Source organism: Amycolatopsis sp. NBRC 101858 (assembly GCF_030269325.1).
GTDB classification, from domain to species: domain Bacteria; phylum Actinomycetota; class Actinomycetes; order Mycobacteriales; family Pseudonocardiaceae; genus Amycolatopsis; species Amycolatopsis ponsaeliensis.
The window spans coordinates 664650-775707 of the sequence record NZ_BSTD01000005.1 but is presented as its reverse complement, the minus strand read 5'-3'; the positions used below and the strand labels follow the sequence as shown (position 1 = coordinate 775707).

Sequence of the window (111058 nt, the reverse complement as noted above, 5' to 3'; positions counted from 1 at the left end):
CTCGAAGGACACGCGCGGAGCGTACCCCAGCTCCGCACCGATCTTCGTGATGTCCACCGAGTACCGGCGGTCGTGGCCCTTGCGGTCCTCGACCGGCTCGACGCTGTCCCAGCCCGCGCCCACGGCGGACAGGAGCTGCTCCGTCAGCGACCGGTTCGTCAGCTCGGTGCCGCCGCCGATGTTGTAGATCTCGCCCGGCCGCCCGCCGTCGGCGACGAGCTGGATGCCGTGGCAGTGGTCGTCCACGTGCAGCCAGTCACGGACGTTGAGGCCGTCGCCGTAGAGCGGCACCTTCCGCCCGTCGAGGAGGTTGGTGACGAACAGCGGGATGACCTTCTCCGGGAACTGGTACGGACCGTAGTTGTTGGAGCACCGCGTGACGCACACCGGCAGCCCGTGGGTCCGGAAGAAGGACCGCGCCACCAGATCGGAGGACGCCTTGGACGCCGAATAGGGCGAGTTCGGCTCCAGCACGTGGTCTTCGGTCCAGGAGCCGGTCTCGATCGAGCCGTACACCTCGTCGGTGGACACGTGGACGAACTTCGAGACCCCCGCTTCCAGGGCCGCCTGCAGCAGGTTCTGCGTGCCGAGCACGTTCGTCAGGACGAAGTCGGCCGAGCCGAGGATCGAGCGGTCCACATGCGACTCGGCGGCGAAGTGCACGACCAGGTCGATCCCGCGCATGACGTCGGCGACCTTCCGCGCGTCGCAGATGTCGCCGCGGACGAACCGAAGCCGCGGGTCGGCGGCGACCGGGGCCAGGTTGGCCTCGTTGCCGGCGTAGGTGAGCTTGTCCAGCACCACCACTTCGGCGTCACGCAGCGCCGGGTAGGCGCCACTCAGCGTCTGCCGGACGTAGTGCGACCCGATGAAGCCGGCACCACCGGTGACCAGGACCCGCATCTTCCCGCCTTTCCCTCGGCCCCCGTCCGGGGCAATCGGCCCCCAGCCTACGGAGGTCCAACAACACCCTCAGTAGAGTCATGGTCGGAGGCACAGGGGTGCCCTGGGGGAAGCACGGGGTTTCACAGGGGAGGAAGCGCGTGACCGAATGGCCTGCGCCGCCCATCCCGGCGCGCCGGAGCTACGGCATCGCGGTCTTCGCACGCCGTGGCGCCAAGGTCGTCGTGTCGTTGCTGTCCGTCGCGATCCTGGCCCTGACCTGGTACGGCTGGCACTTCATCGGTGACCCGAACACCGGCCTGACCACCACGAACGTCTTCGCCGACACCGAAGCGCACGCGAAGCCGCTCGACGGCGCCATCGACATCCTCCTGGTCGGCCAGGACAGCCGCACCGACGCGCAGGGCAACCCGCTGCCCCGCGAAGTGCTGGACATGCTGCACGCCGGCGTCTCCGACGGCGAGCTGAACACCGACACGATGATCCTCGTGCACATCCCCCAGAACGGGAAGCACGCGATCGCGATCTCGTTCCCCCGCGACTCCTGGGTGGAGCTGGCCGGCGGCTACGGCAAGCACAAGCTCAACAGCGCCTTTGTCTACGCGTACACGGACACTTACAAAACGTTGCAGCGCCAGGGCATGACCGACCTCAAGCAGGCCGACGCGCAGGCGAAGGTCGCCGGGCGGAAGAACCTGATCGCCACGATCGAGAAGTTCATCGGCAAGCCCGGCATGATCGACCGCTACGCCGAGGTCAACCTGGCGAGCTTCTACGAGATCACCAAGTCGATCGGCGGCGTCGAGGTCTGCCTCAACGGGCCGGTCAAGGAAACCAAGTCCGGCGTGGACCTGCCGGGCGGGCGCCAGACGATCGAGGGCGTGCAGGCGCTCGCGTTCGTCCGGCAGCGGTACGGGCTGCCCAACTACGACCTCGACCGGATCGCGCGCCAGCAGGCGTTCCTGTCCGGGCTGGCCCGCAAGGTGATCTCGACCGACGTGCTGACCAGCCCGGGCAAGATCGCCGACCTCGTGTCCGCGGTGAAGAAGTCCGTGGTCGTGTCGCAGGGCTGGGACCTGACCGAGTTCGCCGAGCAGATGCGCGGCCTGACCGGCGGCAACATCGAGTTCCACACCATCCCCACCCTGGGCAACGCGGTGATCGGCGGTGCCGACGTGCTGCGCGTCGACCAGGCCGCCGTCCAGGCCGAGGTCACACGGCTGACGTCGGACGGCGACGCCCCGGCGACCCCTGCGCCGGCCCAGCTGCCGGGCGCGAAGGCCGTCACGGTCGAGCTGTTCGACGGCTCCGGCGCGGCGGCGCTGGCCGGCCAGACGCACACGATGCTGGCGAGCAAGGGCTTCACGGTCGCCGCCGACCAGAAGCTGAGCACCCGCAACACCACCGTCGTCCGGTACAACCCGGCCGACAGCGCCGCGCTCGACCTGGTCAAGCAGGCGCTGGGCACCAGCGTCCAGGCCGAGCCGGACCGGGACGTCACCGCCGGGCACGTGCGCGTGCTGCTGGGCAAGGACTTCCGCAGCTCGGCCGCCGGCTCCGGGGGCGCGCCGAGCTCGACCCCGAAGGCGCCGTCGACCCCGGTGTCGTCCACCCCCGCCGCGCCGCCGATCACCGCGGGCGACGTTCCCTGCGTCAACTAGACTGAGTACGCAGGGTGGTCGGGGGAGGTAGAGCAGGGGATGGAAGACGAGCAGGAACAGCCGGAACCGGCCACCGAGCCGGTGACGGAGCGCGACGATCCCGAGTGGAAGCCGTCGCCGTTCCCGCGGGAGATCGCACCCGCTCCGGTGGCCGCGAGGCCGTCGCGGGCGCGGCGGGCCGGGCGGGTCACCCGCCGGGTCGCGGTCGGGCTCGTCTCGGTGCTCGCGCTCGGCGCCAGCGGCTACGCGTACGTCACGAAGGACCAGCTGCAGAGCACCGTCCCGACGACCGACGCGCTCACCCCGCGGGCCGGTGAGCCCGCGCCGCCGCCCGCGGACGACGGCGCGGACGACATCCTGCTCGTCGGCAGCGACGCGCGCACGGACGCGCAGGGCAACCAGCTTCCGCTGCGGGTGCTGAAGGAGCTGCGGACCGAAGCCAACAGCGGCGCGGTCAACACCGACACGGTGATCCTGCTGCGGGTGCCGAAGGACGGTTCGAAGCCGTCGGCGGTGTCGGTGCCGCGGGACACGTGGACCGACATCCCGGGCCGCGGCAAGGCGAAGATCAACTCGGCGTACGGCATCGCGAAGGCGCACTTCGCGCAGGAGCTGCGCGGCCAAGGCGAGCGCGACCAGGCGAAGATCGAGCGCGACTCCGACACCGAGGGCCGCCGGGTGCTGGTGCAGGCGGTGCAGGACCTCACGCAGGTCCGGATCGACCACTACGCCGAGATCAACCTGCTGGGCTTCTACCTGCTCACCGAGGCGCTCGGCGGCGTGAAGGTGTGCTTGAACCACGCGACCGAGGACAAGGACTCGGGCGCGAACTTCCGCCGCGGCGAGCAGACGGTGTCCGGCGGCGAAGCGCTGTCGTTCGTCCGGCAGCGCAAGAACCTGCCGCGCGGCGACCTCGACCGGATCGTGCGGCAGCAGGCGTTCCTCTCGTCGGCACTGCGCCAGGTGCTGTCGGCGGGCACGCTGACCAGCCCGGGCACGCTGAACAACCTGATGGACGCGGTGCACCGGTCGCTGACCCTGGACCCGGGGCTCGACCTGCTGCAGTTCGCGCAGCAGGCGAAGGGCATCGCTTCCGGCGACCTGACCTTCGCGACGATCCCGGTGATCACGGCGAACGGCCGGAGCCCGGACGGTCAGAGCATCGTGGAGATCGACCCGAAGGCGGTCCGCGAGTTCGTGGCGGGCCTGGCCGGGCGCTCCGCCGCTCAGGTCCCGGCCGGGTCACCGGGCGGAGCGCCCGCGGGTGGCGGCTCGGGCAGCGGTGCCGCCCCCGTCACGGCACCGCTGCGCCAAGCCTCCGGCGGAGTCCCCTGCGTCAACTGAAGTCGGCGCGGTGGTCCTCCGCCCACTGTCGGAACGTGCGTGGCGCGTTCCCGGTCACCTCACGCACCACGTCCGTGACCACCGACGGCTCCCGCGTCGTCCGCTCCATCGCGCGCAAGACCTCCGGCGGGACCTCGGGCGGCCAGCCCAGCGCGGTCATCCGCTCGGCGGCCTGCTCCGGCGTCAGCTCCTCGACGCGCAGCGGCCGGCCGAGGACGTCGGCGAGCACCTCGGCCTGCTCGCGGAAGCTGATCGGCGACGGCCCGCTCAGCTGCAGCGCCCGCCCCGCGTGCGAACCGGACGCCAGGATCTTCGCCGCGACGTCACCGATGTCCCGCTCGTGGATCGCGCCGACGCGCGAGTCCGGGTACGGCGTGCGGACGACACCCTCCGCGACGTCCGCGCGCCAGCCGAGGGCGTTCGTCGAGAACGAGCCCGGGTTGAGCAGGGTCTCCGCGAACGGCGCCGCGATCAGGGCCTCCTCCACAGCTCGGTGCAGCTTCGCGATGCGGCTCTGCGCGGACCGCGGCTCGAGCGTCGCCCCGGACGACAGCAGCACGACGTGCCGCACGCCGGCCGCTTCGGCCGCCTTCACGAAACCCTCGATCCCCGACGGCCGCGTGTACAGGAACACCGCCTCGACGCTGTTGAGCGCGGCGTCCAGTGTGGACGGATCTTCCAGGTCGGCGGCGACCTTCGCGGTCGGGACGTCGAGCGTGGCGACGTCGCGGCTCGCCGCGCGGACGTCCTGACCTGCGGCGACGAGCGCGTCGAGGACCGCGCGGCCGACGTGCCCACGAGCCCCGGTGACGAGAACGGACATGGCTGTCCCCCAGCTTCCGAGATGCATTTGCTTGCAAAGCAAACGTACTGAGCCGGAAGTGGCGGTGTCAACCGGCGAGCCGCGTGGTCCGCGCTTTAGGCTTTTCCGCATGAGCCTGACCGACGAGCTGCTGCGCCCGCTGCTGGCCTCGCCCGCGAAACCGTTGATCACCCATTACGACGACCAGCTGGGCAGCCGCGTCGAGCTGTCCGTGGCGACGACCGCCAACTGGGCGGCCAAAACGGCCAACTGGCTGACCGAGGAGTTCGACGTCGAACCGGGCGACGCGGTGGCCGTGCAGCTCCCGGCGCACTGGCAGACCGTCGGCGTGCTGCTCGGCGCGTGGTGGTGCGGGGCGCGCGTCGTGACCGAGGGCGCCGGCGCGCGGGTGGCGTTCGTCGGGCCGGACGACCCGGAGCCGACCGGCGCGACCGCGACCGCCGTCGTGACGCTGGACCCGATGGGACGCGGGCTGTCCGAGCCGCCGGGCGGCGGCGCGTTCGACTACCTGAGCGAGTCCCGGCTGGCGGGCGACCAGTACAGCCCGCTCTTCGCGATCCCCGGCGACACGGCCGCCCTGTTCGAGTCCACTGTGGACGAGGTGCTGGCGGAAGCCCGCGCCCGCGCGGCGAAGCTCGGCCTCTCCGCGGACGACCGCGTGCTGTCCACCCGGGACTGGAGCGGTTCGGAGGGCATCCTCGACGGCCTGCTCGTCCCCTTGGCTGCGGGCGCCCACCTGGTCCACGTGAGCAACGCGGACGAGGCGAAGCTGGGAGCCCGCCGTGATGCCGAACGCACCACGGCGGACCTGCCCGCTTAAGCGTTCTGCAGCTCGCCGGCCTCGGCGTCGCGCCGGGCCCGCTTGCGGCCCCACAGCAGGTGGTCGAGCGAAAGCCGGCCGCCGTTGAAGCCGAGCGCGAGCCCGGCCAGTGCGAGCACCAGGACCAGCTCGTAGCCGCCCTGGCCGGTCAGCCCGTTGTCGATGTGCACCGAGAGCAGCGCACCCACGGAGATCACGACGTACCCGATGCCGACCAGCGGCATCAGGAACCCGACGATGAACGCGATCGAGCCGAGGATTTCGACGGTCATCGCGAAGACCGCGGCGACCGTGGGCATCGGGATGCCCGTCATCGAGAAGAACTTCGCGGTGCCGTCGATGCCGTTGTTCCACTTCTGGAGGCCGTGCGCGAGGAAGACGACCGCGACGCCGATCCTCCCCAGCAGCAGGGCCACGTCCTTGAATCGTCCGAACATCCGGTTTCAGCTCCCCGGTGGGTGAATTTTCAACTGACCCGGCCCAAGCTAGGGCCCCGGGACCCTTGATCGAAGCTCCGGAGGGTGATCGACAGGGAACCGACAGGGACGGAAATTCGGTTTCGCGCGCCCCGGCCGCGGGGCTATCTTCGCCCTGACCTGCGTCCACGACCGTGAGGAGACCCCGATGCGCCGACAGTCCGTCCTGCCCGGCCTGTCACCCGCATCACAAAGGACTTCTCGCGACCGTGAAAACCCTGAACATCGGGATCCTGGCGCACGTCGACGCCGGTAAGACCAGCCTGACCGAGCGCCTGCTCTTCGAGGCGGGCGCCATCACGCACCTCGGCAGCGTCGACCGCGGCGACACCCAGACCGACTCCCTCGAGCTCGAACGCCGTCGCGGCATCACCATCCGCTCCGCGGTCGTCTCGTTCACGACCGGCGACACCCGGATCACCCTGATCGACACCCCGGGCCACTCCGACTTCATCGCGGAGGTCGAGCGCGCGCTGCGGGTGCTCGACGGGGCCGTCCTGGTGGTGTCGGCCGTCGAAGGCGTCCAGGCCCAGACCCGCGTGCTGATGCGCACCCTGCGCCGGCTCGGCATCCCGGCGCTGATCTTCGTCAACAAGATCGACCGGATGGGCGCGCGCGACCTCCTCGACGACATCCGCGCGAAGCTGTCGCCGCGCGCGATCGCGCTGAACGCCGCGGCCGACGAGCTGGCCGAGTTCCTGGCCGACGGCGACGACGCGTTCCTGGAGTCCTATGTGGACGACCGGGTCGACGCCGCGGCCTGCCGTGCCGAGCTGGCCCGGCAGGTCGCGCGCGGCACCGTCCACCCGGTGCTGTCCGGGTCCGCGATCACCGGCGCCGGCGTCGCGGACCTCGTCACGGCGATGACCGGGCTGCTCCCGGCCGCCGAGCGCACCGGCGACGGACCCCTGCACGCGACGGTGTTCAAGATCGACCGCGGCCGCGCCGGGGAGAAGATCGCCTACGCCCGGCTGCACTCCGGGTCGCTGGCCGTGCGCCAGCGGATTTCCTTCTACCGCGGCGAAACCGAGCTCACCGGCCGGGTCTCCGCGCTCGAAGTCGCCGGCGACGAGGTGGCGCTCGCCGGCGACGTCGCCCGGGTGCGCGGGCTGCGGGAGATCCGGATCGGCGACCGGCTCGGCTCACCGGGCACCGCCCGCGACGGCGTGTTCGCGCCGCCGAGCCTGGAGACCGTGGTGCGGCCGGCCCACCCCGAGCAGGCCGCGACGTTGTTCACCGCGCTGACCCGGCTGTCCGAAGAGGACCCGTTGATCGACGTCCGCCGCCACGGGCCCGACATTTCGGTGCGGCTCTACGGCGAAGTGCAGAAGGAGGTGCTGCGCTCGATGCTGGCCGAGGGCGCCGGCATCGACGTCACGTTCGAGCGGACGCGCACCCTGTACGTCGAGAAGCCGATCGGCCGCGGGGAAGCCGTCGAGGGGCTGGATCCGGAGCAGCGGCTGTACTTCTTCGCGACGGTCGGGCTGCGGGTGGAGCCCGGTCCCGGCGTCACGTTCGGGCTTTCGGTCGAGCTGGGCTCGCTGCCGCTCGCGTTCCACAAGGCCATCGACGAGACCGTCCACACCACGCTCGAGCAGGGGCTGTACGGCTGGGAGGTGCTGGACGTCGCCGTCATGCTGACGCACACGGCGTTCTTCAGCCCGCTCAGCGCCGCGGGCGACTTCCGCAAGATGACGCCACTGGTGCTGATGGCGGCGCTGAAGCAGGCCGGCACGCGGGTGCACGAGCCGGTGCACCGCTTCGAGCTGGAGATCCCGGCGAACGCCGTCAGCGCGGTGCTGCTCAAGCTCGCGGACCTGCGCGCGGTGCCCGGCGAGCCGGTCATCGGGCCGTCGTCGTGCACGCTGCACGGCACGATCCCCGCCGAGCACGTCCACGCGTTCGAGCAGGCTCTCCCCGCGCTCAGCCAGGGCGAAGGCGTCTTCCTCAGCGAGTTCGACGACTACCGGCCCTACCCCGGCCCGCCGCCGGTGCGGCCGCGGACCGGCGAGAACCCGTTGGACCGCAAGGAATACCTCGCGCAGGTGGCCCGGCGTTAGCGCTTGTGCGCCCAGGCCGCGCCGAAGCAGTACGCGCCGAACGCGGCGAGGCCGAGGGCCACGACGGTCAGCAGCACGGTGCCGAAGGGCTGGGCGGCGAGCGTCTTGAGCGCGGCGTCCAGTCCGCCGGCCTGCTTCGGGTCGGCGTTGAACCCCGCGATGGCGAGGAGGATGGCGACGATCGTGAAGACGACGCCCTTGGCGAGGTACCCGGCCATGCCGAGCCAGGTGACCCAGCGCTTGGTCTTGCCCGGCAGGTCGGTCATGTCGAGGTCTTCGAGGAACTTCTTCTTCACGCCCTTGACCCCGGCCGCGATCGCGACCCCGAGGACGGCCGCGGCGGCGATGACCACCAGCGCCGGCCCGAACGGCAGCTCGAGCAGCTTGGCGGTGAACTCCTGCTGGGTCTGGTTGCTCGACCCGCCGCTGCCGCTGCCGATGGCGATCTTGAAGGCGGAGAAGCCGAGCGCGATCACGACGACCCCGCGCGCCCCGGCGCCGATCCGCTTGCGCGTCCGCTTGCCGCCGCTGACCCAGGTGTAGCCCGTGGCGGCCATCAGGAACTGCCAGAGCCCGTAGGCGACCAGGCCGAGGGCGAGCACCCAGAGCAGGACCTGCCCGAACGCCGTCGAGCCGATCTCCTGCAGGGCGCCCTTCTGGTCGGCCTGCTCACCGCTGCCGAAGGCGACCTGCAGGGCGAGGTAGGCCAGGACGAGGTGGACCAGGCCGTAACAGGCCATGCCGGCCCGGCCCAGGAGCTGGGCGGTGTCGCTCTTTTCGCCGCGTTGAGCCGTGGCCGCTGTCCGATTCATGCTGTGTGGGTACCCAGCGCGGCCGCCGCCCGGTTGGGCCATGCGGCGCAATCGCCCACCGTGATGGGACGATTCCGGCATGGATGCGCGGCTGGTCGGCTACTGGTCGGAGACTGAGGTGCACCCCGGCTCGACCGAGTACACCGAACTGGGCTTCCGGGCCGACGGTTCGGGCTGGCAGTACTGGTCGAGCTGGAGCTCGGCGTTCTGCGTCCACCGCTTCGCCTGGCACAGCCCGGAGCCGGGCCGGCTCACCCTGCGGCTGCGGATGGCGATCGACGGCAGGTGGTCCCTCGACGGCCCGGACGTCGCGCACCGGATCGAACGCCGGCAGCACGTCGACGAGGTCGTCGAACTGGCGTGGGAGCTCGGGCCGGACCGGCAGCTGACGCTGGACCAGCCGCTGGTCGACGTCCTGGGCGGCACGCGGTTCCTGCCCGTCGACGACGGCGGCACCGACCCGACGCTGGCTTAGGCGGGCCGGCGCCGGATAGCGTCGAGGCCGGTCCAGCCGCCGTTGGCCGCGAGCAGCTTCAGCACCTGCTCCGCCTGCTCGGCGAACCGTGCGAGGTCCTCGTGGAGCAGCGCCGCGCGTTCGCCGTCGAGCGGGTCGAAGTCGTCCCACCAGAGCCCGATCGCCGTGCCCGCCGTGACGACGAGGCCCTGCACCAGCCGCCGGAACCCGGGCGAGGGCGTCCCCGCCGTCTCGCGGTAGGCCGTCTCGATGTCGTCACACGCGGCCAAGAGCTCCCGCAGCTGGGCAACGGCCCCGGCGGGGGTGCCGTCCCAGGCGGCCGTCGGCCAGGCGCGGTCGGACAGTTCGAGCCACAGCCGCCAGCCGGCGACCAGCTCGGCTTCGTCGTGGGGCGTCCAGGACGCCGGAACCGGCCAGTACATGCTTCGAGCGTGACACCGCCGGAGCGGAAATCCGCCCCGGCGGTGGGTTATGTCTCATGTGGCGAAGTTCAGCTGATCACCGGCGGCACCGGCACGCAGGGCGGCGTCTTGGCGTGGGCCGGGTCGAGCGCGTTGAGCACGAGCCCTTGGGCGACGGGGTCGTAGGTGATGCCGAGGTGGTCGGTGAAGTCGAGCCCGCAGACGTTCTGCAGCAGGATGTTCTTGACGTTCGGCCCCGCGGCGAGGAAGGCGCTGGTGTAGGGCGTCACGACGTCGTCGTAGCGGGTCTGGATGACGGTGTACTGGATGCCGGGCACGGTTTCGCCCCCGGCGTTGAGGTCGGTGAGGAAGGCCGACCCGACGGCCTGTTCGTTGCACGACTGGCAGACGGTCCCGAGCGCGGCGGGCACACCGGGGATCATTTCGAGGGTGCTGAGCAGGCCGAAGAGATCGGTCCCGTGGTTGGACGGCGAAAGCCCGACGAGCCGCGAGATCTTGTCCGCGCCACCGAGGTACTTGATCCAGTACCGGATGTTCATCCCACCCTGCGAGTGCCCGACGACGTCGAGTTTCGCGGCCCCGGTGGCCTGAAGGATCTTGTCCCCGAAGGCGGCAAGCGCTTTCGCGGTATCGGCAACGGGCCCGACGGTCTGCAGGAAGCTCCCGGGCGCCCCGCCGAAGTTCCCGGCGAAGACGCAGTAGCCGGCGTTGGCGAGCTTCTGGGAGAGGTTGGCCCAGTTTTCGTAGGCGTTGGCGGTGGTCCCGTTGGAGAGCAGCACGGGGTTCGGGTGCTTGTCGGAGGGCTTGCAGTTCCAGTCATTGGCCCCGGGCGGCGCGATGGTGGGGGCGCCGAGCGAGTAGAGGGCGGCTGTGAGGATGTTGGGCTGCACGGGCCCGGTGGGTTCCTTTTCGGCAGCTTGGCCGGTCCCGGCCCCCAGTGTCAGAGCCGCCACCGTAGCGACGGCCGCCGTGAGCCACCTGCGCGTCGTTGCGCCCATCCGTTTCACCTCTCTGTGAACCGATGGTGATCCGCGTCACCGCCTTTATTAACGCGCGGGTAACATGTCCAGACACTCCCCCTAGTGAGTGATTTTCTTCCGGCGCTTGACCTGCTAAGAGTGACAGGACGCGCCCCAAGTGCCACTCCCACCGACCCGCACCCCGACGGCGTCTTGTCACGCGGCTTCGCGGTCCGGGAAAATGAGCGACGGGTAGCTAGGTTTTGTGCGGCCGTTTCCGGCCCGCGGCTTGGTGGCCGCTCCCTCGACGGGAACGGGGCACTTTACGTGGCGATCCAGGCAGTTGCCGGCACACCACGGCCCCCGGTGCGGATCCCACCGGGGGCCGTGGCTCGCCTCGAACAGACGAGCCGGATCACGGGCGGCCGCCGAGCTTGAACGCGATGTACGCCAGCAGAACCACCGCAATGGCAAGCAGAACGATGATCGCAATCATGCCGAGAACGAAGCCGTCCGAAGAAGTCGTCACGATCAAGGGTTGCTCCCGCCAGCCCGTAACAGGTCGCCTGGGAGTCGCTTCGCCGGCCGATCTTGTTTCACCCCGACACGAGCACGCCAGGGCCAGACACACGCAAGAGGTCAGCGCGAAGCAGGCGGACGAGAACCCAGACCTCCCCGCACCCCGATCCGAAGCCAAAACACGGCCGGCGGCACCGGGTCAAGGCATCTTTCCCGCCTTGACGCGGTACCGCCGGCCGTAGTCACAATGAAGGCGTCGGGGTGCCCGGAGAAGCCACTACCCCCGGAGCAGCGCCCGAGCCATCACAACCTTCTGAATCTGGTTGGTACCTTCATAAATCTGCGTGATCTTGGCATCCCGCATCATCCGCTCAACGGGGAAGTCCCGGGTGTACCCAGCCCCACCAAAGAGCTGAACCGCGTCGGTAGTCACCTCCATGGCGATGTCCGACGCGTAAGTCTTAGCCGCCGAAGCCATGAACCCGGCCCGCTTGTCCCCCCGCTCCGAAGCCGCCGCGGACGCGTACACCAGGTGCCGAGCAGCCTCGATCTTCGTCCCCATGTCGGCCAGCATGAACTGGACACCCTGGAACTCGGAGATCGACTTGCCGAACTGCCGGCGGTCCTTCACATAAGCCACCGCCGCATCGAGCGCACCCTGGGCGATGCCCAGCGCCTGCGCCCCGATCGTCGGACGCGTGTGGTCGAGCGTCCGCAGCGCCGTCTTCAGGCCGGTACCGGGCTCACCGATGATGCGGTCCTCCGGGATCGTGCAGTTCTCGAAGTAGATCTCGCGCGTCGGGGAACCCTTGATGCCGAGCTTCTTCTCCTTCGGGCCCACCGAGAAGCCCGGATCGTCCTTGTGCACGACGAACGCCGAGATGCCGTTGGCCTTCTTCTCCGCGTCCGGGTCGGTCACGACCATCACGGTGTACCAGGTCGACTCACCCGCGTTGGTGATCCAGCACTTGGTGCCGTTGAGGACCCAGTGGTCACCGTCGAGCCGGGCGCGTGCCCGCATCGAGGCCGTGTCCGAGCCCGCTTCGCGCTCCGAAAGCGCGTACGAAGCCGAAGCCTCGCCCGATGCGATCGAGGGCAGCACGAGCTTCTTCACGCTCTCCGAGCCGGACAGAATGATCGGCTGCGTGCCGAGCTTGTTCACCGCCGGGATCAGCGACGCCGACGCGTCGACCCGCGCGACCTCCTCGATCACGATGCAGGCGCCCACGGCGTCCGCGCCCTGGCCGTCGTACTCCTCGCCGATGTGGACGGCGTTGAACCCGGACTTGACCAGCGCGTTGTACGCCTCGATCGGGTAGCGCTCGTTCTCGTCGACCTCGGCCGCGTACGGCGCGATCTCCTTCTCGGCCAGAGCCCGGACCGCGGCCCGCAGCTCCTCGTGCTCCTCGGCAAGCTGGTACAGGCCGTCGGTCACTTCCGGTCACCTTCTCTACGACGTCGGGAGGGTTCCGTCGATGTTAGCGCTCGTTCACTGCACGCGTCCGCCCTCGTCCTTGTGTCGTTGACCGCAGAACTCGTACCGTCGAGTGATGCCGCTCACCGCGCCGACGACGCCGCCCGGTTTGCCCGCCTCCCTCGACTACCCCGAAGCCCCGGTCGGTTCCCTCATCGCCGCGGGCGCCACCCGCTGGGGTGACCGGACCGCCTTCGCCCACGACGGCCGCAGCCTCACCTTCACCGAGACCTACCGCGCGGCCTGCCGCTTCGCCCACGCGCTGCGGGCGCAGGGCATCGGCCGGGGTGACGTCGTGGCGCTGCACCTGCCGAACTGCCTGGCCTTCCCGGTCGCCTACTACGGCACGCTGCTGGCCGGGGCGACGTTCAGCCCGGCCAACCCGCTGCTCCCGCCGGACGACCTCGCCTTCCAGCTCGCCGACTGCGAGGCCGCGGCGGTCGTGACGTTCGGGCCGGTCGCCGGGGTGCTGGCGAGCGTCGCCGACCGGGTCCCGGCGCGGCTCACCGTCGTCGTCAGCCCCGCCGGCGACCTGCCCGAGGGCGCCGTCGAGTTCGAGGCGTTCCAGGCCGGCCAGCCGGCGGAGCGGCCCGACGTCGACATCGCGATCCACGACGACCTCGCGCACCTCGCCTACACCGGCGGCACCACCGGCCGGTCGAAGGGCGTGCGGCTGACGCACCGCAACGTCGTGGTCAACACGCTGCAGCACTCGTGCTGGGGCAGCGGCTCGGTGCCGGCGCTCGACGCCCACGGCGACGTCACGATCGACCAGGTCGGCAGCGAGGACGAGTGGCCGACGCGCCTGGGCACCGGCGTCGCGATCAACCTGACGCCGTGGTTCCACGCGATGGGCATCATCGGCGGGATGAACGCGGCGGTGATCGCCGGCACGACGATCGTGCTGCACTCGCGTTTCGACCCGCCGGCCTACGTCGCCGACGCCGAGCGGCTGCGCATCACCGGCATCGGCGGCGCGCCCGCGCTGTTCGCCGCCCTGCTCGCGACGCCGTCGTTCCACACCGCGGACCTCTCGTCGGTGCGCGCGATCGGCTCCGGGGCCGCGCCGATGAACCACGCGATGATCAACGCGCTGCGCGAGCGGTTCCCCGGCGTGGTGGTCAGCGAGGGCTACGGCCTCACCGAGGCGACGATGGGTGCGGTGATCTCGCCGACGTACGCCTCGGGCACGCGCAAGGTCGGCTCGGTCGGCGTGCCGATCTTCGACACCGAGGTCAAGGTCGTCCCGGCCGAGGGCGGCGAAGACCCGCTCCCGGCGGGCGAGAAGGGCGAGGTCTGCCTGCGCGGGCCGCAGATCATGCTGGGCTACCGCAACCGCCCGGAGGAGACGGCGGCCGCCCTGGTCGACGGCTGGCTCCACACCGGCGACGTCGGCATCCTCGACGCCGACGGCTACCTGTCCATCGTGGACCGCAAGAAGGACATGCTGCTGTACAAGGGGTACAACGTCTTCCCGCGCGAGCTGGAGGAGCTGCTGATCACGATGCCCGGCGTCGCGGCGGCGGCCGTGGTGGGCCGGCCCGACACCGAGGTCGGCGAGCTGCCGGTGGCGTTCGTGGTCCCCCGCGGCGAGCTGGACGCCGACGAGCTGATGGCCGCGGTCAACGAGAAGGTGCTGCCCTACAAGCGGTTGCGGGAGATCCACGTGGTCGAACAGATCCCGGTGTCCGCCGCCGGGAAGGTGCTCAAGCGGGAGCTACGGCAGCAGCTGATCGGCGAGCTGCCCGGCTAGCCGGTCGCCGGACAGGCGCGTGCCGGCCTGCTTGACGTGCTTGAGCAGCGGCGAGACCTCCATGCTCTGCAGCCCGGGCAGCGAGCCGATCCGGTCCGAGGTGAACTCGAACAGCTCGTCGAGGTCCCGGCAGTGCGCGACGGCGTGGAGGTTGTACGGCCCGGAAACCGCCGCGGCGAAGGCGATTTCCGGCTTCTGCGCGAGCGTGCGCCCGACGTCCTTGACCGCCGACGGGTGCACGCGCAGCCAGAGGTTCGCCCGGGCGTGGTAGCCGAGCGCCACGGCCGCGATCTCGACGTCGATGTGGACGACGCGCAGCCGGATCAGCGTCTCCAGGCGGCGTGCGGCGCGGCCGGGCGTCAGGTCCGCCGCCGCGGCGAGGTCCACCAGGGCGGCCCGGCCGTCCGCGGCCAGGACGTCGAGCAGCTTTTCGTCCTCGGCGGCGAGCTGTACGGGCTCGCGGGCCACGACCGGGGCTTCGGTGAACGGCGACTCGCCGGTCCCGAGCAGCGCTTCCTGCTCGGGGGTCAGCGTGCCCCGCAGCGCGGCCCAGTAGTGCCCGCGGCCGCCGACGAACTGGCGGAGCATCGCGGCCACGTGGATGTCGAGGACGGCCGCGGTCCGCGGCAGCTGCTGGCCGAGCAGGTCGTCCCGCTGTTCCCGGGTCCGCGACCGCACCGCGAACCCGATCTCCGAGCCCCCGGCGCACAGCCCCACCCAGCTGACGTCGTCGCGCTTCGCAAGGGCGTCGGCGATCGCTGCAACACTCCCGGGACGGCACCGCAGCCGCACCAGCCACTTGCTCTGGCCCAGCGCCCCCGGGTCGACGATGCCCGCAACGCGGAGGACGCCCTCGGCGCGAAGCCGCCGGTAGCGCCGGCCGACCGCGTTCTCGGTGACGCCGAGCGCGGCCGCGATCGAGGCGAACGAGGCCCGCGGCGCGATCTGCAGCGCGCGGATGAGACGCACATCGTCGGGCCCCACATTGACGGATTCGGCCATCGATGCTCCTCTCATCGAGGCAATCCTACGGATCCGCCGTCCGGACGGGCGCGACCGACGACCGAGCGAACAGACTCGGAGACGCAACCGACCGAAGGGAACAGCCATGGAGACCGCCCTCATCATCGGAGCGTCGCGCGGCCTCGGGCACGCGATCGCCGCCGAGCTCTCCGCCCGCGGGTGGCACGTGATCGGCACGGTCCGCGACCCGGCCGCCCGGACACCCCTGCACGACCTCGCCGACGCGTCGGACGGGCGCGTCGAGGTCGAGCACCTCGACATCACCGAGCCCGATCAGCTGCCGCCCCTGCGCGAGCGGCTCGCCGGCCGCCGGCTCGACGTGCTCTTCGTCAACGCGGGCACCACGAACAACCCGGCGACCCCGATCGGCGAAGTGTCGACCGCCGACTTCGTCGACGTCATGGTCACCAACGCGCTCAGCCCGATGCGCGTCATCGAAGCGCTCCAGGACCTCGTGCCCGCCGACGGGCTCATCGGCGCGATGTCCTCCGGCCAGGGCAGCATCACGAACAACACGGCCGGCTCGCGCGAGGTCTACCGCGGCAGCAAGGCGGCGCTGAACATGTTGATGCGCAGCTTCGCCGCCCGGCAGGCCGAAACCGGCCGCGCGCTGGCCCTCGTGGCCCCCGGCTGGATCCGCACGGCCCTGGGCGGGCCGGACGCGCCGTTCACCATGGAGGAAACCGTCCCGAAGATCGTCGACGTCCTGCTCGCGAAGCGGGACCGGCCCGGCCTCGAGTTCCTGGACCGCGAGGGCAAGACCGTGCCGTGGTGACGCTAGTGGCCGGTCTTCGCCCGCAGGGCCGCGTCCTTGTCCAGGACCAGCTTCTCCAGGTCCTGCTGGAACTTCGCCATCTTCGAGCGCAGGCCCTCGTCCGACGCCGCCAGGATGCGGACCGCCAGCAGGCCGGCGTTGCGCGCGCCGCCCACCGACACCGTCGCCACCGGGACACCCGCCGGCATCTGCACGATCGACAGCAGCGAGTCCAGGCCGTCCAGGTACTTCAGCGGGACCGGGACGCCGATCACCGGCAGCACCGTCGCCGAGGCGACCATGCCCGGCAGGTGGGCCGCACCGCCCGCACCCGCGATGATCACGCGGACGCCGCGGGCCACCGCCGACGTCGCGTAGTCCAGCATGCGCTGCGGGGTGCGGTGCGCCGAGTAGACGCCGACCTCGTACTCGACGCCGAACTCGTCCAGCGCCGCACCGGCCGCCTCCAGGGTCGGCCAGTCCGAGTCGCTGCCCATGATCACGCCCACCTGCGGCGCCATACCTGATCTCCTAGTGGATTTCGTAGCCGTCGAGCCAGACGGCGTGGGACAGCCAGTGCGCCGACAGCAGCGCGCGGTTGCGCAGGTCGTCCATGCGCTCGCCGGTGAAGTTGACGTGCCCGAGCTTGCGCCCCGGCCGCTCCTGCTTGCCGTAGAGGTGCACCCGCGCCTCGGGGTACCGCGCGAACAGGTGGTGCAGCCGTTCGTCCGGCCCCATCTCGGGCAGCTCCGGCGCGCCTAGCACGTTCGCCATCACGCACGCCGGCGCGACCAGGTCCGTCCGGCCCAGCGGGTAGTCGAGCACCGCCCGCAGGTGCTGCTCGAACTGCGACGTGCGCGCACCGTCCATGGTCCAGTGCCCGGAGTTGTGCGGGCGCATGGCCAGCTCGTTCACCAGCAGCCCGGTGTCGGTCTCGAACAGCTCGACCGCGAGCAGCCCGGTGACGTCCAGCGTCGACGCGACCCGCAGCGCCAGGTCCTGCGCCTCGTGCACGCGCTCCGGCGCGAGCCCCGGCGCGGGGGCCAGCACCTCGGTGTTGATCCCGCCGGTCTGCACCGTCTCGACCACCGGGTACGCCGCGCCCTGGCCGAAGGGCGAGCGGGCGACGAGCGCGGCCAGCTCCCGCCGCATCGCCACCTTCTCCTCGACCAGCAGCGGAGTGCCCGCTTCCAGCAGCTCCGGCACGGTCTCGCGGGCGTGCCGCGCGGTGTCCAGCATCCAGACGCCGCGGCCGTCGTACCCGCCGCTCGACGCCTTGAGCACGACCGGCCAGCCGTGCTCGCCGCCGAACTGCACCACGTCGTCCACAGTGGACACCTCGGCGAAGGCCGGGCCCGGCACGCCGAGGCCCGCCATCATCTCGCGCATCACCAGCTTGTTCTGCGCGAAACCGAGCGCCGACGGCGCCGGCCGGATGAGGTAGCCCTCCATCGCCAGCGTCAGCAGGTGCTCACCCGGCACGTGCTCGTGGTCGAACGTGACCACGTCGACCGACGCCGCGAACTTCCGCAGCGCGTCGAGGTCGGTGTGGTGCCCCAGCACGACGTCACCCGCGACGAGCCCCGCGGCTTCGTTCTCCCCCGCGGCGAGCACGCGCAGGGACTGGCCGAGGGAGATCGCCGCCTGGTGGGTCATCCGGGCCAGCTGACCGCCGCCCACCATGCCCACGACGGGCAGACCGGTGTGTTTGTCCATAGCCCGCTCAGACTAAACGGTGACGACCTGCGGTGACCGCCGGACCAGGCGTAGCTCACGCGCCGCCAGGCCGAGGATCCCACCCGCCGCCGCGAGCACGTAGACGTTGCCGAGGACCGACCAGCCCAGGCCCCAGCCGAACTCCGTGTCGCCGCCGTTGGGCACGAGCATCACGATCTGCGAGACGAACAGCAGCGCGACCGCCGCCGCGGCCCACCACCGCGCCTTCACCACCAGCAGCGTGAGCAAGGGCACGCACCACACCCAGTGGTGCGACCACGACACCGGCGACAGCAGCAACCCGTAGAACGCCGTCACGAGCAGGGCCGCCGCGTCCTCACCGCGCCGGTGCAGCCGCACGACCAGCCACACCGCCGGCACGGCGAGCACCGCCGCCACCCCGGCCGCCACCACCAGCGACCAGGGCGCGAGGTGGGTAGCCCGGTTGACCAGCCCGTTGAGCGACTGGTTGAAGATCCAGTGCACCGACCCGACCCGGCTCGGGTCGGTCGCCGAATCCCGCCAGAACCGCGCCGCGTCGACCGGGATGACCGCGAACATCACCGCTTCGAGCGCCACGAACGTGCCCAGGGCCCGCAGCCCGTCCTTCCACTTCCCCGTGAAGAACAGGTGCGGCACGAAGATCAGCGGGGTCAGCTTGATCGCCGCCGCCACGCCGATCAGCACGCCCGCCCAGCGCGACCCGCGCGACGAGAGCACCAGGACGTCCAGCACCACGAACGCCATCAGTATCAAGTTGATCTGGCCCAGGAACAGCGTCTTCCACACCGGTTCCAGCGCCAGCGCGATGGCCGTTCCCGCCGGCAGCGCCCACCAGCTTCTTCCCAGAAGCGACGAGCCCCCCGGCGACGACGAAACCACCGTGATCACGACCATAAGGGCGACCACCGACAAAAACGCGATCACGCCCCACACCAGGCCCGACGGCACCAGCGCGAGCGGCAGGAACAGCGGCGCGGCGGCCGGCGTGTAGGTGAACGGCAGCCGCACCCAGTCGGGCAGCGCGACCAGCACGTCCCGCGTGTAGAGCGGGTCGCCGTGCAGCAGCGTCAGCGCCCCGGCGCGGTACACGGCGCTGTCCGCGCCGAGGTGCCACCCGGCCAGCCAGACGACGACACCGAAACCGAGGACGAGAAGCGCGATCCCCCCGGCGAAGAACCAGCCGGCGCGCGCCTCAGACGCCGGTCGCGACGTCGACATGCTCGTCCGGCGCGGCCTTCTTCCTGGCCCGCCGCTGCAGGCCCCAGCGCAGGATCAGCGCCGCGGCCAGCACGACCGGCATCAGGATGTAGGCGTCCCCCAGGATGTTCTGCCACACCTTCCAGTGCAGCTCGACGTTGCGGCCGTTCGGCAGGATCAGCAGCACGCAGCTGACGAACACGAACGCGACCAGACCGGTCCCGACCCAGCGCTTCCACGCCGTCTTCGGGGTGGTCTTCGGCAGCCGCGACACCAGCAGCACGATCAGCGGGATCACCCACACCCAGTGGTGCGTCCACGAGATCGGCGAGATCAGCAGCGTCCAGAACGCGGTGACCAGCACCGCGGCCAGCGCCTGGCCCTTGCGGTGGAACCGCATGAGCAGCCACAGCGCCGGGATCGCGAGCAGGAGCCCGATGCCCATCGCCGCCTTCGACGCCCACGGCGCGAGGTCGGTGGCCCGGTTCATCAGCGCGTTCAGCGACTGGTTGCCCGCCCAGTGCACCGGCCCGATCCGGCCGGTGTCCGGCAGCGTGACGGTCCAGTACTTGGCCGCGTCGTGGGCGTTGATCAGGAACATCAGGCCCTGGAGGACGACGAACGTCGCGAGCCCGCGAAGCGCGTCCTTGCGGCGGCCGGTGATGAACAGGTGCCCGAGGAAGACCAGCGGCGTCAGCTTGATCGCCGCCGCGACGCCGACCAGCACGCCGCCCCAGCGGCTCCCCTGCGCGCCGATGACCAGCATGTCCAGCAGGATCATGGCCATCAGGACCAGGTTGATCTGGCCGAGGAAGATCGTCCGCCACACCGGCTCGAGACCGAGGAAGACCAGGAAGAACACGATGGTCGAGCGGGCGGGCGAGGCCCACCAGCGCGGGCCGTCGGCGGACGGGCGGGGCAGGGCGCCGATCGCGATCCGGATCGACAGCGCCATCGCAGCCAGCGAGATCGCGGTGATCAGGCCCCAGGAAATCTGCGTCGGGAACGCCGCGAGCGGCACGAAGATCAGCGCGGCCGTCGGCGGGTAGGTGAACGGCAGCAGCGCCCACCACGGCTCGGGGGCCAGCGTGTTCGCGTCGTAGAGGGAGTCGCCGTGCAGCAGCGTGAGCGCGCCGGCCCGGTAGACCGCGCTGTCGACGCCGAGCACCCAGTCGTGCTGCCAGCCCCAGATGCCGTACCCGATCGCGACCAGCGGAATGACCGCGAGAATCAGCAGCGACCGCGGGCGGACGGACAGGCGGGCGAGTGACTTCCGCAGGGCCAGGCGGTGCTGCGATCTGGCCGCGACTGCGCCGTCGACGTCGGTGGTTACGGTCCGGGTCACCTCACCAGGAAATCATGGCCCGTCCGATCCGGGTCAGAAGGGTCCGTGCGGAACCGGACTTTTCACGCGTTTCACACCCGGGCGAGGTGGGCCAGCAGGTCGCAGGCCATTTCGTGGGTGGCAGGCAGGCGCACGGCCGACACCCTCGGCCGGCCGGCGTCCGCGAGCTGCGAATCGACGGAAAGCCGCTCGTGCAACGCCCTTCGCAGCGCGACGCCGTGCGAAGCGACGCGCTCGTCCTTCGGGACCAGCGCGGCGACGACGGACGTTCCGAGCGTCGCGACGCTCTGCCCGCTGTCGAACACCGCCCGCAGCGCGTCCGCGACCAGGATCATCCCGGTCAGCCGCGGGAACCCGGTGACCGCGCTGAGGTCGAGCGAGACGACCAGCAGCACGTGGTCCTCGGCGGCGGGCCGCTCGCGCGCGGCGGCGGCCCGGTAGACCTCGTAGAGCCGGGTGCGCAGGTAGGCGGCCGACGGCAGGCCGGTCAGCGGGTCGGTGACCTCGGTGTGCACGAGCTGGTCGGTGGCGACGTCGGCCCAGGCCAGCGCGGTGGTCCGGAGCAGCCGCGACGGCGTGGCGTCGACGTCCGGCGAGACGAACCCGTCGCCGCCGTGGTCGAGCACCGCGTGCAGCGCGGCCAGGTCGGCGAGGGTTTCCGCGAGTCCCGCGCCGGCCGCCGCCCGCGCCCGGGCCAGCCCGGCCAGCGCGGTTTCGGCGGCCTCGGCGCCGCCCTTGGCCATCACGGCCGCGCAGACGGCGTCGACCTCGGGCAGCGCCCAGTCGCTCGGGAACCGCCAGCCGGCGGCCAGGCTGGCCGTGCGCCAGCGGGCACGCAGCGTGCGCAGGGCCCGGTCGGCGAACGGGGCGTCACCGGGACCGGAGCGCGTAGCCGGAACGTCCACTGGCGGCCTGCCCCTTTCGTCCGGTCCGTGTCGATCTTGCTCGGTGCTTCACGGTGAGGACGTGCCCCACCGGACCTCGTGACGCGTACTCGCGAGTTTTGTCAGGAAGGTTTTCCACGACGCGACCCGAGGGTGGGTGATTTCGCTCCGCCGACGGAGTCAACACCCCCACCACGACGTGACGGCCTCGGGTGGGTCAGTCACACTTGTCTCGCGTCGCGGACCCGCCTGTAATGGCAGGTCCTGGCCTTAACCGACCGAGGAGTGCCGTGTCCACCGTTCCCGCCGATCTCAGCGGAAAGAGTGACGCCGAGCTGATCGCCGAGGTCCGCGCGGGGAAGATCGAGTCGTACGGGCCGCTTTACGAACGCCACACCGGCGCGGCGCACAACCTCGCTCGTCAGCTGGCCCGTTCGAGCTCGGAAGCCGACGACCTGGTGTCCGAGGCGTTCGCCAAGGTGCTGGACACGCTGCGTGGCGGCAAGGGGCCGGACACAGCCTTCCGGGCGTACCTGCTGACCGCGCTGCGTCACACCGCGTACGACCGCACGCGCAAGGAACGCCGGGTCGACCTCAACGAAGACATGACCGACGTCTCGGCCGAGGCGCTGACGGTGCCGTTCTCCGACACCGCCGTCGCCGGGCTCGAGCGCACGATGGCCGCCAAGGCGTTCGCGCGGCTGCCCGAACGCTGGCAGGCGGTGCTCTGGCACACCGAGATCGAGCAGCAGAGCCCGGCCGAGGTCGCGCCGCTGCTGGGGCTGACCGCGAACGGCGTCTCCGCGCTCGCCTACCGCGCCCGTGAGGGTCTCCGGCAGGCCTATCTGCAGGTCCACCTGCAGGAGAACGAAGAGGAACGCTGCCGCGCCTGCGCCGAGCGGCTCGGCGCGTGGACCCGCGACGGGCTGTCCAAGCGCGAGCGCGCCCAGGTCGAGAACCACCTCGACGAGTGCGAGAACTGCCGGGCGCTGGCCGCGGAGCTCGCCGACGTCAACGGCGGGCTGCGCGCGATCATCGCCCCGATCGTCCTGGGCGGCGCGGCACTCGGCTACCTCGCCACGATCGGCGCGGCCAAGGCGAGCGCGGCCACCGCGGCAGCGGCCGGTGCGGCCGCCGCCGGGGCCGCCGCGGCCGGGGGCAAGGCGGGTGCGGCCGCGGGCGCCGCCGCCGCGGGACCCCGTCAGTTCGCCGGGGTCGCCGCCTCGGGCACGGCGGTCGTCGCGGCCGTCGTCATCGCGCTCACCGCCGGCGGCGGGGCGCAGGAGATCCCGGTCGCGGCCCAGGTGCCGCCGCCGGTGGTCCAGCCGGTCAACCCGCCGGCGCCGAAGCCCGCGCCACCGGCCCCGCCCGCCCCGGCGCAGCCGCCGGCACCTCCCGCACCTCCCGCCGCGCCGCCCGTCGAGCCGCCGCCCCCGGCTGTCGAGCCGCCTGCTCCGGCACCGCCGGCGCCGCCCGCTCCGGCACCGCCGTCGGTGTCCGCGACCACGCCGCCGGGCGGGCTCGAGCTGAGCCCCGGCACCGCGATGAACCTGCCGCTCACCGTCCGCAACGACGGCGGCAGCCCGTCCGAACCGGTGGCCGCCGCGCTGAAGCTGCCGCCCGGCGTGCGCGCGGTCGACGCCGGCGGTGGCGGCGCGCCGATGGCGTTCGCGCAGGACGGCGCCCCGATCTCGGTGAACTGCCCGGGCGGCGAGGGCACGGTCGTCTGCAAGACCGGCGCGGGACTGCAGCCCGGCCAGAGCGCGACGCTCAACTTCCGCCTCCAGGCCGACGAGGACGCCCAGGGCGGCACGGTCACCGGATCCGTCACCGCCGGCCTGCAGATCAACGTCGCGGTGAGCGTCAAGGTCACCGTGAAGCAGCCGCCGGAAGCGGTGGTGCTGGAAGCGCAGGGCGACGGGCTCTCGGCGTTCCCGTGGACCCGCAACCCGCTGGTCTACGTGCGGGTCCGCAACACCGGCGAGACGACCAAGCCGGTCACGGTCACCTTCGACCACCCGCTGTGGCAGTGGTGGAGCCTGCGCGGCTTCCCGTGCACACCGTCCGGCGACGGCGCGACTTGCACGACGAAGAGCGCGCTGGCGCCCGGCCAGCACGTCAACCTGTGGGTGCGGCTGAAAGGCCGTCCCGACGACGGGCGCGTCACGATCAACGCCAAGCTCGGCAAGGCTTCGGCGAAGCCGGTGACCGTGGACTTCGGCTGCTACCACCACTGGTGTGGCAAGGACCCGCTGCCTTCCCCGACCCCGTCGACCACGCCGTCCAAGCCGACTCCGACATCGCCCACGAAACCGACGTCCACCCCGCCGGCGACGACCACGAAGACCGAGCCGACGACCGAGCCCCCGACGTCGACGACCACGACGAGCGCGCCACCGCAGCCGGGCACGAAGCCGGGCGACCAACGGCCGACCGTCACCCCCGAGAGGGGATTCGGCTGGCTGACCGGGTAGCGTCCGCGCGGTGCGCGAGCTGCTGAAAAAGCATCGCGAGCTCCTCCGCTTCGCCGTCGTCGGCGGGATCAGCTTCGTGATCACGATGTCCGTCAACTACGGCTTGAAGTTCACCGTGCTGCGGACCCACCCGGTGACGGCGCTGATCGTCGGCGTCCTGGTCGCGACGATCTTTTCCTACGTCGCCAACCGCGAGTGGTCGTTCCGCACCCGCGGCGGCCGGGAGCGGGCGCACGAAGCCGCGTTGTTCTTCTTGATCAGCGGTGTCGCGCTGGGCCTGAACGCGCTGCCGCAGTGGTTCTCGCGGTACGTGCTGGACCTGCAGGCGCCGCACCTGACGGCGTTCGGCGTCGAGGTGGCCGACTTCGTCAGCGGGATCGTCATCGGGACCCTGCTCGGCACGGTGTTCCGCTGGTGGGCGTTCAAGAAGTGGGTGTTCCCCGAGGAGGACGCCCGCGTCGTCCGGGTCGCGGATGATCCGGACATTCAGGACCGCAAGGCCGCCTGAACCACAGGTCAACGCGGTGTGCTCCTAGACTGCATCGTGTGACCGTTGTGGAAACCGTGCTCAAGCGCACGCCGGAACCACTGCGTTCGGTGCTGATCAAGCACCGGGAGCTGCTGAAGTTCGCGATCGTGGGCGGCACGACGTTCCTGGTCGACAACGGCGTCTGGTACTTCCTGAAGCTGTCGGTGCTGGAGTCGAAGCCGACCACGGCGAAGGCGATCGCGATCATCGTCGCGACGATCGTGTCGTACATCCTGAACCGCGAGTGGTCGTTCCGCACCCGCGGCGGCCGGGAACGTCACCACGAGGCCGCGTTGTTCTTCGTGATCAGCGGCGTCGCGGTGGTGGTGAACCTGATCCCGCTGTACGTGTCGCGGTACGTGCTGGACCTGGAGGTCCCCCACGTGACGCGGCTGGTGCAGGAGGTCGCGGACTTCGCGAGCGGGTCGATCATCGGCATGCTGCTGGCGATGTTCTTCCGCTTCTGGGGCTTCAAGAAGTGGGTCTTCCCGGACGAGCTCGGCGAGCGACGCCGCGACAACGGCGACGTGACCCGCCTGCACTGAGCCCGGACCCACGCCTACTCCTGCACGAAGTACTCCGGCTCGTCGTCGCGATCGGCGTTGACGGGAACGGTGCAGTAGGTCTTCCCGCTTTCGCAGACCGTGATCTTCAGCCGGTCGAACCCGCCGACCCGATCGGGATCGCCGATCGAAAAGTGGTAGGGCACGTCGTCGTGGGCCGAAGCGGTCCTGGTCTCGCTGTCGATCTTGGTCGCCCCGGCGTAGGCCTCGAAGTAGACGGTCGTGCCGCGCGCGAGGAAGTCCGCCACGGTCCCCTGCACCGTCGAGGTGCGGTTGCCCCAGACGACGCCACCGATGGCCTGCCCTCCGCAGCCTTGCGCGGTGCACAGGCGGAACGTGTCGTTCGGCCAAGCGCTGTCCGCGCTCGCCGCCGCCGGCACGACCAGCGTCGCCGCCAAGGCAAGAGCGATCCCGGAGAGCACCGCGGCGCCCCGGGCCGCTCGGTTCGTGCAAGTCATCGGCGTTTCCTCCCGTCGAGCCCCCGTGGTCCCGGAGGCCGTCGTGGCGAAAACACCCCGCCTCGTTCCGCAGTTGAGCGCAGCGAGCGAGGTTCACCCGGATGGCCCGCCTGATCACCACTCGAAACTACTTGTCTTCTGACATGTAGTTGTCTACAGTCATCCTCGTCAGTGTTCCTTCGTGAGGACGCCGTCCGGGTTCGGCCGGGCGAGCGGGACGATTCGAGGTGGTTTCCGAGCGCGAAGAGGTCGCACCCGTTCGCGGGTGACGATGGAGCCTTTTCCCGACTCGACGGGACGCGTGCCCCAGGCCGCGTCCGCATCTCTCGTCCCTTCTGACGAAACAAGGACCTTTCTTGAGCACCACCGCGCTGAACCGCGCCCAAAACCCTGCCCTCACGGGCCTGTTCCTGTCCGTCTTCCTCGCGATGCTCGACGCCCAGGTCGTCGCCACCGCGCTCCCCCGGATCGCCGCCGAGTTCGGCGGGACCGGGTCCTACGCCTGGGTCACCACCGCCTACCTGCTCGCCGGGAGCGTCACCGCTCCCCTCCACGGCAAGCTCGGCGACGTCTTCGGCCGCAAACGCGTGCTCCTCGGCGCGCTCGCCCTGTTCCTGCTCGGTTCGCTCGCCTGCGGACTCGCGCCGTCGGCCACCGCACTCATCGTCGGGCGCGTTCTGCAGGGCGCCGGCTCCGGTGGCCTCTTCGTCTCCGTCGGCGCTTCGCTCGGCGAGATGTTCACGCCTCGCGAAGGCGCGAAGTACTTCGGGTGGTTCTCGATCTGCTTCGCCGTCGCGTCGCTCGCCGGCCCGGTCGTCGGCGGGGTGCTCACCGGGGTGGCCGGGTGGCGGTCGATCTTCCTAATCAACCTGCCGCTCGGACTCATCGCCGTCGCCCTCCTCACGACCCTCGACCTGCCGAGACGACGCCGGGAAGCGCCGTTCGACTTCGCCGGCGTCGTCCTGCTCGGTGGGGCGATCACCGGGTTCACCCTGCTCACGCCGTGGTCGATCGGCCTCGGTGCGGTGGCGGCCGTCGCGTTCGTCTTCACCGAACGGAAAGCCGAAGCGCCCGTGCTGCCACTCCGTCTCTTCAGAGACCGCACGTTCACCGTGTCCGTCGTGCTCAGCGTGCTCGCCGGGTTCGCGTTCCTCGGCTCGATCAACTACATCGCCGTCCTCCTGCAGGCCGACGCCGGCCCGGCGGAAGGCGGGCTGCGGCTGGTACCGATGACGCTCGCCGTCTCGCTGTCCTCGGTCGTCGCGAGCAAGATCATCGCCCGCACCGGCGCCTACCGCTGGGCACCGCGGCTCAGCATGGCGCTCGGCCTGCTCGCCGTGCTCGGCCTGACCGTGGTCGACGCGCTGCCGCTGGTCCTGGCCTGCCTGGTCGGCTTCGGCCTCGCGGCCGGCCTGAATCTGCAGGTGCTCGCCATGGCGACGCAGAACACCGCACCACCGGCGGACCGCGGCGCCGTCGCCGCCGGCATCAACCTCGCCCGCGCGCTCGGCTCGAGCCTCGGCCCGGTCGCGCTCGGCTTCGCCTACAACGCCGGCACCCACGGTGTCTTCCTCGCCCTGCTGCCGGTCCTCGCGCTCGCCCTCGTCGCGGCGTTCGCGCTCCCGCACGTCCCGCTCAAAACAGGAGGATCCCGATGATCTTCGTCCTCGGCGCCACCGGCAAGGTCGGCCGCGCCCTCGTCCCCGCCCTCCTCGACGCCGGCGCCGCCGTCCGCGCGCTCACCCGTGACGCGGGCAAGGCCCGGATCGACCCGCGGGCCGACGTCGTCCAGGCCGACCTCGACACCGCCGATCTGCCCGCGCTGTTCGACGGCGCGGACCGCGTTTTCGTGCTGACGCAAGGCGCCCACCGCGAAGGTGCCGTCGCCGAAGCGGCCGCGCGGGCCGGTGTCACCCACCTCGTCAAGCTGTCCACCACCGGTGTCCACTTCGGACAGACGGACCCGATCACCCGCGCCCACGCCGAAGCCGAGCAGGCGGTCCGCGAAGCCGGGCCGGCGTGGACGACCCTGCGGCCCGGCGCGTTCATGGACAACCGGTTCGCCTGGCGTGAAACCATTCGCGACAAAAACACGGTGTACGTCCCCGAAGGCGATCCGGCGTCCGCGCTGATCCACGTCCGGGACATCGCCGCGGTCGCGACGCTCGCCCTCACGACGTCCGGCCACGAAGGCGCGACCTACGAGCTCACCGGCGGCGAGGCTCTCGCGACCGAACAGCAGGTCGCGATCCTCTCCGACGCCCTCGGCCGTCCGGTGAAGTACGTCGAAGAGCCGCAGAGCGCCGCACGCGAACGCATGATGCGGAAGTACGGCTGGCCCGCCGAAGCCGTCGACGGCTTCTTCGCGCTGAAGCGGGAGTCCGCCGAGCACGAACACGTCGTCTTCGACACCGTCGAGCGCGTGCTCGGCCGGCCGCCGCTCACGTTCGCCGATTGGGCACGTGAGAATGCGGCCGCGTTCCCCTACCATTACCGGGGGTGACGGGGGAGGTGACCGGATGGGCCTGCGTGTCCTCGTCGTGGACGACCACCCCTTGTTCCGGTTCGGCGTGTGCACGCTGCTGGACGCCGAACCCGGGATCGAAATCGTCGGCGAAGCCGCCAGTGGTGGCGCCGCGATCGACGCCGCGGGCGCGTTGCTCCCCGACGTCGTCGTCATGGACCTGCACCTGCCCGACCTGTCCGGGATCCAGGCGACCCGGCACATCGCGGCCGTGAGCCCGGACACCGGCGTGCTGATGCTGACGATGGCCGACGAAAGCGAGTCGGTCTTCGCGGCGATGCGCGCCGGTGCCCGCGGCTACCTGCTCAAGGACGCCCAGCCGGACGAGATCATCCGCGCGGTGCAGGCGGTCGCGCGACGGGAAGCCATCTTCGGCCCCGACATCGCGAACCGCGTGCTCGGCTTCTTCAACCAGCCGCCACCCGCGAGCGAACCGGTGTTCCCGGAGCTGACCGCGCGCGAGCGCGAGGTCCTGTCGCTGATCGCGGCCGGGCACAGCAACGGCGTCATCGCGAACACCCTGTGCCTGAGCCCCAAAACCGTGCGTAACCACATTTCGAACGTCTTCGCCAAGCTGCACGTCGCCGATCGGGCCGAAGCGATCGTCCGGGCCCGGGACGCGGGCCTCGGCCGGTCCTGACGGGCAGCCCGCCCGGGCAACATCGGGACGCCGGTCCCATGCGCCCGGGACACCACAACGGGCATTCTGGTCAGGGTGAGGGGTGGAACTCTCGCACCGTTCGAGGGGAATGGGTGACGATGTTCGAATCCGACAGGACGCCGGTGGTGGTCCGCGCCACCGATCCGATCCTGCACAACGGCGTCTGCATGGCGCTGCGTTCGCGGGACGAGGTCCGCGTGGTGGACGGCGAAGCGGGTGACCCGGCCACGGTCGCGTTGCTGGTCGCCGACCGGCTCGACGAAACCATGACGCAGCTGCTGTCCGCGCTGCACCACCAGGGCTTCACCCGCATCGTGCTGATCGCGGGGGAAGTCGACGACAACGAGATCCTCAATGCCGTCGAGCACGGCGTCTGCGCGGTCGCCCGCCGCGCCGACGCCGGGCCGGAGGTGCTCGTCCGGCTGATCAAGGCGGCCGCGGCCGGGGAGGGCGCGCTGCCGCCCGACCTGCTCGGCCGGCTGCTGCACCGGGTTTCCCGGCTGCAGCGCCAGGTGCTCGAACCGCGTGGCCTGCAGCTGGGCGGGATGAGCAACCGGGAAACGGAAGTGCTCCGGCTCGTCGCGGCGGGGTATTCGACGCAGGAAATCGCCGACCAGCTGTGTTATTCGCAGCGGACGGTGAAGAGCATCCTGCACGACGTGACCAACCGGTTCCAGCTCCGCAACCGTTCGCACGCGGTGGCTTACGCGCTGCGTGAAGGGCTGATCTGACCGGCCGGGTGGGAGGGCGTGCCCTCCCACCCGGTCTCAGCCGAAAGCGCTTCCCTGCCACGGATTGCCGCAGCCGCAAGGGATCCGGCTAACGCGGGACGCGCTCCGCGGGCCAGCGCACCTCAGGGACATCGCTCGGCCGCGGCACCTTCAGGAATAGGCTGAACACCGCCGGCCGCCGGTTGGACAGCTCCAGACGGCCGCCGTCCGCCTCAACCAACGCCCGGGCCAGGGCCAGACCGACGCCCGTCGAGCCGCCGCCGGAGAAGCCGCGCTCGAAGATGTGCGGGGCCAGCTCGTCCGGCACGCCCGAGCCCGTGTCGCTGACCTCGATCACCACCGTGCCCTCGGCGTCGCCGCGGCGCGCGACCACCGTGACCGTGCCCGAACCGTGGCGCAGGGCGTTGTCCAGCAGCACCCCGACCACTTCGCGCAGCCGCCCCGGGGTCGCGCGGGCCATCAAGCCGTCGGCCACGCGCATCCGCAGGTTGCGCCCCTCCGACCGAAGCAGTTCGCGCCACTCCTGCGCCATCTGCGGCAGCTGCGTCGGCAAGTCGACCGGTTCCGCGCCGACCTCGCGGGCCGCGCGCGCCGCCGCCAGCAGCTCGTCGAGCGCCTCCGCCAGCCGGTCGGCCTGCTCCTGGGCCGCCTTCGACTCGTCGGCCACCTCTTCGTCCGGATGCACGGTGAGCGGTTCCAGCCGCAGCTGCAACGCCGTCAGCCGGCTGCGCAGCTGGTGCGAGACGTCGCCGACGAGCTGGCGTTCCCGCTGCACGAGCTGGGCGAGCGCGGTGCCGGACGCGTCGAGCGCCTCGGCGACCATGTCGAGCTCGCCGACGCCGTAGCGGCTGGGGTCGGGCCGGAAGTCGCCACCGCCGAGGCGGGACGCGCGTTCGGCGACGTGCCGCAGGGGTTTCGCGAGCCGCCTCGCCGTCACCAGCGCCACCACCGCACCCGTGCCGATCGAGAGCAGCACCAGCAGCACGACGACCAGCGTGACGGTCGTCTGCCGTTCGTGCATCGGGCCGGCCGGGACGGCGATCGCGACCTTGCCGTCGCGGGCCAGGTCGGCCGTCTCGGTGACGGTGTCGGGTCCCGGGTCGTTGCCGTAGCGCTTTTCCTGCTGGTCGGGGACCTGCACGGTGAGCAGCCCGTTCGCCGGGACGGCCGCGCGCACCTGGTCGAGGTCGATCTCCTGCCCGTTGGCGATCTCGGTGTCGAGGATCGCCGCCGCCGCGCGGGCGTTCTCGGCGAGCGTCTCGCGGTAGCTCGACTCGATCTGCCAGCTCGCCACGATGCCCAGCGGGATGCCGAGGACCGCCGCGGTGACGGCGACGGCCAGCAGGATGGCCAGCAGGATGCGGCGGCGCACGGCTTATTCGGCGTTGAACCGGAAGCCGACGCCGCGGACGGTCGCGATCCGCCGCTCGCCGTCGTGGGTCTTGCTGGTGCGGCCGGCGGCCTCGTCGGCGGCGATGGCGAGCTTCCGCCGCAGCCACGACATGTGCATGTCGAGGGTCTTGGACGTCTTCGACTCGAGGTCGTTCCAGACCTCGGCGAGGATCTCGTCGCGGCTGACGACCTGCCCGGCGCGGCTCATCAGCACGCGCAGCAGCTCGAACTCCTTGTTCGCCAGCTGCACCTCGTGCAGGTCGACGGTGACCAGCCGCGCGCCCAGGTCCATCCGCACGCCGCCGGCCTCGAGCACCTCGGGCACCCGGCGCCGCAGCAGCGCGCGGATCCGGGCGAGGAGCTCGGCGAGCCGGAACGGTTTGGCGACGTAGTCGTCGGCGCCCGCATCCAGGCCGACGACGAAGTCGACCTCGTCGGTGCGCGCGGTGAGCATCAGGACGGGCAGCTCGGTGCCGTTGGCGCGCAGGCGCCGGCAGACCTCGAGCCCGTCCATGCCGGGCAGCCCGAGGTCGAGCACGAGCAGGTCGACTCTCTGGGCGGCGGTGGCGTCGAGCACCGAAGGGCCGTCGGTGACGACGTGGATCTCGTATCCCTCGCGTTCGAGGGCGCGGGAGAGCGGTTCGGCGATGGCCGGATCGTCTTCGGCAAGTAGGACCATGCTCACCTGGCCAACTCTACGGCGAAGAGGCGTGAAACCATCGTGACCGTGCCTGGCTACGGAGATGATCTGGCCCTCGCCACCCGGCTGGCTGACGCCGCCGACGCGATCACGACGGCGCGGTTCCGCGCCCTGGACCTGAGGGTCGAGCGCAAGCCCGACCGCACCCCGGTGACGGACGCGGACACCGCGGTCGAAGACGCGATCCGTGCGCTTCTCACGACCGAACGCCCGGACGACGCCGTGCTCGGCGAGGAGCGCGGCGGATCCGCGGCGACCGGCCGGGCGTGGGTGCTCGACCCGATCGACGGCACCAAGAACTTCCTCCGGGGTGTACCCGTCTGGGCGACCCTGATCGCGCTCGTCGAAGACGGCGACCCGGTGGTCGGCATGATCAGCGCGCCGCTGCTGGGGCGCCGCTGGTGGGCGGCCACGGGCTCGGGCGCGTTTTCGTCCGATTCCGCCGGGACCCGCCGACTGTCGGTTTCCGGGGTTTCGTCCCTTTCGGACGCTTATCTGTCCACAACGGACGTGAACTCGTGGCGCGAGCACCACTCGCGCGAGAAGTACCTGGACCTGGTCGACGCGTGCTGGGAGTCCCGCGCGTTCGGCGACTTCTGGCACCACGTGCTGGTGGCGGAGGGCGCGCTGGACGTCGCGGCGGAGTGCATCGTGAACCCGTGGGACGTCGCGGCGGCACAGGTGATCGTCACCGAGGCGGGCGGGCGGTTCAGCGACTTGGACGGCGCCGGGCGCTACGACAACGGCAGTGCGTTGTCGACGAACGGCCTCCTGCACGAAGAGGCGCTGGGGATTCTCAAGCGTTAACCGGATAGGCCGCCTGGCGGGCACTTCTTGACCGGTCTGAACCCCCGGTGGTTCACTCCCAGTGCTCGCCGGGTCACCGCGTCTTCTGACAACGTTGTCAGCCCGAGGTGGTCCGCTCACCCCGGGAGGAAGAGCATGCGCAGAGTCGTCACCGCGGCTTTGGTCATTCCCCTGTTCACGGCCATCGCGGCCACTCCGGCGGCCGCCCACGAGACCGATTTGGCCGCCTTCGTCAACCCGTTCGTCGGCGCCAAGGCCGGCGACACCCCCGAGACCAACACCTACGCCGGCGACACCTTCCCCGGCGCCGACGTCCCCTTCGGCATGGTGCAGTGGAGCCCCGACACTCCCCTGCAGCCCAAACCACCCGCCGGGCAGGGCCGCTACTACGCCCGCGACCGCGACGGCGGTTACGCCTGGGAGGAGAACAAGCTCCGCGGCTTCAGCCTCACCCACTTCAACGGCGCCGGCTGCGGCGGCGCGGCGGGCGACGTCCCGTTCCTCCCCTTCGCCGGGCAGATCTCCACGTCCCCCGCGGTCGACGCGACGAAGTACTTCCCCACCTTCAGCCACGCGAACGAAACCGCGTCCCCCGGCTACTACAAGGTGACGACGGACTCCGGCATCACCACCGAGCTGACCGCGACCCAGCGCTCCGGCATGGGCCGCTTCACCTTCCCGAAGAACTCGCCCGCCACGCTGCTCGTCGACGTCGCGCAGTCCGCGATGGGCAGTGACGACGCCGCCGTGACGGTCGACCCGGCCAAGCGGACCGTCGAAGGCTGGGTCTCCAGCGGCCACTTCTGCCGCGGGCCCAACACGTACAAGGTCTACTTCTCGGCGTCGTTCGACCAGCCCTTCACGACGTCCGGGACCTGGCAGAACGCCACCGTGACGCCCGGCGGCACCACCGCCCGCGGCGGCGACCTCAGCAAGACGACGTGGGACAAGCAGGTCGTCACGGCCGACGGCGGCTCCGGCGCCTACCTGACCTTCGACCCCGCCAAGCCGGTCGGCGTGCGCGTCGGGTTGTCCTATGTGGATGCCGCCGGGGCGCGTCTGAACGCGGCCGCCGAACAGCGGCACGACTCGTTCGAAACCATCAAGGACAACGCGCGCCGGACCTGGAACGACCGGCTGCGGCAGATCACCGTCGAAGGCGGTACGGACGCGGCCACGCGCACCTTCTACACCGCGCTCTACCACACGCTCCTGCAGCCGAACGTCTTCTCCGATGTGGACGGTCGCTACGCGGGCTTCGACAAGGCGATCCACCGCACGAAACCCGGCCACGCGCAGTACGCCAACTTCTCCGGCTGGGACACCTACCGCGACGAGGTCCAGCTGCTGTCGATGCTCGCCCCGCACGAGGCCGCCGACATGGCGCAGTCGATGCTCAACCAGGCGAACCAGGCCGGCGGGATCTGGGACCGCTGGTCGCAGAACAACGACTTCATGGGCGTGATGGGCGGCGACCCGTACCACTCGATCATCGCCAGCACGTACGCCTTCGGCGCCACGGACTTCGACGCGTCGCAGGCACTGAAGTCGATGGTCAACGGCGCCACCCGCGTCCAGCAGGCCGGCGAACGCGCGCTCGAACGCCCTGGCCTGTCCGACTACCAGACGCTGGGCTACCACCCCAACAACGTCTCGGACATGCTCGAAGACACCACCGCCGACTTCGGCATCGCCCAGCTGGCTCAGCGGCTGGGTCAGAAAGACACCTACCAGCAATTCATGACCCGCGCGCAGTACTGGGAGAACGTCTACAACCCGGCCACCGGCTACCTGCAGACCCGGATGCGCGACGGCCAGTTCCTCTCGCCGTTCGACCCCGCGAAGTACGAGGAAATGCGCTACCAGGAAGGGAACGCGGCGCAGTACACGTGGATGGTGCCGTACAACGTCCGCGGCCTCTTCGACGCGATGGGCGGCGACGACGCCGTGAAGAAGCGGCTCGACTTCTTCTTCACGAAGCTGAACAGCGACGCCAGTTCGCCGTACGCGTTCATGTCGAACGAGCCGTCGTTCGAGGTGCCGTGGGAGTACGCGTACGCGGGCGCGCCGTCGAAGACGCAGGACATCGTGCGCCGCTCGGCGGAGCTGCTGTTCAAGCCGACGGAGGACGGCCTGCCCGGCAACGACGACCTCGGCGCGACGTCGGCGTGGTACGTCTTCGCCGCGCTCGGCATGTACCCGGAGGCACCCGGCCGCGCCGAAATGGTGCTGGCCAGCCCGATGTTCCCGAAGATCACGCTCACCCGGGCGACCGGCCAGCGGATCACGATCACCGCGCCCGGCGCGTCCAGCTCGGTGAAGTACGTGAACAGCCTGAAGGTGAACGGGAAGCCGAGCACGAAGCCGTGGCTGCCGGAGTCGTTCGCGGTGAACGGCGGCCGGCTCGACTTCACGCTCGGGACGGCACCGACGTCGTGGGGCTCGGCGAAGAGCGACGCGCCGCCGTCCTTCCGCGACGGCGAAGTTCCGGTGCGCGGCAAGGTCGGCCCGGGCCGAGTCGTCGTCGCCCCCGGCGGCTCGACGTCGGCAACCGTGACGGCCGAAGGCATCACCGGCCAGGGCAAGGTGACCTGGCAGGCGAAGCCGCCGGCCGGGATCACCGTGACGCCGTCGAGCGGCACGCTCACGGTGGGCGCGCACGGGACGTCGTCCCAGCAGGTTCGCGTCACGGCCGCCGCCGGGTCGCCCGACGCGTTCACGAGCGTGCCGGTGGAGTTCGGCGGGCAGCTGCCCGCGTACCTGCCGGTCACGGTCGGGAAGCCGGGGACGCTGCACGCGGCGGACACCAACGTCGGCGTCACGGACGACCGGCTCGTCCAATACGGCGACTTCGGCGAGACCGACCTCTACCCCGGCCAGTTCGCCTACTCGGCGCAGGGCCTCGCCGCGAGCGGGATCACGCCGGGCGCGAAGGTGCGCGAGTTCACCTGGCCGTCGAGCCCGGCGGGGTCGCCGGACAACGTGATCGCCTCAGGGCAAACGCTTGCGGTCGACGCTCCGGCGGGCGCGACGAAGCTGTCGTTCCTCGGCTCGGCGACCGGCGGTGACGCGCAGGGCAGCGTCACGGTCACCTACACCGACGGCTCGACGCAGCAGGGTTCGCTGGGCCTGTCGGAGTGGCTGCTGAAGGGCGGTGAGGAGACGCCGCAGTTCGGGAACACGGTCGTCGCGTCGGTGCCGTACGTGAACTCGGCGTTCCCGAGGTACATGTTCCGGCTGCAGCGGCCGTACACGTCGTACCTGTTCGCGACGGCCCCGATCGCCCTGGACCCGGCCAAGCAGGTTCGCAGCGTCACCCTGCCGACGTCGACCGGAGCCGGCGCGGCCCACGTGTTCACCTACGCGGTGAGCTGACCGGCCTGCCCGGGTCGTGCTCCGTCACGACCCGGGCAGCAGGCCGACGGCGCCGCGGGCGACCTGCGCCCAGGCCAGCCGGCCGAAGAGGTAGTGGCACGCCACCTGCTCGCTGGTGAACCGCGCCCAGTCGTAGCGGTTGCCCTGCTCCCGCCAGAAGACCTCCCACGCCTCGTCCTCGCCCTGCATCAGGCACCAGGCGTTGTCGACCTCGGCGCCGAGCGAGACGACCTCCGGCGGCACGCCGAGCACGCCGAGCCAGCGCTGGATCGACTGGGTGTTCATCAGTCCTCTTCCCCCTTGGCCTCGGCGAGGTAGCCGAGGGTCACGAGCTCGTCCGCCGCCAGCAGCGCACGGTACCGGGTGCCGCCGCCGACCTGGCCGAACCAGTTCGCGGTCTCGGCCCGCCACATCGGCACGGCACGCACCACGACGTACCGGCGGTACTCGGCGTCCAGCATCCCGGGCGGCAGCGAGCGTTCCGCGAAGGGTGTGCCGTCGGCGAAGAACACCCGCCCGTAGGCCGGGCCGAAGCGGTCGAGCACGGTGTTCATCGGGACCATCACCGGATCGCCGTGGTCGACGCAGCCCTCCGGGTAGTGGTCGCCCGGCGGCCACGCGTACTCGGGCCCCAGCTCGCTGTGCCCGACGACGAACCGGCGGATCCACACGGCCTGCGTCGCCCGCGCGTACGGGACGTAGCCGTCGGTCAGGTGCCGGGGCACCGGCCGCGGCGGCGCGGTCGGCGACCGGCGGAACCCGGCGGTGACGTTGGTGAGCGCCTGGTCGTCGAAGATCAGCCGGGCGTCCGGGTGGTCGTTCGGCGCGAAGCCGTCCGGGTCCTCGGGCAGCGGCAGCTGCAGCGCCGGCCGGTCCATCGCCACCGGCAGGTGCCCGATCGGGAACATGTGCACCAGGAACAGCGCGACGACGCTTTCCCGCTCGGTGCGCGGCGACCCGAGCGCCGGCAAGGGCGCGGGCGAGCCGGGGTTCGGTGGCGGGCCCGCCACCGGGGGCGGCGGGCCGGCCGGCGCGGGCGGAGCCGGGGGCAGCGGGAACGGCGGCAGCAGCGGCGACACCGCGTGCGGCCACGCCGCGGGGGTGCCCGAGGGCGGAGTCGGCGCCTCTTCGAAGGCGCCGGAATCCGTCAGGCCGTATCCAGGCAGCTGGATCGGCCCGGTGTCGAGGTCGGCCTCGACCGGTTCGGAGCCCGCCTCGGAAGGCTCGGTCACACCCATCCTCCGGCTCGGTCGGTGCCCGCGGGCACACTGGTCGACGCGGCCGCGGCCGGTCCCCCTTGATACCGCACGCTCCACGTGCGGGTGCGGGCGAGGTCAGCTCAGCGCGGCCACCACGCGGGACGGGCTCGGGCGGCCGAGCTGTCCCGCCATCCACGCGCTGGCCGCCACCAGCGTGTCCAGGTCGACGCCGGTGGCCACCCCGAGGCCGTCCAGCATCCACACCAGGTCCTCGGTGGCCAGGTTCCCCGTGGCCGACTCGGCGTACGGGCAGCCGCCGAGCCCGCCCGCCGAGGAGTCCACTGTCGACACTCCACATCGGAGCGCCGCCAGGGTGTTGGCCAGAGCCTGACCATAGGTGTCGTGGAAGTGCACGGCCAAAGTACCGACATCGCCGAACAGCCCGACCAGGTTCTCGACCTGGCCCGCGGTCGCGACGCCGATGGTGTCGCCCAGCGAAAGCTGCGAGCACCCCATGTCCAGCAGGCGGCGCCCGGCGGCGGCGACCTGCTTCGCCGGCACGGCACCTTCCCACGGGTCGCCGAAGCACATCGAGAGGTAGCCGCGCACGTCCAGGCCGGCTTCCCGCGCCCGCGTCACGACCGGCTCGAACATCGCGAACTGCTCGTCCAGCGACGAGTTGAGGTTCTTCCGCGCGAACGTCTCGGTCGCGCTGGCGAAGATCGCGATGTGCTCGACGCCCGCGTCGAGGGCCCGGTTCAGGCCCTTCTCGTTCGGCACCAGCACCGGGTAGCGGACGCCCTCACGGCGTTCGAGCCCGGCCAGCAGCTGCTCGGCGTCGGCCAGCTGCGGCACCCACTTGGGGTGCACGAAGCTCGTCGCCTCGAGCGTCGTCAGGCCGGCGCCCGCGAGCCGGTCGAGGAACTCCAGCTTGACCTCGACCGGGACGACCGTCTTCTCGTTCTGCAGCCCGTCCCGCGGGCCGACCTCCCAGATCGTGACCCGCTCCGGCAGCTCACCCGCCGAGGGGACCCGCTCCGGCAGGCCCAGTTCGCGCGTGCCCATCAGCGGCGACGGTCGCCGCGCGGCGGGTGCCCGCCCTGGGGCGGCAGCGGCTCGGTCTGCTGCGGGCCGCCCGCGCGGTAGTCGTCGTACGGGTTGTCGTTGACCTCGCGGTAGATGACCGTGTGCACCTTCTCGACGTGCGGGATGTCCTCGAACCGCAGCGGCTCGGCCGACGCCGACTCGATGATCAGCGTGCCGCAGCCGAAGACCCGGTCCAGCAGGTCGTGCTCGAACTGGACGCTGTTGATCCGGCCCATCGGGATGTCGATGCCGGTGCGCTTCAGGACGCCTTCGCGGGCGATGAGGCGGTCGGTGGTCACGATGAAGTGGGTGGTGCGCCAGCGCACGAGCGGGGCCAGGAACAACCACACGATCAGCACGAGGGCGACGACGGCGATGGCGATCAGCCCGACCGTGTTCCACGGCGAGCCGGCGTCCTTCGCGAGGATCGCCAGCCAGATGCCGGCGCCCAGGGTGACCAGGAACGCCAGCGTCGGGAAGATCAGCATCTTGAAGTGCGGGTGACTGTGCACCACGACGTGCTCTTGCTCGCTGAGCAAATCGTCCGGATAAGCCACGGCGGACGCTCCCAAGGTCGGTGCGGCGATGTCGCTTCACCGTACCGGCGAGACGCCCGGCCGGTGAGTGCAACGCCCCGAAGAATCAGGCCGGGCGGACGTGGACCACGTCACCCGCGAACACGGTGTGCCGCTGGCCGCCGGTCATGTCGACCTGGAGCTGCCCGGCGGCGTCGATGTCGGCGGCGCGCCCGACGAGCGACGTGCCGTCCGGCAGCTGCACCTCGACGTCCTGGCCGAGGGTCGCGCAGTGGGCGCGGTAGTCGCCCAGCAGGCCGGCTTCGGTGAGGTCGCCGCCGGCGAGCCGCCAGCGTTTCTCCAGGTCGCCGAGCTCGGTGAGCAGGGCGATCGCGACGTCGGTGCGGTCGGTGTTCGTGGCGCCCGCCTCGGCGAGCGACGTCGCGGGCAGGCCGCCCGGGCCCGGCTGGACGTCGCCGAGCGGCAGGACGTTGAGGCCGATGCCGAGCACGAGCGACGGCGGGTCCCCGGCGACGGCCTCGGCGAGGATCCCGGCGCACTTCGCGCCGCCCACGAGGACGTCGTTGGGCCACTTGAGCGTGGCGTCGACCCCGACGCCGGCCGCGGCCGCCCGGACGGCGAGCCCGGCGACGACGGAGAGTGAGCCCAGCGCCGTGAACGGGACGCCCGGCCGCAGCGCCACGCTGAGGTACAGCCCGGCGCCCTTCGGCGAACTCCACTGGCGCGCACGCCTGCCGACCCCCGCGGTCTGCTCCTCGGCCAGCAGGACGGTCCGGTCCGCGGCTCCCTCGTCGACGGCTTTCCGCAGGTCGGCGTTGGTGGAGCCGGTGCGCTCGACGACGTCGATCTTCGCGTACCGGTCCTTGAGCGCCGCGGTCAGCCGGGCAGCGTCGATCTCAGACATGTGTCCACCATATGAGAGTCCCCCTAACGTGCAAGCTACTCAGTCGTTCACTAAGAGGTGCGCTCTTCTAAGTTGGACCCCGTGACGCCGAAGCCGACCTCCTGGGCTCGTGGCGCGGCCCTGCGCGGCCTCGTCGCGCTGCCGCTCGTCGCGGGTCTGGTCGCCGCGGGCTGGCTGCTGGCCGACCGGTCGCCCGAGCCCGCGCCGGCTCCCCTGCCGGTGGCGCGGGACGCCGCGTCGGGTCCCTCGGTCCTCGAGGTCAGCGCACCCGTGAAGGCGCAGGAACCGGGCCAGGGCGCGTCCGGCCAGGGCGGCAAGAGCCCGCTGCAGCAGTGGGCCGACCAGCTGGCGGGGCCCCTCGACATCCCGGCGGACGCGCTGATCGGCTACGCGAACGGCGAGCTGGCCCTGCGGAGCGAAGACCCGTCGTGCCACCTCTCGTGGGTCACGCTGGCGGGCGTCGGCTCGGCGGCGTCGAACCACGGCCGCGGCGGCGAGAACCTGCTGGGCCTGACGGCGGCGCAGAGCAAGAAGTACGGCACCGAGGCCCCGGTCGCGGCCGGGCGGGCACTGTGCGCGGGCGGCACGGACCTCGGCGCCGGCCCGGGCTGGTGGAAGGCCATCGCGGCGTACCACCCGGGCAGCGACGCGGAGCTGTTCCGGCAGCGCGTCCTCGGCATGGCCCAGCTGTACGCGACGCTTTCCCTGGACCCGGCGTCGGCTTCGTCGCCGCGGGTTCAGGCGACCCGGTTCGCCCTGGGCCAGCTCGGCCTCCCGTACGTCTGGGGCGGCAACGGTCCCGACGCGGGCGCGGCCGGCTTCGACTGCTCGGGCCTGACGAAGGCGTCCTACGACAGCGCGGGCGTGTCCCTGCCGCGCACGGCGGACAGCCAGTTCCGGGCGCTCCCGCCGGTGCCGGCCGCGCAGGAGCCCCGCCTGGGCGACCTGGTGTTCTACGGCAGCCCGGCGACGCGCATCCACCACGTGGGGCTGTACCTGGGCAACGGCCTGATGATCAACGCGCCGACCGAGGGCCAGGCGATCCAGATCCACACGTACCACTCGAAGGGCGACGACTACGCGGGCGCGGGCCGCCCGGCCTGAGTCCGCTGCCGGTGGGCGTTGATCCGCTCGTGGTTGGCCATCGCCCACTCGGCGAGCGCCAGCACCAGCGGCACCAGGCTCCGGCCCAGCTCGGTCAGCTCGTACTCGACCCGGGGCGGCACCTCGGCGTACGCGGTGCGCGTCACCAGGCCGTCTTCGACCAGGCGGGTGAGCGTCAGCGTCAACATCCGCTGCGAGATGCCGGCGGCCCGCACCAGCTCGCCGAACCGCAAGGGCCCGGAACGCAGGGTGCCGATCACCAGCAGGCTCCACTTGTCGCCGACCCGGTCCAGCACCTCGCGGACCGCCCCGCCGTCCCGGATCCGCGGCGGCCCCTCCCCGTCGTCTGTGACCTTCGTCATGGCCGGGCGCTCCTTCCTGGACACACACATCGTTGTGCCTTTTGCGGCGGCCCTCGTGCGCGCCGACCATCAGGCGTGGACATCGGACTGTGGGTCGCTCAGGGATTGCTCGCCATCGTCTACCTCGCCGCGGGCGGGCTCAAGGTCGTGCGGCGGCGCGAGCGGCTGATCGCGTCGGGCGCCCTCGACTGGATGAAGGACTCGTCGGACGCCGGCGTGAAGGCGGTCGGGCTGGTGGAAGTCCTCGGCGCGCTCGGCGTGGTCCTGCCCCGGCTGACCGGGATCGCCCCGGTCCTCACCCCGATCGCCGCGATCGGCCTGGTGGTGGTGCAGGTCGCCGCGTTCCGGGTGCACCTGGTCCGCGGCGAGCGCCGGCCGTTGCCCGCCAACGTGCTCCTGGCGCTTCTCGCCGCCTTCGTCGCGGCCGGCCGCTTCCCCGGCTGATCGGTCAGGCGCCCGTCAGCTCACCCATCGCCCGGCTCAGCAGCGCGGCCTCGTCCTCCGGAAGCGACTGTCCCAGCCGCACCATCTGCACGGCGGTCAGCAACGCCGTCCGGTCGTCCGAGGTCCCGAGATCGCCGAGGTACGGCGGCAGCAGCACCCCGAGGGCCCGGAAGTCCTTGCGTTCGCACAACTTGCCGAGCAGTTCGGTCAGTGCGGTGCTCCCGCCGTCGGCCGTCCGCAACGCGGCGGCGACCGTGAACCGCATCCCGTCGCGGTACGGCCCGGCCGGAACGTCCTGGAGGCGTGCGGCGGCCTGGCGGTAGTGCTCCTGCGCGTGGTCGGCGTCACCGAGCTCCTCGTGCGCGCGGGCCAGGTTCAGGTGCAGCGACGGGTAGAACCCGCGGACCCGCTCGTCGCCGACGCGATCGGCGCGCTCCAAGCACTCCTGGTTCCAGCGCAGCACGTCTTCGGGGGTCGTCTGGTGCCGGGCGAGGTAGTGCGCCGCGACGCAGGCGCCGTAGTCGTCGGTCGCCGCGTCCCACGCCTGCCGGAACAGCGCGTGCGCGTCCTCGGTGCGGCCCGCCGCTTCGGCTTGCATGCCCTCCGCGCACAGGCGCACGACCACGTCGTCGAGATCCATGGCGCTCAGGCTAGCGTTTTTGTCGGTGGTCGCCGCTAGCTTCTCCAGCCATGTACGAAGTCGACTTCGCCGAGTTCCCGTCCATGTCGGCCACCGCGTCCGGCGAGTTCTTCGCGCGCGCCTTCGGCTGGGACGTGACGCCGTACGGGCCCACCTACACCGACGTCCGCGCACCCGGTCTCACCTTCGGCTTCCAGGCCGACGCGGCCGAGCAACCCCACGCGCCCCTGGTCACGATCCGCACGGACGACCTGGCCGCGGCCCGGGCCGCCGTGGTCGCGGCCGGCGGGGAGGTGACCAGGGAACCGTTCGCCTTCCCCGGCGGCCGGCGCTTCCACTTCCGCGAACCCGGCGGCAGCGAGCTGGCGGTGTGGTGCCCGGAATAGCCGTCAGGACACCGCGGCGACGCCGTAGTACGTCGCGGGGTCGGCGGTTTCCAGCGGCAGGCCGAGCGCGAACCGCGTCACGAGGTCCGGGTTGGCGAGGAAGTGCCGGGAGTACGACACCGCGTCGGCGATCCCGGCCCGGATCACGGCGTCCCCGGAGTCGCGGCCGAAGCCGTTGTTCACGATGAGCGAGCCGCCGAACAGCCGTCGATACCGCGCGAAACCGGCGAAATCCGGTCCCGTGTCCGGACCACGGAGGTGCAGGTAGGCCACGTCGAGCCCGGCGACCAGCTCGTCGTATTCGGCGCGCAGGGGTTCGTCCACAGTGAACAGTCCGCCCGTCCACCACGGCGAAAGCCGTACCCCGACTGCGATCCCGGAGGCACTCACGGCATCGACGACTTCCGAGAGCAGCTTGCGCCGGCAGCGTCCGTACGCGTCGGTGCGGCGGTTCGACCGCGGGTGCAGGAACTGCGCGAGCAGGTACACGCCGTTGGCCGCCACCTCGACGCCGTCGAAGCCCGCTCGCCGCGCGTTCTCCGCCGCCGCGCCGTAGTCCGCGACGACGGCCCGGATCTCGGCCACGCTCATCGCACGCGGAGTCACCGTCGGCCGCCGTCCCGAAGCGGTGTGCACGGACTCTTCGGGGTTCACCGCCGACGGCCCGGCCGGCCGCGCGCCGAGGAAGTCCGGGTGCGACACCGCCCCGGTGTGCCACAGTTGCACCACGATCCGCCCGCCGAGCGCGTGCACGACGTCGGTGACCCGACGCCATCCGGCGACCTGGTCGTCGGCGTACACGCCGGGAACGTCCGGGAACCCGACGGCCCGGTCACTCACCCAAGTGCCTTCGGTGATGATCAATCCGGCGCCGGCGCGTTCCGCGTAGTAGGCGGCCTGCCGTTCGCCGGGAACGCCGCCGGGCACGTGCGCGCGGGTCGTCGGCGCGAGCACCACACGGTTGGGCAGGCGCCATCCGCCCAGGTCGGCAGGGGTCAGCAAGCTCATCGGTCACCTCTGGTCGCCGTGGTTCGTCGGGAGTGCGACGGTGGGTGCGGGCGAAAGGTGACCGATGGACGAGCTGGCCCGGGAGTTCGAGGCCGAACGCGGCAGGCTGCGCGGGCTGGCCTTCCGGCTGCTCGGCTCGGCGGCCGAGGCGGACGACGCCGTCCAGGAAGCTTGGCTGCGGCTGAACCGCGTGGACTCCGTCGACAACCTGGCGGCCTGGCTGACGACCGTCGTCTCCCGCGTCTGCCTCGACGTCCTGCGCTCGCGGAAAGCCCGGCGCGAGGACCCGTTCGACGTCGTGCCGGAGCCTGCGGCCGATGCCGATCCGGCCGGCGAGGTCGAGCTGGCCGATTCGGTGGGCCGCGCGCTGCTCGTGGTGCTGGACGCGCTGGGACCGGCCGAGCGGATCGCGTTCGTGCTGCACGACCTGTTCGCCGTGCCGTTCGACCGGATCGCCCCGGTGCTCGACCGCACGCCGGTGGCGGCGAAGAAGCTCGCGAGCCGCGCCCGGCACCGGGTCCGCGGCACGTCTCCGCTGCCCCCGGCCGACCTGGCGCGGCACCGCCGGGTGGTCGACGCGTTCCTGGCGGCGGCCCGCGGCGGCGACCTGGATGAGCTTCTGGACGTCCTCGCCCCGGAAGTCGTCCGCCACGCCGACGCGGCCGCGCTGCCGGTGGGAGCGGCCCTCGAGGCACGCGGGGCCCGTGCCGTGGCCGAGGAGACGCAGGTGTTCGGGAAACGGGCTCACTTCGCCGAAGCGGCCCTGGTCGACGGCGCGGTCGGCGTCGTCGTGGCCCCGCGTGGCCGGCTGCTGCTCGCCCTCGCGGTGACGGTCGAGGGCGAGCGGGTGGTGGCGTACGAGGTGATCGCCGACCCTGCCCGGCTCGCCGCGCTGCACGTCACGCTCCTCAGCGCTTGATCCGGTAGGTGAGGTGCGTGACGCCCGCCCCTTCGACGACCTCGGGGCCGGTCAGCGTGGTCGTCGCGTCGAGGCCCTCGAAGAACCGGACGCCGGAGCCGAGCAGCACCGGGACGAGGTCGACCTGGATGCCGTCGAGCAGGCCGAGGTTGAGGCACTGCTGCGCGATCTTGGTGCTGGCGACGGCGACGTTCTTGTCGCCGGCGACCTTCTTGGCCTGCTCCACGGCGCTTTCGACGCCGTCGGTGACGAAGGTGAACGGCGCGTCCGGGTGCGGCCAGTCCGCCGGGGCCTCGTGGGTGACGACGAAGACCGGCGCCCCCATCGGGTGCGTGCCGCCCCAGCCCTGGGTGATGTCGAACAGGTGGCGGCCGGCGATCAGCGCGCCGACGTTGTCCATGGCGTCGCGCAGCATCTTCGCGCTGGCCTCGGAGGTCTTGAAGGTCGCCCAGTCGACGGCGGTGGGCACCTCGACGTCGCCGTTGCCGAACCACCCGAACAGGTGGTCGATGCGGTCCTGCGGGTCGGCGACGAAGCCGTCGAGGGACATGGACATGTTGGCGATGACGTCGGCCATTTCGAGCTCCTCTGTGCTGGTCGGAGGCGGTTTGCCTCGCTGATGAGAAGTCTTCCGCGATCACCCGGCCGGAAGATCTGCCACCTGGCCGACATCCGGGGGCGGGTGGCCGATGCCTTGACAGCCGGGGCGGTCTTCGCGACGATGAACAGGCGTTCATGAACGCATGTTCACCACGGAGGAGATGGGGATGACCGGGATCGTCAACACCGCACAGGCCGAGGCGTGGAACGGCTACGAAGGGGAGCATTGGGCGTCGCACGCCGACCGCTACGACGCCGTGAACAACGGGTTCAACGACTCCGTGCTCGACCAGGTCGGCCGGGACGACCGGGTGCTCGACATCGGCTGCGGCAACGGCAGGCTGACGCGGCTCGCGGCGGCGCGGGCCCGGTCCGCGACCGGGGTCGACCTGTCCGGGCCGATGCTCGCGACCGCGCGGGCGGCGGAGGTGCCGAACGTGACGTTCGACCAGGGTGACGTCCAGGTGTACCCGTTCGCCGAAGGCGGGTTCGACCTGGCGATCAGCCGGTTCGGGGTGATGTTCTTCGCCGATCCGGTGGCGGCGTTCGCCAACGTCCGGCGGGCCCTGAGCCCCGGCGGGCGGCTGGCTTTCCTCTGCATGGCGGCACTCTCCGGCACGGACCTGGGCCGGGTGTTCGGGGCGATGGCCGAGTACCTGCCCCAGCCCACGGGCCCGGACGGCAGCGGCCCGACGTCGTTCGCGGACCCGGACCGCACGACGGCGGTCCTGACCGGAGCCGGCTTCGAGGACGTGGTGTGCACCCGCGTCGAGGCCGACCAGGTCTGGGGCCGTGACGTCCCCGACGCGACGCGGTTCATCTCCGACTGGGGCCCGGTGCGCCACCACCTGGGCATGGTCGACACCGAGACCGCGGCCAAGGCGACCGACGCACTGACCGCGGCGCTCGAGCCGTTCGCGGCCCCGGACGCGGTCCGACTGCGCGGGGCGGCGTGGCTGGTCACGGGAAGGAGGTCCTAGGACACGGGTTCTACGATGGCGGTGATGTCACCGAGGAAAGCCGCGGCTCAGCGGGACGGCCAGTCCCTGCACGACCTGCTGGTCGAAACCGCCCAGAAGATGATCGCCACGCACGGGACGACCGGGATGACCGTGCGCGAGATCGCGCGCATGGCCGGCGTCGCCGACGGCGTGCTCTACAACCACTTCTCCGACAAGGAAGAGCTGGTGGCCAGGGCCCTCCTGGAGCACGTGCGCACGACGGAAGCGGAGCTGGGCGACCTGCCGGTGGCCGGCGAAGGCACCTTGGAAGGGAACCTCCGCCGCCACTTGGAGTTCGGCCTCGCCCTGCACCAGGTGATCGTCCCGGCGTTCAGCGGCCTGCTCGGGCAGCCGAGGGTCCTGGAGCGGTTCGCGGAGATCAGCGAGCGATCCGGCTACTGGCGCGACCGTCTGCTGACGTACCTGCGGGAGGAGCGCACCCTCGGCAGGCTGCGCCCGGAGTCCGAAGTGGACGCAACGGCGGCCATGCTGGTCGGCTACTGCCACGCCTCGGTACTGGCGGCGGTCTTCCCGCACACGAGCCAGCTCGACCCGCCCACGCTGGACTCGGTGGTACGAGCAGCCCTCGACGGCATCGCGCCGTAGGTCCGCACCGCCTTCGCTCAACGCCCACCGGGTCTCACGCCAGAGCCACTCCCGGCGCCGGACCGCACCACCGCCACCCAGTCGCGCCCACCCCCAGCCGCCCTCCCACCGCAAGCGCTCGCACCGCCCGCACGCCACGCACTCTCGGTCCCGGCCCGCAGCGTCACTTACCCCGAGCCACTTACCCCGACTCGCAACCCACACCCCTCCGCCTACCTCGCCCTAAACCATCGGGTTCCCGCTGACCGTCGACTCCGGAATCTCCTGCACCACGTCCCAGTGCTCGACGATCCGCCCGTCGCGCACCCGCATGACGTCCGCGATCGCGCTCCCCCGCGATCCGGATGTCAGGCGCAGGAGGCTGTGCGTGCACACCAGATCGTCCTCGGCCACGACCCGGTGCACCTCCAGGCTCAGATCCGGGAACCGGTCCACGAAACCCGCCAGGTACTCCGCCGAGGCATCGGTACGAGCCGGGGCGTGGGGGTTGTGCTGGACATAGTCGTCGCCGACGCACTTGGCGAAGGCGTCCGCCGGGCGCTTCTCGGTGAAGGCCGACCGAAGGAAACCGACGACCACTTCCTTGTCCCGCTGGATGTCCGTCACCACCGTCACCGTCCTTTGTGGAACTCTCGACACCAAGCCCGCTATTCGCACAACAGAAAGGGAAAGACCGATGGACGCGGCCGCGATACCCTCGCGGTATGGACGACGTCGAGGTCCGTGAGCTGCGGTACTTCCGCGCGGTCGCCGAAGAGCTGAACTTCTCCCGCGCCGCCGAGCGGCTCGGGATGGCGCAGCCACCGCTGTCGCGCGCGATCCGGTTGCTGGAGCGACGGCTGGGCGTCCGGCTCTTCGAACGCACCAGCCGGCACGTCGAGCTGACACCGGCCGGGAACGTCCTGTTCACGGAGTCGGCGAAGGCACTGGACGCGGTCACGGCCGCGGTCCGGCGGACCCGCCGGGCGGCGCACGAGCCGCCGGCGCTCGTCGTCACCGTGAAACCCGGCGTCGCCACCGAACTGCTGAGGCGGATCGCCGACGGGCACCCGGAGCCGGTCGAGATCCGGGTCGGCGGGTTCGGTGAGCAGGCGGCCCTGTTGCGTGACGGTCAGGTCGATGTGGCCTTGCTCGGCTGCCCGGGCGACCACGGCGACCTGGACGTCGAGGTGCTGGTGACCGAGCCTCGGGTCGCCGCGCTCCCGGTGCGGCACGAGCTGGCGCACCGGACCTCGCTGACCTGCGCGGACTTCACCGGGCGGGCGACGCCGTCCTGGCCGGACGCGTCGGTCGCCGACCGGGCCTACTGGTCGGGCCGGGACGTGACCGGCGGCCCGGTCACACCGGGGCCGGTGGTGCACGACAGCGCGCAGCTGCTGGAGACGGTCGCGCTCGGGCAGGCGATCGCGCTGCTGCCGGCGTCGTTCGCGGAGGGGCACCCGCGGGCCGACGTCGTGTACCGGCCCGTCGCCGACGCGACGCCGTACTCGCTCGCGCTCGCCTGGCCGGAGGGCGCGCGGGACCCGCGGATCGCGCGGTTCGTGCGGACCGCCGTCGAGGTCAGCGAAGCACTACCTCGACCGGGAGCCGTCCCGGCGGGGTGACCGAGCGGATCACCGGCGGCACCCGCACGTCCTCGGCCTCGAACAGCGTCCGCAGCTGCTCGAGGTCGGCGCCGGACATCGCTTCGGCCAGCTCGTCGGCGCGGGCGATGCTCTCCGGAGCGAGCACGGCCGCGTCGTCGAGGTCGCCCCAGAGGTCCCACAGGATCATCTCGTGCTTGTTGAGCGCGGCGAGGTCGAGCACGAGGTTGTGCCGCGCGTACGGCAGGCCGCGCAGGAACGGCACGTCCAGGTCCGGCGAGACCACCAGCCGGCTCGGGTCGAGGTCGCCCGAGCGGGCCGCGGTCCAAGCGTCCGCGCCGACCAGGAACCGGTCGCGGGGCACGTCGAGGACGTCGATCCCGGGGAAGTCGTCCGGCAGCTGGGGTTCGACCAGGCGCCAGCCGTCGGGCGACCACACCTCCGCGACCACGTGGTCGAGGTACCAGCCGGGCACCAGGTAGCTCGCGAAGCCGACCCGGGCGCGCGCCGGGAGGCCGTGGTGGCGGGCCATCGCGACGAACAGCACCGTGAAGTCGCGGCAGCAGCCGACGATCCGGTGCACCGGCGAACGCGGCGAGCCGGGCGGCGCCGGGTCGAGCTCGCGCAGGCGCGCGAACATGTCCGACGCGTACCGCAGGTCGATCTCTTCACCACGCGAAGCCGGGAAGCCGTGCCGGGTGATGTCACCTTGGGCCCAGTAGTGAAACACCAGCTCGGACGCCGCCCGGCGCAACGCCGGGAGGTCGCGCGGAACGTCGTCGAGCCAGGACGACTGTGTGCCCGGGTCGGTGAAGCGGCTCTGGCCGAGGTACCAGTCCATCGGCCCAGACTACGAAAATTCAGCCCGCCTGCGCGGTCAGTTCGCCGCGGAACGTCGTGCGGTACGCGCTCGGTGACACTCCGAGTGCGGCCTGGAAGTGCTGGCGCAGCGAGGCCGCCGTGCCGAAGCCGGCCTCCGTCGCGACGCGGTCGACCGGCAGGTCCGACTCCTCCAGCAGCTGGCGGGCGCGCTCGATCCGTTGCTGCGTCAGCCATTGCAGGGCCGAGATGCCGACTTCGTCGCGGAAGCGGCGGGTGAACGTCCGGGTGCTCATCGCCTCGCGGGCGGCGAGTTCGCGCAGCGTCAGCGGGCGGTGCAGGTTCTCCAGCGCCCACGCGCGCGCCGCCTTCGTCGACGACGTGCGCGGCTCGGGCACCGGCCGCCGGACGAACTGCGCCTGGCCGCCTTCACGGTGCGGGGAGACCACCGTGCCGCGGGCGACTTCGTTGGCGACGGCCGCGCCGTGGTCGCGGCGGATCATGTGCAGCACCAGGTCGATCCCGGACGCGACGCCCGCGGACGTCAGGACGTTGCCGTCGTCGGTGTAGAGCACGCACGGGTCGACCTCGACCTCGGGGAACCGGTGCTGCAGCTCGTCGGCGGAGCGCCAGTGGGTCGTCGCGCGGCGGCCGTCGAGCAGGCCCGCCGCGGCGAGCACGAACGCGCCCGTGCAGATCGACGCGATGCGCGCGTCCCCCGGGATCCGATCCAGCGCCGCCGCGAGGGGCGGGGTCAGCACGCGCGCCAGGGGCTCGTACTCGGCCAGCGACGCCGGGACGATCACGGTGTCGGCCTCCGCCAGCACCTCGGGACCGCGGTCGATCGGGATGGTGAAGTCGGCGTCGGTGCGGACCGGGCCGGGTTCGAGGGTGCAGGTCACGACCTCGTACAGCGGCTCGCCCGACGCCGAGCGCGCCTGCCCGAAGAGCCGGTGGACGATGCCCAGCTCCATCACGAGCAGGCCGTGCCTGACCAGCACGGCGACGTGATGACGGTCCGGGTGCACGAATTCGGCCATGGCTCGATTCTTGCACATGTTGGCTATCAGGCCACTCGATCGCGGCGCCGGCCCGCGTGACCATCGAGGTCATGAACGTTTTGTGGGTTTTCGCGCATCCCGAGCCGCGCTCGCTGAGCGGGGCCCTCCGTGACGACGGGCTCCGGACGCTGCGCGAGCTCGGTCACGACGTCCGGGAGTCGGACCTGTACGCGATGAAGTGGAACCCGGTGGTCGACGCGGCCGACTTCGGCGCGGAGGCCGGCGACGAGCGCCTGGTCGTCGGGGCGACGTCGGCCCGGGCGCACACCCGGGGCGAGCTGAGCCCGGACATCGTGGCCGAGCAGGAGAAGCTCGACTGGGCGGACGCGCTCGTCGTGCAGTTCCCGTTGTGGTGGTACGGAATGCCGGCGATCCTCAAGGGCTGGTTCGACCGCGTGTTCGTGAAGGGCTTCGGCTACGGCATCCGAGCGGAGGACGGCCGCACGCTGCGCTACGGCGAGGGCAGGCTCACGGGCAAGCGCGCGATGCTGGTGCTCACCGCGGGCGCCCGCGAGCCGGCGATGGGCCCGCGCGGGGTGAACGGCGAGCTGAACGAGGTCCTGTGGCCGGTACACCACGGAACGCTGTTCTACGCGGGAATGTCAGTCCTGCAGCCACTCCCGGTCTACGGCGCCGACCGCCTCCCGGACGAGCAGTTCACCGAGGCCCGCAACCGCCTCCGAGAGCGCCTGCGGACACTGGGGACAGCGGAGCCGATCCCGTTCCGCACGCAGAACGGCGGCGACTACGACGAAGACCTGGTCCTCCGCCCCGACCGCGCCCCCAACGCGACAGGCCTGGCCATCCACCTCACCTGAAGGTCCGGGAGGGGGCGGCGCGGGCGGGCAAGCACCGGCCAAGCCCGCCCGCGCCGCCGAGGCACCGCCGGCGCGAGCAGGCGGGTCACCCACTCGCACCGCCAAGCCAAGGCGCAAGCCGCGCCCCTCACCTCACGCCGGCAACGTGAGCCGCTGGCCCAAGCCGCCATCCACCGGCAAGTCCGCACCCGTTGTGAACGTTGCCTCGAATGCCAAGAACAGCACCGCCGCCGCGACCTCTTCGACCCTTGCGTGCCTCTTCAGCGGTGTCACCTCGTCGCCCGTTGCCTTGAAGGCCGCCATTACCGCGGCCGGTACCCCCGTCACCCCCATCGTCGGGGTGTCCGTGTAGCCCGGGCTGACCACGTTCACCCGGATTCCGCGCGGGGCCAGCTCGGCCGCGTACGTCAGCGCGAACGACCGGACCGCCGCCTTCGCCGCCGAATACGGGCCCATCCCCGCTATCCCCGCCCCGGCCGCCACCGAGGTCGTGAACACGAACGACCCGCCCGGCCGCACCAGCCCGGCCAAGCGCTGGGCCGTGAAATACGCGCCCTTCGCGTTGACGTCGAACGTCCGGTCGTAGATCTCCGGGGTCGCCTCCGGATACGGCGTCAAAGTCGCGAAACCGACGTTGATGAACACCAGGTCCACCGAACCCAGCTTCTCGGCGGCGAACGCCCCCAAAGCCTCGATGTCGGCCAGCGACGAAGCGTCCGACGACAGCCAGTGCGCCGGCCCGTCCAGCCCCGACACGTCACGGCCGGTCGCCAGCACCTCCGCGCCGCCGTCCAGGAGCGCGCGCACCACCGCCAGTCCCATGCCGTGCGTGCCGCCCGTGACGATGGCCTTCTTCCCCGAATACTTCACCGGATCTCCTCGATGACACTCGCGATCGCGTGCGCGCCGTGGCCCGCCGCCACCGCGCGGTCGAACAGCTCCCGGACCGCCGCCGGCACCGAAAACCCGATCCCCTGCGCGCGGCTCGTCTCCACCAGCAGGCCGAGCCCGGCCGCGTTGATGTCCAAAGCGGACACGTCCGTCGCATAGTCGCCGCTCGCGACCTGCGCGCCGATCCCCGGCAGGAACCCGCCGACCGCCGAGAGCCACGACAACGCCATCGGCGTGAACGTCGACGGCTCGACGCCCTCAGTCCCGACCAGCGCCAGCGCGTGCAGGTACCCCGCCATCGTCGACCACATGATGCCGAGCAGCGCCAGGTCGTACAGCGCCGCCAGACCGGCGTCCTCGCCGAGGAACACCGGCTCCCCCAGCACCGACAGCACCTCGCGCTGCGCCGAAAACACCGACGCCGAACCGCTGTACAGGATCCGCGACTGCGCGGTCCCGATGCCCTGCGGCACCGCCATGATCACGCCGTCCACGTAGTCGACACCCGCGGACGACGCCCACGCGGCCGCGTCACGAGCCTGCGCGGGCGTCCCCGAAGTGAGGTTGACCAGCACCTTCGGCGAAGCGGCTTCCAGCACCGCCTGCTGACTGTCGTAAGTGGACAGACAACTGATCACGACGTCCGCCGAGGCCGCTTCCGCCGGCGTGGCCGCGAGGCGCGCGCCGCGGTCGAGCAGCGGGCCCGCCTTGAGCGGCGACCGGTTCCACACCACGACGTCGTGGCCCGCCCCGAGAAGCGCGCCGGCGAGGGCCGCACCCATCCGCCCCAGGCCGAGCACGCCCACCTGTTTCTTGCTTTCTCCCATGCCGATCATGCTGCGGGCGCGCTTTACTATGGACAAGTACCGACTAATAAGTCAGGTACCCACCAAAAGGTAAGGATCCTGCATGCTGGCGAGAACCTACCGCTGCGGGCTCGACGCCGCGATCGACGTCGTCGGCGGCCGCTGGAAGGCCCTGATCCTCTGGGCGCTGCACGCCGAACCGCTGCGGTTCGGGGAGCTGAAGCGGAAAGTGAACGGGATCAGCGAAAAGATGCTGATCCAGGCGCTGCGGGAACTGGAGGCGGACGAGGTCGTGCACCGCGAGGTGTTCCACGAGATCCCGCCGAAGGTCGAGTACTCGCTGACCGACCTGGGTCAGCGGCTGAACACCGCGTTGCTGCCGCTGGGAGACTGGGGCGAGGAGAACATGGCCGGCATCGCGAAGCGCCGCGGCGTCACGCCCGCGCCGCCGCATACTCCTTGAGCGTGATCGCGTTGCCCGCTTTGAGCGGCATCTCCTCGATCACTTTGCGCCACGGCAGGTACGGCAGCAGCTTGTAGTTCAGGTTGCGCAGCCGGATCCACCCGCGGGTCGGTGGTACGAACCACTTCCCGTTGCCCTGGGCCAGTTTCTGACACGCATCGACGAAGCCACGCATCTCGGCCTCGTACGCCCCGAACGCCTTGACGTGGCCGTCGGCCGCCGCGAGTTCGCCCGCCAGCACGTACGCGCCGACGATCGCGAGGCTCGTCCCCATGCCCGAGAGCGGCGCGGCGCAGTACGCGGCGTCGCCGACCAGCGCGACGCGGCCGCGTGAATACGAGTCGAGCACGATCTGGCTCGCCGAGTCGAAGTAGAAGTCCGGCGCTTCGCGCATCGCCTCGAGCAGCGTCGGCGTCTCCCAGCCGGCACCGCTGAACGTTTCCTCGACGATCCGCCGCTGCTGCTCGACGTCGCGGTGGTCGTAGTCGATCGGCGGAGAGCCGAACCAGAACAGCGCCTTCGCCTCCGCGTTGTCCCGCGCGCTGTAGACGCCGATGGTGCGGTTCGGCTCGTTGTAGAACCGGCCGACGTGGTCGAGGCCGAGGTGGTTCGGCACGGTGCAGATCGAGACGTAGTAGCCGAGGTCGCGGCGGTACCAGGACTCGTCGCCGAAGACCAGCGAGCGCACGTTCGAGTGCAGCCCGTCGGCGCCGACGACCAGGTCGAACTCGCGTGGCTCGCCGTGTTCGAAGGTGACCGTGACGCCGTCGCCGCGTTCGAGGACACCGGTGATCGAGTCGCCGAAGACGTACTCGACGTCGTCTTTCGTGGCGTCGTAGAGGATCCGCGACAGGTCACCGCGAAGGATTTCCAGTTCACCGCTCTGGACGGACGCGGGCGTGCCGACCAGCGGCCGGTCGTCACCGTCCACATAGGTCACTTCGCCCATCCGGGTCGCGGCTGCTTCGACCTGCGGCAGCAGGCCCATCCGGTCGAGGACGCGCAGGGACGCGCCGCGGAAGTCGACCGCGTAGCCGCCGTCGCGCAGCTCGGGAGCGCGCTCGACGACCGTCGGCGTGAAGCCGTGGCGGTGGAGCCAGAAGGCGAGGGCGGGGCCGGCGACGCCGGCGCCGGAGATGAGGACTCGTCGGTTCGTCATGCCGAGAACCATAACCGCGATTTGGGCGATCGCGCAAGGCGTTCGCCTAAGGCGTCCGTGCTAGGCTGCGGGCATGGGCAACAAGGACGCACTGCTGGCCGGCGCGAAGCGCTGCTTGAACGAGAAGGGCTACGCCCGCACGACCGTGCGTGACCTGGCCTCGGCGGCGAACGTGAGCATGGCCGCCATCGGCTACCACTTCGGCTCGCGGGAAGCCCTGCTCAACACCGCACTGATCGAGGCGAACGAGGAGTGGGGCGAGACGCTGGCCGAGGTGCTGCAGGTCGAGACGCCGGCGGGCGCGGCACCGGCCGAGCGGTTCGAGCTGATCTGGCACCGGGTCATCGAGTCGTTCGAAGAGCACCGCCGGATGTGGGCGGTGAGCATGGAGGCCTACTCGCAGCCGGACCTCGACCCCGAAGTGCGCGCACAGCTGGCGAACGCCCTGGAACTGGCCCGGTTCGGGCTGGCGAACCTCTTCCAGGGCCTCGATGACAGCAGCGACGAGGCCCGGGCCGTCGGCACCGTGCACCAGGCCCTGCTCTCGGGCGTGATGCTGCAGTGGCTGATCGACCCGGACCGCGCGCCGTCGGGCGCCGACCTCGTGCGCGGCCTGCACCTGATCGCGACCGACGTCCTCGCCTAGGCGGTCACCAGGTCCGCGCCGGTGAAGAACGTCGAGGCCGCGGACATCGCGTCGGCGTCCAGGAGCACGTCGCCGGGGCGGCTGCCGTTCCCCAGGAGCACGCCGCCCCAGTTCATGCTCAGGTACTCCGCGCACAGCTCGAGCGTGCCGATCAGCGGCTGGGCCTCGCGCGCCGTCTCGCTCAGGACGCTCACGCCCCACAGCGACTTGCCGCGCATCTTCGGCTTGAACTCGACCGGCAGCCGCATCCAGCCCGACCAGTAGTCCAAGTAGAGCTTCACGCTCGCCGCGACCGAGTACCAATACACCGGTGACACCACGACGATGTCGGTCGCTTCGAACGTCGCGTCCATCAGCAGCTGCTCGTTCTCACCCGGTGCCGGGTGCTCGCCGGCCCCGTGGCGGCGGTCTTCGAACGGCGGCAGCGGCAGCTCGGGCAACCGGAGCCACCGCTGTTCGGCGTCGCGAGGCAGCTCCCTCGCCGCCCGCCGGGCCAGCATTTCCGTGTTCCCGCCGGCCCGCGCCGCGCCGACCAGGAAGAGGAAGTTCCGCGTCATCTCAGGTCCCCTCAGTTACTTGCATGTACATATAAAGACTGCCCATGGACTATGCTGGCTGTCAAGAGGAGGGCGGGAGAGATGACCGTCGACGAACAGTCCTGGGGCCGCATGCTCGTGCTGCACGCCCGCATCGAGCAGGACCTCGGCAAGGCACTGCAACGGAGGCACGGGCTGGGCCTGTCCGAGTACCGCGCGCTCGGCAAGCTGGTCGCGGGCCCGCGTGGCGGCCTGCGGATGCAGGAGCTCGCCGAGGCGATCGGGCTCAACCAGAGCTCGGTCAGCCGGATGTGCGCGCGCCTCGAAGACGCCGGCCTCACGATCCGCGACCTGTGCGAGGACGACCGCCGCGGCGTCTACTCGGTGATCACCGACGCCGGCCGCAAGCGCTACGCCGAGACCGAGCCGACGTACTGCTCGGTGCTGCGGACCTCTCTCGACAAGGCCGCGGGCGACCCGGAACTGGCGGCCGCGGTCGTCGCCGTCCGCGGCGCTTGACCCGTATATGCCTCGGTGGTTATATGCAAGCATGCCCGCGAAGCTGCTGACCGCCGATGACCGTCCCGCCCTGCGGTTCGAACGCCGCCTGAAGCACGCGCCCGAGCAGGTCTGGCACGCCATCACGGACCCGGGCGAGCTGGCGCACTGGTTCCCGGCGAAGGTGGACGTCGAGCTGCGTGCCGGCGGCGCGATCCGGTTCACCTTCCCCGGCGACGACAAGACGACGACCGGGAAGGTCGTCACCGTCGACCCGCCGCGCGAGTTCACCTTCGTCTGGAACGACGACACCCTGCGCTGGCTGATCACCCCGGACGGCGACGGCAGCCTCCTCGAGTTCACGCACACGTTCGGCCGCGGCGACCCGGCGATCGCGAAGCTCGCCGCGGGCCGCACCGCGAGCGGCTGGGACGTCTGCCTCGACGCCCTCGGCGCGCGCCTGTCCGGCCGGGACGTCGAGCAGCCGGAGGACTGGCACGCCCGCATGGCGTCCTATGTGGAGGAGTTCGGCCTCGGCTTCGGCGAGGTCCTCTCCGACGGCACGATCCGCTTCCGCCGCGACCTCGTCTGGAAGCCGGTGGACGAGGTCCGCGCGCTGCTCCCGGACGAGCCGGGCTGGCACGTGCTCCAGGATCCCCTCGAAGGCACCCGCGTCGAGTTCACCGAGGCCGCGCCCGGCGACGTCGTCGCGGAGCTGGCCCGGCGCCACGAGCAGCTCGACAAGCTGTTCGCCGCCACGCACGGCGTCGACCTGCCGGACTGGACGCACGAGCGCGTCGAGGCCGTGAAGAAGCATTACACGGAGCGTCCGACTCAGGGTTGACGCGCGGCGCGGGCGTCCGCATTACGTTCGGTGCATGCGAATTCGCGTGGTACTGGACGTGCTCGCGGTCCTGGTGCTGGCGATCGGGGCCGGCGGTAACCTCGCCGCCGGCGCGTGGGCGCTGCCGCTGTGGCTCCCCCCGTGGCTCGGTTGGACGATCATGCTGACGAGCGTCACCCCGATCGTGCTGCGGCGGTGGTGGCCGCGGCCCGCCTACGTCCTGGCGCTCGTGCTGACGGCGGCGGCCGTGCCGATCGGCGGCCCGGTGCTGGCGGTCGCCGTCGTGGCGGCCGGGTGCGCGCTCTACACGTTCGTCGTGCACCGGGGCAGCCGGGCGTCGCGGGTCGGGTTCGTCGCCGGGCTGCTCGGGATCGGCCTCCTCGGGGTGGTGCTGCCGAACCCGAGTACCGCCACCACCGTGAACTTCGGGGCGTCGGCGCTGATCGTCGGGTTCGCGCTCGGCATCGCCGTCCACGGGCGCCGCGAGTACGCCGTGGCCGAGCGGGAAAACCACGCACGGGAAGCGGTTTCGGCGGAACGGCTGCGGATCGCGCGCGAGATGCACGACGTCGTCGCGCACAGCATGAGCCTGATCGCGGTGAAGGCGGCGGTCGGCAACCACGTGGCGTTGGAGCAGCCCGCGGAGGCGAGGGAAGCGTTGCGCGTCATCGAAGACACCAGCCGCGAGACGCTGGCCGAGCTGCGGCGAATGCTGGGCGTGCTGCGCGACGGCACGGGTGTCCCGGCGCTGGCCCCCGCCCCGACGCTCGCCGACCTGCGCGCGCTCGCCGAACGTGCGGAGCAGGCGGGCCCGTCCGTGGATCTGGCCGTCGAGGGTCTCGACGAGCTGCCCGGCGGCGTCGGCCAGTCGGTGTACCGGATCGTGCAGGAGGCGCTGACCAACGTGGTCAAGCACGCGAGCGCGACGACGTGCCGCATCCGCGTCACGGGCGGCGAAGGGGAAGTGAGCATCGAGGTCCGCGACGACGGCCGCGGCGGCTCGGCAACCCCGGGCCACGGCCTGATCGGCATGCGCGAGCGGGTGGCGGTCTACGGCGGCGACTTCTCGGCAGGCTCCTGCGATCCCGGCTTCCGCGTGTTCGCGCGCCTGCCTTACGAGACGGCGGCGGCCCGGTGACCCGCGTCCTGATCGCCGACGACCAGGCGTTGCTGCGCGGCAGTTTCCGGGTGCTGGTCGACAGCGCCCCGGGCCTGGAGGTGGTCGGCGAGGCCTCGGACGGCGTCGAAGCGGTGGCGGTGGCGCGGCGCGAGAAGCCGGACGTCGTGCTGATGGACGTCCGGATGCCCTCGATGGACGGCATCGAGGCAACGCGCCTGATCTGCGCGTCGTCGGAGGTCCGGGTGCTGATGCTGACGACGTTCGACCTGGACGAGTACGTGTACGCGGCTTTGCGCGCGGGCGCGAGCGGGTTCCTGCTGAAGGACACGCGACCGGCGGACCTGCTGGCGGCGATCGAGATCGTGGCTTCGGGCGACGCACTGCTGGCGCCTTCGGTGACGCGTCGGCTGGTGTCGGAGTTCGCGCGGCTGCCGACGGGCCCGGTGACGCAGCTGGAGGGCGTGACGGCGCGCGAGCAGGAGGTGCTGGCACTGATCGCGCGGGGGTTGTCGAACGACGAGATCGCCGCGCGGCTGCACTTGGGGATCGCGACGGTGAAGACGCACATCGGAAGGCTGCTGCACAAGCTGGCGGCCCGCGACCGGGCACAACTGGTGATCGCGGCTTACGAGTCCGGCCTGGTGCGGCCTACAGCGCCCGGGTGAACGGCGCGAACCGCATCGAAGGATCGCCTGGCAACGCCCGGCCGTCCAGGACCAATCGCGGCGCGAGGGCACCCGGTGCCAGCCCGCGTTCGCGAACCCACGCCGTCAACGACGGGAACCGCAGGTCCGGATCCACCCGGACCTCGCCGGACACCGACCGCGCCACTCCGCGGATCACCGCCTTCGCCGCTTCCTCGGAAACAGCGACCACCGGCCCGATCACCGTCACGTGCCCGATGTCCACCCCGAACGCGAAGCCGCCGTCGACCACGAACGGCGTCCCCAGCTGGGCGAGCAGCGGGCGCCGGTCCACGCCCTGAGCGAGCCGGTCCAGCGCGTGGACGTCGGACACAGAGACCCCGGCGAAGCACCCGGGCCGCCGTCGTCGATGAAGGTCCCGACATGCCCCTGGCAGCCGCCGTCGGGCACGAACCCCATCGACTCGTACAGCGGCCGGCCGTACGTCGACGCGTGGAGCCAGGTCACCCGGTCGCCCGCCGCCGCAAGCGCTTGCGCCGTGATCGCACGGCCCAGTCCGCGTCGCTCGAACCGGGACGCGACCAGCACCATCGAGATCGACGCCACCGCCTCGAACGACACCAGCGCCGCGCAGGCCGCCAAGCCGGGCCCGTCCGGCGCGTCCACCCCGAAAACCTGCCCGACGTCGTGCAGCAACGCCCACTTCGGCGGCTCGCGCGGCCACGACCGGGATTCCGCCAGGTCGGCGCACGCGGGCAGGTCAGCACTACCGAGCGTCCGGATCTCCACGGACGTTGCCTACGCCACACGCGAAGTGACTTGCAAGTAGCTAAGCTCCCGGGAATGAGCAGTGCGACGGAGCCGCTCGGGACGCCGCCCGAGGACGAACCGGACATCCACACCACGGCCGGCAAGCTCGCCGACCTCTATCGCCGTTATGACGAGGCGGTGCACGCGGGCTCGGCCCGCGCCGTGGAGAAGCAGCACGCCAAGGACAAGAAAACCGCGCGGGAGCGCATCGAGCTGCTGCTCGACGAGAACTCGTTCGTCGAGCTCGACGAGCTCGCCCGGCACCGCTCGACCAACTTCGGCCAGGAGAAGAACCGGCCCTACGGCGACGGCGTCGTCACCGGCTACGGCACCGTCGACGGCCGCCCGATCTGCGTCTTCAGCCAGGACGTCACCATCTTCGGCGGCAGCCTCGGCGAGGTCTACGGCGAGAAGATCGTCAAGGTCATGGACCTGGCGATCAAGACCGGCCGCCCGATCGTCGGCATCAACGAAGGCGGCGGCGCGCGCATCCAGGAAGGCGTCGTCTCGCTCGGCCTCTACGGCGAGATCTTCCGCCGCAACGTGCAGGCGTCCGGGGTCATCCCGCAGATCTCGCTGATCATGGGCGCGAACGCGGGCGGCCACGTCTACTCCCCCGCGCTCACCGACTTCGTCGTGATGGTCGACGAGACCTCGCAGATGTTCATCACCGGCCCGGACGTCGTCAAGACGGTCACCGGCGAGGACGTCACCTTCGAGGAGCTCGGCGGCGGCCGCACTCACAACACGAAGTCCGGCGTCGCGCACTACCTCGGCAACGACGACGAAGACGCCATCGCCTACGTCAAGGAACTGCTGTCCTACCTGCCGCAGAACAACCTCTCCGACGCGCCGGTGTTCGAGCCGTCCGACGCGCCGGCCGGGTTCTTCGACGACGTCACCGATTCCGACCGTGAGCTCGACACGCTCATCCCGGACTCCCCGAACACGCCGTACGACATGCACGAGGTCATCAACCGCGTGGTCGACGACGGCGAGTTCCTCGAGGTCCACGAGCTGTTCGCGCCGAACATCATCGTCGGCTTCGGCCGCGTCGACGGGCAGAGCGTCGGCGTCGTCGCCAACCAGCCGACGCAGTTCGCCGGCTGCCTCGACATCGACGCGTCCGAGAAGGCCGCGCGGTTCGTCCGCACCTGCGACGCGTTCAACATCCCGGTGCTCACCTTCGTCGACGTCCCGGGCTTCCTCCCGGGCACCGACCAGGAGTGGAACGGCATCATCCGCCGCGGCGCGAAGCTGATCTTCGCCTACGCGGAGGCGACGGTCCCGCTGGTCACGATCATCACGCGCAAGGCGTTCGGCGGCGCGTACGACGTCATGGGCTCCAAGCACCTCGGCGCCGACATCAACCTCGCCTGGCCGACCGCGCAGGTCGCGGTGATGGGCGCCCAGGGCGCGGCGAACATCGTGCACCGCAAGACGCTCGCGAACGCGGCGAACGAGGGGCGCGACGTGGACGCGTTGCGCGCCGAGCTGATCGAGCAGTACGAGGACACGCTGCTCAACCCGTACGCGGCGGCCGAGCGTGGTTACGTCGACTCGGTGATCGTGCCGGCCCACACCCGCGGGCACGTCGCGCGGGCGTTGTCGCTGCTGCGCAACAAACGCGAGTCGCTGCCGCCCAAGAAGCACGGGAACATCCCGCTGTGAGCGAGGACGAGAAGCGGCCCCTGCTGCGGGTGGTGCGAGGAAACCCGAGCGACGCCGAACTGGCGGCGCTGACGGCGATCGTCGCCGCGGCGTCGGCGGCTCCGGCCGCGAAGAAGCCGAAGCCGCGTACGTCGTGGTGGGGCGATCACGCCGCTTCGCTGCGTAAGCCGCTTCACCCCGGCGAAGGCGCTTGGCGCGCTTCGGGTTTCCCCAGCTGAGTCCTTCTGCACAGTCCCGCTTGCCCGCAGCACAGCGCTGCCGGGCAGGCGGGTCGGTGCGCTCGCGCGCATCCGGCTACTTCAAAAGTCTGGCAAGCAACCGAAACGAAGTAGAGGTCCACGCGACCTACGAAGGTCAGTTCATCAAGGGCACCTTCGATCTACGGACACCGGCTACCCGCTGCAGTCGGTGAGGGCGGACGTGCCGCGGAGAGCGACCTGACCGATGTCGCGGTGACGATGATGATCGTCGGCGGCGCGACCGCGACTCTCAAACTCGCGAGTTTCGTCTACCTCGTTCGGCAGGGCCAACGGGAAGCTCCGCCGGAAAGCCAGGTCGAAATCATCAAGGCCGGGTGCCGAACTCGGCCCCCGGCTTCCTGGCTCCGGCGTGCTCAAGCTGCTGCACCACTTGCGTCCCCGCTGACACCTCAGCGCTGTACGGCGTCGAGGAACACGGTCGGGACTTCGTTCTCGCGCACGACCTGGCCCAGCAACGCGGCCAGCTTCTCCCGGTCCGCCGCCGGCAGGCCGGCGGCCAGGTCGTCGACGCGCCGGCAGGTCGCCGCGTAGAAGTCCTCCGCGAGGTTGCGGCCTTCCGCCGTCAGCACGACCTGCACCGCGCGGCGGTCGTCCGGGTCCGGCTCGCGGCGCACGAGGCCGCGCCGGACCGCGCGGTCGACCAGGCCGGTCAGGCTGGACTTCTCGAGGCCGAGCGTCGCGCCGAGGTCGCCCATTCCATACGGCCGGCCCATCAGCACGCACAGCAGCTGTCCTTGCTGCACGGTCAGCCCGTACGCGCGGGCCGACTCGGCGTAGACGGCGTTCACCAGGAACGACGCCCGCACGAGCCCGGCGACGACGCCGAGGTCCTCCCCGTGTTTCCCCATCGCCCCAGCCTACTTCGCGACGGCTTCCCGCACGGCGGGCACGATCTCCCCGGCCCAGCGCGCGGCGGCCGTCTCGTCGGGCGTGCTGCCACCCGGCCCGAACAGCACGAACCCGGCGGCGTCGTGCTCCAGGACCGCGCCGGTCAGCTCCTCGATCCACTGGTCCGGCGAGCCGCCGATCCAGCGTCCGTCGTCGGTGCGGGTGGCCGGCAGCGGCTTCTCGGTGATGCGGCCGGGGAAGTTGTAGACGGTCGCGATGTCCGAGGGGTCGCGCCCGGCGTCGACCGCGGCTTTGTCGATGATCGGCCGCGAGGTGCGGTAGCGCTCGCTGAGCCAGTCGGCGGCGCGGCCGGGCATCCAGCCATCGGCGACGCGCCCGGTGACGGCGAGCGACTTGGGCCCGACCGAGCCCGTCCACACCGGCGGCATCTTCTCCGCGGCGGGGTCGAGGTTCGTGACCTGGTAGAACTCGCCGTCGAAGCTGACGGGGTCACCGCCTCCGCCGAGCAGTTTGACGAGCCGGATGCCCTCTTCGAACGCGCGGACGGCCTGACCGGGGGTCAGCTTGGTGAACCCGAGCCGCGCGATGTCGTCCCAGAGCCCGCCGACGCCCATCCCGAGCACGATCCGGCCGCCGGTCAGGGCGCTCAACGACGTGACGGTGCGGGCGAGCATCGAGGCCGGACGCGTCGGCAGGTTGGTGACGCTGACCAGGCCGGAAATCCGTTCGGTCCGCCCGAGCAGGACCCCGAGCTCGGCGTAGGCGTCCAGCCGGTCGGCGTGGTACGGGTGATCGGACACGGTGAGCAGATCGAGCCCGGCGCGATCAGCCTGGACGGCGAGTTCCAGAGTGCCGGCTACCGCGGCGACGGCGGTGGACACTCCGATGCCGAAGTGCGTCATGATTCCTCCCAGTTTTAGTTCGTGCTACGAACTGACTATACATAGTTCTTAGCACGAACTACAAAGGAGCGCTAACTCATCACACGCCGGCGGGCTCGCATGATGAGCGCTTCGGCACTTCGGCCCGCGCGCTTGAACTCGTCCGCCGTAGCCGAGGTGTGGCTGTAGCCGGCCTTCGTCTTCAACCCCAGCAAGGCGCGAAGGGCGCGGCTCGCCTCCGCGTCCACCTTCGCCAAGAGCTGCACCGCGTCGTTGTGGTTCTCACCCTGCGCATGCTCGCCGAGACCGGCACAGCACAGCGCGTCGGCGGCGGCGATACCCGCGTGCACACAAAGGGTCACGTACGCGTCCCCGATCTCGCTGGGATCCTGTTCATTGGCGAGGTCACGCACGAGGCCCGCCACCTCCCAGAACTGCTCCGCCTTCGCGAGGCGGCCCCGCAACACCTCGGGGCTACATCTCTTGGTGCGCACTTCAGCTCTTTCTCTTCCGGATCTGCCCGGCCAGCCAGGCGTGACGACCGGCCACGGTCAGGCCATCACGCAGGACGTCGGCCAGCACCGGCTCGTCGCGGCCACGGGCCGCGACCTCGGCCACGGTGAACTCGAGGATCCGGGCGTCATTGCCCGTCCACCGGGAAACATCGGCAGCCAGGCCGTCGACCTGAAGGGCCCAGCGATCTTCGTCCACACCGTCCGGCCGGACCAAGAGAAGGTCGATGTCGCTCTCGGCGACCATGGAGCCGCGAGCGGCCGAACCGAACACGGCGCCGTACTGTGGCCGAACCTGCCAGGCCGTTAGGGCGGATTCGATCCTCCCCAGCAGCTTTCCCCGCAGATCCGACAATCCGACGATGTGCTCCGCGGCGAGATGGTCGCGGTTGAGCCGGTAGGCGAAAGCGTTGCCGACTCGGTCGGCGTGCACTACGCCCTGCCGGACGAGCCGCTGCAAGACCTTCCGAATCCCCTCTTCCGAGCGCTCACCCAGGACCCGGTGCAGCTGACCGGTCGTGAACGTCCCGTCGAAGCCGGCCAGGACACCCAGCACGTCGCCGTCCAAAGTCGGAGTCACTGTGGCCAGCGGCCTGTTCAGCTCCATCGCCCTCACCTGTATTTTAGTACGCTTATACCAACTATAGTACGGGTCGCTCGTCAGGGAAAATCGGTTTCCGCCGGGGCGAGCGGGCGGCTAACGTAGGTCTCGCCCGGTGCGGCGGTGAGGGTTACTTCTCTGGTATCCCTTGGGTTCGACTCCCGAAAGCCTTCACCACTTCGATCTCGGGCACACGAACGCACTCCCGGTGCGGGAAAGATCTCGGGAGCCGCGGCCACACCGATGTCCGGTGCGCAGGCGAGGGTTACTTCCTTGTAATGGGCAGGTCGGGGGTTCGAATCCCTCCCGGGCCACGGTCCGGTAGCTCAGCCTGGCAGAGCAGCAAACGTACCTTCACCGACTTCGATCTCGGGCATCGCCGTGGCCGCGGCTCCCCCATCACGAGGGGGAGAAATGAGCAAGTTCAACACCGCCCGCGCGCCTGCCGCGACTTCGCCGGTGCTCGGTGAGGCCACGCCGTCCGCTGTCACCCACGAAGGTGGCGCCGGCTACGCGCGGGACGCCCGGTCCGAGCTCTTCCTGCTCGCCGTCGCCAACATGGTCGGGGAGCACACCTTCTACGAGTCCGCCGGCGAGCGCGACACCCGCTACACGGCGCTCGTCCACGCCGCGACCCTCGAGGATCCACAGTGGACGGCGCGGTTCCTGCGCTGGCTGCGGACCGAGGCGAACCTGCGCACCGCGTCGCTCGTCGGCGCGGCCGAGTTCGCCAAGGCGCGCCTCGAGGCCGGGCTCGACGGGCTCGGCCGCCAGGTCGTCGCCGACGTCCTGCAGCGGGCCGACGAGCCCGGGGAACTCCTCGCCTACTGGACTTCCGTGCACGGCAAGAACATCCCGAAGCCGGTCAAGCGCGGCGTGGCCGACGCGGCCCGGAAGCTCTACAACGAGCGCTCGTACGTCAAGTGGGACTCGGCCGCGCGGGCGTTCCGCTTCGCCGACGTCCTCGAGCTGACGCACCCGGCAAACGGCGACGCCGCGCTGTACAAGCACATCCTCGACGAGCGCCACGACCGCGGGAACCCGCTGCCGGACGCGCTCGGGGTCTTGCGCGCCCGCGCCGAGCTGACCGCGTGGGACGTTCCGCGCCGTCGCGAGCTGTTCACGCAGCCGGACGCCGCAGACGTCCTCCGCGCGGCCGGCATGACGTGGGAGTCGGTCGCCGGCTGGCTGCAGGGTCCGCTCGACGCGCGCGTCTGGGAAGCGCTGATCCCGTCGATGGGCTACATGGCGCTTCTTCGGAACCTGAGGAACTTCGACGAGGCCGGCGTCTCGGACGAGGTCGCGCAGCGGGTCGCCGCGCGGCTGGCCGATCCCGCTCAGGTCGCGAAGTCGCGGCAGCTGCCGATGCGGTTCCTCTCGGCCTACCGGGCCGCGCCGTCGCTGCGGTGGGGCTGGGCGCTGGAGCAGGCGATCGCGCATTCGCTGGCGAACGTGCCGGAACTGCCGGGGCGGACGCTCGTGCTCGTCGACACCTCGGCGTCGATGAACATGGGCTTCAGCCGCGACGGCACCCTGATGCGCTGGGACGCGGCCGCGGTCTTCGGCCTCGCCCTGGGCCGCCGGTGCGCGGACGCGGACGTCGTGTCGTTCTCGGACCGGCTGCTGGGCGGCCCGCGCACCAAGGTGTTCAAGCTGCGCCGCGGCGGCTCGCTGCTGAGCGACGTCGAGCGCTGGAAGTCCGGCGGGTTCTTCCTCGGCGGCGGCACGAACACGGCCGGCGCGCTGCGGAAGCACTTCGCGAAGCACGACCGCGTCGTCATCCTCACCGACGAGCAGGCCGGCTTCGGGGACGTCGGGCAGTCACTGCCCGCGCACGTGCCGCTGTACACGTGGAACCTGGCCGGCTACCGGTACGGCCACGCGCCGTCCGGCACCGCGCACCGGCACACGTTCGGCGGCCTCACCGACCAGGGGTTCCGGATGATTCCGCTGCTCGAGGCGGGCAAGAACGCCGACTGGCCGTTCTGAGAGAAGCCGCGGAGGCCCCCATGACGGGATCATGGGGGCCTTCACGCTGTGTACGGACCGTCACAGGAATGACCGTGGACCGGGCAGTAGTCTGCGCCGTATAGTCCACGTGGAATAAACGACCTGGAGTCATCCGAAGGGACTAACGATCATGGCCTCGGCCAAGCTGACCCCACTCGGCCTCGCCGTGCTGGAGCTGCTCCACGAGAAACCCATGCACCCGTACGAGATGGCCTCCCTGATGCGCGAGCGGTACGTCAGCACCCGCGTCAACGTGAAGGCCGGGTCGCTCTACCACACCGTGGAACGCCTGCAGCGCAGCGGTTTCCTCGAGGTCGTCGACACGCAGCGCGACGGCAGGCGGCCCGAACGGACCGTCTACGGCATGACCCAGTCCGGCCTGGACGAGTTCAACCAGCGCGGCCGCGAACTGCTGGGCGACCTCGCCGACGAGTTCCCCGCGTACCTGTCCGGGCTCGCCGTGATCGACGAGCTCGGCAAGGAGACGTCGCTGCTCGAACTCGAACACCGGATCACGCGGCTGCGCGCCGCCGTCGCGGCCGACCAGGCCGTGCTGGAGCGCCTCGCCGAGGACCGGACGCCACCCATCTACTGGCTCGACTGGCAGTTCAAGTGCGACCAGCGCAAGTTCGAGCTCGAGTGGACCGTGCGCCTGCACGAAGACCTGAAGTCCGGGCGGATCCCGTTCCAGGACTGCGAACAACCGAAGCTCACGCTCATCACCGAGGAAGACGACGATGAACGCAAGACAAGCTAACCCGTGGGCGGCGCTCGGCGCGCTGTGCCTCGGCTTCTTCATGATCCTGCTCGACACGACGATCGTGTCGATCGCGATCCCGACCATGCTGCGCGAGCTGAACGCCGGACTGAACTCCGTCGTCTGGGTGATCAGCGTCTACCTGCTGACCTACGCCGTGCCGATGCTGTTCACCAGCCGCCTCGGCGACCGCTTCGGCCCGAAGCGCGTGTTCCTCGCCGGGCTGGTCGTGTTCACCGGCGCGTCGTTGTGGTGCGGCCTGTCCGGCAACGTCGAGATGCTGATCGCCGCGCGTGCCGTGCAGGGCATCGGCGCCGCGCTGATGACGCCGCAGACGCTGGCGTTCATCACGCACCTGTTCCCGCCGGCCAAGCGCGGCCCGGCGATGGGCATGTGGGGCGGCGTCGCCGGCCTGGCGACGATCACCGGCCCGCTGCTCGGCGGCGTGCTCGTCGACCACCTCGGCTGGGAGTGGATCTTCTACGTCAACGTGCCGATCGGCGTGATCGCCATCGTCATGACGCTGCTGCTGGTGCCGGACTGGCAGCCGAAGCACTCGCACTCGTTCGACCTGATCGGCATCGTGCTCTCCAGCCTGGCGCTGCTGCTCATCGTGTTCGGCGTGCAGAACGGCCAGCAGTACGACTGGGGCACCGTCTGGGGCGGGATCACGGTCTTCGAGATCATCGGCGCCGGCGTGCTGCTGCTGGTCGCGTTCGTGGTGTGGCAACGGGTCAACAAACGCGAGCCGCTGCTGCCGCTGCAGGTCTTCTCGAACCGGAACTTCTCCGCGGGCACGCTCACGGCGACGACGGTCGGTTTCGCGATGACCGGCATGTTCCTGCCGCTGGTGATCTACATCCAGTCGGTGCTCGGGCTGAGCCCGACGATGGCGGGCCTGCTGACCGCGCCGATGTCGCTGCTGTCGGGGATCGTGGCGCCGTTCGTCGGCAACCTGTCGGACAAGGTCAACGGCAAGTACCTGGTGATGTTCGGCCTGACGTCGCTGGCCGCCGGGCTCGGGGTCATCGCGCTGCAGGCGTCGCCGACGAGCAGCCCGTGGAGCTTCATCCCGGCGCTGCTGCTGTGCGGGCTCGGCATCGGCTGCATCTTCTCGCCGATGAGCAACATGACGATGGGTTCGGTGGAGCCCCGGCTGGCCGGGACGGCTTCGGGGATCTTCAACACGTCCCGCCAGGTCGGCGGCGTGCTCGGTTCCGCGGCGATCGGCGTGCTGCTGCAGGCCCAGGTGAGCTCGTCCATCGCGGACGAAGCGGCGAAGGCGGCCTCGCAGCTGCCGGAGCAGTACCGGGCGCCGTTCGCGGAGGGCATCGCGAAGGCCGCGGCGAGCACCGGTGAGTTCGGGTCGGCCGGCGGGCCGTCGCCGATGCCGGGGCTGCCCGCGGAGATCGCCGCCCAGGCCGGCCGCCTCGCGTCGGATGCGGTCCACAGTGGACTGACGGACGCGGCCCGCGTGACGATGCTGCTGCCGATGGCGGTGCTGCTGCTGGGCGTGCTCTCGGCGGCCGTGCTGCGGCAGGTGAAGCCGCGCTGGGAGACCCCGGCGCCGGCTCCCGAGACCGCCGCGGCCTGACGTGCGGGCCTCCGCTCCGGGTGTCGGGACCGGAGCGGAGGCCGGCACGGCCCCGCGGGAGCGGTGGTCTAGCGAGCGGCCTTCGGCGTCGAAGCCGAATCCGCCCGGATGGTCGCCCGGCCCTTCGTCGCGCGGATCCTGGTCCACAGCGACTGCGTTCTGGTGACGGGCGTCGATTCCGTGACCCGTACGGTCATCGGCCACCTCCGCGTCTTCCCGGCGCCATATGTTGCGAGCCACAACAAACTAACTCCGTTTGCCCGGTGACGCCGGTCACAATTCGATTACAGCGAGCGTCCGGGTACGTTCGCCGGGTGCAGTTCGTCCTCGCCTCCCAGTCCCCCGCCCGGCTCGCCCTCCTGCGTTCCGCGGGCCTCGATCCGGCCGTGTTCGTCTCCGGCGTCGACGAGGACGCCGTCGCCGCCTCGCTGACCGACCCGTCGCCGTCCGAGCTCGTCGCGGCGCTCGCCGCGGCCAAGGCCGAAGCGGTCCTCGACCAGGTCGCCGCGGTCCACCCGGACGCCGTCGTCGTCGCCTGCGACTCGATGCTGAACATCGGCGGGCAGATGGTCGGCAAACCGCCGAATCCGGACATCGCGCGGCAGCGCTGGGCCGCGATGGCGGGGTCATCCGGTGAACTCCTGACCGGGCACGCGGTCGTCCGGCTCGACGGCGGGACGCGCGCGAAGGAGACCAGTGGCTGGGAGTCGACGACCGTCCGGTTCGGCACGCCGAGCCCCGAGGAGATCGACGCCTACATCGCGACCGGCGAGCCGCTGCACGTCGCCGGCGGGTTCACGATCGACGGCCTGGGCAGCTGGTTCGTCGACGGGCTCGACGGCGGCCACACCAGCGTCATCGGCATCAGCCTGCCGCTGACGCGCCGGCTGCTGGCCGAGGTCGGCGTGAGTGTCGTGGATCTCTGGCGGCCTCCCGCATCCTGAGAAGGGCGCCACACGAACGGGTGATCCGGAAGAGTCCTGCCTTGCCTAACGTTCTCTTTACCCGGCAAAACAGGAAACTTTCGAGCACCGGAGTCGCCCCGTGTCTTTCGTACGGACATACACCAAGCCGCGGGTGTTCGCGGCCGCGGTTCTCGGCTCGCTCGTCGTCGGCGCCCTCCTGGGCGTCGTCGCACGGCAGACCGAGGCCGGCTGGCTGACCGATCTCCTCGACCAGATCGGCACCATCTTCACCACGCTGCTGCAGATCGCGGTGATCCCGCTGGTCTTCACGGCGATCGTGGTCGGCATCAACAGCCTCCGGAAGCTCGGCGGCGGCCGCACGGCCGCGCGCCTGGGCGGCAAGACGGTGCTGTGGTTCGCGATCACGTCGTTCATCGCGTCGCTGATCGGCATCGCCGTCGGCCGGCTCTTCGACCCGGGTTCGGGCGGGCTCGGCGGCGTCACGGCGACCGCCAAGAACGCCGACAAGGCCGCCGCCAGCGTCGACCACTGGGGCTCGTGGAGCGCGTTCGTGGACGGGCTCCTGCCGGAGAACTTCGTGAAAGCGTTCGCCGACGGCGAGACGCTGCAGGTCCTCTTCCTCGCGCTGGTCATCGGCGCCGCGGCGTACAGCCTGGGTGACAAGGCGAAGCCGTTCGTGGACTTCACGACAAGCGTCTTCGAGATCATCCAGCGCTACCTCGGCTGGATCGTCCGGCTGGCCCCGATCGGCATCATCGGCCTGATCGGCGCGGCGGTCTCCAACTACGGCGACGCGCTGTTCCGGCCGCTGTTCTCGACCACGCTCGCGGTCTACGTCGGCTGCCTGCTCGTGCTGTTCGTCGTCTACCCGATCCTGCTGCAGTTCGTGGCGAAGGTCAGCCCGCTGAAGTTCTTCGCGAAGGCCGGCACGGCGATCCAGTTCGCGTTCGCCTCGCAGTCCTCGGCCGCGACGCTGCCGCTGACCCGCCAGTCCGCGGTCAACCTCGGCGTCCAGCCGGCGTACGCGGCCTTCGCGACCCCGCTCGGCAGCGCGACGAAGATGGACGGCTGCGCGGCGGTCTTCCCGGCGATCGCGGCGATCTTCGTCGCCAACCTGGCCGGGGTGTCGCTGAACTTCTGGCAGTACGTGGGCATCGTCGTGGTCGCGGTGGTCGGCGCGCTGGCGACGGCGGGCACCACGGGCTGGCTGACGGCCTTCACGCTGACGACGTCGTTCATCGGCCTCGACGCGAAGCAGGTGGCGGTCGGCCTCGCGCTGATCTACTCGGTCAACCCGATCATGGACATGATGCGGACGGCGACGAACGTGGCCGGCCAGATCGCGGTGCCGGTGATCGTCGCGCGCGGCGAAGGCCTCCTCGACGACGAGGTCCTCAACGCCCCGACGGACAACCCGGAGCACAGCGACGAGGGCACCGAGGCCCGGCACACGGAACCCGCCCCCGCCTGACCGGCGTCAAGACGGGCAAGCACGGAGGTCGGCGCGGGTGAGCCGGATGTCCGGCCACCCGCGCAGGTCCGACGGCGCCGTGTACCGGCGGGTGCAGCCGACCGACTTGCCCGTCAGGTCGTACACCTGGCCCAGCACCGGCGCCGCGTCGCACTTCGCGGTGCCGGAATCCGCGCCGCGGCAGTCGTGGCGGACCACGATCACGTCCGGGCGGCCGTCGGCCGTGACGTCGTAGAGCGCCAGCGTCCCCGCGTCCGCGAAGTACGGCTTGCCCGGCGCGCGCCAGACTCCCCCGCTCGCGACGAGCAGTTCGCCGTACGCCGCGTTGCCCTGGTCGCCGACGTCGCCGCGGACCAGGCACGTCGGCGCCGCGCCGTCGATGCAGCGCAGTGAGTTCTGGTCCAGCCGCACGCCGAGCTGGGCGATCGACAGGTCGAACACCGTGCCCGGCTCGGGCCCGACGCGCACCCGCGCCGAACCGCCCGCCGCGTCGGCCAGCAGAACCACCGGCGTCCCGCCGACCGTCATCGCCGCGAGCTGGCGGCACGGGCCGCCGCCGCAGGTCACCACCGGCGCCACCGGGGCGGCCGCGGGCTCGGCCACGTCGGCGGGGGCCTCCGGGCGTGGGCGCAGCAGGAACACCGCGGCGATCGCGCCGAGGGTCACCACCGCGGCCAGCACCGCGGTGAGCAGCGCCGACCGGGGCGTGCGCGCCGCCGAAGTCCGCATGAGACAGAGCGTAAGCCGCCTCGCGACTGTGTGTGGGCAGCGGCCCGGCCGCGTGTGGCCGAAATCCCCCGGCCGGGCACCCGTCCGAGGCACCCCGGCTTAGCGGAGCGTGTCCGTCTATGTTGTCCGGGTGACGAACCCGAACCTTCCCCCCGCCCTCTACCTGCCGACCGGCCCGGCCAGCGCCGCGACCGAGGGCGCGTCGATCGAGCTGCGCCGCACGCCGGACGGCCGCACCGCGCTGGTCGCGTTCACCGCGCTCGACCGGCTGATCGACTGCTGCGGCGAGCACCAGCCGTGGGTGCTGGTCAACACCGAGCACCTGCCGAAGGTCCACGCGGCGAACCCATACGACGTCATCGTGCTCGACTCGCCGCTGCCCCAGGAGCTGCGTCACCACGTCTGAGCGTGGTTCAGCTCTCACTCAAGGGACTCCCGACGTCAGGTCCGTAGACTCCCCCGTACCGCGAAGGCGGTCAGCAATGCAGCTGTCGGGACGCAGGAGGTGCGGGGTGGCCGAGCAGGTCGGCGAATCCACCGGTGGTCCGGTGACCAAGATCCTGGTCGCCAACCGGGGCGAGATCGCGGTACGCGTGATCAGAGCCGCCAAGGACGCTGGCTTGGCCAGCGTGGCGGTGTACGCCGATCCGGATCGCGACGCACCGCACGTGCGCCTGGCCGACGAGGCCTTCGCGCTCGGCGGCACCACGGCGGCCGAAAGCTACCTCAACTCCGACAAGCTGCTCGACGCGGCGAAGCGGGCCGGTGCCGACTCCGTGCACCCGGGCTACGGCTTCCTCTCCGAGAACGCGGACTTCGCCCAGGCCGTCCTCGACGCCGGGCTGACCTGGATCGGGCCGAGCCCGCAGGCCATCCGGGACCTCGGTGACAAGGTCACCGCGCGCCACATCGCGATGCGCGCGGGCGCGCCGCTGGTCCCGGGCACGAAGGAGCCCGCCAAGGACGCCGACGAGATCGTCGCGTTCGCCGACGAGCACGGCCTGCCGGTGGCCATCAAGGCCGCGTTCGGCGGCGGTGGCCGCGGCCTCAAGGTCGCGCGCACCCGCGAAGAGATCCCCGAGCTGTTCGAGTCGGCGACGCGCGAGGCGGTGGCCGCGTTCGGCCGCGGCGAGTGCTTCGTCGAGCGGTACCTGGACAAGCCGCGCCACGTCGAGGCGCAGGTGCTGGCCGACCAGCACGGCAACGCGATCGTCGTCGGCACCCGCGACTGCTCGCTGCAGCGCCGGCACCAGAAGCTCGTCGAGGAGGCGCCCGCGCCGTTCCTGTCCGACGAGCAGCGCAAGCGCATCCACGAGTCGGCGAAGGCGATCTGCAAGGAAGCCGGCTACTACGGCGCCGGCACGGTCGAGTACCTCGTCGCCACCGACGGCACCATCTCCTTCCTCGAGGTCAACACCCGCCTGCAGGTCGAGCACCCGGTCTCGGAGGAGACCACCGGCCTCGACCTCGTCCGCGAGATGTTCCGCATCGCGCGCGGCGAGAAGCTGCGGATCACCGAGGACCCCGAGCCGCGCGGCCACTCGATCGAGTTCCGCATCAACGGCGAGGACGCCGGCCGCGGCTTCCTGCCCGCGCCGGGCACGGTGACGAAGTTCGTCGCGCCGAGCGGCCCCGGCGTGCGCGTCGACTCCGGGGTCGAGTCCGGCAGCGTGATCGGCGGCCAGTTCGACTCGATGCTGGCGAAGCTGATCGTGACCGGCTCGGATCGCAACAACGCCCTCGAACGCAGCCGCCGCGCACTCGCCGAGATGGTCGTCGAAGGCATGGCGACCGTGCTGCCGTTCGACCGCGTGATCGTCGACGACCCCGCGTTCATCGGCGACGAAAACGGTTTCAGCGTGCACACGCGCTGGATCGAGACGGAGTTCGACAACAAGATCGAGCCGTTCGTGGCGCCGGACGTCGAGGCCGCCGAGGAAGAGCCGCGCCAGAACGTCGTCGTCGAGGTCGGCGGGCGGCGCCTGGAAGTGTCGCTGCCCGGCGGGTTCGCGCTCGAAGGCGGCGGCGGGGGCGGCACCGCCGTCAAGGCGAAGCCGCGCAAGCGGGCCGGCGGCGGCAAGGCCGCGGTGAGCGGCGACGCCGTCACCGCGCCGATGCAGGGCACCATCGTGAAGGTGGCCGTCGAAGAGGGCCAGACGGTCGAAGCCGGCGAGCTGATCGTCGTCCTCGAGGCGATGAAGATGGAGAACCCGGTCACCGCACACAAAGCGGGCACGGTCACCGGCCTTGCGGTCGAGGTCGGCGCCGCCGTGACGCAGGGCACGCAGCTTCTCGAGATCAAGTAGGACAGTTCGTTACAGATGTCGTGGTGGGCCGCCCCCGTGGCGGCCTACCATCGACTACGTGACCGAAGTCCCGTCTCCGCAGCTGCGGATCAGCGACCAGAACCGCGAGTCCGCGCTGTCCGCGCTCGGTGAGCACATGAGCGCGGGGCGGATCGACATCGACGAATACGGCGAGCGTTCGGCGCGGATCACCGCGGCGAAGACGCGCGGCGAGCTCGTCGAGCTCTTCGCCGACCTGCCCGCGCCGCACCCCCGGTACGAAGACGCCCCGCAGGCCGTCGCGGCACCCGAGCCGGCCAAGGAGGCCGCGCCGGCCCCGCGGCACCCGGGTTCGCCGGAAGGCTGGAACGGCGGGCAGCGGTTCGTCGCCGCGTTCCTCCCGCTGGTCTGGATCGCGACGATCGCGTTGATCGCCACCGGCGTCCTGCACGGAACGCTGATCCTGGTCCCGATCGGGCTGAGCATCTTCGCCCGGTCGATGTGGGGCCACGGCGCGCACCACCACGACAATCACCACGACCGCCGCGAGCGGCACCTGCGCGACCGGGATCGGCGGCGCGAGCTGCGAGACTCCTTCCGCGACCACCGGCGCGGCCTGGACCGCTGAGCCACCGTGGGCGACATGCGGTTGAGCGACGACGAACGCCAGGACGCCCTGGACGTCCTCGAAGAGCACGTCCGCTCCGGACGGCTCGACATCGACGAGTACGGCACCCGCTCCGCGAAGGTCACCGCGGCCAAGCGGGTCAGCGAGCTCGTGCCGCTGTTCGACGACCTGCCTTCGCCGCGCCCGAGCGCGCTGCTCAACGGGGCCGCCGCGCCCCAGGTGCCGGTGATGTCCGGCGACAACGCACTGCAGCAGTTCCTCATCCGCGGCGCGGTCCCGATCGCGATCATCCTGGCGGTCGCGGTGCTCATCCTGTCCCGCGGCCGGCTGCTGATCATCTCGGTGGCGTTGCCCTTGGTGGTCGCGATGATCGCCGGAGCCCGCCGCCGGCGCTGAAGCCTGCGAGAATCACCGGCGTGATGGGCGTGGTGCCGGGCGCGCTGGACGCCCGAGGCGAACGGGTAGCGGGGCCGATCTTCACCGGCGTCGGCCTGGCCGGGCTCGCCGCGTGCGTGGTCTGGGGCCCCGGAGTCCGGGGTGCCACGCTGGTCGTCGTGGTGGTCGCGGCGGTGTGGGTGCCGCTGCTGATCCCGCTGTTCCCGCACCGGCGGACGCACCCGTGGCTCGCCGCGGGCTATTACGCGGGGGTGCTCGCGGCCGCGACCGTGCTGGTGGCGCGCGACGACACGTTCATGGGCTTCGCGTCCTTCGGCTATCCACTCGCCTTCGTGCTCTTTCCCGCGCGCTGGGGGTTCTTCGCGGTGGCCGCGACGGCGACGTTGCCGCTGCTGGCCGCCAACTCGGACTCGCGGAGCCCGACCTGGGTCCTGGTCCTGTCGATGGCCGGCCCACTGCTGTACGCCGCGTGGTTCGTCGGCGCGGAGAGCGAGCAGCGGCGGAAGGCGAACGTCCGGCTGGAGGCCGCGCTCGAGGAGAACGCCGACCTGCACGCGCGCCTGGTCACCCAGGCGCGGGAAGCCGGCGTGCTCGACGAGCGACAGCGGATGGCCCGCGAAATCCACGACACCCTCGCGCAGGGCCTCACCGGGATCGTCACGCAGCTGCAGGCCGCCGACGGCCCGGACCGGGAGCGGCGGCTGGAGCAGGTTCGCGTGCTTGCCCGCGAAAGTCTCGGTGAAGCGCGTCGCGCGGTGCAGGCACTGCGGCCGGAACCCCTGGACGCGGCCCAGCTGCCGGAAGCGCTTTCCCGGCTGGCCCGGCGGGTGTCGGAGACGTCCGGGGTGGCCGTTCGCGCGGAGACGACCGGGGACGCCCGGCCGCTGCTTCCCGATCTGGAGGAGGCGCTCTACCGCGTCGCGCAAGAGGCTCTGGCGAACGCGGAGAAGCACGCGAAGGCGTCCCGGATCGGCGTGACGCTGTCCTATGCGGACGATCTGGTGCTGCTCGACGTCGTCGACGACGGCATCGGCTTCCGCCCCGGCGACCGCGGCGACGGCACGGGATTCGGCCTGGAGGCGATGCGGCAGCGCGTCCGCCGGGTCGCGGGGACGCTGTCGATCGAGAGCACGCCGGGCGGCGGCACGGCGGTGAGCGCCCAGGTCCCGGCGCTCTGAAGATTGCTCCTTTCGCCGGGCAACCGGTTCCCTTCCCCGGACGTGAAGATCGTGCAGGTCGGGGGAAAGGGGACAAGATGAAGAAGACGTGGTTGCGGGCGGGGGTGCTCGCCACCGTGGCGATCGCCGTCACCGCACTGGGAGTTCCGGCTTCCGCGAACGCCGCGGCGGGCCGCATCCCGTGGCGGCCGACGGTCCTGCCGCTGCCGCCCGGCGCGGGCGCGGGCAACCTCACCGGGTCGGACGGCAAGGGCGAGTACACCGGCACGTTCCGGGTCAACGACGTCACCCAGGTCGTGAGCTGGCGCAACGGGCAGCCGTTCCTGCGCGGCGTGCCGAGCGGGTACGAACGGGTCGACGCCAACGACGAAAACTCGTCCAGCGTGATCGTCGGCACGATCCACGACTACGAGACCATGACCAGCCGGACGTTCACCCTGGACGCGTCCGGCTACCACATCAAGGACAACCCGGCGGGCTACCAGGAGGTGACCGGCGTCGCGATCAACACGCGCGGCGACGTGCTGGGCGAGGCCTACCAGCCCGGGGTGCCCCGCGCCGTCGTCCTGTGGCGGGCCGACGGCAGCGCGCCGGTGGTCATCCCGGAGACGGGAGACGTCTCGTACCCGCGTGACCTGGACGACGACGGCACGATCCTGCTGGCCTCGGGCAGCGGCTCGGCGCTGTGGAAGGACGGCGTCCTGCGGAAGCTCACGCCGAGCCCGTCGGGTTGGGCGGAGGGCTACGCGATCCGCAACGGGATCGTCGTCGGGGCACGCTCCTGGGGCGGCAACCAGGCGGCCCGGTGGTCCACGCCGGACGAGACGACCGGCCTGGAAGGTGGCGGGATGGCGCAGGACATCAACAAGTCCGGGTTGACCGTGGGCCTGGTGCCGACGCCGTCGGGACCGCAGATCTACGGCAACGGAGCGGTGTGGCGCGGCACGGTCCCGGGCGTCGTGCTCGGCCCGAGCGGCTATTCGCTGTTCAGGCCGCAGGTCGCGGCCGACGACGGCACGCTGGCGGGCTACGCGGCGAACGGCCCGACCGACGGCAGCGGGGTGCCGGTGATCTGGCGACTGACGCCGTGATGCGGCTTTGACCGAGCGGGCCGGGGGCGAGGTGCTCCCGGCCCGTTCCTAAACCGTTCCCGGGGTTCGCGCGTGCTGGCGGCGAACAGGGGAGGAACGGATGACATTCAGCACCAAGGCACTCGCCGTCGCCGCGGCGGCACTGCTCACGACCACGCTCGCGCAGCCCGCGCAGGCCGCCCTCGGCCACTGGGAAGCCGGGTTCCTGGCCACGCCCGAGGGGTACCCGGACGCGACCGGCTGGGTCCGGGGAACCGACAGCCACGGCGGGTACGCCGGGAACCTCGTACTGGGCGAGGAGTCCGCGTTCGTCACGTGGTCGGCGGGCCGGCCAGCGGTACACCCGGTACCGGAGGGCTGGTCGCGGTTCGCGGTCACCGACGAGAACTCCGCCGGGACGGTGCTCGGGGACACGACCGACGCCGGTGCCCAGCGCCAGGTGGCGGTGTTCGAGCACGGTGCGTTCCGGCTGCTGCCGCGGCCGGTGGACCGACCGTTCGTGACCTCGGTGGCGCTGAACGAGCGCGGGGACGTCATCGCGAAGGCGTCGGCGTGGGACGGCAGCGACCCGGCGGTGCTGCTCTGGCGCGCCGCCGACCGGGAGCACCCGGTGGTGATCACCGGGCAGCCGTACCTGGACCCCGCGGACATCGACGACGACGGCACCATCCTGGCGAACTCGTTCCCCAACGCGTTCCTCTGGCGTGACGGCGAGTTCCGGCAGCTCACCGCGCCGCCGGAGGCCGCGTACCTCTACGTCCAGGCCATCCGGAACGGGCAGGTGGCCGGCCAGTACGGCGAGTCCGACCAGCTCCACGGCCAGGCCGTGGTGTGGCGCTCCGCCGACCGGCCTGAGGTGCTGCCGGCGTCCCACACGGCGTTCGGGATCAACCGGTACGGCCTGGTCGTCGGTACCGGCCCGATGCCCGACCCGTTCGGCCCGCCGCCGCCCCTGTCGGCCTGGCTCGCCGGCCGGGCGATGGGCCCGCTTCCGCTCGCCGGCTATGCCGACGGCTACGCGGAGACGGTGGGCGACGACGGCACGATCGCCGGTCAGGTGGCCGGCTTCAACCCGAGCGGCTACGGCGGCCGCCCGGTCGTGTGGCGCTACTCGCTGCGCTGACGCCGTGATCCGGCCTTGATCGCCGGGCCGGGGGCGGCGTGCTCCCGGCCTGGCTAGGCTGGGCGGAGTGGAACCGGTGGAGATCAACGCGGGCACGTACTACCTGCGCCAGCTGCGCGCCGACCGGCACATCGACGACCGGCCGCTGCTCATGGAGGCGTTCGCCGACCCGACGCACCGCAAGTACGTGCTGAACTACCGCCTGCGCACCCTCGACGAGGCAACGGAGTACGTGGCACTCCGGGCAGCCCAGTGGGCGGGCGACGAGCGCTGCTCATGGGCGATAGCGGAGCCGACGTCGGGCCGGTTGCTGGGCGAGGTGGGCCTGCGCGAGCTGGACCTGGACCTGGCGTACGCGGAGGCGACGATCTGGGTCCACCCGACCGAGCGAGGCAAGGGCATCGCGACAACGGCGTTGAGCGCGGCCCTCCGCTTCGGTTTCGGCGGCCTGGAGCTGGCCGAGGTGAGTTACCGCTACGAGGAGAGCAACACGGCCTCGGCGATCGTGGCGGAGCGCTGCGGGTTCACGCTGGTCGGCCCGGAAGCGGAGCGGGCGCCCACGGGTGAGCGCCTGATCCGCTGGCACCGGACCTCCTGACGCCTCTCAGCTGACGGGCTCCACGATGCCCGCCCGGGCTTCCGGGGCCGCCGACCTCAGCGCGTCCGCCGCCTCGTCGCTCGGCTGGGATTGGGACTCCCTCTCCGCCTCCACGCGGGCGTTGTAGACCTCGATCTCCCGCTTCACCGTTTCGGGTGACCAGCCGAGGACCTCGCCGACCAGGGTCGCCACCTGCTCCGCGCAGTCGACGCCGCGGTGGGCGTACTCGATCGAAATGCGCGTGCGGCGGGCCAGGATGTCCTCCAGGTGCAGCGCCCCCTCGTGCGAAGCCGCGTACACCACCTCGACTCCCAGGTAGTCCGGTGCGTGCTCGATCGGCTTCAGCAGCTCCTGGCGGCCGCTCGCCGCCGCCAGGACCTCGTGGACCAGCGAGCCGTAGCGGTCGAGCAGGTGCCTCACCCGATAGGGGTGCAAGCCGTGCTCGGCGGCCAGGTGGTCGGCCTGGTTGACCAGCGCGTGGTAGCCGTCCGCGCCGATCAGCGGGACCTTGTCCGTGATCGACGGCTGCGAACGGCCCGGCAGGTCCACCGCCGCCGCGTCGACCGCGTCCGCCGCCATCACCCGGTACGTCGTGTACTTGCCGCCCGCGATCGCGACCAGGCCCGGGGCCACCCGCGCCACCGCGTGCTCGCGCGAAAGCTTCGAAGTCTCTTCGCTCTCCCCCGCCAGCAACGGGCGAAGGCCCGCGTACACGCCTTCGATGTCGTCGTGCGTCAGCGGCGTCGCCAGGACGCTGTTGACGTGCTCGAGGAGGTAGTCGATGTCGTGCTTCGTCGCCGCCGGGTGCGCCAGGTCGAGGTTCCAGTCGGTGTCCGTCGTCCCCACGATCCAGTGATTCCGCCACGGGATCACGAACAGCACCGACTTCTCGGTGCGCAGGATCATCCCCGACTCCGAGACGATCCGGTCGCGCGGCACGACGATGTGCACGCCCTTGCTGGCGCGCACCCGAAACCGCCCGCGACCACCGGAAAGCCGTTGCAGCTCGTCGGTCCACACGCCGGTGCAGTTGATCACCGCGGCCGCCGAAATCTCCGTCTCGCGCCCATCCTCGACGTCGCGCACGCGCACGCCGGACACCCGGTCGGCCTCGCGCAGGAACCCGACGACCTGGGTGGACGTCCGCACGACCGCGCCGTAGTGCGCTGCCGTCCGCGCCACCGTCATCGTGTGGCGGGCGTCGTCGGACTGCGCGTCGTAATAGCGGATCCCCCCGATCAGCGCGGACCGCTTGAGCGCCGGCACCATCCGCAGCGCACCCGCGCGGGTGAGGTGCTTCTGGCCCGGGACGCTGCGGGCGCCGCCCATCGTGTCGTACATCAGCAGGCCGGCGGCGGTGTAGGGCCGTTCCCACACGCGGCGCGTCAGCGGGTAGAGGAAGCTGACCGGCTTGACCAGGTGCGGCGCGATGGTCGTCAGCATCAGCTCACGTTCGCGCAGCGCCTCCCGGACCAGGCCGAATTCGAGCTGTTCCAGGTAGCGCAGGCCGCCGTGAAAAAGCTTGCTCGACCGGCTCGACGTCCCCGAAGCGAGGTCGCGGGCTTCGACGAGGGCGACCCGCAGCCCGCGCGTCGCGGCGTCCAGTGCCGTGCCCGCGCCCACCACGCCGCCGCCGATGACGACGACGTCGAAGGTCTCGTTGCCGAGCCGCTGCCAGGTCTCTTCCCGCTTGGCCGGGCCCAGTCGAGCCGGGTTGGTCTCCGCTGCGTGCTGCGCCACGTGACATTCCTCCTCGTGCCGGCGAGGGTTCCAGCATCGCACGACCTGGTGATCCTCCGCCCGTCCACGGATGACACGTGTGGCGTAACCCTCCGCGATCTTGAAAAGATTCCGCTACCCGGTGCTTGGAATCCGCTTCTACGCCCCGGTAACGTCGCGCGAACGTGGGTCGGCAACGGTGCCGTGGCACGCCGTGATCGACCCTGCGCAGAGTGTCCAGTGTGGAGGTGCAGCGGTGAGTGCTGGGGCAATAATCGTCTGGGAACTACTGGGAACGGCCGCGCTGATCCTGCTCGGCAACGGTGTGGTCGCGAACCACGTGCTCCGCAAAACCAACGGCAACAACGGCGGAATCCTCTTCATCAACTTCGGGTGGGCGTTCGCCGTGTTCACCGGTGCCAGCATCGCCGCACCCAGCGGCGCGCACCTCAACCCGGCGGTGACCCTCGGGCTCGCCATCGCCGACAAGACCCCCTGGGCCGACGTCCCGTTCTACTTCATCGGGCAGATGGCCGGCGCCATCATCGGCGCGATGCTGTGCTGGGCGACCTACAAGCTCCAGTTCGACGACCACCCCGAGCCCGAGAACACCCTCGGCATCTTCTCCACCGCGCCGCAGATCCCGAACACCGCCTGGAACCTCGTCACCGAGGTCATCGGCACCTTCGTCCTGGTGGCGTGGATCCTGCTCAGCCCGGTGGTCACCGTCGGCGACGGTGGCACGCCGAACTTCGGCAACTCCGCACTCGGCTACGCGGGCGTCTCGTTCGTCGTCCTCGTGATCGGTACTTCTCTCGGTGGCCCGACGGGGTACGCCATCAACCCGGCACGTGACCTCGGCCCCCGGATCGCGTACGCGTTCCTGATGCCGATCCGCAACAAGGCGAACGCCAACTGGGGCTACTCGTGGATCCCGGTCGTCGGCCCGCTGGTCGGTGGCGCGATCGCCGCGCTCCTGTACCTCGTCGTGCACAACCTGACCTGATCGCCGAACCTTCCGAATTCCTGGAGCACACATGACTTCGTACGTAGCCGCGATCGACCAGGGCACCACGTCGACCCGGTGCATGATCTTCAACCACGAAGGCCGCGTCGTCTCGGTCGACCAGCGCGAGCACGAGCAGATCTTCCCGAAGGCCGGCTGGGTCGAGCACAACGCCGAGGAGATCTGGGAGAACACGCGCCGGGTCGCCGCGGGCGCACTGGCCAAGGCCGACCTGACCGCGGCCGACATCGCCGCCGTCGGCATCACCAACCAGCGCGAAACCGCGCTCGTCTGGGACAAGAAGACCGGCAAGCCGGTGTACAACGCGATCGTCTGGCAGGACACCCGCACCGACCGGATCGTCACCGAGCTCGGCAACCTCGGCGGCGGCCAGGAGCGCTACCGCGACAAGGTCGGCCTCCCGCTCGCGACGTACTTCTCGGGGCCGAAGATCAAGTGGATCCTCGACAACGTCGAAGGCGCGCGCGAGAAGGCCGAAGCCGGTGACCTGATCTTCGGCAACATGGACACCTGGGTGCTGTGGAACATGACCGGCGGGGCCGACGGCGGCGTGCACGTCACCGACCCGACCAACGCCTCGCGCACCATGCTGATGGACCTCGACACCCTGCAGTGGGACGCCGAGATCGCCGGCGAGATGGGCATCCCCCTTTCGATGCTGCCGGAGATCCGCTCCTCGTCCGAGGAGTACGGCAAGGTCCGCGAGAAGGGCGCGCTGGCCGGCGTGCCGATCGCGGGCATCCTGGGCGACCAGCAGGCCGCGACGTTCGGCCAGGCCTGCCTTTCGCCCGGCGAGGCCAAGAACACCTACGGCACCGGCAACTTCATGCTGCTCAACACCGGTACCGAAAAGGTGATGTCGCAGAACGGGCTGCTCACCACGGTCTGCTACAAGATCGGCTCGAACGACACGGTCTATGCGCTGGAAGGCTCCATCGCGGTGACCGGTTCGCTGGTGCAGTGGCTGCGCGACAACCTCGGCATGATCGCGACCGCGGCCGAGATCGAGGAGCACGCGCGCAGCGTCGAGGACAACGGCGGCGCGTACTTCGTCCCGGCGTTCTCGGGTCTGTTCGCTCCTTACTGGCGATCCGACGCCCGCGGCGCGATCGTCGGGCTCACCCGGTTCGTCAACAAGGGTCACCTGGCTCGCGCGGTGCTGGAGGCGACCGCCTTCCAGACCCGCGAGGTACTCGAAGCGATGAACGCCGACTCCGGAGTCCCGTTGAAGGCGCTCAAGGTGGACGGCGGCATGGTCGTCAACGAGCTGCTGATGCAGTTCCAGGCCGACATCCTCGGCGTGCCGGTGATCCGCCCGGTGGTCAACGAGACCACCGCGCTGGGTGCCGCGTACGCCGCCGGCCTGGCGGTCGGGTTCTGGAAGTCCGAAGACGACATCCGCACGAACTGGGCCCAGGACAAGCAGTGGGACCCGGCGATGGACGACGCCCGCCGCGACCGCGAGTTCCGCAACTGGAAGAAGGCCGTGACGAAGACCTTCGACTGGGTCGACGACGAGGACTGACCGGTCAGGGCCGGGGGCACTCCGGTGCCCTCGGCCCGCACCGTCAGTCTTCCCAGCCCTCCGGCTTGCCGGACTGCTCGTTGGGTGCCACGACCAGGAACGTCACCCCCTGGTCGTCCGCGATCCGCACCTGCCTGCCGTACGGCGAGTCGAACGGCTTGCCCAGCGCCTGACCACCCAGCTCGACCGCCTTGGCCGCGCTCGCGTCGGCGTCCGCCACCGAGAAGTACGCGGACCAGTGCGACGGCACGTCCGCCGGCACGGAGTCCGGCAGCGCGCCGACGCCGCCGACCGGGCGGCCGTCGAGCAGCAGCACCGCGTACGTGAAGTCGTCGTTCGACAGGTCCTGGAAGCCGTAGCCGAAGACCTGCTCGTAGAACGCCTTCGCCGCCGGGTAGTCCCGGCTCATGCACTCGTTCCAGGCCATCGTGCCCGGCGCCGCCGTCACCTGCGTGCCCGTGTGGTTGCCCGGCTCCCACAGGCCGAAGGCCGCGCCGCCGGCGTCGACCGCGACGGCCATCCGGCCTTCCTGCATCACGTCCATCACCGGCACGACGATCTGGCCGCCGGCCTCGGTGATCGCCGTCGCCGTCTTGTCCACATCGGACACCGAGAGGTAGGTCGTCCACACCGCGGGCATCTCCTGGCCGGGCGGCGTCTGGCCGATCCCGGCGACCGGACGGCCGGCCACCAAGGCCATGCCGTAGAAACCGGTCTCCTCGCCGCCCGTCTGCACGTCCCAGCCGAACAGGCCGCTGTAGAAGGCCACCGCCTTCGCCTGGTCGGGCACCATCAGGTCCACCCAGCTGGGTGTCCCCTCGGGCCATGGTTCGTCGCGGAACAACATTTCGGCTCCCTACCCTCGTCGGCGCCGCCTTGGGTGACGGCCGACACAGTCTTGCACCGGGCACCGACAAAACCGGTGCCGAACGACCCCCACCACGGAACCGGCCCGATCGGGGACGGTCGGTGAGCGCGGCCCCTCAGTCGTCCCAGCCGCGCGGCTTGCCGGACTGCGCGGTCGGCGCGATGACGAAGAACGGAGCGCCCTGGTCGTCGGCGAGCAGCACGTACCTGCCCTCCGGCGACTCGTACGGCTCACCCAGGATCCGGCCGCCGAGCTCGGCCGCCCGGGCCGCGCTCGCGTCGGCGTCAGCCACCCAGAAGTACACCCGCCAGCTCGACGGCGTCCCCGCGGGCAACGCGCCGATCCCCCCGACCGGCCGCCCGCTCGCCAGCAGCGCTTTGTACGTCAAGTCGCCGCTGGTCTCGTCTTCGAAGCCGTAGCCGAACACCCGCTCGTAGAACGCTTCGGCCACCGGGTAGTCCGGGCTCACGCACTCGTTCCAGGCCAGCGCGCCCGGCCCCGCCATGACCTGCGTGCCCTGGTGGCCACCGGGCTCCCAGAGCCCGAAAGCCGCACCGCCCGGGTCGACCGCGATCGCCATCCGGCCCTGCCCCGGCACGGTCGTCACCGGCACGACGACCTGACCGCCCGCCTCGCCGATCGCCGCCACCGTTTTGTCCACATCGGACACGGACAGGTAGGTCGTCCACACCGCGGGCGGCTCCTGCCCTGGTGGAGCCTGGCCGATCCCGGCGACCGGACGACCCCTCAACGTCGCCATGCCGTAGAAGCCGGTGTCTTCACCGCCCGGCCGGACGTCCCAGCCGAGCAGGCCGCGGTAGAAGGCGATCGCCTTCGCCTGGTCCGGCACCATCAAGTCCACCCAGCCGGGTGTCCCCTCGGGCCACGGCTCGTCCCGGAACAGCATGTCGGCTCCCTACCCCTCGTCGGCGCCGTCTCGGTGACGGCCGGCACAGTGAAGCAGGGGGGTCCGACAAAAACCGGAAATCAGCTCTGGACCAGGCGGGCGTAGACCACGATGTTGTCGACGTAGTTGTGCGCGCTCCGGTCGAAGACGCCGCCGCAGGTGATCAGCCGCAGCTCGGGGCCGGCCGTGTCGTCGTACACGCCTTCCTTTTCGAAGTCCTGCTTCGGCACCTGGTGCACCTTCGTCACCTCGAAGAGCGCCGTCGTCCCGTCCGCGCGCGCGACCGAGACGCGGTCGCCGGCGGCCAGCTCCTTGAGCCGGTAGAAGATGCCCTTCTGGTGGTTGCCGTCGACGTGCCCCAGGACGACGGCCGGGCCGACCTCGCCCGGCGTCGGCGCGTAGGTGTACCAGCCCGCCTGCAGCGGCGTGGTCACCGGCGGCACCTGGATGGTGTTGTCCGCGTTGACCCCCAGCGGGACCAGCGACGAGTGCGCGCCGATCTTCGGGATGTCGATCGAGACCGGATCGGACTTCGGCAGCGCGGCGACGGCGTCGGCGGCCTGCGCACCGCCGGTGGGTGCCGGGTCCACCGCGACCGGCCGCGCGGGCGGCGGCTGCGCGGTCGACGGCCCGGGTCCGCCGCCGAGCGTCAGCGCCAGCACCACCAGCGCGGCCAGCAACGCCACGACCAGGGCGATCAGGTAACCCCGCCTGCTGGTGATCCTCGTGGTCATGTGCTCCCCCTCTCGCGGGTTTACACGTCTGGGCGGCCCGATCGGTCGGGCCGCCCAGACGCTACCCCCGCTCCCCCTCGGGAGATCAGCGGCGCCGCGCCCGCCGGGCCAGCACCAGACCGCTGCCGCCGAGCGCGAGCACGCCCATCGCGGCCGCGGCCCCGAGCGGCGTACCGGAGTCGTCGACGGGGCCGTCGGTGCCGCCGGTCTGCGGCGCGCCCGCCGGCACCTTGGTGACCTGCTTGGTGCCCGGCGTCTTGGCGGCCACCCGGTCCACGACGAACGGCACGTCGACGAAGGTGTCGGGACGGCCGTCCCGGGGGTGGCAACGCAGGTTGACGACGTACTCGCCGGCGCGGACGTCGCGCACGACCCCGGTGTAGGCCCGCACCGAGCCCTTCGGATCGGCGTCCGCGAAGGCGTCGACCGCCCTGGAGGTCACGTAAGCCTCCCCCTCGCAGCCGACGGTGATCCGCACCTCCGTGCCGGGCACCCCGTGGCCCGGCGCGACGGTGAGCTTGGGCGCGGCCGGCTTGGCGGTGGTGCCCGAAGTGGGCGTCGCGCTCGGCGAGGTGCTCGCGAGCGCCGCACCGGGCGCGACGACGAGGAAAGCCGCGGCGACACCCGCGACAACAACGGCGTTCTTCATTCTTTTCTCCCCTGTGGAATGCGTGAACAAAGCAAGATCGCGGACCCGGTCGCAGTTCCCCCTGCCTCGGCTTCGCCCGCTTGCTTATGTACTCCAAGACGTCTCCACCTGCGGAAGGTTGCGCTCGCAGGTCACGAATACGTCGCGAAATCGCGCTTCGGGAACCCAAGAAAAAACCACCCCGGAGCGTGGCTCCGAGGTGGTTTCGTGGAGTGCGGATTCAGCCGGCCATGCTGCCGTCGCCCGCTTTCGCGGCGCCGGAGGGCACCTTCGAGACCTGCGGCGCGGGCACGGTGAACTGCGTGCGGTACGTCTGGTCGCCGCAGGTCACGGTCAGCGGGTACGTCCCGGCCGGGGTGCCCGGCTTGAGCGCGGCGTCGGCACTGATGTTCGCGTCCGCGCCCATGAACGGGCCCGGGGTGTAGTTGGAGAAGGTCAGCGCCGGCGAAGAGAACGCCGGCGAAGCGCCTTCGCACTTGGCCAGCGCGACGTTCGGCGCGTCGCGGACGTACTTGTCGACCAGCGACTGGTTGATCGCGGTGTTGACGTTGAGCTGGACGCTGCCCTTCGCCGGAGCACCGCTCGGAGCCGGGACGGTGCTCTGCTGCGCCACCGCCGGCCCTGTCAGCGTCGTCGCCCCGATCACCGCTGCCACAACCAAAACCACCGTCTTGCGCACCTTCGCACCCTTCGCGTCCTTCAGCCGTACAACCGACAAGACGCGACGGGATGCGGCGGGGTTGCGTGCTTTTTCAGTCGAGATCGTCGTGCCGCATGAGCTGCCGCCCGGCCTCGGTGATCGAGCCCGACAGCGACGGGTACACCGAAAATGTCAGTGCCAGGTGGTCCACTGTGAGCTGGTTCTGGACGGCGAGCGCGATGGGAAGGATGAGCTCGCTCGCCTGCGGCGCCACGACGACTCCACCGACGACCACGCCGGTGGCGGGGCGGCAGAACAGCTTCACGAAGCCTCGCCGGAGGCCCTCCATCTTCGCGCGCGCGTTGGTGGCCAAGGGCAGCATGATGGTGCGCGCGGGCACCTCGCCGGAGTCGATCGCCTGCTGGCTGATGCCGACGGTGGCGATCTCCGGGTGGGTGAACACGTTGGCGGCGACGGTCTTGAGCTTGATCGGCGCGACGCCCTCGCCCAGCGCGTGCCACATCGCGATGCGGCCCTGCATGCTCGCCACCGAGGCCAGCATGAGCAAGCCGGTGCAGTCACCGGCGGCGTAGATCCCCGGAACGGAGGTGCGCGAAACGCGGTCGACGGTGATGAACCCGCCGGGGCCCGGCGAGATGCCGACCTTGTCGAGGCCGATGTCCTGGGTGTTCGGGACCGACCCGACGGTCATCAGCGCGTGGCTGGCTTCGATCACGCGGCCGTCGGCGAGGAAGATCTCGACGCCCTTTTCGGTGCGCTCGACGCGGTCGGCGCGCGCCTGCTTCGCGACGGTCGTGCCGCGCTGCGAGAAGACCTCTTCGAGCACCGCGGCGGCGTCGGCGTCCTCGTGCGGGAGGACGCGGTCGCGGCTGGAGACGACGGTGACCTTGACGCCCATCTCGGTGTAGGCGGACGCGAACTCGGCGCCGGTGACACCCGAGCCGATCACGGCGAGGTGCTCGGGCAGCTCCTCGAGCTCGTAGAGCTGCCGCCAGTCGAGGATGCGCTCGCCGTCGGGGACCGCGCCGGGCAGGACGCGCGGGGTGGCGCCGGTGGCGATCAGGACGACGTCGGCGGGCAGCTTCTCGGTGCCCTCGGACGTGGTCACGGCGACCTTGTGGGTCGCGAGGCCGGGCTCTTCGTCGCAGAAGCGGGCTTCGCCGACGATGACGCGGACGCCTTCGCGCTGGACGCGGGCGCGGATGTCGGCGGACTGCGCGAGCGCGAGGCCCTTCACCCGGCCGTGGACGGTCGGGAGGTCGATGCTCGTGTCGGCCAGGTCGGTGTTGATGCCGAGCTCGCCCAGGTCGTGCATCTTCGCCAGCGCGCCCGAGCTCGCGATGAACGTCTTCGACGGGACGCAGTCGTAGAGGACGCACGCGCCACCCAGGCCGTCCCGCTCGACGATCGTGACGTCGGCCCCGTGCTGGGCTGCGACCAGCGCGGCTTCGTAGCCGGCCGGGCCCCCGCCCATGATCACGATCCTGGTCACCTGGGTCCTCCTCGGAGTGCGTGCGTGCGGTGCTCTCACCGTACGCGGCGGAGGTGACCGGACACTGAAGTGGGCGAACACGGCGAGTGCGTCCACTCGGGTCAGCGCGGGGTCGCTACGCTGTCGGCGTGCCGTTGTATGCCGCGTACGGATCGAACATGGAGCCCGCCCAGATGCTGGAGCGCGCGCCGCACTCTCCGATGGCCGGCACCGGCTGGCTGGAGGGGTGGCGCCTGACCTTCGGCGGCGAGGACCTCGGCTGGGAAGGTGCCCTGGCGACGATCGTCGAGGACCCGGGTTCCCGGGTCTTCGTCGTGTTGTACGACGTGACGTCGCTGGACGAGACGGGCCTGGACCGCTGGGAGGGCGGCGAGCTGGGGATCCACAGCAAGATCCGCCTCCGGGTCCAGACGATGGACGGCTCGGCGCTGGCCTGGCTGTACGTCCTGGACGCATACGAGGGAGGCCTGCCTTCCGCGCGTTACCTGGGCGTACTGGCCGACGCCGCCGAGGCGGCCGGCGCTCCCGCCGACTACGTCGACGACCTCCGCACCCGCCCCTGCTCCGGCATCACCGGCTAACCGACCCTCCAGGTACGCGAGCCGACCCCCTAGGTACGCGAGCCGACCGTCCAGGTACGCGAACTACACGGAACGCGCCCGGAAGGCATCGCGCAGTTCCAGGAGCACCCGAGCCGGGTCCCGGAGGTCGGCTGCCACGGCACGGACCGTGATCCAGCCTCGCCCCTGCATCCGGCGGTCTCGCTCCGCGTCGGCGGCCTGGCGATCCTCGTGCGCGGCGAATCCGTCGTACTCGAGTGCGACGCGTCGAGCGGGCCAGGCCATGTCGAGCACGTAGAGCAACCTGCCGTCGATGTCGTTGATCGGGTACTGGACCTCCGGGAGAGGCAATCCGGCTTCGACCACGATCAGCTTCAGCATGCTCTCGGGCGGCGATTCGGCCCGTCCGTCGGCGAGGGCGAGCATCGACAGGGCCCTGTGGATACCTTTGCGGCTCGCACGGTCGACGATGCGGTCTCGCACGTTGTCTCGAAGCCTCCGCAGGTGGTCCGGAGGTAACCCCCGCATGGCCTCTTCGGCGGCCGCGAAGGCGGTTCGCTTGTCCCCTCGGCACAGGAAGTCGGCCAGTGCGAGATCCAAGCTGAAGACCGGCAACCCCTCGAGTTCGAGCACATCGTGCGGCTGGTAATCAGCCTGGTGGACGATCAGACCGGGCTTCGATCTGACCCGCCGTTCGTAGGGCACGGTGAGGTGGATGTCCGCACACTCGGCGACCGAAACCCCATGCAGCACAAGGGAAGTCGCACCCGAGAGCACGGCCGGCTGACCGGCCAGGAGCAGCGCCGCCTCCGCCCGGGCCGGCAATTTGAGCGCGTCGGCGGCGGGTACCACCACTCCTCGCCAAGGCTGGGCCAGCAGCCCGCTGGCCAACGCCTCGCGGACCGCTCGCTGCCCCAGAACCTCGACGGCCTCACTACGCAACGCCGCCCCGTGTCGCCCTCCCCAATTGATCACGACATCGAGAATGAGGCACTTCCGGCGATGACGGAAGGGCCTCATGCACGACCTGTGGACAACTTGGCCGACCTGTGGACAACTCTGTACCCAGAGGGTCGGTTCGCGTACCTGGAGAGTCGGTTCGCGTACCTGGAGGGTCGGCTAGGCGAGGGTGGTTAGGGCTGTGTGGACCAGGGTTCGGACTCCGCAGAGCAGGGCTCGCTCGTCGAGGATGAACGTGGGGCGGTGAATGTCGGACTGGGGTTCGGGGGAACCGGGCCAAACGCCCAGACGGGCGAAAGCTCCCTGGACGTGCTCCAGGTACCAGCCGAAGTCCTCGCCACCCGAGGACTGCTCGGTCGAGGCCACCGCACCCTCGCCCAGGGCTGCCTCGACGCCGGCGCGCATCAGGGCCGTCGACTCCGCGTCGGACACCACCGGCGGGACGCCGCGGCGGTAGTCCAGCGAGAAGCCCACCCCGGTCGGCGCCAGCAGGGACTCCACCGACGACGCCACCAGCGGCTCCAGCGACGTCCAGACCTCGTGGTCGGCCGTGCGCAGTGTGCCGCGCAGGACGCCGTCCTGCGGGACCGCGTTGGCCGCCTGGCCCGCGTGGACCGCGCCCCACACCAGCACCGTGCCGGAGCGCGGGTCGACGCGGCGGGAGAGCACCGCGGGCAGGGATGTGATCACCGTGCCCAGCGCGTGGACCAGGTCGGCGGTCAGGTGCGGGCGGGACGTGTGCCCGCCCGGCGACGTCAGCCGCAGCTCGATCAGGTCCGCCGCCGACGTCAGCGCGCCGACGCGCATCCCGACGCGGCCCACCTCGAGGCGCGGGTCCACGTGCAGGCCGTAGATCCGCTCGACGCCGTCCAGCGCGCCCGCCGCGATCATGTCCAGCGCGCCGCCGGGCATGACCTCCTCGGCGGCCTGGAAGATCAGGCGGACGCGGCCGGGCAGCTCCGGCGCGCCGGCCAGCGCGCGGGCCGCGCCGAGCAGGATCGCCGTGTGGGCGTCGTGGCCGCACATGTGGGCCGCGCCCTCGACGGTCGACGCGTAGGGCAGCCCGGTCGCCTCGGTGAGCGGCAGGGCGTCCATGTCCGCGCGCAGCGCCACGCACCGCTCACCGCTGCCGATGTCGCAGACGACGCCGGTGCCGCCGGGCAGCACCCACGGCTTGAGCCCCACCGAGCGCAGCAGCGTGACGACCAGTTCCGTGGTCGCGAACTCGTGCCGTGACAGCTCCGGGTGCGCGTGGATGTGCCGGCGCCAGGCGAGCACGTCGGTCGCGTTGGCGCGCAGCCAGTCGTCGAGCCAGAACGGGCCACGGCCCGCACCAAGGTCCTCCACGGGAGCCATGCTTACGCCGGCTTCGGAAATCAGCGCTTCGGACCCCTCCATGGGGTTGATGATGCGCCCGTGGGGGTCGCCTGGAACGTCCGGCCGTGAGTCCAACACCGTCACGCCGCACCTCCTCCCGCAACACGGGTAACCCGGGCAGCGGCTGGGGTCACGCAACGTGCCGATCGATCTGTCGTACGCATTTGCAGACGATCGTGCACCATGCAGGCGGCAACGCGCGCCTCGAAAACGGCCGTCCTAGATGGCCGGTACCGGATCTGCGTTGAACGGCGTGCAGTAGTTCGGCAAAGCCGAAGGCCTCAGGAGCTCTTGGCTTTCTTCGAACGGACTCGCCTGCCCCAGATCACGATCCCGAGCAGCGCCACCGCGACCACGCCCGCGATCAGCTTGTTCTTGGTCTTTTCGGTGTTCGCCTTGTCCGTCTGGGCTGGATCGAGGACCGGGCCCGGCGGTTGCGTCTGGGCTGGGACCAGCGCGACGGGCGCGTGCGCCACCGTCACCGTCACGGCCGCCGGTCGCACCGGTTCGGCGGACGCCGGCGACGCGCTGAACACGACCGCGCCCAGCACCCCGGCCAGGACCAGAACCCGCAGTTTCGCCATGTCATCCCTTCGCCACCACCAGGCATTCTGCCCGCGGAACGCCGGTGCGTCAGCCACCACGCGGTGGACCGAACGCGTCGAGGATCCGCTGAGCACCGAGGGTAGCCGTCAGCTCACCGTCCCGCACCGCCCGCTCGACGTCGGGAACGACCGTTCGCACGTCCGGATGTGCCGCCAGGCGACTCAGCAGTTGTTCGCGCACCATCGCCCACGTCCACTCGACCTGCTGCCGGCGGCGCCGCTCGTCGAGCTCGCCGGACGCCGTGAGCGTTTCGCGGTGCTGCTCGATCGCGCCCCAGACCTCGTCCAGCCGCAGGTTGTGCAGGCCGCTGCAGGTCAGCACCGGCGGCGTCCACGCCGCTTCGGGCCCGTAGATCATCCGCAACGCGCCCGAAAGCTCCCGGGCCGCACGACGAGCGTCCCGTTCGTGGTCACCGTCGGCCTTGTTGACGGCGATGACGTCGGCGAGCTCCAGCACACCCTTCTTGATGCCCTGGAGCTGGTCACCCGTGCGCGCGAGCGTCAAGAAGAGGAAGCAGTCGACCATGTTCGCGACGGTCACTTCGGACTGTCCAACCCCGACGGTCTCGACCAGCACGGTGTCATAGCCGGCGGCTTCCATCAGCACGATCGTCTCGCGCGTCGCCCGCGCGACGCCGCCGAGCGTCCCGGACGTCGGCGACGGCCGGATGAACGCCCGTTCGTCGACCGCCAGGCGCGCCATCCGGGTCTTGTCGCCGAGGATCGACCCGCCGGTGCGCGTCGACGACGGGTCGACCGCCAGCACGGCGACGCGGTGCCCGGCCGCGGTCAGGTCGGTGCCCAGCTGGTCGATGAATGTCGACTTACCGACACCGGGCACGCCCGTGATGCCGATCCGCCGGGCGCCACCGGCCGACGGCAGCAGCTCGACCAACAGCTCCTGCGCCAGCGCACGGTGGTCCTCCCGCTGCGACTCGACCAGCGTGATCGCCTTCGACAGCGTCCCGCGGTCCCCCGCCAGCACGCCCTTGGCGTAGGCGGTGACGTCGATCTTGCGCGGCAAGGGTCAGGACTCCTGCGCGGTCAGCTGGCCGAGCAGGTCGATGGCCGCGTCCGCGAGCACCGTGCCGGGCCCGAAGATCGCCGCCGCGCCGGCTTCGCGCAGCGCCGGGTAGTCCTGCGGCGGGATGACGCCGCCGACCACGACCATGATGTCCTCGCGGCCCAGCTCGGCGAGCTCGTGGCGCAGCGCGGGCACCAGCGAGAGGTGCCCGGCGGCCAGCGAGGACACGCCGACGACGTGCACGTCCGCCTCGATCGCCTGCCGCGCCACCTCCGCCGGGGTGGAGAACAGCGGGCCGACGTCGACGTCGAAGCCGATGTCGGCGAAGCCGGTGGCGATCACCTTCTGGCCGCGGTCGTGGCCGTCCTGGCCCATCTTCGCGACGAGGATCCGCGGCCGGCGCCCTTCCTCCGCGGCGAACTCCTCGACCAGCTGACGGGCCTTCTCGACGTTCTGCGACTTACCCACCTCTTCGCGGTAGACGCCCGAAATCGTCCGGATCTGCCCGGAGTGCCGGCCCCAGAGCTTCTCGAGCGCGTCGGAGATCTCACCGACCGTGGCCTTCGCGCGCGCCGCGCCGATCGCCAGCTCCAGGAGGTTGCCGCCGTTCCCCGCGCCCTCGGTGAGCCGCCGCAACGCGTCTTCGGTGGCCGCGGAGTCACGCTCGTCGCGCAGCCGCCGCAGCTTCTCGAGCTGTTGCGTCCGGACGCCGGCATTGTCCACTTTGAGCACTTCGATGTCTTCGTCGCCGGTGACCTGGTACTTGTTGACGCCGATCACCGGCTGCCGGCCGGAGTCGATCCGCGCCTGCGTGCGGGCCGCGGCCTCCTCGATGCGCAGCTTGGGGATGCCCGCGTCGATCGCCTTGGCCATGCCGCCGGCCTGCTCGACCTCGCTGATGTGCCCCCACGCCTTGCGCGCGAGGTCGTAGGTCAGCTTCTCGACGAACGCACTGCCGCCCCACGGATCGATCACGCGCGTCGTGCCGGACTCCTGCTGCAGCAGCAGCTGGGTGTTGCGGGCGATCCGCGCGGAGAAGTCGGTCGGCAGCGCGAGGGCCTCGTCGAGGGCGTTGGTGTGCAGCGACTGCGTGTGCCCCTGGGTCGCGGCCATCGCCTCGACGCAGGTGCGGACGACGTTGTTGTAGACGTCCTGCGCGGTCAGCGACCAGCCCGACGTCTGGGAGTGCGTCCGCAGCGAGAGCGACTTCGGCGACTTCGGGTCGAAGCCCTTCACGAGCTTCGCCCACAGGAGACGCGCCGCGCGCAGCTTCGCGACCTCCATGAAGAAGTTCATCCCGATCGCCCAGAAGAACGACAGCCGCGGCGCGAACTTGTCGACACCGAGGCCCGCGTCGACGCCGGAGCGGATGTACTCGACGCCGTCGGCGAGCGTGTAGGCCAGCTCCAGGTCGGCGGTCGCCCCGGCCTCCTGCATGTGGTAGCCGGAGATGGAGATCGAGTTGTACTTCGGCATGTGCTGCGAGGTGTAGGAGAAGATGTCGGAGATGACCCGCATCGACGGCTGCGGCGGGTAGATGTAGGTGTTGCGGACCATGAACTCCTTGAGGATGTCGTTCTGGATGGTCCCCGCGAGCTGCTCCGGTTTCACCCCCTGCTCCTCGGCCGCGACGACGTAGAGCGCGAGCACCGGCAGCACCGCGCCGTTCATCGTCATCGACACGGACATCTTGTCGAGGGGAATCCCGTCGAAGAGCTGCCGCATGTCGTAGATGGAGTCGATCGCGACGCCCGCCATGCCGACGTCGCCGGAGACGCGCGGGTGATCGGAGTCGTAGCCGCGGTGGGTGGCCAGGTCGAAGGCGACCGAAAGCCCTTTCTGGCCGGCGGCGAGGTTGCGGCGGTAGAAGGCGTTGGACTCCTCGGCGGTGGAGAACCCGGCGTACTGGCGGATGGTCCACGGCTGGTTGACGTACATCGTCGGGTACGGCCCGCGCAGGAAGGGCGCGATCCCGGGGTACGTGCCGAGGAAGTCCACATCGGACAGGTCGGCGGCGGTGTAGACCGGCTTGACGCCGATGCCCTCGGGCGTCTCCCAGGCCAGCGCGTCCGGGCCCTTGCCGGTGGCCTCCTGCACGGCTTTGGCCCAGGCGTCGCGGTCGGCCGGTTCGGGCGAACCGAGGTCGACGTCGGCGAAGTTCGGGATGGTCATCGCGAAACTCCCAGCTTGGCGTGCAGACCGGTCAGGGCTTCCAGGGCGTCGCACCCGGCGAAGACGGTGCCGTCGACACCGTCGAATGTGCCCTTTCCGGCCAATAGGACGTGTTCGGCTCCCAACGCGGCCGCCACGTCGGCGGCCTGCGCCGCGTAGGCGTCGTCGGTGCCGCAGATACAGGCGATCTTCGCCCCGCTCGCGCGGAACGCGCCGGGCAGATCGTCCGTCGCACCCGGGTTGACGGCTTCGATCCCGCCCGCCTGGAAGAGGTTGGCGGCGAAGCCGGCGCGCGCGGTGTGCGCGGCGACCGGGCCCAAAGTGGCGAGGAAGATCTTCGGCCGCTCACCGTGCGAAGCGAGGTACGCGTCCGAAGCATCGCGAAGGGCTTCGAAGCCTTCGGCGTACCGGTGCCGCGGCAATCCACCCTCCACAGTGGACGCCAGCGGTTCCCTGGTCACCAGCTTCTCGGCCAGGTTCGGGAACTCGCTCACGCCGGTGAGCGGGTCGCGCCGGGTCGCGATCCGCTTCGAGCGCTTCTCCCAGGTCGACGCCAGCCGCCCGGCCAGCGCGCCGGAGGACAGCTCGGCGACCAGGCCGCCCGCGCCCTCGATGGCGGTGAACTCGGCCCAGGCGGCGTGCGCGAGGTCGTCGGTCAGCTTCTCGACGTACCAGGAGCCGCCCGCCGGATCGGCCACGCCGGCCAGCTTGGACTCCTCCAGCAGCACGGCGTGGGTGTTGCGGGCGATCCGCGCGGAGAACGCGTCGGGGCGGCCGATCGCGGCGTCGAACGGCAGCACCGTGACGGCGTCCGCGCCGCCGACGCCCGCGCCGAAGCAGGCGACCGTCGTGCGCAGCATGTTCACCCAGGGATCGCGCCTGGTCAGCATCGACGGCGACGTCACGGCGTGCTGGCGCATCGGCGACGAGAAGCCGCACACCTCGGCGACGCGGGCCCACAGCCGGCGGGCCGCCCGCAGCTTCGCGATGGTGGAGAACTGGTCGGCGGTCGCGGCGATCCGGAACTCCAGCTGGCCGGCCGCGGCCTCGGCGTCGAGGCCGGCGTCCGTCAGCGAACGCAGGTACGTGACGCCGGCGGCGACCAGCGCGCCCAGCTCCTGCGCGTCCGACCCGCCGGCCTCGTGGAACGGCAGGCCGTCGGCGACGATCGTGCGCACCTTCGGGTACTTCCCGGCGACACGCGCGGCGAGCGCGGCGGCCGGTTCGAGCGCGACGGCCGAGCCGGTGCGCGCCGCCAGCCCGATCGGGTCGGCGCCCAGCACGGCGGTGGCTTCACTCGCCGGGATCTCGCGCTCGTCGAACAGCTCGAACAGCGCTTCCGCGGCGGCTTCGTACGAAGCTCCGGCGTCCAGCACGACCGGCGCCAGGTCGAGGTAGACCTCGTTGAGCGCGTCGGCGATCGACGCGGGCGGGACGGACAGCCAGATCGACGTCACACCGCCTTCGAGGTCGGCCAGGATCGCGCGGTTGACCGCACGCGCGTCTTCGCCGGTGAAGCGGGCGCGGACGTCCCAGCCCGTGCTGATCTGGCCTTCCGGGCGCGACCCGCGCACGAACGGCGGCAGTCCCGGGAACCCGGTTTCGCCGGGTACGTCCTCGGCCGTGTACAGCGGCTGGATCTCGATCCCGTCGTAGGTCCGCGTGACGAGCTTGCTCTCCGGGGCACCCGCGAAGTCCTCGGGCACCCTGCCGCTCTTGCGCAGCACCCCGGCCACGAGCTCCTGCCACTGCTCGCGCGTCGCCTGGGGAAACTCGGCCGCAAGGTCGAGTTCGGAGATCGGCGCTGACTCCGGACCGGCCACTTCAGTCATACCCAGTGATGGTAGAGGCACGGGCCGCGCCGGACCTGTGACTCTAGTCGCGCCCCTAGGCAGATAAGGGCGGACCGGGTACGACACAATCAGGGGGTGCCCCCCTCCAGCGAAGAGACACGACTGGTCGCCGGTCGCTACCGGCTGCGCTCGGTGCTGGGTTCGGGGTCGATGGGCACCGTCTGGTCGGCCTACGACGAGTTCCTGCACCGCCAGGTGGCCGTCAAGGAGATGAAGGTGCCGCCGGGCATCCCGTCTTCGCAGGCGGACGAGCTGCGGGAGCGCACGCTGCGCGAGGCCCGGGCGATCGCCGTCCTGTCTCACCCGAACGTGATCATCCTGCACGACGTCGCCCGCGAGGACGATCAGCCGTTCGTGGTGATGGAGCTGCTGCCCTCGCGCAGCCTGGCGCACATCCTGCGCGACCACGGGCCGCTGACCGTCGGGCAGGCGGCCGCGGTCGGCATCGCCGTCGCGTCCGCGCTGGAGGCCGCACACGCCGCCGGGATCACCCACCGCGACGTCAAGCCGGGCAACGTCCTGGTCGCCAGCGACGGCCGGATCAAGCTGACCGACTTCGGCATCGCCCGCAACGTCTCCGAAGCCACCATGACCCGCACCGGGATCATGCTCGGCTCCCCCGCCTACATCGCGCCGGAGGTCGCCTCCGGCGGCGCGGTCGTCCCGGCCGCCGACCTCTGGGGTCTCGGCGCGACGCTGTTCGCCGCGGTCGAGGGCGCGCCGCCGTACGACGCCGACGGCGACCCGCTGGAGACCGTCGGCAAGGTCGTCAACGGCAAGGTGCCCAAGCCGAAGGCCGGGCCGCTCGCCGACGTCATCTCCGCGCTGATGAAGAAGGAGCCCGGCGACCGGATCACCCTGCGCGAGGTCCGCCACCGGCTCTACCCGCTGCAGTCGAAGACGCCGCTCGACCTGTTCGGGCCCGAGCTGTTCCGCACCCCGGACGGCAAGAAGACGTCCGCACAGCCGGACGCGACCGACACCCAGGTGATCAAGACCGTCCTGCCCGAGAAGGCGGAGAAGAAGGCCGAGGGGTCGAGCAGCGAGCTCGCCACCGACCCGGGCCCGCTGCCGTTCCTGCGGCCGCCTGCCCCGGCACCTGCCCCCGCGCCCGCACCGGACCCGGCGACGCTGTTCGTCGCGCCGCCGCGGCCGGCCGGGCGGCGCACCGCCCGCGCGAGCGCCGTGCTCGTCGCCGTGGCGATCCTGCTCTTCCTGCTCGCCGCGGGCGGCGGGTTCGCGCTGGCCAGGACGGTCGGCGGGCAGTCGCTGCTGCCCCCGGCGGCCGAGCCGGCGGACACGCCGAACGGGCCCACCCAGGTGCCGCCGCCGACGCTGGTGAAACAGACCGGCAACGGCAGCGTGCTGGCCAACAGCGGCGGGCAGTACACCCTCGACGTGCCGGAGGGCTGGCAGAAGTTCGTCGCGCCGCACAACACGAAGTTCGGGCTGAGCCTGGTCGTCCAGTACGTCTCCCCGGACGGGCGCCGGTCCCTGCGCCTGGAGCGGCTGGCGAGGTACTTCGACCAGACCGACGGCTACGACGCCTACACCGCTTGGCTGCGGCAGTCCTACCCGAGCAGCGCGATCGAGTTCTTCCCGGTCGAGGCGCCCCCGGACGGCAAGGGCGCGACGCTGGGCTACCGCCTGGGCGAGGGCGGCACGCTCCCCCAGGGTGACGGCAGCAGCGGGGGCACGCGCGTGACGTTCGTGAAGATGGTCCAGGCCGGCACGAGCCTGTGGGTCCTGTCGGTCACCGTGCCGGTCGAGCAGGAGAGCGCGGGCCAGAAGGACGTCTTCGACCGCGTCGAGTCGTCGCTGGAAGTCTCGGACTAGGGCGACCGAGTCGAAGGCGGGCGGCCGCCCGCCGCGGGACCCGCGGCGTTTGCGGTGCCCGACCTGATCGGCCGGAACGTCCCGCCACGCGATCCGGCAGCATTCCAGCAACCGGCCAACCTTTGTCAGACGCGCCCTGGCCCGGACTGGGGAGCGCGGCCCAGGACCTCGCGGGAGACGTGCTCTTGCGCGAGGTGACGCAGACCGGTGAAGATCCGGTCGCCCAGGACCGTCGCGGCCAGGCCCGCCTCGATGATCTTGTCGAACGACGTCAGGCCCGTCACGACCTCGACGTCCAGCTCGGCCACGCGCAGCGCCAGCGCGAAGTACTCGTCCAGGCGTTCGGCGAGCTTCTCGTGCCCGAGCTCCTTCGCCGTCGCGAGCGCGGCGATCAGGTTGCCGACCGCCCGGTTCTCCGACCCGTGCCACTTCCAGCCGTGGCGCTGGGAGAGGTCCTGGAGGAGCTCGGTCGCCCACTCGGCGGCCTCGGCGGACACCTTCGGCGGCGTGCCGGCCAGCTCCTCCTGGACCACGCCCATGGTCTCGTGCGGGGTCGCGTCGCCGTCGATCGCCGCGAGGACCGCGCCGACCGAGGCCAGCGGCAGGCCGCCGACCTCCGTGAGCGCCTTGACCAGCCGGAGCCGCTGGACGTGGTCCGTCGAATACCGGGCCTGGTTGGGGCTCGTGCGCTCGCCCGGCGGGAGCAGGCCTTCGCGCAGGTAGTACTTGACGGTCGCGACCGGCACCCCCGCCTCGGCGCTCAGTTCGGCCATCCGCATGCGCATCCGCTCCGATCCCAGGGTCGGCCTCCGGGGCAACCCTGAAGACTTCTCAGTATGGATAGCTTAACTTCCCATAACGGAGAGCTTGACTATCCATTCTGGGAGGGAACCATGACCATCCTTGCCGACGTCCGGAGCAGAGCGCGCGGGTGGCACCGGCCGTCCGCGCTGGCGGCCGCCACCCTCGGGGTGGTGGCGGTGCTGTGCGTCGCCGCGCTGCTCGTCGACCAGCGGACCCTCGAAGGCGCGCCGATCTGGGCGAAGCCGTTCAAGTTCGCGGTGTCCGGCGCGCTCTACTTCGCCACCTGGAGCTGGCTCGTCTCGCTGCTGCCGCGGTTCCGGCGCACGGCGAACTGGCTGACGAACTTCCTGGTGCTCGTCTTCGCCGCCGAGTACGTCCTGCTGGTCTTCCAAGCGGTGCGCGGGCGCGCCAGCCACTTCAACATGGCGACGCCGGAGGACGCCGCGATCTACAACGTCATGGGCAAGATGATCATCGGGTTGTGGGTCGCGACGCTCGCGCTGACCGTGCTGGTGATGTTCACGAAGCTCGAGGACCGGGCGAGCTTCTGGGCCGTGCGCGCCGGCGCCGTCCTGTCGCTGGCGGGGATCACGCTGGGCATCCTGATGACGAACCCGACCGCGCAGCAGCTCGCGCAGTGGCAGACCGGCGGGAAGCCGGACATGGTCGGCGCGCACACCGTCGGGCTCGCCGACGGCGGCCCCGGCCTGCCGATCCTCGGCTGGAGCACGGTCGCCGGCGACCTGCGGATCCCGCACTTCGTCGGGATGCACGCGCTGCAGCTGCTGCCGTTGCTGGCCATGGCGCTGACGGCGCTGGCCCCGCGCTTCGCCCGGCTGCGTGACGGCGTCGTCCGCACGCGGCTCGTCCTGATCGGCGCGGCCGGGTACGCGGGGCTGACCGCGCTGGTCACCTGGCAGGCGCTGCGGGCGCAGTCGATCGTGCACCCGGACGCGGTGACGCTGGGCGCGTTCGCCGTGCTCGTGGCGGCCGTCGGGCTGGGGTCGTGGGCCGCGGTGCGCGTCCGATGACCCTCTTCGACCTGGCGTTCCCGCTGGCGGCGCCGTTCTGGGCGCTGCTGATCCTGGCCCCGAAGTGGCGGTGGACCGCGCGGATCATGGCGTCGCCGTGGGTGCCGCTGCTGCCGCTCGTCAGCTACTTCGCGCTCGAGCTGCCGCACTTCGGCGAATGGGGCCGGGCGATGCTCTCGCCCGACCTCGGCGTGCTGCAGACGCTGCTGGCCACGCCGTGGGGCGCCGGGCTCGTCTGGGCGCACCTCATCGCGTTCGACCTGTTCATCGCGCGGTGGATGTACTTCGAGGCGCGGACGCGGGAGATCCCGCCGTGGATCGTCAGCCCGATCCTGGTGCTGACGATCTTCCTCTCGCCGTTCGGGCTGGTGGTGTTCCTCGTGGTGAGGGCCGTCCGGATACGCTCCCTCGCATGAGTGAACACGAGGCCGCGGCCGCCATCGCCGAACGCACCGGCGTGGACGCGCACGACATCGCGGTGGTCCTGGGATCGGGCTGGCGCCCGGCGGCGGACGTCATCGGGGAGTGCGAGACGGAGATCCCGTTCGCCGAACTGCCCGGCTTCACCCCGCCCGGCGCGGTGGGCCACGGCGGCACCATCCGCTCGCTGAAGATCGGGGACAAGAACGTCCTGGTGCTGCTCGGGCGGACGCACTTCTACGAGGGCAAGGGCATCGACCCCGTGGTGCACAACGTGCGCACCGCGGCGGCGGCCGGCGTCCGGACGGTGCTGCTGACGAACGCGGCCGGCGGGCTGCGCCAGGGGTTCCAGGTGGGTCAGCCGGTGCTGATCTCCGACCACCTGAACCTGACCGCGCGCTCGCCGATCGTCGGCGCGAACTTCGTCGACCTGACCGACCTGTACTCGGCGCGGCTGCGGAAGCTCGCGCAGGAGATCGACCCCTCGCTGGAGGAAGGCGTCTACGCGGGCCTGACCGGGCCGCACTTCGAGACGCCGGCCGAAATCCACATGCTGCGCACGCTGGGCGCGGACCTCGTCGGCATGTCGACGGTCCTGGAGGCCATCGCGGCGCGCGCGGCCGGTGTCGAGGTGTTCGGCCTGTCGCTGGTGACGAACCTGGCCGCCGGGATGACCGGTGAGCCGCTGAACCACGAAGAGGTCCTGGAAGCGGGCCGCGCGGCCGCGACCCGGATGGGCTCCCTGCTGCGCGAGCTCGTCACCCGCGCCTGACCGGGTTCCGGCTTGAACCACGCGAGTGCGTGGTTCAAGCCGGAGCTCACGCGAAGGTGGGGAGCCGGGCGGCGACCTCGGCCGGCGACGGCATCGCCGCCACTTCGGCCGCGAGCTGCCGGGTCGCGTCGCGGACCGAGGTGTCCGTGAGCAGGTGACGGGCCTTCGTGGCCACGGCCTCCGCGGTGACCTCGGCGGCGAGCAACCGCGAGCCGACGCCGGCCGCGACGACCGCGTCCGCGTTGCTGAACTGGTCCGCTCCCTGCGGCAGGAGCAGCTGCGGCAGGCCCGCGCCGAACGCGCCGAGCGTCGTGCCGCTGCCGCCGTGGTGGACCACCAGGTCGACGTGCGGGAGCAGCTCCGACTGCGGCACCCAGGACTCGAGCCGCACGTTGGCCGGCACCTCGCCGAGCGCCGCCGGGTCGACCGTCGGGCCCGTGGCCACCAGGACGTCGGCGTCCAAACCGGACAGACCGGCGATCGCCGCGCCCAGCACGCCCGCGTGGCCCATCGCCGTGCCGAGCGTCAGGTAGACCAGCGGCCGCGAGCGCTCCAGCACCCCCGCGGGCAGTTCGCCCGGCTCGCTCCAGCCGACCGGCCGCAGCGGGACGCGCGTCGAGCGCGCCAGGAACCCCGCGTCCTGCACCGACTCCGGGCAGATGTCGACGAACGGACCCGCGAACGCCAGGTCCGCACCGACTTCGATGCCCAGTTCGGCACCGTGCGCGCGGATCGCGTCGCGGATCTTCGTCACCATCGGGTCGTCGCTCGACACCCGGCCGAACCCGTGCGCCACCACCGGGATCCCGGCCTTCATCGCGGCGAACGCGCCACCCGAGTTGCCGGCCTCGCTCACGACGAGGTCGGGCCGGAACCGCGAGAACAGCGGCAGCAGGTCGGCGACGAACCGCTGCGGCATGAGCTCGCCGAACACCTTTGCGACGATCGGCCCCAGCACCTCCGGCGGGACCTCGCCGGGCGGGCGCCGCGGGCCGGCCGGGCCGGCTTCGGCGAACGCGCGGCCGAACGCGTCCTTGATCGCGAGCCCGGCCGCCGCCGTCTCGAGCCCGGCTTTCGTCAGCTGGGGCAGGAAATCTTCCGAGGTGGCGAAGACGACGTCGTGGCCGGCGTCGCGCGCGGCGACCGCCAGCGGGACGAGCGGGAACGTGTGACCGAAGGACCCCAGTGAGGTGAAGAGCAAGCGCACTCCCCCGACCCTAGCCCGTAGGCTGGCGCGGTGACTTCGACCTCCACGCTGCGTGACGCCGCGTTCCGCTGGATCGCCGACGACCCGGACGACAGCACCCGCGCCGAACTGCAGGACGTCCTCGCTCGCGCGATGGGCGGCGACGCCGGTGCCGCCGGCGAGCTGGCCGACCGGATGGCCGGGCCCCTGGAGTTCGGCACCGCCGGCCTGCGCGGGCCGGTGCGCGCGGGACCGAACGGGATGAACGTCGCCGTCGTCACCCGGACGACGGCCGGTGTGGCGGAGTGGCTGACGGCGCACGGGCACGCGGGTGCGCTGGTCGTCATCGGCCGCGACGCACGGCACGGCTCGGAAGCCTTCGCGACCGCGGCCGCCGAGGTGCTCACCGCGGCGGGCTTCGACGTCAAGGTGTTCCCGAAGCCGCTGCCGACACCGGTGCTCGCCTTCGCCGTCGGCCGGCTCGGTGCGGTGGCCGGGATCCAGATCACCGCGTCGCACAACCCCCCGGCCGACAACGGCTACAAGCTCTACGACGCGACCGGCGGCCAGATCGTGCCGCCGTCCGACGGCGAGATCGAGCGCGCCATCCAGGCCGCGCCCGCCGCGGTGAGCGTGCCGCGGGCGCCCGGCGCCGAGATCGTCGACCTGCTGGACGCCTACCTCGACGAGGTCGCGACGCTGCCGATGGGAGCCGAGCGCGCGGTGCGGGTGGCCGCGACGGCGCTGCACGGCGTCGGCGCCGACGCGCTGCGCGCGGCGTTCGAACGGGCCGGGTTCACCGACCTGCACCTGGTCGGCGACCAGGCGGCGCCGGACCCCGACTTTCCCACCGTGTCGTTCCCGAACCCGGAAGAGCCGGGCGCGACCGACCTGCTGCTGGCGCTCGCGTCCGATGTGGACGCCGACCTGGCCGTCGCCCTCGACCCGGACGCCGACCGCTGCGCACTGGGCGTGAAGGGCCGGGACGGCGAGTGGCGGATGCTGCGCGGCGACGAGACCGGCGTGCTGCTCGGCTCCTACCTGCTGTCCACAGTGGACCGCACGCTCCTGCCGGACCCGCTGGTCGCGACGACGATCGTCTCGTCGTCGATGCTCGGCGAGATCGCGAAGGCCGAGGGCGCCCGCTACGCCGAGACGCTGACCGGGTTCAAGTGGCTCGTCCGCGCCGGCGAAGGTCTCGTGTTCGCCTACGAAGAAGCGCTCGGCCTGTGCGTGAACCCGGGTTTCGTGCGCGACAAGGACGGCATCGCCGCCGCCACGCTGGCGGCCGGCTACACCGCGCGGCTCAAGGCCGGGGGACGCACGCCGCTGGACGTGCTCGACGAGCTGGCGCAGCGCCACGGCGTCCACCTCACCGACCAGGTTTCGCTGCGCGTCACGGATCTCGCGGTCCGCGGGCAGCTGATGGCGAAGGTGCGGGAGACGCCGCCGGCCGAGCTGGGCGGCGTCGAGGTGGCGCTGGCGGACCTGCTGCCGGACGCGGACGTCCTGCGCCTGACCGGTGACGGGCTGCGCGTGGTGATCCGCCCGTCCGGCACCGAGCCGAAGCTGAAGGCGTACCTGCAGGTCGTGGCGCCGGTGACGGGGTCGCTGGCCGAGGCTCGCGACGCCGCGAACGCCAAGCTGACCGCGTTGCGGACGGCCGTCGAGGAGCTGCTCGCCTGATGCCGAGGCTGCTGGTCGTGCACCACACGCCGTCGCCGTCGACGCAGGCGCTGTTCGAGGCGGTGCTGGCCGGTGCGACGCACCCGGACATCGAGGGCGTGGAGGTGGTCCGCCGGGCGGCGCTGGCGGCCACCATCCCCGACGTCCTCGAGGCCGACGGCTACCTGCTGGGCACGCCGGCGAACCTGGGCAGCATGAGCGGTGCGCTGAAGCACTTCTTCGACACCGTCTACTACCCGTGCCTGGACGCGACGCGCGGCCGGCCGTTCGGCTACTGGATCCACGGCAACGGCGACACGTCGGGAACGGAACGCCAGCTGCTCTCCATCACCACCGGCTTGGGCTGGGAGAAGGTGGCCGAGCCGGTGATGACCACGGGCGACCCGGACAAGAAGACCTTGGCAGCGTGCACCGAGCTGGGCGGCACCCTGGCCGCGACGCTGATGTCGTGAATGGCGAGGTCCAGAGAAAGTAAGGGGCCTGTCACCGGAAGCCCTGGGGGTCGACCTCCGGCAACAGGCCGTGGCCAAGGGATCGCCGCGAGGGCGTTCGACCTTGGCAGCTGAAGCGTACTACAGACCGAGGATCATGACGAGCCGGCGGACACGACAGCCTCTCGTCTTGCTGTTCCGTACACCCCCAGGGTACGGAGAGCAAGACGAGAGGCGCGACAACTGTAAACCACTGCATACGATAGCTGTCAACATGTGCGTACAGTGGTTTCCCGGCTAGAATTTTCACGGTGGAAACCTAGGGGGCGGGTATGGCACGGGAACGCACTTTCGCGGAACGCCTGAGCGCCCTGATCGAGGCCGCTCGGGTGGACGGCCGCGCGCCGCACAGCTACCGGGAGATCTCGGCCGCGGTCGAGCGGGCGGGCGGGCCGGCGATGTCGCCCGCCTACCTGCAGCAGCTGGCCACGGGCAAGCGCGTCAACCCGAAGATCCACTATGTTGAGGCACTGGCAAGGCTGTTCGGCGTGCCCGTGACGTACTTCTTCGACGAAGAAGCAGCCGCACCCCCCGCCGGGGAAGCGCAGCTGATGGCGATGCGGGCGCAGGAACTCTCGCCGCAGGGCCGGCGGCAGGTGATGGACCTGCTGGAACTGGTGGAGCGCTACGAACGGGCCGAACGCGAAGGCCGGAACCCGGAGGACGCCGCGCGATGAGGGAACGGGAGCTGCGCCGCCGCTGCCGCAAGCTGCTCAAGCAGCTCGACATCGGCCCGCCGCTCGACGTCGAGGTGCTGTGCGCGCGGCTGGGGGACCAACGGGGCAAGCCGATCCGGCTGATGGCCTACCCGCTGGAGGTGCCGGGGCCGTTCGGCTGCTGGATCGCGACGTCGTCGGCGGACTACATCTTCTACCAGGCCGAAACGACGAAATCCCACCAGGACCACATCATCCTGCACGAGCTCGGGCACATGCTGGCCGACCACCACCCGCACGGCGACGCCGAGCCGGCGGACTTCCTGCGCGGGCCCGCTCCGGATCTTGACCCGGATGCAGTACACCGCGCACTGCGCCGGACGTCCTACGATGACGCGCACGAGTGGGAAGCCGAGACCGTAGCGACCATCATCCTCGAATGGGCGTCGGTCCTGAACTACACGATCCCGCGGCGTGCTGCGGACCGGGATCTGCGCCGGATCCAGGGGACGCTCGGCGATCACCAAGGGTGGTTGTGAGCACACTTTTCAGCCCCGTGAACGTTCTCGCGATGCTGTTGTTCGCCGCGGCTCTGGCGTGGCGGATCTACCAGGTGCAACGTGCGCCGACGGTGCCGAACTGGGCCGTCACGGCGTGCATCGCCGGGTTCGCCGCGGCGTTCCTGCTGCAGCAGACGGTCGTGTCCGACGAAATCGACGCGGTCTTCGGCCGTGGCGCGGCGCGCGTGGCCAACAACGCGCTGCTGGCGTGCGCCGTGTGCGCGCTGGTGATCTTCTTCCTCGGCTCGACGCTGGGCCCGCGGCGCTACCGCCGGGTGGTGGTGGAGCTGGTGCCGCTGGCCGCGGCGATCACGCTGATGGTCGTCACGATGGCGCTGACGGCGCCGGAGCTGCGCGGGCTCCCGCTCGGGCCGTCGACGATCCACGACTCCGGGATCGCGGTGTTCTACCTCGGCGCCGGGCTCTACCTGATCTACGGCCTGATCGCCTGCACCGCGTGGATCGTGCGCTACCTGCGGGTGGCCGACCGGCACCTGCGGATCGGGCTGCGGATGGGCGCGGTCGGCATGGCCTGCGCGGCCGTGGGCAGCATCTTCCGGGCGCTGTACATCGTGGTGGCGTGGGCGTTCGGCCCGGTCGTCAAGATCCTGCTGCTGCTCGGGGTGCCGTTCGTGATCGTCGGCGGGATGCTGTTCCTGCTCGGCGTCACCTACCCGGGTGTGAGCGCGCGCGTGTCGGCGTTGCGCCGGCGCCGCCAGCACCGCCGCGAGCACCGGGCACTCGGTCCCTTGTGGACGGTCCTCGTCCAGGCGTTCCCCAGCATCGTGCTGCGGACGCCGCCGCGCCGGCGCAGCGAACTCCTTTCCCCGCGCAGCATCCACCGGGTGCACTACCGCCGCGTGATCGAGATCCGGGACGGCCTGGTGCAGCTGTCGCCGTACCTGGCCGCGGACTTCGGCGAGGTCGTCGCCACCGATCCCGGTGCCGCCGCGGCCGCGTTGAAGACGGCGCTGGCCAGGCACGCGGCCGGCGAGGAGAGCGACGGCCACGCCAAGCAGGTCCTGCCGGCACCGGCGGACGACATGGAATCCGACGTGCGGCCGCTGCTCGCGCTGTCGGCGGCGATGGAGTCGTGACGTGGACACGCTGATCACCGTTGGCCGGGTGCTGACCACGCCCTCGACACCCGTGCTCGACGGCGCGGTGCTGGTGCGCGACGGCGTGATCGTGGCGGCCGGGCCGCGCGCGGACGTCGTCGCCCAGGCTTCGCCGGACGCCACGCGGCACGACTTCCCCACCGGCACCGCGCTGGCCGGGTTGTTCAACGTCCACGTGCACCTGGCTTTCGACGCTTCCCGCGAGATGCTGGCGCATTTCTCCGCTTCGGACGATCTCCTCGAGGGCGCGCGTTCGCGGCTGTCGTCGATGCTGCGCAGCGGCGTCACGACGGTGCGGGACCTCGGCGACCGCGACCACCTGGGCGCGGCGGTCCGGAAGTCGTTCGCCGGCTCGGTCGCGCCGCGATTGCTGGTCTCGGGGCCGCCGATCACCGTCCCGGACGGGCACTGCCACTTCTTCGGCGGCGCGGTCGCTTCCGATGACGCGATCCGCGCGCTGATCGACGCGAACGCGGCCGCCGGCGCGGACGTGATCAAGGTGATGGCCAGCGGCGGCCAGATCACCGAGGGCGGCGCGGACATGTGGGAGTCCCAGTTCTCCGAACGCGAACTGGCGTTGGTGGTGTCTCACGCGGCTTCCCACGGGTTGCCGGTGGCGGCGCACGCCCACGGCGCGGACGCGATCGAGACGGCGGTGTCGGCCGGGGTGTCGACGGTCGAGCACTGCAGCTTCCTGACCGGGCCGCGCTCGTTCGACCGGCGTGATTCGGTGGCTTCGCGGATGGCGTCGGCGGGGATTTCGGCGTGCTCGACGAGCAGCCGCAACTGGCGGGTGATCGTCGAGAAGCTGGGCGACGAGGTGGCCCAGGCGATGTACGGGCGGCTGCCATGGCTGGAGGAGCACGGGGTCCGGCTGCTCGCGGGCACGGACGCGGGCCTGCCGGGGTCGGTGTTCGACGACCCGGTGGGCGCGTTGGAGTTGTATGAGTGGCTCGGGTTTCCGCGGCGGCGGATCTTGGAGATCGCGACGTGTGATTCCGCGGCGGGGCTGGGGTTGGGTTCCGTGACCGGCCGGCTCGAGCCGGGCTTGGCGGCGGATGTGCTGGTCGTCGAGGGTGACCCGCTGGCGTCGCTGGCCGCGTTGCGGAACCCGCTTCTGGTGCTCGCGGAGGGCCGCGCCGCCTGAGGCGGCGGCGCGAAAGGGCCACTCGCGCTCTCTCGGCGGCACGAAAGGGCCACTCGCGCTCTCCCGGCGGCACGAAAGGGCCACTCGCGCCCACCCCACGACGCGAAAGGGCCACTCGCGCCCCGTGCGCCCCGTGCGCCACTCGTTCCCCGCGAGCGCCACGACCGTTCACCCGCCCGGCTCGAATCCCTTCCTCCCTCCGCGCGCCACCCCGCACCACTGCGGCCCCCGCGGCAAACTCGCGCCCGGCGGCTTCCCCGATCAGGGAATGCCTGGTTTGGTGACATCGTTTTAAAACAGTGTTACCGTAGCCTCAGCCCACCTCGAAGGAGTCCCCCGATGCACGGACCCACCCAGCTCTTCACCGTGATCGCCCTGGTCTCGCTGCCCACCGTCATGTACGGCGGCTACGCCCTCATGGGCGTCCTGCGGGACCGGAAGCTCACCGAACACCAGCGCGCGATGTTCCGCGCCGGCCATGCGCACGCCGGCGTTCTGCTGATCCTCGCCCTCGTCGCGCTGCAGATCCTCAGCCGGACCGATCTCTCCGACACCACCCTGTGGATCACCTGCTTCCTGCTGCTCTTCGGGATCCTCGCCCAGTCCGGTGGCTTCTTCCTGCACCTGCTCCCGAACAAGGGGAAGCTCGGCGGGCGCGTCACGTCCGTCGGCGCGGTCCTGCTCGGCGCCGCCACGCTGCTCACCGCCTACGGAGTCGCCTGACCCGGTCGTTAAGCTGGGTGACGTGCCTGAATACCTGCCGACCGCGCCCTACAAGGGGACCCGGGACTTCCTGCCCGCCGAAATGTCCGTCCGCACGCAGGTCTTCGGTCATCTCTACGACGTCCTCGAGCGCCGCGGCTTCCTCCGCTACGACGGCCCGATCCTCGAATCGGCCGAGATCTACGAGCGGAAGTCGGGTCAGGAGCTGGCCGACAAGCAGCTGTACACCCTCACCGACAAGGGCGGGCGGCGGCTCGCGCTGCGGCCGGAGATGACGCCGTCGGTCGCGCGGATGATCGCCGGGAGCGCGAAGTCGCTGTCGTTCCCCGTCCGCTGGTACAGCCACCCGAACTGCCACCGGTACGAGGCGCCGCAGCGCGGCCGCGTGCGCGAGCACTGGCAGATCAACGCCGACATCTTCGGCTCGGACAGCGCCAACTGCGAGATCGAGATCTTCGAGCTCGTGCACGACATGATGGCCGCGCTGGGCGCGACGCCGGACATGTTCGTGCTGCGCGTCAACGACCGGAACCTGCTGACGTCGGCGCTCACCGACGTCGCCGGGGTCTCCGAAGACCACCTGTCCCAGGTGTTCGCGCTGGTCGACCGCTGGGAGAAGTACCCGCGCGAGAAGCTGGCGGAGAGCGCCGGGGAGATCGGGCTCTCGGACAAGCAGTTCGAGAAGCTGGCCGAGACGCTCGACATGGGCGAGGCCCTGCTCGACGAGCTGCCGGCCGAAGTGCGGGAGCAGTCGAACCTCGTGAAGGTGCTGAACAGCAGCGCCGGGTCCCTGGTGAAGTACGAGCCGATGATCGTGCGCGGGCTGGCATACTACACGTCGACCGTGTTCGAGGTCTTCGACACCTCGCCGGAGAACCGCCGCGCCCTCTTCGGCGGCGGCCGCTACAGCGACCTCGCGTCGATGTTCACGCCGCAGCAGATCCCGGGCATCGGGTTCGGCATGGGCGACGTCACGCTGATCGACTTCCTCGAGACGCACGGCCTGGCGCCGGCCCCGCGCAGCGAGGTCGACGTCATGGTGATCCCGGTGACCGAGGACCTTTCGGACGCGGCCCGCTCGGTGGCGACGTCGCTGCGCGCCGCGGGACTCCGGACGTCGACGCCGATCGAGCACCGCAAGCTGGGCAAGGAGCTGGGCCGCGCGGACAAGGCGGGCGCGGTCGCGGTGGTGATCGTCGGCCAGGACGACTGGGCGGCCGGGAACGTCACGGTCCGCAGCCTCGCGACGCGGGAGCAGAACCCGGTCGCGATCGCGGACGCTCCCGCCGCGGTCCAGGCGCTGCTGGCCTGAAAACCGGCTCGACACCCCTGGCACGCTGGGGAAGTGGTCACCACCGAACTGCCCGATCTCGACGCCTTCACCACCGGTGACGTGCAGCGCTGGGTCGACTTCGAGCGCGCCGTACGGCGGGCGTCGTGGTACGGCCGGGAAGGGCGGCTGAGCCGCCGGCCTTCCCGGCAAGAGCTGGCCGAAGCCGCGTGCGACGGGGACGGGCACCTGCGCGAAGCCGCCGTCGCGCGGCTGGCCACGAGCACCGATTCCGAGGCCGTGCCCCTGATGCTGCTCCGGTGCGTCGACTGGGTCCGGCCGGTCCGGGACCTCGCGCGGTCGCTGGTGCTGCCCAAACTGCACGAACCGGCGTTCCGCGCGATGCTGCCGCTGATCGGCGTGCTGCGCCGCCGCCAGGTCGACGACTGGATGACCACGCTGTTCCGGCAGGCGCTGACCCCGCGGCTGCTCGACGCCGCATTGGCGGTCGCGGACCGGGAGACCCGCCGTTGGG

General features: G+C 71.2%; 115 protein-coding genes (2 of these 115 only partly in view). 61 read left to right on the top strand and 54 right to left on the bottom strand.

Translation table 11 applies throughout. The features are described from left to right. Nucleotides 1–903: the 5' portion of a dTDP-glucose 4,6-dehydratase gene (gene rfbB / locus QSK39_RS37895; protein WP_285482623.1), read on the bottom strand. 87 nt of this gene lie to the left of the window's left edge; the window shows 903 of its 990 coding nt (coding positions 1–903); the start codon lies at nucleotides 901–903; its stop codon lies off the left edge, out of view. 140 nt (nucleotides 904–1043) lie between these two features. Between rfbB and QSK39_RS37890 the strand changes: the two genes are divergently transcribed. Next, nucleotides 1044–2564, top strand: coding sequence for an LCP family protein (locus QSK39_RS37890; RefSeq protein WP_285482622.1), 1521 nt, complete (start codon nucleotides 1044–1046; stop codon nucleotides 2562–2564). Between the two features lie 39 nt (nucleotides 2565–2603). Beyond that, nucleotides 2604–3908, top strand: coding sequence for an LCP family protein (locus QSK39_RS37885; RefSeq protein ID WP_285482621.1), 1305 nt, complete (start codon nucleotides 2604–2606; stop codon nucleotides 3906–3908). On the opposite strand, the gene QSK39_RS37880 is transcribed toward QSK39_RS37885, so the two are convergent. Then, entirely contained in the window at nucleotides 3901–4731 is an 831-nt protein-coding gene (locus QSK39_RS37880; RefSeq protein WP_285482620.1) for an NmrA family NAD(P)-binding protein, read from the bottom strand. The genes QSK39_RS37885 and QSK39_RS37880 overlap by 8 nt on opposite strands. Nucleotides 4732–4840: 109 nt before the next feature. Here QSK39_RS37880 and QSK39_RS37875 point away from each other — a divergent pair, with 109 nt between their 5' ends. After that, nucleotides 4841–5551, top strand: coding sequence for a TIGR03089 family protein (locus QSK39_RS37875; protein WP_285482619.1), 711 nt, complete (start codon nucleotides 4841–4843; stop codon nucleotides 5549–5551). Here QSK39_RS37875 and QSK39_RS37870 read toward each other — a convergent pair. Continuing rightward, complete coding sequence (locus tag QSK39_RS37870) at nucleotides 5548–5988, bottom strand: DoxX family protein (protein ID WP_285482618.1); 441 nt, start codon at nucleotides 5986–5988, stop codon at nucleotides 5548–5550. The genes QSK39_RS37875 and QSK39_RS37870 overlap by 4 nt on opposite strands. Nucleotides 5989–6236: 248 nt before the next feature. Here QSK39_RS37870 and QSK39_RS37865 point away from each other — a divergent pair, with 248 nt between their 5' ends. Further along, nucleotides 6237–8087 (top strand): elongation factor G, encoded by a 1851-nt coding sequence (locus QSK39_RS37865; protein ID WP_285482617.1) that lies wholly within the window; start codon nucleotides 6237–6239, stop codon nucleotides 8085–8087. On the opposite strand, the gene QSK39_RS37860 is transcribed toward QSK39_RS37865, so the two are convergent. Beyond that, nucleotides 8084–8899, bottom strand: coding sequence for a DUF1206 domain-containing protein (locus QSK39_RS37860; protein ID WP_285482616.1), 816 nt, complete (start codon nucleotides 8897–8899; stop codon nucleotides 8084–8086). The two genes, QSK39_RS37865 and QSK39_RS37860, sit on opposite strands and share 4 nt — an antisense overlap. 79 nt (nucleotides 8900–8978) lie before the next feature. Here QSK39_RS37860 and QSK39_RS37855 point away from each other — a divergent pair, with 79 nt between their 5' ends. Further along, nucleotides 8979–9374, top strand: coding sequence for a hypothetical protein (locus QSK39_RS37855; RefSeq protein WP_285482615.1), 396 nt, complete (start codon nucleotides 8979–8981; stop codon nucleotides 9372–9374). Here QSK39_RS37855 and QSK39_RS37850 read toward each other — a convergent pair. From QSK39_RS37850 to QSK39_RS37840, 3 genes are all read right to left on the bottom strand, one after another. Further along, entirely contained in the window at nucleotides 9371–9796 is a 426-nt protein-coding gene (locus QSK39_RS37850; RefSeq protein WP_285482614.1) for a hypothetical protein, read from the bottom strand. The two genes, QSK39_RS37855 and QSK39_RS37850, sit on opposite strands and share 4 nt — an antisense overlap. A 68-nt stretch (nucleotides 9797–9864) precedes the next feature. Then, nucleotides 9865–10794 carry an esterase/lipase family protein gene (locus QSK39_RS37845; protein ID WP_285482613.1) on the bottom strand — a complete coding sequence of 310 codons (930 nt, stop codon included), beginning with the start codon at nucleotides 10792–10794 and terminating at the stop codon, nucleotides 9865–9867. Between the two features lie 757 nt (nucleotides 10795–11551). Continuing rightward, complete coding sequence (locus tag QSK39_RS37840; RefSeq protein WP_285482612.1) at nucleotides 11552–12709, bottom strand: acyl-CoA dehydrogenase family protein; 1158 nt, start codon at nucleotides 12707–12709, stop codon at nucleotides 11552–11554. 115 nt (nucleotides 12710–12824) lie between these two features. Between QSK39_RS37840 and QSK39_RS37835 the strand changes: the two genes are divergently transcribed. Continuing rightward, nucleotides 12825–14501 (top strand): class I adenylate-forming enzyme family protein, encoded by a 1677-nt coding sequence (locus QSK39_RS37835; protein WP_285482611.1) that lies wholly within the window; start codon nucleotides 12825–12827, stop codon nucleotides 14499–14501. Here the strand turns inward: QSK39_RS37835 and QSK39_RS37830 are convergent. After that, the gene (locus QSK39_RS37830) at nucleotides 14466–15503 is read right to left on the bottom strand and encodes an Lrp/AsnC family transcriptional regulator (RefSeq protein ID WP_285482610.1); all 1038 of its coding nucleotides are present in this window, start codon (nucleotides 15501–15503) and stop codon (nucleotides 14466–14468) included. The two genes, QSK39_RS37835 and QSK39_RS37830, sit on opposite strands and share 36 nt — an antisense overlap. A 106-nt stretch (nucleotides 15504–15609) precedes the next feature. Here QSK39_RS37830 and QSK39_RS37825 point away from each other — a divergent pair, with 106 nt between their 5' ends. Then, nucleotides 15610–16299, top strand: a complete 690-nt coding sequence (locus QSK39_RS37825; RefSeq protein WP_285482609.1) for an SDR family oxidoreductase — start codon at nucleotides 15610–15612, stop codon at nucleotides 16297–16299. A gap of 2 nt (nucleotides 16300–16301) precedes the next feature. On the opposite strand, the gene purE is transcribed toward QSK39_RS37825, so the two are convergent. The 5 genes from purE to QSK39_RS37800 form a co-directional block, all read right to left on the bottom strand. Next, complete coding sequence (purE, locus tag QSK39_RS37820; protein WP_284748473.1) at nucleotides 16302–16799, bottom strand: 5-(carboxyamino)imidazole ribonucleotide mutase; 498 nt, start codon at nucleotides 16797–16799, stop codon at nucleotides 16302–16304. Between the two features lie 10 nt (nucleotides 16800–16809). Then, nucleotides 16810–17994 carry a 5-(carboxyamino)imidazole ribonucleotide synthase gene (locus tag QSK39_RS37815; protein ID WP_285482608.1) on the bottom strand — a complete coding sequence of 395 codons (1185 nt, stop codon included), beginning with the start codon at nucleotides 17992–17994 and terminating at the stop codon, nucleotides 16810–16812. Between the two features lie 12 nt (nucleotides 17995–18006). After that, nucleotides 18007–19215 (bottom strand): glycosyltransferase 87 family protein, encoded by a 1209-nt coding sequence (locus QSK39_RS37810; RefSeq protein ID WP_285482607.1) that lies wholly within the window; start codon nucleotides 19213–19215, stop codon nucleotides 18007–18009. Continuing rightward, nucleotides 19190–20539: a glycosyltransferase 87 family protein gene (locus QSK39_RS37805; RefSeq protein WP_285482606.1), complete on the bottom strand. Its 1350-nt coding sequence runs from the start codon at nucleotides 20537–20539 to the stop codon at nucleotides 19190–19192. Before QSK39_RS37805 ends, QSK39_RS37810 begins: the two co-directional genes overlap by 26 nt. A 71-nt stretch (nucleotides 20540–20610) precedes the next feature. Beyond that, nucleotides 20611–21444: a GGDEF domain-containing protein gene (locus QSK39_RS37800; RefSeq protein WP_285482605.1), complete on the bottom strand. Its 834-nt coding sequence runs from the start codon at nucleotides 21442–21444 to the stop codon at nucleotides 20611–20613. A 269-nt stretch (nucleotides 21445–21713) separates the two neighbouring features. Between QSK39_RS37800 and QSK39_RS37795 the strand changes: the two genes are divergently transcribed. Genes QSK39_RS37795 through QSK39_RS37785 form a run of 3 tightly spaced genes read left to right on the top strand, consistent with a single transcriptional unit; the run spans nucleotide 21714 to nucleotide 24971 of the window. Continuing rightward, the gene (locus QSK39_RS37795; protein WP_285482604.1) at nucleotides 21714–23897 is read left to right on the top strand and encodes a sigma-70 family RNA polymerase sigma factor; all 2184 of its coding nucleotides are present in this window, start codon (nucleotides 21714–21716) and stop codon (nucleotides 23895–23897) included. 10 nt (nucleotides 23898–23907) lie between these two features. After that, nucleotides 23908–24405, top strand: a complete 498-nt coding sequence (locus QSK39_RS37790; RefSeq protein WP_285482603.1) for a GtrA family protein — start codon at nucleotides 23908–23910, stop codon at nucleotides 24403–24405. Nucleotides 24406–24443: 38 nt separating this feature from the next. Beyond that, nucleotides 24444–24971, top strand: a complete 528-nt coding sequence (locus QSK39_RS37785) for a GtrA family protein (protein ID WP_284748480.1) — start codon at nucleotides 24444–24446, stop codon at nucleotides 24969–24971. Nucleotides 24972–24985: 14 nt separating this feature from the next. Here the strand turns inward: QSK39_RS37785 and QSK39_RS37780 are convergent, their stop codons facing one another. Then, nucleotides 24986–25447, bottom strand: coding sequence for a hypothetical protein (locus QSK39_RS37780; protein WP_285482602.1), 462 nt, complete (start codon nucleotides 25445–25447; stop codon nucleotides 24986–24988). A gap of 356 nt (nucleotides 25448–25803) precedes the next feature. Between QSK39_RS37780 and QSK39_RS37775 the strand changes: the two genes are divergently transcribed. From QSK39_RS37775 to QSK39_RS37760, 4 genes are all read left to right on the top strand, one after another. After that, nucleotides 25804–27105, top strand: a complete 1302-nt coding sequence (locus QSK39_RS37775) for an MFS transporter (RefSeq protein WP_285482601.1) — start codon at nucleotides 25804–25806, stop codon at nucleotides 27103–27105. Beyond that, complete coding sequence (locus QSK39_RS37770) at nucleotides 27102–27950, top strand: NAD(P)H-binding protein (RefSeq protein WP_285482600.1); 849 nt, start codon at nucleotides 27102–27104, stop codon at nucleotides 27948–27950. The genes QSK39_RS37775 and QSK39_RS37770 overlap by 4 nt, the downstream gene beginning before the upstream one ends. Before the next feature lie 16 nt (nucleotides 27951–27966). Next, nucleotides 27967–28611 (top strand): response regulator, encoded by a 645-nt coding sequence (locus QSK39_RS37765; RefSeq protein ID WP_285482599.1) that lies wholly within the window; start codon nucleotides 27967–27969, stop codon nucleotides 28609–28611. A gap of 119 nt (nucleotides 28612–28730) precedes the next feature. After that, nucleotides 28731–29363 (top strand): response regulator transcription factor, encoded by a 633-nt coding sequence (locus tag QSK39_RS37760; protein ID WP_284748516.1) that lies wholly within the window; start codon nucleotides 28731–28733, stop codon nucleotides 29361–29363. Between the two features lie 88 nt (nucleotides 29364–29451). On the opposite strand, the gene QSK39_RS37755 is transcribed toward QSK39_RS37760, so the two are convergent. Together QSK39_RS37755 and QSK39_RS37750 are read right to left on the bottom strand one after the other, a co-directional pair. Further along, complete coding sequence (locus QSK39_RS37755; RefSeq protein WP_285482598.1) at nucleotides 29452–30735, bottom strand: sensor histidine kinase; 1284 nt, start codon at nucleotides 30733–30735, stop codon at nucleotides 29452–29454. Nucleotides 30736–30738: 3 nt separating this feature from the next. Further along, nucleotides 30739–31434, bottom strand: coding sequence for a response regulator transcription factor (locus QSK39_RS37750; protein WP_155549497.1), 696 nt, complete (start codon nucleotides 31432–31434; stop codon nucleotides 30739–30741). A gap of 42 nt (nucleotides 31435–31476) precedes the next feature. Between QSK39_RS37750 and hisN the strand changes: the two genes are divergently transcribed. Both hisN and QSK39_RS37740 read left to right on the top strand, forming a co-directional pair. After that, nucleotides 31477–32262 (top strand): histidinol-phosphatase, encoded by a 786-nt coding sequence (gene hisN, locus QSK39_RS37745; RefSeq protein WP_285482597.1) that lies wholly within the window; start codon nucleotides 31477–31479, stop codon nucleotides 32260–32262. A gap of 135 nt (nucleotides 32263–32397) precedes the next feature. Further along, nucleotides 32398–35637, top strand: coding sequence for a GH92 family glycosyl hydrolase (locus tag QSK39_RS37740; RefSeq protein WP_285482596.1), 3240 nt, complete (start codon nucleotides 32398–32400; stop codon nucleotides 35635–35637). 24 nt (nucleotides 35638–35661) lie between these two features. Here QSK39_RS37740 and QSK39_RS37735 read toward each other — a convergent pair whose 3' ends face one another. The 5 genes from QSK39_RS37735 to QSK39_RS37715 form a co-directional block, all read right to left on the bottom strand. Continuing rightward, a complete protein-coding gene (locus tag QSK39_RS37735; protein WP_003105220.1) occupies nucleotides 35662–35922 on the bottom strand; it encodes a hypothetical protein in 261 nt (86 codons plus the stop codon). Further along, on the bottom strand, nucleotides 35922–36875 hold the full coding sequence (locus QSK39_RS37730) for a TNT domain-containing protein (protein ID WP_285482595.1): 954 nt from the start codon (nucleotides 36873–36875) through the stop codon (nucleotides 35922–35924). Before QSK39_RS37730 ends, QSK39_RS37735 begins: the two co-directional genes overlap by 1 nt. A 96-nt stretch (nucleotides 36876–36971) precedes the next feature. Beyond that, a complete protein-coding gene (locus tag QSK39_RS37725; RefSeq protein ID WP_285482594.1) occupies nucleotides 36972–37901 on the bottom strand; it encodes a hydroxymethylglutaryl-CoA lyase in 930 nt (309 codons plus the stop codon). Further along, nucleotides 37901–38479, bottom strand: coding sequence for a PH domain-containing protein (locus QSK39_RS37720; protein WP_285482593.1), 579 nt, complete (start codon nucleotides 38477–38479; stop codon nucleotides 37901–37903). The genes QSK39_RS37725 and QSK39_RS37720 overlap by 1 nt, the downstream gene beginning before the upstream one ends. Before the next feature lie 85 nt (nucleotides 38480–38564). Continuing rightward, the gene (locus QSK39_RS37715; RefSeq protein ID WP_285482592.1) at nucleotides 38565–39362 is read right to left on the bottom strand and encodes a biotin--[acetyl-CoA-carboxylase] ligase; all 798 of its coding nucleotides are present in this window, start codon (nucleotides 39360–39362) and stop codon (nucleotides 38565–38567) included. Nucleotides 39363–39443: 81 nt separating this feature from the next. On the opposite strand from QSK39_RS37715, the gene QSK39_RS37710 reads away from it, so the two are divergent. Beyond that, nucleotides 39444–40466: a C40 family peptidase gene (locus QSK39_RS37710; RefSeq protein WP_285482591.1), complete on the top strand. Its 1023-nt coding sequence runs from the start codon at nucleotides 39444–39446 to the stop codon at nucleotides 40464–40466. Here QSK39_RS37710 and QSK39_RS37705 read toward each other — a convergent pair. Then, entirely contained in the window at nucleotides 40439–40828 is a 390-nt protein-coding gene (locus QSK39_RS37705) for a winged helix-turn-helix transcriptional regulator (RefSeq protein WP_285482590.1), read from the bottom strand. The two genes, QSK39_RS37710 and QSK39_RS37705, sit on opposite strands and share 28 nt — an antisense overlap. 75 nt (nucleotides 40829–40903) lie before the next feature. Here QSK39_RS37705 and QSK39_RS37700 point away from each other — a divergent pair, with 75 nt between their 5' ends. Next, nucleotides 40904–41272 carry a DoxX family protein gene (locus tag QSK39_RS37700; protein WP_285482589.1) on the top strand — a complete coding sequence of 123 codons (369 nt, stop codon included), beginning with the start codon at nucleotides 40904–40906 and terminating at the stop codon, nucleotides 41270–41272. A 4-nt stretch (nucleotides 41273–41276) separates the two neighbouring features. Here QSK39_RS37700 and QSK39_RS37695 read toward each other — a convergent pair whose 3' ends face one another. Next, complete coding sequence (locus QSK39_RS37695) at nucleotides 41277–41912, bottom strand: hypothetical protein (RefSeq protein ID WP_285482588.1); 636 nt, start codon at nucleotides 41910–41912, stop codon at nucleotides 41277–41279. 50 nt (nucleotides 41913–41962) lie between these two features. Between QSK39_RS37695 and QSK39_RS37690 the strand changes: the two genes are divergently transcribed. After that, nucleotides 41963–42298 carry a VOC family protein gene (locus tag QSK39_RS37690; protein ID WP_285482587.1) on the top strand — a complete coding sequence of 112 codons (336 nt, stop codon included), beginning with the start codon at nucleotides 41963–41965 and terminating at the stop codon, nucleotides 42296–42298. 3 nt (nucleotides 42299–42301) lie between these two features. On the opposite strand, the gene QSK39_RS37685 is transcribed toward QSK39_RS37690, so the two are convergent. Next, nucleotides 42302–43306 carry an alkene reductase gene (locus tag QSK39_RS37685; RefSeq protein WP_285482586.1) on the bottom strand — a complete coding sequence of 335 codons (1005 nt, stop codon included), beginning with the start codon at nucleotides 43304–43306 and terminating at the stop codon, nucleotides 42302–42304. Nucleotides 43307–43370: 64 nt separating this feature from the next. On the opposite strand from QSK39_RS37685, the gene QSK39_RS37680 reads away from it, so the two are divergent. Next, nucleotides 43371–44225, top strand: coding sequence for a sigma-70 family RNA polymerase sigma factor (locus QSK39_RS37680; RefSeq protein ID WP_285482585.1), 855 nt, complete (start codon nucleotides 43371–43373; stop codon nucleotides 44223–44225). On the opposite strand, the gene QSK39_RS37675 is transcribed toward QSK39_RS37680, so the two are convergent. Next, complete coding sequence (locus QSK39_RS37675) at nucleotides 44215–44802, bottom strand: dihydrofolate reductase family protein (protein ID WP_285482584.1); 588 nt, start codon at nucleotides 44800–44802, stop codon at nucleotides 44215–44217. The two genes, QSK39_RS37680 and QSK39_RS37675, sit on opposite strands and share 11 nt — an antisense overlap. 166 nt (nucleotides 44803–44968) lie before the next feature. Here QSK39_RS37675 and QSK39_RS37670 point away from each other — a divergent pair, with 166 nt between their 5' ends. Further along, nucleotides 44969–45805 (top strand): class I SAM-dependent methyltransferase, encoded by an 837-nt coding sequence (locus QSK39_RS37670; protein ID WP_285482583.1) that lies wholly within the window; start codon nucleotides 44969–44971, stop codon nucleotides 45803–45805. A 15-nt stretch (nucleotides 45806–45820) separates the two neighbouring features. After that, nucleotides 45821–46432 (top strand): TetR/AcrR family transcriptional regulator, encoded by a 612-nt coding sequence (locus QSK39_RS37665; RefSeq protein WP_353051108.1) that lies wholly within the window; start codon nucleotides 45821–45823, stop codon nucleotides 46430–46432. A gap of 222 nt (nucleotides 46433–46654) precedes the next feature. On the opposite strand, the gene QSK39_RS37660 is transcribed toward QSK39_RS37665, so the two are convergent. Next, nucleotides 46655–47038 carry a nuclear transport factor 2 family protein gene (locus QSK39_RS37660; protein ID WP_285482581.1) on the bottom strand — a complete coding sequence of 128 codons (384 nt, stop codon included), beginning with the start codon at nucleotides 47036–47038 and terminating at the stop codon, nucleotides 46655–46657. Nucleotides 47039–47136: 98 nt separating this feature from the next. On the opposite strand from QSK39_RS37660, the gene QSK39_RS37655 reads away from it, so the two are divergent. Then, nucleotides 47137–48036: a LysR family transcriptional regulator gene (locus tag QSK39_RS37655; protein WP_285482580.1), complete on the top strand. Its 900-nt coding sequence runs from the start codon at nucleotides 47137–47139 to the stop codon at nucleotides 48034–48036. Here QSK39_RS37655 and QSK39_RS37650 read toward each other — a convergent pair. Then, nucleotides 47993–48856: a transglutaminase-like domain-containing protein gene (locus tag QSK39_RS37650; protein ID WP_285482579.1), complete on the bottom strand. Its 864-nt coding sequence runs from the start codon at nucleotides 48854–48856 to the stop codon at nucleotides 47993–47995. The genes QSK39_RS37655 and QSK39_RS37650 overlap by 44 nt on opposite strands. A 19-nt stretch (nucleotides 48857–48875) precedes the next feature. After that, nucleotides 48876–49874, bottom strand: a complete 999-nt coding sequence (locus tag QSK39_RS37645) for a GlxA family transcriptional regulator (RefSeq protein WP_285482578.1) — start codon at nucleotides 49872–49874, stop codon at nucleotides 48876–48878. Nucleotides 49875–49945: 71 nt separating this feature from the next. On the opposite strand from QSK39_RS37645, the gene QSK39_RS37640 reads away from it, so the two are divergent. After that, nucleotides 49946–50713, top strand: a complete 768-nt coding sequence (locus tag QSK39_RS37640; protein ID WP_285482577.1) for an NAD(P)H-dependent oxidoreductase — start codon at nucleotides 49946–49948, stop codon at nucleotides 50711–50713. Nucleotides 50714–50845: 132 nt separating this feature from the next. Here the strand turns inward: QSK39_RS37640 and QSK39_RS37635 are convergent, their stop codons facing one another. Together QSK39_RS37635 and QSK39_RS37630 are read right to left on the bottom strand one after the other, a co-directional pair. Continuing rightward, nucleotides 50846–51583: an SDR family NAD(P)-dependent oxidoreductase gene (locus tag QSK39_RS37635; RefSeq protein WP_285482576.1), complete on the bottom strand. Its 738-nt coding sequence runs from the start codon at nucleotides 51581–51583 to the stop codon at nucleotides 50846–50848. Then, nucleotides 51580–52431, bottom strand: coding sequence for an NAD(P)-dependent oxidoreductase (locus QSK39_RS37630; RefSeq protein ID WP_285482575.1), 852 nt, complete (start codon nucleotides 52429–52431; stop codon nucleotides 51580–51582). Before QSK39_RS37630 ends, QSK39_RS37635 begins: the two co-directional genes overlap by 4 nt. A gap of 82 nt (nucleotides 52432–52513) precedes the next feature. On the opposite strand from QSK39_RS37630, the gene QSK39_RS37625 reads away from it, so the two are divergent. Continuing rightward, nucleotides 52514–52873, top strand: coding sequence for a winged helix-turn-helix transcriptional regulator (locus QSK39_RS37625; RefSeq protein WP_196425894.1), 360 nt, complete (start codon nucleotides 52514–52516; stop codon nucleotides 52871–52873). On the opposite strand, the gene QSK39_RS37620 is transcribed toward QSK39_RS37625, so the two are convergent. Then, complete coding sequence (locus tag QSK39_RS37620) at nucleotides 52845–54032, bottom strand: FAD-dependent monooxygenase (protein WP_285482574.1); 1188 nt, start codon at nucleotides 54030–54032, stop codon at nucleotides 52845–52847. The two genes, QSK39_RS37625 and QSK39_RS37620, sit on opposite strands and share 29 nt — an antisense overlap. A gap of 73 nt (nucleotides 54033–54105) precedes the next feature. Between QSK39_RS37620 and QSK39_RS37615 the strand changes: the two genes are divergently transcribed. Next, nucleotides 54106–54678: a TetR/AcrR family transcriptional regulator gene (locus QSK39_RS37615; protein ID WP_285482573.1), complete on the top strand. Its 573-nt coding sequence runs from the start codon at nucleotides 54106–54108 to the stop codon at nucleotides 54676–54678. On the opposite strand, the gene QSK39_RS37610 is transcribed toward QSK39_RS37615, so the two are convergent. Then, nucleotides 54675–55235, bottom strand: coding sequence for a flavodoxin family protein (locus QSK39_RS37610; RefSeq protein ID WP_284748510.1), 561 nt, complete (start codon nucleotides 55233–55235; stop codon nucleotides 54675–54677). The genes QSK39_RS37615 and QSK39_RS37610 overlap by 4 nt on opposite strands. An 81-nt stretch (nucleotides 55236–55316) precedes the next feature. On the opposite strand from QSK39_RS37610, the gene QSK39_RS37605 reads away from it, so the two are divergent. Genes QSK39_RS37605 through QSK39_RS37590 form a run of 4 tightly spaced genes read left to right on the top strand, consistent with a single transcriptional unit; the run spans nucleotide 55317 to nucleotide 58341 of the window. Continuing rightward, complete coding sequence (locus tag QSK39_RS37605; RefSeq protein WP_285482572.1) at nucleotides 55317–55733, top strand: MarR family winged helix-turn-helix transcriptional regulator; 417 nt, start codon at nucleotides 55317–55319, stop codon at nucleotides 55731–55733. A gap of 31 nt (nucleotides 55734–55764) precedes the next feature. Continuing rightward, entirely contained in the window at nucleotides 55765–56556 is a 792-nt protein-coding gene (locus tag QSK39_RS37600) for an SRPBCC family protein (RefSeq protein ID WP_285482571.1), read from the top strand. A gap of 34 nt (nucleotides 56557–56590) precedes the next feature. After that, nucleotides 56591–57694, top strand: coding sequence for a sensor histidine kinase (locus tag QSK39_RS37595; RefSeq protein WP_285482570.1), 1104 nt, complete (start codon nucleotides 56591–56593; stop codon nucleotides 57692–57694). Then, nucleotides 57691–58341: a response regulator gene (locus QSK39_RS37590; RefSeq protein ID WP_285482569.1), complete on the top strand. Its 651-nt coding sequence runs from the start codon at nucleotides 57691–57693 to the stop codon at nucleotides 58339–58341. The genes QSK39_RS37595 and QSK39_RS37590 overlap by 4 nt, the downstream gene beginning before the upstream one ends. On the opposite strand, the gene QSK39_RS37585 is transcribed toward QSK39_RS37590, so the two are convergent. After that, the gene (locus QSK39_RS37585; protein WP_285482568.1) at nucleotides 58325–58654 is read right to left on the bottom strand and encodes a GNAT family N-acetyltransferase; all 330 of its coding nucleotides are present in this window, start codon (nucleotides 58652–58654) and stop codon (nucleotides 58325–58327) included. The two genes, QSK39_RS37590 and QSK39_RS37585, sit on opposite strands and share 17 nt — an antisense overlap. Further along, nucleotides 58567–59109, bottom strand: coding sequence for a GNAT family N-acetyltransferase (locus tag QSK39_RS37580; RefSeq protein WP_285482567.1), 543 nt, complete (start codon nucleotides 59107–59109; stop codon nucleotides 58567–58569). The genes QSK39_RS37585 and QSK39_RS37580 overlap by 88 nt, the downstream gene beginning before the upstream one ends. Nucleotides 59110–59163: 54 nt before the next feature. Between QSK39_RS37580 and QSK39_RS37575 the strand changes: the two genes are divergently transcribed. Both QSK39_RS37575 and QSK39_RS37570 read left to right on the top strand, forming a co-directional pair. Beyond that, a complete protein-coding gene (locus QSK39_RS37575; protein ID WP_285482566.1) occupies nucleotides 59164–60801 on the top strand; it encodes an acyl-CoA carboxylase subunit beta in 1638 nt (545 codons plus the stop codon). Next, entirely contained in the window at nucleotides 60798–61019 is a 222-nt protein-coding gene (locus tag QSK39_RS37570; RefSeq protein ID WP_285482565.1) for an acyl-CoA carboxylase subunit epsilon, read from the top strand. The genes QSK39_RS37575 and QSK39_RS37570 overlap by 4 nt, the downstream gene beginning before the upstream one ends. A gap of 431 nt (nucleotides 61020–61450) precedes the next feature. On the opposite strand, the gene QSK39_RS37565 is transcribed toward QSK39_RS37570, so the two are convergent. The 4 genes from QSK39_RS37565 to QSK39_RS37550 all read right to left on the bottom strand — a co-directional run bounded on the left by QSK39_RS37565 (nucleotide 61451) and on the right by QSK39_RS37550 (nucleotide 63910). Beyond that, the gene (locus QSK39_RS37565) at nucleotides 61451–61909 is read right to left on the bottom strand and encodes a MarR family winged helix-turn-helix transcriptional regulator (protein ID WP_285482564.1); all 459 of its coding nucleotides are present in this window, start codon (nucleotides 61907–61909) and stop codon (nucleotides 61451–61453) included. Nucleotides 61910–61918: 9 nt separating this feature from the next. After that, nucleotides 61919–62812 (bottom strand): LLM class flavin-dependent oxidoreductase, encoded by an 894-nt coding sequence (locus QSK39_RS37560; protein WP_285482563.1) that lies wholly within the window; start codon nucleotides 62810–62812, stop codon nucleotides 61919–61921. 71 nt (nucleotides 62813–62883) lie between these two features. After that, nucleotides 62884–63285, bottom strand: a complete 402-nt coding sequence (locus QSK39_RS37555) for a hypothetical protein (RefSeq protein WP_285482562.1) — start codon at nucleotides 63283–63285, stop codon at nucleotides 62884–62886. A 1-nt stretch (nucleotide 63286) separates the two neighbouring features. After that, complete coding sequence (locus QSK39_RS37550; protein WP_285482561.1) at nucleotides 63287–63910, bottom strand: nucleotidyltransferase domain-containing protein; 624 nt, start codon at nucleotides 63908–63910, stop codon at nucleotides 63287–63289. A gap of 408 nt (nucleotides 63911–64318) precedes the next feature. Between QSK39_RS37550 and QSK39_RS37545 the strand changes: the two genes are divergently transcribed. From QSK39_RS37545 to QSK39_RS37525, 5 genes are all read left to right on the top strand, one after another. After that, nucleotides 64319–65893, top strand: a complete 1575-nt coding sequence (locus QSK39_RS37545; RefSeq protein ID WP_285482560.1) for a TROVE domain-containing protein — start codon at nucleotides 64319–64321, stop codon at nucleotides 65891–65893. Nucleotides 65894–66044: 151 nt separating this feature from the next. Beyond that, a complete protein-coding gene (locus QSK39_RS37540) occupies nucleotides 66045–66671 on the top strand; it encodes a PadR family transcriptional regulator (RefSeq protein ID WP_285482559.1) in 627 nt (208 codons plus the stop codon). Then, entirely contained in the window at nucleotides 66652–68265 is a 1614-nt protein-coding gene (locus QSK39_RS37535; protein ID WP_285482558.1) for a DHA2 family efflux MFS transporter permease subunit, read from the top strand. Before QSK39_RS37540 ends, QSK39_RS37535 begins: the two co-directional genes overlap by 20 nt. 314 nt (nucleotides 68266–68579) lie before the next feature. Next, nucleotides 68580–69209 carry a Maf family protein gene (locus QSK39_RS37530; RefSeq protein ID WP_285482557.1) on the top strand — a complete coding sequence of 210 codons (630 nt, stop codon included), beginning with the start codon at nucleotides 68580–68582 and terminating at the stop codon, nucleotides 69207–69209. 100 nt (nucleotides 69210–69309) lie between these two features. Next, a complete protein-coding gene (locus tag QSK39_RS37525; protein ID WP_285482556.1) occupies nucleotides 69310–70662 on the top strand; it encodes a dicarboxylate/amino acid:cation symporter in 1353 nt (450 codons plus the stop codon). Nucleotides 70663–70668: 6 nt separating this feature from the next. On the opposite strand, the gene QSK39_RS37520 is transcribed toward QSK39_RS37525, so the two are convergent. Continuing rightward, nucleotides 70669–71391 carry a hypothetical protein gene (locus QSK39_RS37520; RefSeq protein WP_285482555.1) on the bottom strand — a complete coding sequence of 241 codons (723 nt, stop codon included), beginning with the start codon at nucleotides 71389–71391 and terminating at the stop codon, nucleotides 70669–70671. A 130-nt stretch (nucleotides 71392–71521) separates the two neighbouring features. On the opposite strand from QSK39_RS37520, the gene QSK39_RS37515 reads away from it, so the two are divergent. The 8 genes from QSK39_RS37515 to QSK39_RS37480 all read left to right on the top strand — a co-directional run bounded on the left by QSK39_RS37515 (nucleotide 71522) and on the right by QSK39_RS37480 (nucleotide 78690). Then, nucleotides 71522–71797 carry an SAV_915 family protein gene (locus tag QSK39_RS37515; protein WP_284748046.1) on the top strand — a complete coding sequence of 92 codons (276 nt, stop codon included), beginning with the start codon at nucleotides 71522–71524 and terminating at the stop codon, nucleotides 71795–71797. A gap of 106 nt (nucleotides 71798–71903) precedes the next feature. Further along, nucleotides 71904–73697, top strand: coding sequence for an acetyl/propionyl/methylcrotonyl-CoA carboxylase subunit alpha (locus QSK39_RS37510; protein WP_285482554.1), 1794 nt, complete (start codon nucleotides 71904–71906; stop codon nucleotides 73695–73697). A gap of 58 nt (nucleotides 73698–73755) precedes the next feature. Beyond that, the gene (locus tag QSK39_RS37505) at nucleotides 73756–74304 is read left to right on the top strand and encodes a DUF1707 SHOCT-like domain-containing protein (RefSeq protein WP_285482553.1); all 549 of its coding nucleotides are present in this window, start codon (nucleotides 73756–73758) and stop codon (nucleotides 74302–74304) included. Between the two features lie 6 nt (nucleotides 74305–74310). After that, nucleotides 74311–74700, top strand: coding sequence for a DUF1707 SHOCT-like domain-containing protein (locus tag QSK39_RS37500; RefSeq protein ID WP_285482552.1), 390 nt, complete (start codon nucleotides 74311–74313; stop codon nucleotides 74698–74700). Between the two features lie 23 nt (nucleotides 74701–74723). Further along, a complete protein-coding gene (locus tag QSK39_RS37495; RefSeq protein WP_285482858.1) occupies nucleotides 74724–75878 on the top strand; it encodes a sensor histidine kinase in 1155 nt (384 codons plus the stop codon). A 77-nt stretch (nucleotides 75879–75955) separates the two neighbouring features. Further along, nucleotides 75956–76969, top strand: a complete 1014-nt coding sequence (locus QSK39_RS37490) for a hypothetical protein (protein ID WP_285482551.1) — start codon at nucleotides 75956–75958, stop codon at nucleotides 76967–76969. Between the two features lie 100 nt (nucleotides 76970–77069). Continuing rightward, nucleotides 77070–78092 carry a hypothetical protein gene (locus QSK39_RS37485; RefSeq protein WP_285482550.1) on the top strand — a complete coding sequence of 341 codons (1023 nt, stop codon included), beginning with the start codon at nucleotides 77070–77072 and terminating at the stop codon, nucleotides 78090–78092. A gap of 67 nt (nucleotides 78093–78159) precedes the next feature. Beyond that, on the top strand, nucleotides 78160–78690 hold the full coding sequence (locus QSK39_RS37480) for a GNAT family N-acetyltransferase (protein WP_285482549.1): 531 nt from the start codon (nucleotides 78160–78162) through the stop codon (nucleotides 78688–78690). Nucleotides 78691–78696: 6 nt separating this feature from the next. Here the strand turns inward: QSK39_RS37480 and QSK39_RS37475 are convergent, their stop codons facing one another. Continuing rightward, complete coding sequence (locus QSK39_RS37475; protein WP_285482548.1) at nucleotides 78697–80430, bottom strand: glycerol-3-phosphate dehydrogenase/oxidase; 1734 nt, start codon at nucleotides 80428–80430, stop codon at nucleotides 78697–78699. A gap of 235 nt (nucleotides 80431–80665) precedes the next feature. On the opposite strand from QSK39_RS37475, the gene QSK39_RS37470 reads away from it, so the two are divergent. After that, nucleotides 80666–81415: an MIP/aquaporin family protein gene (locus tag QSK39_RS37470; RefSeq protein WP_284748038.1), complete on the top strand. Its 750-nt coding sequence runs from the start codon at nucleotides 80666–80668 to the stop codon at nucleotides 81413–81415. 31 nt (nucleotides 81416–81446) lie between these two features. Next, the gene (gene glpK / locus QSK39_RS37465) at nucleotides 81447–82961 is read left to right on the top strand and encodes a glycerol kinase GlpK (RefSeq protein WP_285482547.1); all 1515 of its coding nucleotides are present in this window, start codon (nucleotides 81447–81449) and stop codon (nucleotides 82959–82961) included. A 43-nt stretch (nucleotides 82962–83004) separates the two neighbouring features. Here the strand turns inward: glpK and QSK39_RS37460 are convergent, their stop codons facing one another. The 6 genes from QSK39_RS37460 to QSK39_RS37435 all read right to left on the bottom strand — a co-directional run bounded on the left by QSK39_RS37460 (nucleotide 83005) and on the right by QSK39_RS37435 (nucleotide 88272). Further along, nucleotides 83005–83808, bottom strand: a complete 804-nt coding sequence (locus QSK39_RS37460; RefSeq protein WP_285482546.1) for a VOC family protein — start codon at nucleotides 83806–83808, stop codon at nucleotides 83005–83007. Nucleotides 83809–83944: 136 nt separating this feature from the next. Beyond that, nucleotides 83945–84736: a VOC family protein gene (locus QSK39_RS37455; RefSeq protein ID WP_285482545.1), complete on the bottom strand. Its 792-nt coding sequence runs from the start codon at nucleotides 84734–84736 to the stop codon at nucleotides 83945–83947. 80 nt (nucleotides 84737–84816) lie between these two features. Further along, complete coding sequence (locus QSK39_RS37450; protein ID WP_285482544.1) at nucleotides 84817–85470, bottom strand: class F sortase; 654 nt, start codon at nucleotides 85468–85470, stop codon at nucleotides 84817–84819. Between the two features lie 85 nt (nucleotides 85471–85555). Then, entirely contained in the window at nucleotides 85556–86119 is a 564-nt protein-coding gene (locus tag QSK39_RS37445; RefSeq protein ID WP_285482543.1) for a hypothetical protein, read from the bottom strand. A gap of 220 nt (nucleotides 86120–86339) precedes the next feature. Further along, nucleotides 86340–86798: a hypothetical protein gene (locus QSK39_RS37440; RefSeq protein ID WP_285482542.1), complete on the bottom strand. Its 459-nt coding sequence runs from the start codon at nucleotides 86796–86798 to the stop codon at nucleotides 86340–86342. 73 nt (nucleotides 86799–86871) lie between these two features. After that, complete coding sequence (locus QSK39_RS37435) at nucleotides 86872–88272, bottom strand: NAD(P)H-quinone dehydrogenase (RefSeq protein ID WP_285482541.1); 1401 nt, start codon at nucleotides 88270–88272, stop codon at nucleotides 86872–86874. 128 nt (nucleotides 88273–88400) lie between these two features. Between QSK39_RS37435 and QSK39_RS37430 the strand changes: the two genes are divergently transcribed. After that, nucleotides 88401–88853, top strand: coding sequence for a gamma-glutamylcyclotransferase (locus QSK39_RS37430; RefSeq protein ID WP_208608413.1), 453 nt, complete (start codon nucleotides 88401–88403; stop codon nucleotides 88851–88853). A gap of 63 nt (nucleotides 88854–88916) precedes the next feature. Here the strand turns inward: QSK39_RS37430 and QSK39_RS37425 are convergent, their stop codons facing one another. From QSK39_RS37425 to QSK39_RS37400, 6 genes are all read right to left on the bottom strand, one after another. Continuing rightward, on the bottom strand, nucleotides 88917–89750 hold the full coding sequence (locus tag QSK39_RS37425; protein WP_285482857.1) for an endonuclease domain-containing protein: 834 nt from the start codon (nucleotides 89748–89750) through the stop codon (nucleotides 88917–88919). Nucleotides 89751–89951: 201 nt separating this feature from the next. Beyond that, nucleotides 89952–91253 carry an amidohydrolase gene (locus tag QSK39_RS37420; protein ID WP_285482540.1) on the bottom strand — a complete coding sequence of 434 codons (1302 nt, stop codon included), beginning with the start codon at nucleotides 91251–91253 and terminating at the stop codon, nucleotides 89952–89954. Between the two features lie 197 nt (nucleotides 91254–91450). Beyond that, nucleotides 91451–91753, bottom strand: coding sequence for a hypothetical protein (locus QSK39_RS37415; protein ID WP_285482539.1), 303 nt, complete (start codon nucleotides 91751–91753; stop codon nucleotides 91451–91453). Nucleotides 91754–91802: 49 nt separating this feature from the next. Beyond that, a complete protein-coding gene (gene meaB, locus QSK39_RS37410; RefSeq protein WP_285482538.1) occupies nucleotides 91803–92798 on the bottom strand; it encodes a methylmalonyl Co-A mutase-associated GTPase MeaB in 996 nt (331 codons plus the stop codon). Between the two features lie 3 nt (nucleotides 92799–92801). Further along, nucleotides 92802–94970 (bottom strand): methylmalonyl-CoA mutase, encoded by a 2169-nt coding sequence (gene scpA / locus QSK39_RS37405; protein ID WP_285482536.1) that lies wholly within the window; start codon nucleotides 94968–94970, stop codon nucleotides 92802–92804. Next, entirely contained in the window at nucleotides 94967–96802 is a 1836-nt protein-coding gene (locus tag QSK39_RS37400; RefSeq protein ID WP_285482535.1) for a methylmalonyl-CoA mutase family protein, read from the bottom strand. Before QSK39_RS37400 ends, scpA begins: the two co-directional genes overlap by 4 nt. Before the next feature lie 96 nt (nucleotides 96803–96898). Here QSK39_RS37400 and QSK39_RS37395 point away from each other — a divergent pair, with 96 nt between their 5' ends. Further along, nucleotides 96899–98659: a serine/threonine-protein kinase gene (locus QSK39_RS37395; RefSeq protein ID WP_285482534.1), complete on the top strand. Its 1761-nt coding sequence runs from the start codon at nucleotides 96899–96901 to the stop codon at nucleotides 98657–98659. 125 nt (nucleotides 98660–98784) lie between these two features. Here QSK39_RS37395 and QSK39_RS37390 read toward each other — a convergent pair whose 3' ends face one another. Next, nucleotides 98785–99444, bottom strand: a complete 660-nt coding sequence (locus QSK39_RS37390; RefSeq protein ID WP_285482533.1) for a MerR family transcriptional regulator — start codon at nucleotides 99442–99444, stop codon at nucleotides 98785–98787. 108 nt (nucleotides 99445–99552) lie between these two features. On the opposite strand from QSK39_RS37390, the gene QSK39_RS37385 reads away from it, so the two are divergent. Genes QSK39_RS37385 through QSK39_RS37375 form a run of 3 tightly spaced genes read left to right on the top strand, consistent with a single transcriptional unit; the run spans nucleotide 99553 to nucleotide 101686 of the window. After that, nucleotides 99553–100494, top strand: a complete 942-nt coding sequence (locus QSK39_RS37385) for a hypothetical protein (RefSeq protein ID WP_285482532.1) — start codon at nucleotides 99553–99555, stop codon at nucleotides 100492–100494. Beyond that, on the top strand, nucleotides 100491–100910 hold the full coding sequence (locus tag QSK39_RS37380; protein WP_285482531.1) for an ABA4-like family protein: 420 nt from the start codon (nucleotides 100491–100493) through the stop codon (nucleotides 100908–100910). Before QSK39_RS37385 ends, QSK39_RS37380 begins: the two co-directional genes overlap by 4 nt. Next, nucleotides 100907–101686: a purine-nucleoside phosphorylase gene (locus QSK39_RS37375; protein ID WP_285482530.1), complete on the top strand. Its 780-nt coding sequence runs from the start codon at nucleotides 100907–100909 to the stop codon at nucleotides 101684–101686. Before QSK39_RS37380 ends, QSK39_RS37375 begins: the two co-directional genes overlap by 4 nt. Before the next feature lie 46 nt (nucleotides 101687–101732). On the opposite strand, the gene QSK39_RS37370 is transcribed toward QSK39_RS37375, so the two are convergent. Beyond that, nucleotides 101733–102893 carry a glycosyltransferase gene (locus tag QSK39_RS37370; protein WP_285482529.1) on the bottom strand — a complete coding sequence of 387 codons (1161 nt, stop codon included), beginning with the start codon at nucleotides 102891–102893 and terminating at the stop codon, nucleotides 101733–101735. Nucleotides 102894–102923: 30 nt separating this feature from the next. Between QSK39_RS37370 and QSK39_RS37365 the strand changes: the two genes are divergently transcribed. The 9 genes from QSK39_RS37365 to QSK39_RS37325 all read left to right on the top strand — a co-directional run. Next, complete coding sequence (locus QSK39_RS37365; protein WP_285482528.1) at nucleotides 102924–104558, top strand: phospho-sugar mutase; 1635 nt, start codon at nucleotides 102924–102926, stop codon at nucleotides 104556–104558. Further along, nucleotides 104558–105010 carry a flavodoxin family protein gene (locus QSK39_RS37360; RefSeq protein ID WP_285482527.1) on the top strand — a complete coding sequence of 151 codons (453 nt, stop codon included), beginning with the start codon at nucleotides 104558–104560 and terminating at the stop codon, nucleotides 105008–105010. The genes QSK39_RS37365 and QSK39_RS37360 overlap by 1 nt, the downstream gene beginning before the upstream one ends. A 311-nt stretch (nucleotides 105011–105321) precedes the next feature. Beyond that, nucleotides 105322–105726: an exosome complex component gene (locus tag QSK39_RS37355; RefSeq protein ID WP_284748016.1), complete on the top strand. Its 405-nt coding sequence runs from the start codon at nucleotides 105322–105324 to the stop codon at nucleotides 105724–105726. Next, nucleotides 105723–106244, top strand: coding sequence for a hypothetical protein (locus tag QSK39_RS37350; RefSeq protein ID WP_284748015.1), 522 nt, complete (start codon nucleotides 105723–105725; stop codon nucleotides 106242–106244). The genes QSK39_RS37355 and QSK39_RS37350 overlap by 4 nt, the downstream gene beginning before the upstream one ends. Then, nucleotides 106241–107362 carry an MAB_1171c family putative transporter gene (locus tag QSK39_RS37345; RefSeq protein ID WP_285482526.1) on the top strand — a complete coding sequence of 374 codons (1122 nt, stop codon included), beginning with the start codon at nucleotides 106241–106243 and terminating at the stop codon, nucleotides 107360–107362. The genes QSK39_RS37350 and QSK39_RS37345 overlap by 4 nt, the downstream gene beginning before the upstream one ends. A gap of 1 nt (nucleotide 107363) precedes the next feature. Beyond that, entirely contained in the window at nucleotides 107364–108530 is a 1167-nt protein-coding gene (locus QSK39_RS37340; RefSeq protein ID WP_285482525.1) for an amidohydrolase family protein, read from the top strand. A 339-nt stretch (nucleotides 108531–108869) separates the two neighbouring features. Further along, entirely contained in the window at nucleotides 108870–109253 is a 384-nt protein-coding gene (locus QSK39_RS37335) for a hypothetical protein (protein WP_285482524.1), read from the top strand. Between the two features lie 22 nt (nucleotides 109254–109275). Beyond that, nucleotides 109276–110565 (top strand): histidine--tRNA ligase, encoded by a 1290-nt coding sequence (gene hisS / locus QSK39_RS37330; protein WP_285482523.1) that lies wholly within the window; start codon nucleotides 109276–109278, stop codon nucleotides 110563–110565. Between the two features lie 33 nt (nucleotides 110566–110598). Further along, nucleotides 110599–111058: the 5' end (the start) of a hypothetical protein gene (locus QSK39_RS37325; RefSeq protein WP_285482522.1), read on the top strand. Its footprint extends 839 nt past the window's final position; 460 of the gene's 1299 nt are visible here — the first part of the coding sequence; it begins with the start codon at nucleotides 110599–110601; its stop codon lies off the right edge, out of view.

What these genes read in the sequence shown, in the direction of transcription:
- QSK39_RS37885 (WP_285482621.1), top strand. Translation starts at nt 2,604, where the DNA reads ATGGAAGACGAGCAGGAACAGCCGGAACCGGCCACCGAGCCGGTGACG.
- QSK39_RS37880 (WP_285482620.1), bottom strand. Translation starts at nt 4,731, where the DNA reads ATGTCCGTTCTCGTCACCGGGGCTCGTGGGCACGTCGGCCGCGCGGTC.
- QSK39_RS37875 (WP_285482619.1), top strand. Translation starts at nt 4,841, where the DNA reads ATGAGCCTGACCGACGAGCTGCTGCGCCCGCTGCTGGCCTCGCCCGCG.
- QSK39_RS37870 (WP_285482618.1), bottom strand. Translation starts at nt 5,988, where the DNA reads ATGTTCGGACGATTCAAGGACGTGGCCCTGCTGCTGGGGAGGATCGGC.
- QSK39_RS37860 (WP_285482616.1), bottom strand. Translation starts at nt 8,899, where the DNA reads ATGAATCGGACAGCGGCCACGGCTCAACGCGGCGAAAAGAGCGACACC.
- QSK39_RS37855 (WP_285482615.1), top strand. Translation starts at nt 8,979, where the DNA reads ATGGATGCGCGGCTGGTCGGCTACTGGTCGGAGACTGAGGTGCACCCC.
- QSK39_RS37850 (WP_285482614.1), bottom strand. Translation starts at nt 9,796, where the DNA reads ATGTACTGGCCGGTTCCGGCGTCCTGGACGCCCCACGACGAAGCCGAG.
- QSK39_RS37845 (WP_285482613.1), bottom strand. Translation starts at nt 10,794, where the DNA reads ATGGGCGCAACGACGCGCAGGTGGCTCACGGCGGCCGTCGCTACGGTG.
- QSK39_RS37835 (WP_285482611.1), top strand. Translation starts at nt 12,825, where the DNA reads ATGCCGCTCACCGCGCCGACGACGCCGCCCGGTTTGCCCGCCTCCCTC.
- QSK39_RS37830 (WP_285482610.1), bottom strand. Translation starts at nt 15,503, where the DNA reads ATGGCCGAATCCGTCAATGTGGGGCCCGACGATGTGCGTCTCATCCGC.
- QSK39_RS37825 (WP_285482609.1), top strand. Translation starts at nt 15,610, where the DNA reads ATGGAGACCGCCCTCATCATCGGAGCGTCGCGCGGCCTCGGGCACGCG.
- purE (WP_284748473.1), bottom strand. Translation starts at nt 16,799, where the DNA reads ATGGCGCCGCAGGTGGGCGTGATCATGGGCAGCGACTCGGACTGGCCG.
- QSK39_RS37815 (WP_285482608.1), bottom strand. Translation starts at nt 17,994, where the DNA reads ATGGACAAACACACCGGTCTGCCCGTCGTGGGCATGGTGGGCGGCGGT.
- QSK39_RS37810 (WP_285482607.1), bottom strand. Translation starts at nt 19,215, where the DNA reads ATGTCGACGTCGCGACCGGCGTCTGAGGCGCGCGCCGGCTGGTTCTTC.
- QSK39_RS37780 (WP_285482602.1), bottom strand. Translation starts at nt 25,447, where the DNA reads ATGACTTGCACGAACCGAGCGGCCCGGGGCGCCGCGGTGCTCTCCGGG.
- QSK39_RS37770 (WP_285482600.1), top strand. Translation starts at nt 27,102, where the DNA reads ATGATCTTCGTCCTCGGCGCCACCGGCAAGGTCGGCCGCGCCCTCGTC.
- QSK39_RS37765 (WP_285482599.1), top strand. Translation starts at nt 27,967, where the DNA reads ATGGGCCTGCGTGTCCTCGTCGTGGACGACCACCCCTTGTTCCGGTTC.
- QSK39_RS37760 (WP_284748516.1), top strand. Translation starts at nt 28,731, where the DNA reads ATGTTCGAATCCGACAGGACGCCGGTGGTGGTCCGCGCCACCGATCCG.
- QSK39_RS37750 (WP_155549497.1), bottom strand. Translation starts at nt 31,434, where the DNA reads ATGGTCCTACTTGCCGAAGACGATCCGGCCATCGCCGAACCGCTCTCC.
- QSK39_RS37740 (WP_285482596.1), top strand. Translation starts at nt 32,398, where the DNA reads ATGCGCAGAGTCGTCACCGCGGCTTTGGTCATTCCCCTGTTCACGGCC.
- QSK39_RS37735 (WP_003105220.1), bottom strand. Translation starts at nt 35,922, where the DNA reads ATGAACACCCAGTCGATCCAGCGCTGGCTCGGCGTGCTCGGCGTGCCG.
- QSK39_RS37730 (WP_285482595.1), bottom strand. Translation starts at nt 36,875, where the DNA reads ATGGGTGTGACCGAGCCTTCCGAGGCGGGCTCCGAACCGGTCGAGGCC.
- QSK39_RS37725 (WP_285482594.1), bottom strand. Translation starts at nt 37,901, where the DNA reads ATGGGCACGCGCGAACTGGGCCTGCCGGAGCGGGTCCCCTCGGCGGGT.
- QSK39_RS37715 (WP_285482592.1), bottom strand. Translation starts at nt 39,362, where the DNA reads ATGTCTGAGATCGACGCTGCCCGGCTGACCGCGGCGCTCAAGGACCGG.
- QSK39_RS37705 (WP_285482590.1), bottom strand. Translation starts at nt 40,828, where the DNA reads ATGACGAAGGTCACAGACGACGGGGAGGGGCCGCCGCGGATCCGGGAC.
- QSK39_RS37695 (WP_285482588.1), bottom strand. Translation starts at nt 41,912, where the DNA reads ATGGATCTCGACGACGTGGTCGTGCGCCTGTGCGCGGAGGGCATGCAA.
- QSK39_RS37690 (WP_285482587.1), top strand. Translation starts at nt 41,963, where the DNA reads ATGTACGAAGTCGACTTCGCCGAGTTCCCGTCCATGTCGGCCACCGCG.
- QSK39_RS37685 (WP_285482586.1), bottom strand. Translation starts at nt 43,306, where the DNA reads ATGAGCTTGCTGACCCCTGCCGACCTGGGCGGATGGCGCCTGCCCAAC.
- QSK39_RS37680 (WP_285482585.1), top strand. Translation starts at nt 43,371, where the DNA reads ATGGACGAGCTGGCCCGGGAGTTCGAGGCCGAACGCGGCAGGCTGCGC.
- QSK39_RS37675 (WP_285482584.1), bottom strand. Translation starts at nt 44,802, where the DNA reads ATGGCCGACGTCATCGCCAACATGTCCATGTCCCTCGACGGCTTCGTC.
- QSK39_RS37670 (WP_285482583.1), top strand. Translation starts at nt 44,969, where the DNA reads ATGTTCACCACGGAGGAGATGGGGATGACCGGGATCGTCAACACCGCA.
- QSK39_RS37665 (WP_353051108.1), top strand. Translation starts at nt 45,821, where the DNA reads ATGGCGGTGATGTCACCGAGGAAAGCCGCGGCTCAGCGGGACGGCCAG.
- QSK39_RS37655 (WP_285482580.1), top strand. Translation starts at nt 47,137, where the DNA reads ATGGACGACGTCGAGGTCCGTGAGCTGCGGTACTTCCGCGCGGTCGCC.
- QSK39_RS37650 (WP_285482579.1), bottom strand. Translation starts at nt 48,856, where the DNA reads ATGGACTGGTACCTCGGCCAGAGCCGCTTCACCGACCCGGGCACACAG.
- QSK39_RS37645 (WP_285482578.1), bottom strand. Translation starts at nt 49,874, where the DNA reads ATGGCCGAATTCGTGCACCCGGACCGTCATCACGTCGCCGTGCTGGTC.
- QSK39_RS37640 (WP_285482577.1), top strand. Translation starts at nt 49,946, where the DNA reads ATGAACGTTTTGTGGGTTTTCGCGCATCCCGAGCCGCGCTCGCTGAGC.
- QSK39_RS37630 (WP_285482575.1), bottom strand. Translation starts at nt 52,431, where the DNA reads ATGGGAGAAAGCAAGAAACAGGTGGGCGTGCTCGGCCTGGGGCGGATG.
- QSK39_RS37625 (WP_196425894.1), top strand. Translation starts at nt 52,514, where the DNA reads ATGCTGGCGAGAACCTACCGCTGCGGGCTCGACGCCGCGATCGACGTC.
- QSK39_RS37620 (WP_285482574.1), bottom strand. Translation starts at nt 54,032, where the DNA reads ATGACGAACCGACGAGTCCTCATCTCCGGCGCCGGCGTCGCCGGCCCC.
- QSK39_RS37615 (WP_285482573.1), top strand. Translation starts at nt 54,106, where the DNA reads ATGGGCAACAAGGACGCACTGCTGGCCGGCGCGAAGCGCTGCTTGAAC.
- QSK39_RS37610 (WP_284748510.1), bottom strand. Translation starts at nt 55,235, where the DNA reads ATGACGCGGAACTTCCTCTTCCTGGTCGGCGCGGCGCGGGCCGGCGGG.
- QSK39_RS37605 (WP_285482572.1), top strand. Translation starts at nt 55,317, where the DNA reads ATGACCGTCGACGAACAGTCCTGGGGCCGCATGCTCGTGCTGCACGCC.
- QSK39_RS37600 (WP_285482571.1), top strand. Translation starts at nt 55,765, where the DNA reads ATGCCCGCGAAGCTGCTGACCGCCGATGACCGTCCCGCCCTGCGGTTC.
- QSK39_RS37595 (WP_285482570.1), top strand. Translation starts at nt 56,591, where the DNA reads ATGCGAATTCGCGTGGTACTGGACGTGCTCGCGGTCCTGGTGCTGGCG.
- QSK39_RS37575 (WP_285482566.1), top strand. Translation starts at nt 59,164, where the DNA reads ATGAGCAGTGCGACGGAGCCGCTCGGGACGCCGCCCGAGGACGAACCG.
- QSK39_RS37565 (WP_285482564.1), bottom strand. Translation starts at nt 61,909, where the DNA reads ATGGGGAAACACGGGGAGGACCTCGGCGTCGTCGCCGGGCTCGTGCGG.
- QSK39_RS37560 (WP_285482563.1), bottom strand. Translation starts at nt 62,812, where the DNA reads ATGACGCACTTCGGCATCGGAGTGTCCACCGCCGTCGCCGCGGTAGCC.
- QSK39_RS37550 (WP_285482561.1), bottom strand. Translation starts at nt 63,910, where the DNA reads ATGGAGCTGAACAGGCCGCTGGCCACAGTGACTCCGACTTTGGACGGC.
- QSK39_RS37545 (WP_285482560.1), top strand. Translation starts at nt 64,319, where the DNA reads ATGAGCAAGTTCAACACCGCCCGCGCGCCTGCCGCGACTTCGCCGGTG.
- QSK39_RS37540 (WP_285482559.1), top strand. Translation starts at nt 66,045, where the DNA reads ATGGCCTCGGCCAAGCTGACCCCACTCGGCCTCGCCGTGCTGGAGCTG.
- QSK39_RS37535 (WP_285482558.1), top strand. Translation starts at nt 66,652, where the DNA reads ATGAACGCAAGACAAGCTAACCCGTGGGCGGCGCTCGGCGCGCTGTGC.
- QSK39_RS37520 (WP_285482555.1), bottom strand. Translation starts at nt 71,391, where the DNA reads ATGCGGACTTCGGCGGCGCGCACGCCCCGGTCGGCGCTGCTCACCGCG.
- QSK39_RS37495 (WP_285482858.1), top strand. Translation starts at nt 74,724, where the DNA reads ATGGGCGTGGTGCCGGGCGCGCTGGACGCCCGAGGCGAACGGGTAGCG.
- QSK39_RS37490 (WP_285482551.1), top strand. Translation starts at nt 75,956, where the DNA reads ATGAAGAAGACGTGGTTGCGGGCGGGGGTGCTCGCCACCGTGGCGATC.
- QSK39_RS37485 (WP_285482550.1), top strand. Translation starts at nt 77,070, where the DNA reads ATGACATTCAGCACCAAGGCACTCGCCGTCGCCGCGGCGGCACTGCTC.
- glpK (WP_285482547.1), top strand. Translation starts at nt 81,447, where the DNA reads ATGACTTCGTACGTAGCCGCGATCGACCAGGGCACCACGTCGACCCGG.
- QSK39_RS37460 (WP_285482546.1), bottom strand. Translation starts at nt 83,808, where the DNA reads ATGTTGTTCCGCGACGAACCATGGCCCGAGGGGACACCCAGCTGGGTG.
- QSK39_RS37455 (WP_285482545.1), bottom strand. Translation starts at nt 84,736, where the DNA reads ATGCTGTTCCGGGACGAGCCGTGGCCCGAGGGGACACCCGGCTGGGTG.
- QSK39_RS37450 (WP_285482544.1), bottom strand. Translation starts at nt 85,470, where the DNA reads ATGACCACGAGGATCACCAGCAGGCGGGGTTACCTGATCGCCCTGGTC.
- QSK39_RS37445 (WP_285482543.1), bottom strand. Translation starts at nt 86,119, where the DNA reads ATGAAGAACGCCGTTGTTGTCGCGGGTGTCGCCGCGGCTTTCCTCGTC.
- QSK39_RS37415 (WP_285482539.1), bottom strand. Translation starts at nt 91,753, where the DNA reads ATGGCGAAACTGCGGGTTCTGGTCCTGGCCGGGGTGCTGGGCGCGGTC.
- scpA (WP_285482536.1), bottom strand. Translation starts at nt 94,970, where the DNA reads ATGACCATCCCGAACTTCGCCGACGTCGACCTCGGTTCGCCCGAACCG.
- QSK39_RS37400 (WP_285482535.1), bottom strand. Translation starts at nt 96,802, where the DNA reads ATGACTGAAGTGGCCGGTCCGGAGTCAGCGCCGATCTCCGAACTCGAC.
- QSK39_RS37390 (WP_285482533.1), bottom strand. Translation starts at nt 99,444, where the DNA reads ATGCGCATGCGGATGGCCGAACTGAGCGCCGAGGCGGGGGTGCCGGTC.
- QSK39_RS37385 (WP_285482532.1), top strand. Translation starts at nt 99,553, where the DNA reads ATGACCATCCTTGCCGACGTCCGGAGCAGAGCGCGCGGGTGGCACCGG.
- QSK39_RS37380 (WP_285482531.1), top strand. Translation starts at nt 100,491, where the DNA reads ATGACCCTCTTCGACCTGGCGTTCCCGCTGGCGGCGCCGTTCTGGGCG.
- QSK39_RS37375 (WP_285482530.1), top strand. Translation starts at nt 100,907, where the DNA reads ATGAGTGAACACGAGGCCGCGGCCGCCATCGCCGAACGCACCGGCGTG.
- QSK39_RS37360 (WP_285482527.1), top strand. Translation starts at nt 104,558, where the DNA reads ATGCCGAGGCTGCTGGTCGTGCACCACACGCCGTCGCCGTCGACGCAG.
- QSK39_RS37355 (WP_284748016.1), top strand. Translation starts at nt 105,322, where the DNA reads ATGGCACGGGAACGCACTTTCGCGGAACGCCTGAGCGCCCTGATCGAG.
- QSK39_RS37350 (WP_284748015.1), top strand. Translation starts at nt 105,723, where the DNA reads ATGAGGGAACGGGAGCTGCGCCGCCGCTGCCGCAAGCTGCTCAAGCAG.
- QSK39_RS37335 (WP_285482524.1), top strand. Translation starts at nt 108,870, where the DNA reads ATGCACGGACCCACCCAGCTCTTCACCGTGATCGCCCTGGTCTCGCTG.